This window comes from Glaciibacter kafniensis, assembly GCF_039538945.1.
Lineage (GTDB): Bacteria > Actinomycetota > Actinomycetes > Actinomycetales > Microbacteriaceae > Cryobacterium > Cryobacterium kafniensis.
Genome location: NZ_BAABCN010000002.1, coordinates 168,527 through 273,725 on the forward strand (window position 1 = coordinate 168,527; position 105,199 = coordinate 273,725).

Annotated in this window: 97 protein-coding genes (1 of these 97 only partly in view); 63 read left to right on the top strand and 34 right to left on the bottom strand. The window is 65.4% G+C overall.

Annotated elements, in window-relative coordinates; translation table 11 throughout:
- A protein-coding gene (gene arr, locus ABD791_RS01290) for an NAD(+)--rifampin ADP-ribosyltransferase (protein WP_345061505.1) crosses the window boundary here: on the bottom strand, positions 1-55 show its 5' end (the start). Its footprint begins 374 nt before the window's first position; only the first 55 of its 429 coding nucleotides appear in the window; its start codon is at positions 53-55; its stop codon lies off the left edge, out of view.
- A gap of 372 nt (positions 56-427) precedes the next feature.
- Here arr and ABD791_RS01295 point away from each other — a divergent pair, with 372 nt between their 5' ends.
- From ABD791_RS01295 to ABD791_RS01310, 4 genes are all read left to right on the top strand, one after another.
- Positions 428-1,306, top strand: a complete 879-nt coding sequence (locus tag ABD791_RS01295) for an EamA family transporter (protein WP_345061507.1) — start codon at positions 428-430, stop codon at positions 1,304-1,306.
- Between the two features lie 157 nt (positions 1,307-1,463).
- Positions 1,464-2,390 carry a VOC family protein gene (locus ABD791_RS01300; protein WP_345061509.1) on the top strand — a complete coding sequence of 309 codons (927 nt, stop codon included), beginning with the start codon at positions 1,464-1,466 and terminating at the stop codon, positions 2,388-2,390.
- Positions 2,391-2,558: 168 nt separating this feature from the next.
- On the top strand, positions 2,559-3,167 hold the full coding sequence (locus tag ABD791_RS01305) for a dihydrofolate reductase family protein (protein ID WP_345061511.1): 609 nt from the start codon (positions 2,559-2,561) through the stop codon (positions 3,165-3,167).
- A 605-nt stretch (positions 3,168-3,772) separates the two neighbouring features.
- Positions 3,773-4,150: a hypothetical protein gene (locus ABD791_RS01310; RefSeq protein ID WP_345061513.1), complete on the top strand. Its 378-nt coding sequence runs from the start codon at positions 3,773-3,775 to the stop codon at positions 4,148-4,150.
- A 42-nt stretch (positions 4,151-4,192) separates the two neighbouring features.
- On the opposite strand, the gene ABD791_RS01315 is transcribed toward ABD791_RS01310, so the two are convergent.
- Positions 4,193-4,777, bottom strand: coding sequence for a TetR/AcrR family transcriptional regulator (locus ABD791_RS01315; RefSeq protein ID WP_345061515.1), 585 nt, complete (start codon positions 4,775-4,777; stop codon positions 4,193-4,195).
- A 135-nt stretch (positions 4,778-4,912) separates the two neighbouring features.
- Here ABD791_RS01315 and ABD791_RS01320 point away from each other — a divergent pair, with 135 nt between their 5' ends.
- On the top strand, positions 4,913-6,706 hold the full coding sequence (locus ABD791_RS01320) for an FAD-binding protein (protein ID WP_345061517.1): 1,794 nt from the start codon (positions 4,913-4,915) through the stop codon (positions 6,704-6,706).
- Between the two features lie 32 nt (positions 6,707-6,738).
- On the opposite strand, the gene ABD791_RS01325 is transcribed toward ABD791_RS01320, so the two are convergent.
- Positions 6,739-7,569, bottom strand: coding sequence for a tryptophan-rich sensory protein (locus ABD791_RS01325; protein ID WP_345061519.1), 831 nt, complete (start codon positions 7,567-7,569; stop codon positions 6,739-6,741).
- A gap of 90 nt (positions 7,570-7,659) precedes the next feature.
- Positions 7,660-8,361, bottom strand: coding sequence for a DNA alkylation repair protein (locus ABD791_RS01330; RefSeq protein WP_345061521.1), 702 nt, complete (start codon positions 8,359-8,361; stop codon positions 7,660-7,662).
- Positions 8,362-8,443: 82 nt separating this feature from the next.
- Between ABD791_RS01330 and ABD791_RS01335 the strand changes: the two genes are divergently transcribed.
- The 4 genes from ABD791_RS01335 (at position 8,444) to ABD791_RS01350 (ending at position 13,481) form a co-directional block, all read left to right on the top strand.
- The gene (locus tag ABD791_RS01335; RefSeq protein ID WP_345061523.1) at positions 8,444-10,141 is read left to right on the top strand and encodes an MFS transporter; all 1,698 of its coding nucleotides are present in this window, start codon (positions 8,444-8,446) and stop codon (positions 10,139-10,141) included.
- A 46-nt stretch (positions 10,142-10,187) separates the two neighbouring features.
- The gene (locus ABD791_RS01340; protein WP_345061526.1) at positions 10,188-10,934 is read left to right on the top strand and encodes a DUF2652 domain-containing protein; all 747 of its coding nucleotides are present in this window, start codon (positions 10,188-10,190) and stop codon (positions 10,932-10,934) included.
- Positions 10,935-11,040: 106 nt separating this feature from the next.
- A complete protein-coding gene (locus ABD791_RS01345; RefSeq protein ID WP_345061528.1) occupies positions 11,041-12,840 on the top strand; it encodes a sensor histidine kinase in 1,800 nt (599 codons plus the stop codon).
- Positions 12,831-13,481, top strand: a complete 651-nt coding sequence (locus ABD791_RS01350; RefSeq protein ID WP_345061530.1) for a response regulator transcription factor — start codon at positions 12,831-12,833, stop codon at positions 13,479-13,481. The genes ABD791_RS01345 and ABD791_RS01350 overlap by 10 nt, the downstream gene beginning before the upstream one ends.
- A gap of 18 nt (positions 13,482-13,499) precedes the next feature.
- Here ABD791_RS01350 and ABD791_RS01355 read toward each other — a convergent pair whose 3' ends face one another.
- Complete coding sequence (locus tag ABD791_RS01355) at positions 13,500-14,441, bottom strand: LysR family transcriptional regulator (protein WP_345061532.1); 942 nt, start codon at positions 14,439-14,441, stop codon at positions 13,500-13,502.
- Positions 14,442-14,527: 86 nt separating this feature from the next.
- Here ABD791_RS01355 and ABD791_RS01360 point away from each other — a divergent pair, with 86 nt between their 5' ends.
- Both ABD791_RS01360 and ABD791_RS01365 read left to right on the top strand, forming a co-directional pair.
- On the top strand, positions 14,528-16,264 hold the full coding sequence (locus tag ABD791_RS01360; RefSeq protein WP_345064423.1) for an L-aspartate oxidase: 1,737 nt from the start codon (positions 14,528-14,530) through the stop codon (positions 16,262-16,264).
- A 182-nt stretch (positions 16,265-16,446) separates the two neighbouring features.
- Complete coding sequence (locus tag ABD791_RS01365; protein ID WP_345061533.1) at positions 16,447-18,813, top strand: arylsulfatase; 2,367 nt, start codon at positions 16,447-16,449, stop codon at positions 18,811-18,813.
- Positions 18,814-18,862: 49 nt separating this feature from the next.
- On the opposite strand, the gene ABD791_RS01370 is transcribed toward ABD791_RS01365, so the two are convergent.
- Positions 18,863-19,324 (bottom strand): SRPBCC family protein, encoded by a 462-nt coding sequence (locus ABD791_RS01370; RefSeq protein ID WP_345061535.1) that lies wholly within the window; start codon positions 19,322-19,324, stop codon positions 18,863-18,865.
- An 11-nt stretch (positions 19,325-19,335) separates the two neighbouring features.
- Between ABD791_RS01370 and ABD791_RS01375 the strand changes: the two genes are divergently transcribed.
- The 8 genes from ABD791_RS01375 to ABD791_RS01410 all read left to right on the top strand — a co-directional run bounded on the left by ABD791_RS01375 (position 19,336) and on the right by ABD791_RS01410 (position 29,503).
- Positions 19,336-20,148 carry a trimeric intracellular cation channel family protein gene (locus tag ABD791_RS01375; protein ID WP_345061537.1) on the top strand — a complete coding sequence of 271 codons (813 nt, stop codon included), beginning with the start codon at positions 19,336-19,338 and terminating at the stop codon, positions 20,146-20,148.
- Positions 20,149-20,382: 234 nt separating this feature from the next.
- Positions 20,383-22,089 (top strand): HNH endonuclease signature motif containing protein, encoded by a 1,707-nt coding sequence (locus tag ABD791_RS01380; RefSeq protein WP_345061539.1) that lies wholly within the window; start codon positions 20,383-20,385, stop codon positions 22,087-22,089.
- Between the two features lie 138 nt (positions 22,090-22,227).
- Positions 22,228-22,782 (top strand): NADPH-dependent FMN reductase, encoded by a 555-nt coding sequence (locus tag ABD791_RS01385; protein ID WP_345061541.1) that lies wholly within the window; start codon positions 22,228-22,230, stop codon positions 22,780-22,782.
- Positions 22,783-23,277: 495 nt separating this feature from the next.
- Positions 23,278-24,594, top strand: a complete 1,317-nt coding sequence (locus tag ABD791_RS01390) for an extracellular solute-binding protein (RefSeq protein WP_345061543.1) — start codon at positions 23,278-23,280, stop codon at positions 24,592-24,594.
- Positions 24,595-24,751: 157 nt separating this feature from the next.
- Complete coding sequence (locus ABD791_RS01395) at positions 24,752-25,675, top strand: carbohydrate ABC transporter permease (protein ID WP_345061545.1); 924 nt, start codon at positions 24,752-24,754, stop codon at positions 25,673-25,675.
- A complete protein-coding gene (locus tag ABD791_RS01400; protein WP_345061547.1) occupies positions 25,675-26,556 on the top strand; it encodes a carbohydrate ABC transporter permease in 882 nt (293 codons plus the stop codon). The genes ABD791_RS01395 and ABD791_RS01400 overlap by 1 nt, the downstream gene beginning before the upstream one ends.
- Positions 26,553-28,277, top strand: a complete 1,725-nt coding sequence (locus ABD791_RS01405; RefSeq protein ID WP_345061549.1) for a beta-N-acetylhexosaminidase — start codon at positions 26,553-26,555, stop codon at positions 28,275-28,277. The genes ABD791_RS01400 and ABD791_RS01405 overlap by 4 nt, the downstream gene beginning before the upstream one ends.
- Positions 28,278-28,354: 77 nt before the next feature.
- Positions 28,355-29,503, top strand: coding sequence for an ROK family protein (locus ABD791_RS01410; protein ID WP_345061551.1), 1,149 nt, complete (start codon positions 28,355-28,357; stop codon positions 29,501-29,503).
- Between the two features lie 85 nt (positions 29,504-29,588).
- Here ABD791_RS01410 and ABD791_RS01415 read toward each other — a convergent pair whose 3' ends face one another.
- Positions 29,589-31,385, bottom strand: a complete 1,797-nt coding sequence (locus ABD791_RS01415; RefSeq protein WP_345061553.1) for an acyl-CoA dehydrogenase family protein — start codon at positions 31,383-31,385, stop codon at positions 29,589-29,591.
- Between the two features lie 121 nt (positions 31,386-31,506).
- On the opposite strand from ABD791_RS01415, the gene arfB reads away from it, so the two are divergent.
- Positions 31,507-31,929: an alternative ribosome rescue aminoacyl-tRNA hydrolase ArfB gene (gene arfB / locus ABD791_RS01420; RefSeq protein WP_345061554.1), complete on the top strand. Its 423-nt coding sequence runs from the start codon at positions 31,507-31,509 to the stop codon at positions 31,927-31,929.
- A 73-nt stretch (positions 31,930-32,002) separates the two neighbouring features.
- On the opposite strand, the gene ABD791_RS01425 is transcribed toward arfB, so the two are convergent.
- The 4 genes from ABD791_RS01425 to ABD791_RS01440 form a co-directional block, all read right to left on the bottom strand.
- Positions 32,003-32,992: a formylglycine-generating enzyme family protein gene (locus ABD791_RS01425; RefSeq protein ID WP_345061555.1), complete on the bottom strand. Its 990-nt coding sequence runs from the start codon at positions 32,990-32,992 to the stop codon at positions 32,003-32,005.
- A 213-nt stretch (positions 32,993-33,205) separates the two neighbouring features.
- A complete protein-coding gene (locus ABD791_RS01430) occupies positions 33,206-34,699 on the bottom strand; it encodes an MFS transporter (RefSeq protein WP_345061557.1) in 1,494 nt (497 codons plus the stop codon).
- 71 nt (positions 34,700-34,770) lie between these two features.
- The gene (locus tag ABD791_RS01435; protein ID WP_345061559.1) at positions 34,771-34,917 is read right to left on the bottom strand and encodes a hypothetical protein; all 147 of its coding nucleotides are present in this window, start codon (positions 34,915-34,917) and stop codon (positions 34,771-34,773) included.
- A gap of 238 nt (positions 34,918-35,155) precedes the next feature.
- Positions 35,156-35,719 (bottom strand): TetR/AcrR family transcriptional regulator, encoded by a 564-nt coding sequence (locus ABD791_RS01440; RefSeq protein WP_345061561.1) that lies wholly within the window; start codon positions 35,717-35,719, stop codon positions 35,156-35,158.
- A gap of 318 nt (positions 35,720-36,037) precedes the next feature.
- Between ABD791_RS01440 and ABD791_RS01445 the strand changes: the two genes are divergently transcribed.
- Entirely contained in the window at positions 36,038-36,226 is a 189-nt protein-coding gene (locus tag ABD791_RS01445) for a hypothetical protein (RefSeq protein ID WP_345061562.1), read from the top strand.
- Here the strand turns inward: ABD791_RS01445 and ABD791_RS01450 are convergent.
- Positions 36,223-37,899, bottom strand: a complete 1,677-nt coding sequence (locus ABD791_RS01450) for an amidohydrolase (protein WP_345061564.1) — start codon at positions 37,897-37,899, stop codon at positions 36,223-36,225. The genes ABD791_RS01445 and ABD791_RS01450 overlap by 4 nt on opposite strands.
- Positions 37,900-38,079: 180 nt before the next feature.
- Between ABD791_RS01450 and ABD791_RS01455 the strand changes: the two genes are divergently transcribed.
- The gene (locus tag ABD791_RS01455) at positions 38,080-39,294 is read left to right on the top strand and encodes an alpha/beta hydrolase family protein (RefSeq protein WP_345061566.1); all 1,215 of its coding nucleotides are present in this window, start codon (positions 38,080-38,082) and stop codon (positions 39,292-39,294) included.
- On the opposite strand, the gene ABD791_RS01460 is transcribed toward ABD791_RS01455, so the two are convergent.
- The 6 genes from ABD791_RS01460 to ABD791_RS01485 form a co-directional block, all read right to left on the bottom strand.
- Positions 39,262-39,966 (bottom strand): DUF1349 domain-containing protein, encoded by a 705-nt coding sequence (locus ABD791_RS01460; protein WP_345061568.1) that lies wholly within the window; start codon positions 39,964-39,966, stop codon positions 39,262-39,264. The genes ABD791_RS01455 and ABD791_RS01460 overlap by 33 nt on opposite strands.
- Positions 39,966-41,747, bottom strand: a complete 1,782-nt coding sequence (locus ABD791_RS01465) for a glycoside hydrolase family 35 protein (RefSeq protein ID WP_345061570.1) — start codon at positions 41,745-41,747, stop codon at positions 39,966-39,968. The genes ABD791_RS01460 and ABD791_RS01465 overlap by 1 nt, the downstream gene beginning before the upstream one ends.
- The gene (gene arfA / locus ABD791_RS01470) at positions 41,740-43,311 is read right to left on the bottom strand and encodes an arabinosylfuranosidase ArfA (protein ID WP_345061572.1); all 1,572 of its coding nucleotides are present in this window, start codon (positions 43,309-43,311) and stop codon (positions 41,740-41,742) included. Before arfA ends, ABD791_RS01465 begins: the two co-directional genes overlap by 8 nt.
- Positions 43,312-43,410: 99 nt before the next feature.
- The gene (locus tag ABD791_RS01475; RefSeq protein ID WP_345061574.1) at positions 43,411-44,769 is read right to left on the bottom strand and encodes an ABC transporter substrate-binding protein; all 1,359 of its coding nucleotides are present in this window, start codon (positions 44,767-44,769) and stop codon (positions 43,411-43,413) included.
- A gap of 142 nt (positions 44,770-44,911) precedes the next feature.
- The gene (locus ABD791_RS01480; RefSeq protein WP_345064426.1) at positions 44,912-45,793 is read right to left on the bottom strand and encodes a carbohydrate ABC transporter permease; all 882 of its coding nucleotides are present in this window, start codon (positions 45,791-45,793) and stop codon (positions 44,912-44,914) included.
- A 91-nt stretch (positions 45,794-45,884) separates the two neighbouring features.
- Complete coding sequence (locus tag ABD791_RS01485; RefSeq protein ID WP_345061576.1) at positions 45,885-46,844, bottom strand: carbohydrate ABC transporter permease; 960 nt, start codon at positions 46,842-46,844, stop codon at positions 45,885-45,887.
- Positions 46,845-47,002: 158 nt separating this feature from the next.
- Here ABD791_RS01485 and ABD791_RS01490 point away from each other — a divergent pair, with 158 nt between their 5' ends.
- Positions 47,003-48,076, top strand: coding sequence for a LacI family DNA-binding transcriptional regulator (locus ABD791_RS01490; RefSeq protein WP_345061578.1), 1,074 nt, complete (start codon positions 47,003-47,005; stop codon positions 48,074-48,076).
- Positions 48,077-48,460: 384 nt separating this feature from the next.
- Here the strand turns inward: ABD791_RS01490 and ABD791_RS01495 are convergent, their stop codons facing one another.
- The gene (locus ABD791_RS01495) at positions 48,461-50,851 is read right to left on the bottom strand and encodes an ATP-binding cassette domain-containing protein (protein WP_345061579.1); all 2,391 of its coding nucleotides are present in this window, start codon (positions 50,849-50,851) and stop codon (positions 48,461-48,463) included.
- A gap of 213 nt (positions 50,852-51,064) precedes the next feature.
- On the opposite strand from ABD791_RS01495, the gene ABD791_RS01500 reads away from it, so the two are divergent.
- Together ABD791_RS01500 and ABD791_RS01505 are read left to right on the top strand one after the other, a co-directional pair.
- Positions 51,065-51,691, top strand: a complete 627-nt coding sequence (locus ABD791_RS01500; RefSeq protein ID WP_345061581.1) for an acyl-CoA-like ligand-binding transcription factor — start codon at positions 51,065-51,067, stop codon at positions 51,689-51,691.
- 158 nt (positions 51,692-51,849) lie between these two features.
- A complete protein-coding gene (locus ABD791_RS01505) occupies positions 51,850-52,596 on the top strand; it encodes an SDR family NAD(P)-dependent oxidoreductase (protein WP_345061583.1) in 747 nt (248 codons plus the stop codon).
- 98 nt (positions 52,597-52,694) lie between these two features.
- Here the strand turns inward: ABD791_RS01505 and ABD791_RS01510 are convergent, their stop codons facing one another.
- On the bottom strand, positions 52,695-53,768 hold the full coding sequence (locus ABD791_RS01510; RefSeq protein ID WP_345061585.1) for an alkene reductase: 1,074 nt from the start codon (positions 53,766-53,768) through the stop codon (positions 52,695-52,697).
- 273 nt (positions 53,769-54,041) lie between these two features.
- Here ABD791_RS01510 and ABD791_RS01515 point away from each other — a divergent pair, with 273 nt between their 5' ends.
- The 10 genes from ABD791_RS01515 (at position 54,042) to ABD791_RS01560 (ending at position 64,726) form a co-directional block, all read left to right on the top strand.
- Positions 54,042-55,937 (top strand): polysaccharide deacetylase family protein, encoded by a 1,896-nt coding sequence (locus ABD791_RS01515; RefSeq protein WP_345061587.1) that lies wholly within the window; start codon positions 54,042-54,044, stop codon positions 55,935-55,937.
- Positions 55,938-56,009: 72 nt separating this feature from the next.
- Complete coding sequence (locus ABD791_RS01520) at positions 56,010-56,756, top strand: GAP family protein (protein ID WP_345061589.1); 747 nt, start codon at positions 56,010-56,012, stop codon at positions 56,754-56,756.
- Between the two features lie 140 nt (positions 56,757-56,896).
- Positions 56,897-57,307: an ArsR/SmtB family transcription factor gene (locus ABD791_RS01525; protein WP_345061591.1), complete on the top strand. Its 411-nt coding sequence runs from the start codon at positions 56,897-56,899 to the stop codon at positions 57,305-57,307.
- Positions 57,304-57,744: an SRPBCC family protein gene (locus ABD791_RS01530; RefSeq protein ID WP_345061593.1), complete on the top strand. Its 441-nt coding sequence runs from the start codon at positions 57,304-57,306 to the stop codon at positions 57,742-57,744. Before ABD791_RS01525 ends, ABD791_RS01530 begins: the two co-directional genes overlap by 4 nt.
- Positions 57,745-57,770: 26 nt before the next feature.
- Positions 57,771-58,565: an SDR family NAD(P)-dependent oxidoreductase gene (locus ABD791_RS01535; protein ID WP_345061595.1), complete on the top strand. Its 795-nt coding sequence runs from the start codon at positions 57,771-57,773 to the stop codon at positions 58,563-58,565.
- A gap of 56 nt (positions 58,566-58,621) precedes the next feature.
- Complete coding sequence (locus ABD791_RS01540) at positions 58,622-59,287, top strand: TetR/AcrR family transcriptional regulator (RefSeq protein WP_345061597.1); 666 nt, start codon at positions 58,622-58,624, stop codon at positions 59,285-59,287.
- The gene (locus ABD791_RS01545; protein WP_345061599.1) at positions 59,287-60,375 is read left to right on the top strand and encodes a zinc-binding dehydrogenase; all 1,089 of its coding nucleotides are present in this window, start codon (positions 59,287-59,289) and stop codon (positions 60,373-60,375) included. Before ABD791_RS01540 ends, ABD791_RS01545 begins: the two co-directional genes overlap by 1 nt.
- Positions 60,376-60,472: 97 nt before the next feature.
- Positions 60,473-61,105, top strand: coding sequence for an ABC transporter ATP-binding protein (locus ABD791_RS01550; protein WP_345061601.1), 633 nt, complete (start codon positions 60,473-60,475; stop codon positions 61,103-61,105).
- On the top strand, positions 61,102-62,661 hold the full coding sequence (locus ABD791_RS01555) for a hypothetical protein (protein ID WP_345061603.1): 1,560 nt from the start codon (positions 61,102-61,104) through the stop codon (positions 62,659-62,661). Before ABD791_RS01550 ends, ABD791_RS01555 begins: the two co-directional genes overlap by 4 nt.
- A gap of 175 nt (positions 62,662-62,836) precedes the next feature.
- Complete coding sequence (locus tag ABD791_RS01560) at positions 62,837-64,726, top strand: FAD-binding monooxygenase (RefSeq protein WP_345061605.1); 1,890 nt, start codon at positions 62,837-62,839, stop codon at positions 64,724-64,726.
- A gap of 1 nt (position 64,727) precedes the next feature.
- Here the strand turns inward: ABD791_RS01560 and ABD791_RS01565 are convergent, their stop codons facing one another.
- Positions 64,728-65,441, bottom strand: a complete 714-nt coding sequence (locus tag ABD791_RS01565) for an IclR family transcriptional regulator (RefSeq protein ID WP_345061607.1) — start codon at positions 65,439-65,441, stop codon at positions 64,728-64,730.
- Between the two features lie 431 nt (positions 65,442-65,872).
- Positions 65,873-66,364: an FBP domain-containing protein gene (locus ABD791_RS01570; protein WP_345061609.1), complete on the bottom strand. Its 492-nt coding sequence runs from the start codon at positions 66,362-66,364 to the stop codon at positions 65,873-65,875.
- Positions 66,365-66,520: 156 nt separating this feature from the next.
- Here ABD791_RS01570 and ABD791_RS01575 point away from each other — a divergent pair, with 156 nt between their 5' ends.
- Complete coding sequence (locus ABD791_RS01575) at positions 66,521-67,648, top strand: AI-2E family transporter (RefSeq protein ID WP_345061611.1); 1,128 nt, start codon at positions 66,521-66,523, stop codon at positions 67,646-67,648.
- 24 nt (positions 67,649-67,672) lie between these two features.
- A complete protein-coding gene (locus ABD791_RS01580) occupies positions 67,673-69,109 on the top strand; it encodes a CoA transferase (RefSeq protein ID WP_345061612.1) in 1,437 nt (478 codons plus the stop codon).
- 23 nt (positions 69,110-69,132) lie between these two features.
- On the opposite strand, the gene ABD791_RS01585 is transcribed toward ABD791_RS01580, so the two are convergent.
- Entirely contained in the window at positions 69,133-69,552 is a 420-nt protein-coding gene (locus ABD791_RS01585; protein ID WP_345061614.1) for an Lrp/AsnC family transcriptional regulator, read from the bottom strand.
- A 67-nt stretch (positions 69,553-69,619) separates the two neighbouring features.
- On the opposite strand from ABD791_RS01585, the gene ABD791_RS01590 reads away from it, so the two are divergent.
- The 3 genes from ABD791_RS01590 (at position 69,620) to ABD791_RS01600 (ending at position 72,127) form a co-directional block, all read left to right on the top strand.
- On the top strand, positions 69,620-70,261 hold the full coding sequence (locus ABD791_RS01590; RefSeq protein ID WP_345061616.1) for a LysE family transporter: 642 nt from the start codon (positions 69,620-69,622) through the stop codon (positions 70,259-70,261).
- 28 nt (positions 70,262-70,289) lie between these two features.
- Positions 70,290-71,147 carry a helix-turn-helix domain-containing protein gene (locus ABD791_RS01595; RefSeq protein ID WP_345061618.1) on the top strand — a complete coding sequence of 286 codons (858 nt, stop codon included), beginning with the start codon at positions 70,290-70,292 and terminating at the stop codon, positions 71,145-71,147.
- 128 nt (positions 71,148-71,275) lie between these two features.
- Positions 71,276-72,127 carry a phytanoyl-CoA dioxygenase family protein gene (locus ABD791_RS01600; protein WP_345061620.1) on the top strand — a complete coding sequence of 284 codons (852 nt, stop codon included), beginning with the start codon at positions 71,276-71,278 and terminating at the stop codon, positions 72,125-72,127.
- Positions 72,128-72,137: 10 nt separating this feature from the next.
- Here ABD791_RS01600 and ABD791_RS01605 read toward each other — a convergent pair whose 3' ends face one another.
- Both ABD791_RS01605 and xylA read right to left on the bottom strand, forming a co-directional pair.
- A complete protein-coding gene (locus tag ABD791_RS01605) occupies positions 72,138-73,760 on the bottom strand; it encodes a xylulokinase (protein WP_345061622.1) in 1,623 nt (540 codons plus the stop codon).
- 183 nt (positions 73,761-73,943) lie between these two features.
- On the bottom strand, positions 73,944-75,137 hold the full coding sequence (xylA, locus tag ABD791_RS01610) for a xylose isomerase (protein ID WP_345061624.1): 1,194 nt from the start codon (positions 75,135-75,137) through the stop codon (positions 73,944-73,946).
- Between the two features lie 402 nt (positions 75,138-75,539).
- Here xylA and ABD791_RS01615 point away from each other — a divergent pair, with 402 nt between their 5' ends.
- Positions 75,540-76,784, top strand: a complete 1,245-nt coding sequence (locus ABD791_RS01615) for an ROK family transcriptional regulator (RefSeq protein WP_345061626.1) — start codon at positions 75,540-75,542, stop codon at positions 76,782-76,784.
- 22 nt (positions 76,785-76,806) lie between these two features.
- Here the strand turns inward: ABD791_RS01615 and ABD791_RS01620 are convergent, their stop codons facing one another.
- A complete protein-coding gene (locus tag ABD791_RS01620; protein WP_345061628.1) occupies positions 76,807-77,697 on the bottom strand; it encodes a class I SAM-dependent methyltransferase in 891 nt (296 codons plus the stop codon).
- Positions 77,698-77,744: 47 nt separating this feature from the next.
- Here ABD791_RS01620 and ABD791_RS01625 point away from each other — a divergent pair, with 47 nt between their 5' ends.
- From ABD791_RS01625 to ABD791_RS01650, 6 genes are all read left to right on the top strand, one after another.
- Positions 77,745-78,341, top strand: a complete 597-nt coding sequence (locus tag ABD791_RS01625; RefSeq protein ID WP_345061630.1) for a helix-turn-helix domain-containing protein — start codon at positions 77,745-77,747, stop codon at positions 78,339-78,341.
- Positions 78,342-78,475: 134 nt separating this feature from the next.
- Complete coding sequence (locus tag ABD791_RS01630; protein WP_345061632.1) at positions 78,476-78,880, top strand: DUF7144 family membrane protein; 405 nt, start codon at positions 78,476-78,478, stop codon at positions 78,878-78,880.
- A gap of 26 nt (positions 78,881-78,906) precedes the next feature.
- On the top strand, positions 78,907-80,526 hold the full coding sequence (locus tag ABD791_RS01635) for an MFS transporter (RefSeq protein ID WP_345061634.1): 1,620 nt from the start codon (positions 78,907-78,909) through the stop codon (positions 80,524-80,526).
- A 31-nt stretch (positions 80,527-80,557) separates the two neighbouring features.
- Positions 80,558-81,721 (top strand): hypothetical protein, encoded by a 1,164-nt coding sequence (locus ABD791_RS01640; RefSeq protein WP_345061636.1) that lies wholly within the window; start codon positions 80,558-80,560, stop codon positions 81,719-81,721.
- A gap of 78 nt (positions 81,722-81,799) precedes the next feature.
- Positions 81,800-82,543, top strand: coding sequence for an NUDIX hydrolase (locus ABD791_RS01645; protein ID WP_345061638.1), 744 nt, complete (start codon positions 81,800-81,802; stop codon positions 82,541-82,543).
- 140 nt (positions 82,544-82,683) lie between these two features.
- Positions 82,684-83,253 carry an HhH-GPD-type base excision DNA repair protein gene (locus tag ABD791_RS01650; protein WP_345061640.1) on the top strand — a complete coding sequence of 190 codons (570 nt, stop codon included), beginning with the start codon at positions 82,684-82,686 and terminating at the stop codon, positions 83,251-83,253.
- A 10-nt stretch (positions 83,254-83,263) separates the two neighbouring features.
- On the opposite strand, the gene ABD791_RS01655 is transcribed toward ABD791_RS01650, so the two are convergent.
- Positions 83,264-83,701, bottom strand: coding sequence for a nitroreductase/quinone reductase family protein (locus ABD791_RS01655; protein ID WP_345061642.1), 438 nt, complete (start codon positions 83,699-83,701; stop codon positions 83,264-83,266).
- Positions 83,702-84,067: 366 nt separating this feature from the next.
- The gene (locus tag ABD791_RS01660) at positions 84,068-85,897 is read right to left on the bottom strand and encodes a DEAD/DEAH box helicase (protein ID WP_345061644.1); all 1,830 of its coding nucleotides are present in this window, start codon (positions 85,895-85,897) and stop codon (positions 84,068-84,070) included.
- 174 nt (positions 85,898-86,071) lie between these two features.
- On the opposite strand from ABD791_RS01660, the gene ABD791_RS01665 reads away from it, so the two are divergent.
- The 6 genes from ABD791_RS01665 to ABD791_RS01690 all read left to right on the top strand — a co-directional run bounded on the left by ABD791_RS01665 (position 86,072) and on the right by ABD791_RS01690 (position 91,607).
- The gene (locus tag ABD791_RS01665) at positions 86,072-86,725 is read left to right on the top strand and encodes an IMPACT family protein (RefSeq protein WP_345061646.1); all 654 of its coding nucleotides are present in this window, start codon (positions 86,072-86,074) and stop codon (positions 86,723-86,725) included.
- Positions 86,726-86,804: 79 nt separating this feature from the next.
- Positions 86,805-87,218: a DUF6325 family protein gene (locus ABD791_RS01670; protein WP_345061648.1), complete on the top strand. Its 414-nt coding sequence runs from the start codon at positions 86,805-86,807 to the stop codon at positions 87,216-87,218.
- A gap of 27 nt (positions 87,219-87,245) precedes the next feature.
- Positions 87,246-87,566 carry an SHOCT domain-containing protein gene (locus ABD791_RS01675; protein WP_345061650.1) on the top strand — a complete coding sequence of 107 codons (321 nt, stop codon included), beginning with the start codon at positions 87,246-87,248 and terminating at the stop codon, positions 87,564-87,566.
- A gap of 28 nt (positions 87,567-87,594) precedes the next feature.
- Positions 87,595-88,038: a DoxX family protein gene (locus tag ABD791_RS01680; RefSeq protein WP_345061652.1), complete on the top strand. Its 444-nt coding sequence runs from the start codon at positions 87,595-87,597 to the stop codon at positions 88,036-88,038.
- Between the two features lie 220 nt (positions 88,039-88,258).
- Positions 88,259-89,944: a long-chain-fatty-acid--CoA ligase gene (locus ABD791_RS01685; RefSeq protein WP_425562206.1), complete on the top strand. Its 1,686-nt coding sequence runs from the start codon at positions 88,259-88,261 to the stop codon at positions 89,942-89,944.
- Positions 89,945-90,347: 403 nt separating this feature from the next.
- Positions 90,348-91,607, top strand: coding sequence for a glycosyltransferase (locus ABD791_RS01690; protein WP_345061655.1), 1,260 nt, complete (start codon positions 90,348-90,350; stop codon positions 91,605-91,607).
- A 39-nt stretch (positions 91,608-91,646) separates the two neighbouring features.
- Here the strand turns inward: ABD791_RS01690 and ABD791_RS01695 are convergent, their stop codons facing one another.
- Positions 91,647-92,276: a hypothetical protein gene (locus ABD791_RS01695; RefSeq protein ID WP_345061657.1), complete on the bottom strand. Its 630-nt coding sequence runs from the start codon at positions 92,274-92,276 to the stop codon at positions 91,647-91,649.
- A 153-nt stretch (positions 92,277-92,429) separates the two neighbouring features.
- Between ABD791_RS01695 and ABD791_RS01700 the strand changes: the two genes are divergently transcribed.
- Positions 92,430-94,163, top strand: coding sequence for a cation:proton antiporter (locus ABD791_RS01700; protein WP_345061659.1), 1,734 nt, complete (start codon positions 92,430-92,432; stop codon positions 94,161-94,163).
- Between the two features lie 12 nt (positions 94,164-94,175).
- Here the strand turns inward: ABD791_RS01700 and ABD791_RS01705 are convergent, their stop codons facing one another.
- The gene (locus ABD791_RS01705) at positions 94,176-94,553 is read right to left on the bottom strand and encodes a PLD nuclease N-terminal domain-containing protein (protein WP_345061661.1); all 378 of its coding nucleotides are present in this window, start codon (positions 94,551-94,553) and stop codon (positions 94,176-94,178) included.
- A gap of 120 nt (positions 94,554-94,673) precedes the next feature.
- On the opposite strand from ABD791_RS01705, the gene ABD791_RS01710 reads away from it, so the two are divergent.
- A complete protein-coding gene (locus ABD791_RS01710) occupies positions 94,674-94,997 on the top strand; it encodes a hypothetical protein (RefSeq protein ID WP_345061663.1) in 324 nt (107 codons plus the stop codon).
- A 7-nt stretch (positions 94,998-95,004) separates the two neighbouring features.
- Here ABD791_RS01710 and ABD791_RS01715 read toward each other — a convergent pair whose 3' ends face one another.
- Entirely contained in the window at positions 95,005-95,673 is a 669-nt protein-coding gene (locus ABD791_RS01715) for an alpha/beta fold hydrolase (RefSeq protein ID WP_345061665.1), read from the bottom strand.
- A 125-nt stretch (positions 95,674-95,798) separates the two neighbouring features.
- On the opposite strand from ABD791_RS01715, the gene ABD791_RS01720 reads away from it, so the two are divergent.
- From ABD791_RS01720 to ABD791_RS01730, 3 genes are read left to right on the top strand one after another with little or no spacing between them, the layout of a single operon-like run.
- Positions 95,799-96,503 carry an alpha/beta fold hydrolase gene (locus ABD791_RS01720; RefSeq protein ID WP_345061667.1) on the top strand — a complete coding sequence of 235 codons (705 nt, stop codon included), beginning with the start codon at positions 95,799-95,801 and terminating at the stop codon, positions 96,501-96,503.
- 8 nt (positions 96,504-96,511) lie between these two features.
- Positions 96,512-97,483: an NAD(P)-dependent alcohol dehydrogenase gene (locus tag ABD791_RS01725; protein ID WP_345061669.1), complete on the top strand. Its 972-nt coding sequence runs from the start codon at positions 96,512-96,514 to the stop codon at positions 97,481-97,483.
- Between the two features lie 44 nt (positions 97,484-97,527).
- A complete protein-coding gene (locus ABD791_RS01730; RefSeq protein ID WP_345061671.1) occupies positions 97,528-98,136 on the top strand; it encodes a putative antibiotic biosynthesis monooxygenase in 609 nt (202 codons plus the stop codon).
- Here the strand turns inward: ABD791_RS01730 and ABD791_RS01735 are convergent.
- Entirely contained in the window at positions 98,099-98,788 is a 690-nt protein-coding gene (locus ABD791_RS01735; protein WP_345061673.1) for a TetR/AcrR family transcriptional regulator C-terminal domain-containing protein, read from the bottom strand. The genes ABD791_RS01730 and ABD791_RS01735 overlap by 38 nt on opposite strands.
- A gap of 99 nt (positions 98,789-98,887) precedes the next feature.
- On the opposite strand from ABD791_RS01735, the gene ABD791_RS01740 reads away from it, so the two are divergent.
- Entirely contained in the window at positions 98,888-100,003 is a 1,116-nt protein-coding gene (locus ABD791_RS01740; protein WP_345061674.1) for an NAD(P)-dependent alcohol dehydrogenase, read from the top strand.
- Positions 100,004-100,096: 93 nt separating this feature from the next.
- On the opposite strand, the gene ABD791_RS01745 is transcribed toward ABD791_RS01740, so the two are convergent.
- The gene (locus tag ABD791_RS01745) at positions 100,097-101,677 is read right to left on the bottom strand and encodes a hypothetical protein (protein WP_345061676.1); all 1,581 of its coding nucleotides are present in this window, start codon (positions 101,675-101,677) and stop codon (positions 100,097-100,099) included.
- A 123-nt stretch (positions 101,678-101,800) separates the two neighbouring features.
- Between ABD791_RS01745 and ABD791_RS01750 the strand changes: the two genes are divergently transcribed.
- Positions 101,801-102,442, top strand: a complete 642-nt coding sequence (locus ABD791_RS01750; RefSeq protein WP_345061678.1) for a CG0192-related protein — start codon at positions 101,801-101,803, stop codon at positions 102,440-102,442.
- 233 nt (positions 102,443-102,675) lie between these two features.
- Here the strand turns inward: ABD791_RS01750 and ABD791_RS01755 are convergent, their stop codons facing one another.
- Complete coding sequence (locus ABD791_RS01755) at positions 102,676-103,011, bottom strand: PadR family transcriptional regulator (protein WP_345061680.1); 336 nt, start codon at positions 103,009-103,011, stop codon at positions 102,676-102,678.
- A 139-nt stretch (positions 103,012-103,150) separates the two neighbouring features.
- Between ABD791_RS01755 and ABD791_RS01760 the strand changes: the two genes are divergently transcribed.
- The 3 genes from ABD791_RS01760 to ABD791_RS01770 all read left to right on the top strand — a co-directional run.
- Entirely contained in the window at positions 103,151-103,426 is a 276-nt protein-coding gene (locus ABD791_RS01760; protein ID WP_345061681.1) for an SHOCT domain-containing protein, read from the top strand.
- A 109-nt stretch (positions 103,427-103,535) separates the two neighbouring features.
- Positions 103,536-103,832, top strand: coding sequence for a hypothetical protein (locus ABD791_RS01765; RefSeq protein WP_345061683.1), 297 nt, complete (start codon positions 103,536-103,538; stop codon positions 103,830-103,832).
- Positions 103,833-104,140: 308 nt separating this feature from the next.
- On the top strand, positions 104,141-105,199 hold a 1,059-nt coding region (locus ABD791_RS01770), incomplete at its 3' end, for a DUF222 domain-containing protein (RefSeq protein WP_345061685.1).

A 105,199-nucleotide genomic window follows, 5' to 3' on the forward strand; every position in this document is an offset into this window, starting at 1 on the left:
CGTGGAACAGCGCCCCTGACTCGTGGACTTCGAACGGTTTCGGCACGCTCGTCATGCGCACTCCCAACATATTTGACGCTGAAGTTTAGTTCGGTCGAGCACTGCGATCCTGTCGCCGACGATGACTCACCGACGGTGAAATCAGCAAACTGCCGATTCCAGACAAGCAGACCGCTGAGACTGCCCGCAAGCGGAACCGCCCAGCAGTGCCGCCACGGTGCGGTCGGGATTTCTGCCTACGAGGCGATGCAAACCGTTTACTCGCGCCTGCTACGCTCCCCTCCGATAGCGCCTAGGGTTCCGGGACGACACCGTCTGTCTGGTTCGAGCGGTGCCACGGCCGACCGCGATCGGTGGGCCGTCATCTCAAGGGATAGAAGCCTGGAGGACTCCTGTGCCGCGCCTCCGCGCGGCGGGAAAGGTCCTGATGTCGGCTTTCGCATTGTTCCTTGTTCTGTCGGCCGCGGTCTGCCATGCGGCGTGGAATGTGGTGGCTCACGGGGTGAGCCGGATCGGCGTGCCGTTCTTGTGGTGGGGAGCGCTGGCGAGCACGGTGATCTGGGCGCCGCTCATTCCGCTGACGGGCGGCTTCGGGCGGGGAGGTTTTGACGTCGTCGCGGGGTTCGCGGTGGGGGCGGGCGTCTCCGGAGTGTTGCACGTGGCATACATGCTGGTGTTGCAACAGGGGTATGCGCGCGGTCGGTTGTCGACGGTCTATGCGACCGCCCGTGGCACGGGGCCGGCATTGAGCTCGTTCCTCGCCGTGGTGCTCCTGGGGGAGAGCATCGGTGTGGTTGCGGGCATTGGTGTCGTCGTCATTGTCGTGGGGGTGATCTTCACTGGGCTCATCGGCCGGGCGGCACCTGTGCCAGGGGTGCGGAGGGGGCCGGACCCGAGCATCATTTTCGGGGTGTTGACGGGCGTCGCCATTGCGGTCTACACAATCTGGGATGCGCACGCGCTGCGCACCTGGGGGTTGTCACCGGTGGCGTTCATGGTCGGCTGCACACTGGTGGAACTCGTGCTCTATGCCCCTCGAGCGATTCGTCGCAGGGGCGAGATGCTCGCCGTCGTGGGTGCCCATTGGCCCCGCATCCTGGCTTTCGGAGTGCTGTCACCCCTGTCATACATCCTCGTTCTGACTGCCGTGACGCTGGCACCGGTGGCGCTGGTGGCGCCGATTCGAGAGGTCAGCGTTGTGCTGGTCTCGCTGTTTGGTGTGCTGGTTCTGCGCGAGGGGTCGGCGGTGAGGCGCGTCGGGGCGTCGATCGTGGTCGTGGGCGGAGTCCTCATGCTGGCGTTCTGAAGCGTGCGGTGCATCCGACTGTTCGAAAGGGCTAGCGGTCATCCATGGAATAGGTTGTCGCGTCAACCGGTTGCCATTCAGTATGGCCTCCCGCACATCCACAGCGCCCGACCGTCCGAAAACCTCCCGGCCACTGTTCATCCTTCTGGCATCAGCCGTGACTCTTGTGCTGGCGACCGCTGGGATCTGGTGGGCCGTGACGGCCGCATCGTCGTCGGCGTCTTCGTCGGCGGGCACCGGACCGGCGGCATCCGCTCTGCCGGACAGCACACGGATGGGGGCCGTCGAGCTGCTGACCGACGACCTCGCCCCGATGCGGTCCTTCTATGTGGACGCGGTCGGCCTGGAGTTACTGGACGAGACTGACGACCGACTGAGCCTCGGGAGCGACGGTGAAGAAGTGCTGGGCATCACGCGTGCCGCGGATCGCCCTGCGGACATCGGGACCGAGGCCGGCCTCTATCATTCGGCGATCGTTTACCCGAACGAGCAGTCCCTCGCCACCGCGCTGCTCAGCGTCGCCACCGTCGCGCCGACGAGCTACAGCGGCAGTGCCGACCACGCTGTGAGTCTTGCGTTCTATTTCTCGGACCCCGACGGCAACGGACTGGAGCTCTACACCGACACCCCTGAAGACGAGTGGGTGTGGAACGACGGGCTCGTGCAGATGGGTTCGGCGGCCCTTGACCCCAATGCCTTCATCCAGGAGCACCTGGGCACGACGCCGACCGATTCCGGCGCCACGATGGGCCACGTGCACCTGCGGGTCGGCGATCTCGAGAAGGCACGGGCGTTCTACGCCGACACCCTCGGCTTCGCGATCACCGCCGAATCCGAGGACGCTCTTTTCTATGCGGCGGGCGGGTACCACCACCACATCGCAACGAACACCTGGGGCACCGCCGGCGCCACGGCCCGACCCGAGTCACTCGGCCTCGGTAGCCTCACGATCCACCTCGGAGACAAGGGCGCGCTTCTCGCGGTGGCCGATCGACTGACGGATGCCGCTGCGACGTTCACGCACGACGCCGGCGTGATCACGGTCGACGACCCGTGGGGCAACACTGTGCGATTGCTCGCCTAGAAGGCTCGGCGTCCGTGTCACCAGCGCGGACATCGTGCGCGTTTCCGCGCGGCATCCTGACCATGCCCCGCCTTTCCCAATCAGCGATGCCTGCCTACAGTGCAAGGAGAGCTACCCGCGAGCCAATCGTGGGTCGTGCCAGTGCCCACAAGACAGGGAGAGATCGAAATGAGCTCCATCGTTGTGCAAGCGTTCATCACCCTCGACGGCGTCGTGCAGGCACCCGGCGGCCCGGAGGAGGACACCGAAGGGGGCTTCGAATACGGCGGCTGGCAGACCAGCTACGTCGGCGGAGACGATGACGGGGCCATCATCATGGAATGGGAGAGCAAGACCGAGGCGTTGCTACTCGGACGCAGGACGTACGAGATCTTCGCCGGCGCGTGGGGCGTGTGGGACGAGAACGCCGCAGGCTTCGAGGGGGAGCTGACCCGGCGATACAACCGCGTCCCCAAGTACGTCGCGTCACGCACGCTGACCGAGGTCGGCTGGAAGAACTCGTTTCTCCTCGGCCCCGACGTGCCCGCGGCGGTTGAAACGCTACGTGCGCAACCGGGCGGTGAGATCCGGGTGTGGGGGAGCGGCCAACTGATCAGCACGCTGGCTGAGCATGACCTGGTCGACGAGTACCGTCTTGTCATCTACCCGTTGGTGCTCGGCACGGGCAAGAAGCTGTTCCCCGACGGGTTCCCGTACACCAGACTTGCCCTCGCTGAGAGCAGGGCCTTGGCCTCCGGCGTGGTGATCAACATCTACCAGCGCTCCGACGCCAGCTGAGGAGGAGGCATCCGTTCTGAACCGACCCGCTCCATGCGGTGGCAGAACGACCGACGAGAAGCAGCTGCCACCGATGCTGCGCCGGTAGCCGGTGAGTTGCAGCGAGAACGGCAGACGCGGCCGTGTTAACGGCAGACGCGGCCGTGTTTCCGTAGGCAGTTTCCGTAGGCAGCGGACCTCCGCCGGCCACGCCGCATCCGTCGCGCGGGTCCAGTGCCGTCACGCGGGTCGGCGCCGACGCGCGCAGCGGCACCTAACGCGCGCAATGCGCAGTTCGCCCGTCGGCGTCCCTTCCGTACATCCGCCACGCGGGTCGGATGCCGCCACGCGGGTCGGATGCCGCCACGCGGGTCGGGTGCCGCCACGCGGGTCGGGTGCCGCCGCGCGGGTCGGATGTCGGCCCGATTGCACCGCGCTGGTCGAAAACCGTGACGCCCACTGAATTCAACGGGCGTCACGGTATTCGACCCGCGCAACGGCGTTCCTTCACTTCTGCGAGCCGCCAGGCCCCGCCCCGCGAGCTGCTGGCTTGGCGAACCACCCGGGCAGTAGGCTGCAGGCACCTCACGCGGTATCTCGATGCGGCGGATGATTGGAGAGTGCTCATGGTTCATGCAAACATCGCTCGCGCACTTGCCGACGACGAGTTGCGAATTCGAGGTCTCCGGTTCGCCAACCTGCGCATTGTGATCGGCGTCGTGCTCGTCGCGGGAGCCTGGCTCCTGCTGCCATTCGGCATCTCTCAACTCGCGACAGGGCAGGTGGTCGTGTTGCCGGTACTCGACGTGCTCGGGGGCGGTGCGCTGCTGGCCGGGGGTGTTTGCCTCATCGTGAGCGGAGTTCGAGGTCGGCGACGTGCTGAGAGCATGCACAAGCCGGACACCGAAAATGGTCAGGCGAATCCGGCATTCGATGAGGATCGGCAGCCGCTTGCGACGGGCGGAGTTCCCCTGGGGTGGATCGGCAACGTTCCCGGCAGCTGATCTGGAGCGATTGATCTGCGCGAGTGCTCTGCGGCGATTGCTCTACCGGGCAGCCGCGGTGCGCAGCCCCGCCAGCACGAGATGGAGCACCTCCTCCGCGCCGTCGCCCGAGAGCGGCTCCGAGCGAGTGAGCATCCGGAACACCAGCGCGCCAAGCAACATGTCGGCTGCGGCCCGCTGTCGCTCGGTGGCGCCGGCCGCGGCATCCGGAACCGTGATCGCGAGCCAGTCGATGATGCCGGCGAGAATCGGCGCGGTAAACCTCTCGTGCACCCGGATGGCGACGCTCTCGTCTTCGGCCGTCGCCGAGGTGAGGGCTCTCGTCACCGAGGTGCCGACTGCACTGCTGAAGTAGTCGGCCTGTGCGCGCACCCAGGCGACGCCGTCGCCAGTGGGAGCTGTCGAGGCGAATGACGGGGGGATAGCCGGGTCGTCGAGAAATGCATCAGCCACGAGCGCTCCCTTCGACGGCCACCAGCGGTACAGGGTCTGCTTGCCGACACCCGCCGCAGCGGCGATACCTTCCACGGTGAGCGCCTCGTAGCCGGACTCGATAACGAGCGACCTGGCCGACGACAGGATGCCTTCGCGCCCACGGGCACCCCTCGGTCGCTTCACGTTGTGCATCGACTCAGGCTCCATCGACCCAGGATACGAGTATCCGGTCCCCAGAATCGCCTCTTGCCGTGCGCTCAAAAGAGGCGTAGCTTTCGACGAAGTGAGACGCACCGTCTCGGTTTTGCCTGATCAAAGGAGATCGCATTGCCTGCATCCGCTCACAACCCATCCGCCTACGATCCAGCAGCTCACATTCCGACCCGCGGGTCAGAGACCCGCGACTCCGACGGCGACTGGGACGACACCGTGGACTACCTCGTGGCCGGCTCTGGTGTTGCCGGTCTTTCCGCCGCGATCACGGCCAAGATCAATGGCCTCGACACGCTGATCGTCGAGAGTGAGTCCCTCTGGGGCGGCACGACCTGCATCTCGGGTGGAGGTCTCTGGGTGCCCAACAACCCGCTCATGAACCGGGATGGCGCGCAGGACTCGATCGACGAGGCCCTCGCCTACATGGATGCCGTGATCGGCGACGTCGGCCCCTGGACGAGCCGGGAACGCAAGCTCGCGTTCCTCACGGCGATCCCGAACTACATCAACCTGCTCAGAGGCGAAGGCGTGAAGTGGTCGCGTGCGAAGGACTATCCCGACTACTACCCCGACCTCCCCGGCGGCAAGATCGGCCGCAGCATCGAAGTCACGTCGTTCAATATGCGCAAGCTGAAGGGCTACCAGTACCTGTCGCGCATGAAGCAGGGCGTGCCTTTGCCCGTGCGCAACGACGACTTCTGGCTGCTGAGCCGGGCATGGTCGTCCCCGCACGGATTTTTGCGCGGAGCACAGCTGGTTCTGAGGGTGCTCGGGCGCGCCATCATCGGGCAGCAAGCTCGGGGGATGGGCCCGGCGCTCGCCGGATCGCTCATGCACATTGCGCGCACGCACGACATTCCCGTCTGGCTCGACTCGCCGATCACCGAGGTGCTCATCGACGACGGCCGCGTCATCGGAGCAGTCGTGTTGCACGACGGCCGTGCACGTCGCATCCGCACGCGCCGCGGCGTCATGCTCGGGGCCGGCGGGTTCGCCCGCAACACGGCCTGGCGCCAGAAGTACCAGGGGATCCCCGGCTGGTCAGCGGCCCCGGAGGGGCAAATGGGCACGGGCATTCAGGCAGGAATGGATGTCGGCGGCGAGATCGCGATGATGGAGGACGCCTGGTGGGGCGCCGGGGTGATTCTCAAGCCGGGTAGCAACAGTTTCATCCTCGGCGAGCGGTCGTTCCCGTTCAGCATGGTCGTCGATCAGAAGGGCAACCGCTACCTCAACGAGTCGGAGTCGTACGTCGACTTCGGCCACCACATGCTTGAGCACAACAAGGTCAGCCCGGCCATCCACTCCTGGCTCGTCACCGATGCCAGGCACACCCGGCGTTATCTCAACACCTTCGCCCTCACCGCCAAGAAGGAGATGCTCGCGGCCGGCGAGATCGTGATGGCCGACACCCTCAATGAGCTCATCGCGAAAATCGGCGTCGAACCTGCAATCTTTACTGCGACCGTCGCCCGCTTCAACGATTTTGCGTCGAATGGAGTCGATCGGGACTTTCAGCGCGGACGCACCGCCTACGACCGCTACTACGGCGACCCGGGCATCAAACCCAACCCGAACCTCGGTTCGATCGAGCGCGGACCGTTTCACGCGTTCAAGGTGTACCCGGGTGATCTCGGCACCAAAGGTGGCCTCGTCACCGACGAGTTCGCGCGGGTGCTGCGCACGGATGGCTCGGTGATCGATGGACTGTATGCCGCCGGCAACAACACGGCGTCGGTGATGGGGCACACCTATCCGGGGCCGGGAGCCAGCATCGCGCCTGCGGGCGTCTTTGCCTACATTGGGGCGCTTCATGCGGCCCAGCAGGCGCAAAACCCGGCTGCACGACCCGCTGCGCCATCCATCGCATCGGTGGAGGAAGCCGAGAAGCTGCAGGTCGCCTTCTAACACGGAGACCGCCCCGCGCCAAGAAAGCAGGCTCACGCCAGAGCGGGGCGGGGGCCTGCCCTCTGGGCGAGGATGCGGAGGAGTACTGTCGTGCCGAGCACGAGACACGCCGCCAGCGCAGCGGCGATGCCCACGAGTTGCGATTCCGGCTCGCCCGCGAGACGAGCGACAGCGAGCCAGCCCAAACCCCACGCCAACGCGATGGCCGGGGTCAGTCGCCCTCGTCCCGCGATCGCCGTCGCAACGCCGACGACTGCAGCCACGGCGATGACAGCCACGCCCCAGGCGTCGGGTTGGATACCCCATCCGGTAAAGCCGAGTTCCGTCAGCCAGGCCGTCACATTCGCAGCCGTGGCAATCGTCACCCAGCCGAGATACAAGCCAATCGTTCCGTCGAGGACGATGGCCTCCCAGACACCAGCGGCTGTTGTCACGGCACCCCTCGGCGTTCGCTGCAGCACCGCGAAAGTGAGGCCCAAGACGACGAGTAAAGCCACGATCACCACAACCGACAGACCCAGCTGGCCGAGCTGCACGGTTCCGATCCACGCAGCATTGAGCAGCAGGGACAGAGCGATGAGGTAGCCGACCCGGCGATGCACCGCCCGGGTGGCTTGGCTGGGGAAGAGCTGCCACACGGCGTAGGCAAGAAGCCCCAGGTAGATAACCGACCAGATGCTGAACGCCGGGCCGGCCGGCGCGATCAGCGTGGCGTCGGCCGCCAGCGCGCCACCCGCCGCATCCTGGATCGGGGTTCCGCCCACGGCGCCGGAGCCGATCATCGCTCCGGCAATCGCCAGCAGCGCGAGGATGAAGACGGTGGCTTGCCTGACTCGGTCAGAGGTCTGCGGCGAGGCGGTCATGGTGTCACGATACGGGAGTGGTACTCACGACGATAGGGCCGACAGCGAGGTCCCACTCACCCCGATGCCGTTCTGTTAGCCCTTAATCTCTCATCTGCTGAGCTGCCGGCTCACCATCTCGGTGATCCAGATGGGCGCGAACGGCGAGGTGCAGTTCGGGGGAGTCGGGTAATCCTTGAGCACTTCGAGGCGCTCGCCGATGTCGATAGCGCGAGCGCGGAGCTCGGCATACTCAATCCCGATCTGGGCCAGGCAGTAGTTCATTGCCCATTGCAAGCGTTCAGGGGCATCCTTCATCTCCGCCTCGATGAGGTCGAGCAGCCCGGAAAGGTCGAGGCCCTCTGGCTTCTTCACCACGCGTTCGGAAGTCAGCGCCCAGCCGGCGCTCGCGACCACAGGGTCGGGATCGGCGAACCAGAGCACGCGCAGCGCTTCGGCGTGCGGACTCTTCTTCACCACGTAGTTCACGAGCCAGTCCTGCACCTTGGGCGTGCGCGCCTCGCGCAACATGGCGTCAAGCTCGTCGGGCTCAAACGCCTTCGGTCGGCAGATCAGGATCGCCAACAGGCGCGCCGCGGTGTCACCCGTGTCCCACAACTCACGGGCAAGCTCCTGCTGGATTTTCAGCCGCTTGGCGATCGCGCGCAGTTTGCCGAGGTTGACCCCGTGGTCGTCACCGTGGTTGGCGTTCACCTCGCGGGCCCGCGGGTCCTCGAGCGCGGCCAGCTCGGCCATCACCTCGGCTACGGCCGTCTCGGCCACTGTCGACTCACTCGCCGTCGTCTGAGCCATCTCAGTCTCCTGTCGTTGCGTATGGGAATCAGCCTACGACGATGCCCTCAACAGCGATGGCGGACCAGCCTAGGATCACCCCATGGGAGTCGATGGGCGCCGCAGCAGGCTCGGCCAGGCCGCCGCTGCGTTCACGAGCAATGCGCAGAACCCCAACCTGCGCCGAGCCCAACTCAGCTTTCTCGGCGCCTGGACCGCCGAATGGGCGTTCACCGTGGCGCTCGGAATCGTCGCCTACCGTGACGGCGGCGCGACCGCCCTCGGCCTGGTCGGGCTGCTGCGGATGCTGCCGTCCGCGATCCTCGCTCCACTGCTGTCGCCGATCGCCGACCGGGGGCGCCGCGAGCGAGTGCTCATTCTGGTGTCCACTGCGCGTGGAGTTGCCACCGCGGCCGCCGCCGTGGTCGCCATGGTGGCGGGTCCGCCGATGTTCATCTACGCGCTCGCCGTGCTCTCGACGATCGCGGCCACACTCTATCGGCCGGCGCATTCCGCGCTTCTGCCCTCGCTGTGTCGCACCGGGTATGAGCTCGCCAGCGCCAACGTGGTGCGGGGGCTGCTCGACTCCGCAGCCACACTCGTCGGCCCGCTGCTGGCGGCGGTGCTGCTGCAGTTCACCGGTGTGGGGGTCGTCTTCGCGGTCGCGGCGGCCGCCTCATTCTGGGCCGCTGCCCTCCTGGTGCGGCTGCGGTACGACGCGCCGCCGCGCCCGCCGGCGCCAAGTCGTCCCAACTTGATCAGGGAGGCAGCGGATGGCGTTCGTGCGGTCACGCAGAATCGCGACCTGACGCTCATCCTCGGTCTCGCCGCAGCGCAGGCCCTCACCAGGGGAGCGCTCACAGTGCTCTCGGTGGTGGTTGCGATTGAGCTGCTCGGCACCGGCGACCCTGGCGTCGGCGCCCTGATGGCCGCCGTCGGGGTGGGCGCGGTTCTCGGGTCGCTCGCGGCCTCACTGCTCGTCGGCACGGGTCGACTGGGCGCGTGGTTCGGCGTCGGGGTCGGCCTCTGGGGACTGCCGCTCGCCCTCGTCGGTCTCGTTCCTCAGGAGGCGGCGGCACTCGGCTTGCTGGCATTCGTCGGAGTCGGCAACGCCCTGATCGACGTGGCGGGCTTCACTCTGATCGGCAGGATGGCTCCCGACGAGGTGCTGGCCCGGGTCTTCGGTGTGCTGGAGAGTCTGGTCACGGTGTTCATCGGATTCGGGGCCATCGTGGCGTCGGTGCTCGTGGACTGGTTCGGGGTGCAGACCGCGCTCGTGGCGATCGGGCTCGTCTGCCCGGTGCTTGCGGTGGCGTCGTGGCGGCGATTGCGCGGTCTCGACCGGTCAGTGGGCGCTCTCACCCTGGATGCCGGGCTGCTCCAACGGGTGCCGATGTTTCGCATCCTGCCGCTGCCCGCCGTCGAGCGGCTCGCGCGCGGCCTGCAACCGGTCGCCGTGCCGGCCGGCCAGGTGGTGTTCGCGCAGGGGGATGTCGGCGACCGGTATTACCTGATCGAGTCTGGCGACGTCGACGTCGACGTCGTGGGCGACGGGCGGGTGATCGCAACGCTCGGCCCTGGCGAGGGCTTCGGAGAGATCGCATTGCTGCGCCGCACGCGCCGAACGGCCACCGTGGTCGCCACGAGCGAGCTGCGGCTGCGGGCGCTGGACTCTGACCGGTTTCTTCCTGTTGTGCTCGGGTACACGCCGAGCGCCCAACAGGCCGAGGCGGTCGTCGGCGACCTGCTCGAGCGCTACGAACCGAAGGACCCGTTCGAGGAACCGCCCGCGTCGTCGTGAGAGTCGTGCGGTTGAGTATTCCCGGCTTTGGGTGGATCCTCAGGGCATGGAATCTGGGCGTGCGGTGCTGCTGATCGCTGACATCGGTGGCTACACCGACTACATGAGCTCGCATCGGATGAGTCTCGCGCACGCCGAGGTCAACACCGCACGGATGCTCGACAAGATGATTGACGCCGCCCCTGGCTTCGATCTCATTGAGATCGAGGGCGACGCGGCCTTTCTTTCCCGTCAAGCCCAGAGCAGAGAGCCCGACGTGTGTGGGACGGATGCGCGCGACCCGGACCCCACCGTCACGGAGATTCTGCAGGTTGCCGTCGCCATGCATCGGGCCTTTCATCTCGAACGTCAGAACGTCGCGACGAACCTCTGCCCGTGTGCCGGCTGTAAGGAGGCAGGCAACCTGAAGCTCAAGTTCGTGGCGCATGTCGGCGACGTGGCGACCCAGACCATCCGTCAGCGGCACAAGCTCGTCGGCATCGACGTCATTCTCGTGCATCGCCTGCTCAAGAACCCGGTGACCATTCCCGAGTACGTGCTGCTCTCCGAGGAGCTCTACCTCACCGACTCGTCGTTGCTGCCCGGCGCCGTGCACGAAATTGCGCCGGAGCTGGAGGGGATCGGAACAGTGCGCGCATACTTCGTCGACGTGGGTGACCTCGACGGCACCCTGCCTCCGCTGCCCGCGCCGTCGTGGCGCGGACGCCTCGGCAGAACGTTCGCGGCGGCGGGCCTCGGCATGCCATACATGCTCGGCCTGCGACGCCCCCGCAACGCGGTGTCCCCGCGGTAATCAGGGATGCAGAGGTCTCGTTCCCGAGAATCACGGTCGACGCACGGCCGGCGCACGGCCTCCGATGGGGGGACCCAGGTCGCCAGTTCGGCGCTGATTCGGCTCAATGTCCGACGAACGCCGGGGTCGCCCCGCGGACATGTGGTACAGCTGTATGGTGCTCGCGCCGGTCAAATCCCCACTCAAACGGTCGCTCGACCGCGCCCTGATCGCGCTCCTGGTCGCCGGGCTGTTCTTCGCCCTGCTTCTCGTCGCCCTGCTCCCGATCGATGAACCCGGGGCCGGCGCGCTCGTGCTTTTTCCGATCAACGTCGTGGTGTACCTGGTCGCGGGGGTGCTCGCCTGGTATCGCCGGCCGAGCAACCGGATGGGCGCGCTGATTCTGTTGGCCGGCGGCGCGGTTTTTCTCGGCGGCGCCGGCAACACCGAGATCCCACTCTTCGTCGCGCTCGGCAGCATCGCCGCGAGCCTTCCGCTAGCCGTGTTCGTGCATCTGCTGCTGGCGTTTCCGTCGGGACGGCTCGTCGGCCGGCTCGCGCACGTCACCGTCGCACTGGCATATTTCACGGCAATCATCCTGCAGATTCCCCTCTATCTGTGGGCGCCAGACATCCATGCCCCTGGTCTTGCCCTGGCGGATGTCCCCGAACTCGCCCGGCTCGGATCCGACATCCAGGCTGCCGTTGGCGGAGTGGTGCTCACGATGACCGTCGTGCTCCTCATCGCCCGCATTCGGCAGGCGACTGCTGCGGAGCGCCGTGCCCTCGTGCCCCTCTATGGCTACGGCATCTTCGCCCTCGCGGTGATTCTCGGCTCGACCCGGGTTCTCGGCGCGATGTTCGGCTGGAGCGGCGAGGCCACCGGCTTTCTGCAACTCGCGGTGCTCGCCGGCGTTCCCATCGCCTTCGCCCTGGGCGTGCTGCTCGGTGGGGTTGCGCGCACGGGAGAACTGGAAGAACTCGGGGCCTGGCTGGGTGCCGCAGGCGACGAGAAGCCGGCGATCGCCGGAGCACTCGCGCGTACGCTGGGCGACCCATCGCTTGAGGTCTGGTTCTGGGTTCCGACGACGATGAAGTATGTCGACGTGCAGGGCGTCGAAGCGGAGGAGTCACCACCGGATCCCCGTCGCGGCATCGAGATCGTCGAGCTGGAGGGGCGCCGCATCGGGGCGATCTCCTATGACAAGGCACTGGTCGATGACCCAGAGCTCGCCAAAACGGCGAGCCGGGTCGTCGCGATTGCGCTTGATCGGGACCGCCTGACCGCCGAGCTGCACTCAAGCCGGCTGGCGTTGCAGCTCTCGCGGGAACGACTCGTGGAAGCCGCCGATTCGGAGCGTCGTCGCATCGCCAGGAACCTGCACGACGGACTGCAGGTGCAGTTGGTGCTTCTTGCTCTTGAAGCCCAGCAGCTCGCGAACGCGGGTGGCGTCGGACGGCCGGTCAGCGAGCGCGCCACGGCACTCCGCCGCGGCATCGACGCCGCGGCGACCGAACTGCGCGGGCTGGTGCACTCGGTCATGCCGGCAGCCCTCGTCGAAGGGGGGCTTTCCGCCGCCGCCGAAGACCTCGTCGACCGCATGCCGATCCCCACTTCGTTGCACCTCGGCGTCACCGACGGGGATTGCTCGCCGACCGTCGAGAGTGTCGCCTATTTTGTTGTTGCCGAGGCGCTTGCCAATGCCGTCAAGTACTCACAGGCTCGGGCAATCAGCGTGAGCCTTCGACGCCAGGGGGAGACCCTGTACGTCGCAGTGAGTGACGACGGCCGCGGCGGGGCACGCGCCATCGGGGGATCCGGGCTGCTGGGCATGGCCGAGCGCATCGATGTGCTCGGCGGCTCGCTTGAGATCGTCAGCGAACCCGGGCAGGGCACGAGCATCAGAGCGGAGGTTCCATGCGGGTAGTCATCGGTGAAGACGAGGTGTTGCTGCGGCGCGGGCTGGAGCTCGTGCTCGTCGAGGCGGGGTTCACCATCGTGCAGGCGGTCGGGGACGCCGAGAGCTTGGAGGCGGCAGTGTTCGAGCACCGGCCGGACCTCGTGATCACCGACATCCGGATGCCCCCCAGCTACACCAACGAAGGTCTGGTCGCGGCGGCACGGATTCGGGAACGCCTGCCCGGCACCGCCGTGATGGTGCTCTCGCAGCATGTGCAGCGGCGGTATGCGGTCGAGTTGATGGGCGACCGTGCCGGGGGACTCGGGTACTTGCTCAAGCAGCGCATCGCCGACGTCGACACCTTCGTGGAGAGCCTGCGGGTGGTCACGTCTGGCGGCACGGCGATTGATCCGGATGTCGTCGCGGTGATGGTGGCGCGGGCGCGAATTTCAGACTCCGCCGTCGGCGAGCTCACCGCCCGGCAGCAGGAGGTTCTCGCGCTGGTGGCCGAGGGACGCAGCAATGCGGCTATCGCGGGGCTGCTGTTTCTCAGCGAGAAGGCTGTCGTGCAGCACACGTCGCGCATTTACAGCGCACTGTCGATTTCGGTGGACTCGGATGCGCATCGCCGCGTGCTTGCCGTTCTGCAGTATCTCAATCGCGACTGAAATCGCTGCGGCGCCCGGCTAGGCGGTCCGCGTGATCAAGCCATCCGCACCGCCATCGACCGAGGAGAGAATGTTGGCCGTGTCGATGATGAGGTCTTGCATGGCCTGGGCGGCGCGCGTCAAGGCCACATCGTTGCGATGAGCGAGGCTGATCGAACGGGCGAGGCGTGGCGCGGTGAGCCTGGCCGAACGCAGGCCGGGCCGATCCACCAGCACCATGGCGGGAACGACCGCAACGCCGAGACCCCGTTCAACGCAGCGCAGAACCGCATCCATCTCTGCTCCCTCGAGCACCACCTTCGGCACGAGGTTCGCCTTCTGAAATTCCTGCATGGTCAGGGCCCGCAAGTCGTAGCTCTCGTGAAACGTGATCTGCGGGAGTTCTGCCAGTTGCGCCAACGTGACGCTCTGGAGGTCGCCCAGAAGTGGGCTGGTGACCGACGAAACCACGACGAGTTGCTCGGTGAGGAGCGGGAGCCGGCGCAGGCTGGCGGACGGGCCGGAGCCGCCCTCCGGCGTGGTGATCAGGGCTAGGTCGAGCGCTCCTCCGGCGAGATCCTCCAGGAGGCCGTGCGACCCCCGCTCGGTCAGGTGCAGGTCAATGCCGGGGTACGCCGCATGAAACAGGGTCAGAACCTCGGCGACCAGACTGATGCAGAGCGTCGGGGTGGCACCGAGGCGCACCCGCCCTTTTCGAAGGCCGGCCAGCTCCTGCATCTCGTAGCGCACGTTCTCGGCATCTGTGAGCATCCGTTTGGCCAGAGGTAGCAGTGATTCGCCGGCCGTGGTCAGGGTGATGTTTCCCCTGGCGCGGTGAAAGAGTGTCGCGCCGAGGTCTGCTTCGAGGGTTGAAATCTGCCGGCTGAGCGAGGGCTGGGCCAGATGCAGATGCGCGGCGGCCCGGGTGAAATGGCCGATGCGGGCAACTTCGACGAAGCTTTGGAGCTGTTCCAAGTTCATGTCAATAGCGTATCTGCATTGAATTGACTCGGATGATTCATTGGACTAATCGTGAGCCGGTTCCTAGCGTTGAAAGCATGAACGCAATGAAGGCGAATGAGAAGCAAATATCTACGACCGTGCTGGTCATCGGCACCGGTGGGTCGGGTCTGCGAGCGGCCATCGAGCTGGCCGAAATGGGAGTCGACGTTCTCGCTGTCGGCAAGCGCCCCCGCAACGATGCGCACACGTCGCTCGCGGCGGGCGGCATCAATGCGGCTCTCGGAACCATGGAGGGGGATGAGGGTGACAGCTGGCAGCAGCACGCGGCCGACACCATCAAGGAGAGCTACTACTTGGCCAACCCGCACACCGTGGAAATCGTGGCCCGCGGCGCGGCGCAGGGCATCCATGACCTGGAACGCTACGGAATGGATTTCGCCCGCGAAGGGGACGGACGTATCTCGCAGCGCTTCTTCGGCGCGCACACCTTTCGTCGCACCGCGTTCGCCGGCGACTACACGGGGTTAGAAATTCAGCGCAGCCTCGTCAATCGTGCCGCGCAGCTGGAGATCCCGATTCTTGACGAGGTGTACATCACCCGGCTGCTGGTGAAAAACAACCAGATCTTCGGCGCCTACGGATTCGACCTCAACACGGGCACCCGCTACCTCATCCATGCCGATGCGGTGATTCTGGCCGCCGGCGGCCACAACCGCATCTGGCGCCGCACATCCTCTCGCCGAGACGAGAACACGGGCGACTCCTTTCGCCTGGCCGTTGACGCCGGAGCACGGCTGCGTGATCCCGAGCTCGTGCAGTTTCATCCCTCAGGCATCATCGAGCCCGAGAACGCGGCCGGAACCCTGATCTCAGAGGCCGCCCGCGGTGAGGGCGGCGTGCTGCGCAACGCCCTGGGTGAACGGTTCATGGAGCGCTATGACCCGGTGCGCTTGGAGCTCTCCACCCGCGACCGCGTGGCGTTGGCGGCGTATACCGAAATCAAGGAAGGCCGCGGCACAGCCAACGGCGGCGTCTGGTTGGACGTCTCGCATCTGCCACGCGAGACCATCATGGAGCGCTTGCCGCGCGTGTATCAAACCATGATGGAGGTGCAGATGCTCGACATCACCCAGGAGCCGATCGAGATCGCGCCGACCGCGCACTACTCGATGGGCGGGGTGTGGGTGCGTCCCGACGACCACGGCACGGATGTCGACGGCCTGTATGCCATTGGGGAAGCATCCAGTGGTCTGCACGGCGCCAACCGTCTGGGCGGCAACTCGCTGATCGAACTGCTGGTCTTTGGCCGCATCGTGGCCCATGCGGCAGCCACCTACTCGGCGGGGCTGGAGGCCCAGCCGCGTTCGGCCACGGCGCTCGCCGAAGCGCGCGCGGAGATCGACGATCTGCTGACGGCTGATGGGCACGAAAACGTGCGGGCGCTGCAGCGCGCCATTCGCAATCTGATGACCGAACACGCCGGGGTGGTGCGTGACGAAGAGGGGCTCAAGGCCGGCCTGGCGAAGCTGCACGAGATCGACGAGCGGATGGCCCAGGTCGGCATTCACCCGGATATCGCGGGCTTCCAAGACCTGGCACACGCCTTCGACCTCAAGGCCTCTGCACTGGCTGCCCGCGCGACTCTCGAGGCGGCGGTGGAACGCCGCGAGACCCGCGGCTGCCACAACCGCAGCGACTACCCGGAGATGGATCCGTCGCTGCAGGTCAACCTCGTGTGGTCGCCGACGGCGGGCGTGGTGCGCGAGGAGATCCCGGAGATTCCTGAGGAGATTGCGGAGCTGATTCAGCACGTCTCGACGGTCGGTAAATTGGTCGAGTAGCGGCTCGCCGTCGCAATTGGTGAGGTCGGCCGACGCTCGCCCAGGCACAGGGCATGCGGCGGTCGCCCTCGTCATAGCGTGCAGCGCGAGAGAAGCGCCATTTGCGGTTCGGGGCTACGTTGCCTACACACGTTGCCTACGCACGTTACCTACGCACGTTCCGCACCGCGAAAGGAATTCTCATGAGCCCTGATCGTCACGCGCGCACAATGTTGCCTATTCCGGATCTGCCCAAGCCGGGGTTGACGACCTACGATGCCAAGGATCCGGACACCTCCTATCCGCAGATCGAGCCGCTCCTCCCGCCGGAGGGCGCACCCAACGTGCTGATCGTGTTGATCGACGACACCGGCTTCGGGGCGTCGAGCGCCTTCGGAGGCCCGTGCTACACGCCGAACGCCGAGAAGCTCGCCGCCGCCGGCCTGAGTTACAACCGGTTTCACACCACTGCCCTGTGCGCTCCCACCCGAGCTGCGATGCTCAGCGGACGCAACCATCACTCGGTGGGGATGGGCAGCATCACGGAGACCGCGACGTCGGCGCCCGGCAACAGCTCGCTGAAGCCGAACACGAAAGCGCCCGTGGCGATGACCCTCAAGTTGAACGGATACTCGACGGCCCAGTTCGGCAAATGCCACGAGGTTCCGGTGTGGCAGTCGTCACCCATGGGACCGTTCGATGCCTGGCCATCGGGCGGCGGCGGCTTCGAGACGTTCTATGGCTTCATCGGCGGCGAGAACAACCAGTGGGATCCCTCCCTCTACGAGGGCACGACGCCGGTTGAGCCGCCGGCTACCCCGGAGGAGGGCTACCACCTGACCGAGGACCTCGCCGATCACGCTGTGAACTGGATCCGTACGCAGAAAGCGCTGATGCCGGAGCGGCCGTTCTTCGTCTACTTCGCACCGGGGGCAACGCACGCGCCGCACCACGTGCCCCAGGAATGGGCCGACAAGTACAAGGGCACCTTCGCCGACGGATGGGACGCCCAGCGAGAGAAGACCTTCGCCAAGCAGAAGGAGCTTGGCATCATTCCGGCTGACGCGGAGCTCACTCCCCGGCACACGGAGATCCCGGCGTGGGATGACATGCCGGCCGAGCTGAAGCCGGTGCTCGAGCGCGAGATGGAAGTGTATGCGGGCTTCCTGGAGCATACGGACCATCATGTCGGGCGGGTCATCGACGCGATCGAGGACCTTGGCGTGCTTGCGAACACGCTCATCTATTACATCCTCGGCGACAACGGTGCTTCAGCAGAGGGAACACTGAACGGAGCCTTCAACGAGATGGCCAACTTCAACGGCATGGCCGCCCTCGAGACACCCGAATTCATGCTGTCGAAGATAGATGAACTGGGCACACCGACCTCGTACAACCACTACGCGGTCGGCTGGGCATGGGCGATGGACACCCCGTTCCAATGGACCAAGCAAGTGGCTTCTCACTGGGGAGGAACGCGCAATGGAACGATCGTGTCGTGGCCGAAGGGCATCTCGGAAAAGGGCGGTCAGCGCTCCCAATTCACCCATGTGATCGACGTGGCGCCCACCATCCTCGAAGCGGCCGGTCTGCCAGAGCCGACCATGGTGAACGGAGTTCAGCAGTCGCCCATGGAGGGAACGAGCATGCTGTACACCTTCGACCAGCCCGACAAACCCGAGCGCCACGACCTGCAATACTTCGAGATGTTCGGCAACCGTGGCCTGTACTACAAAGGCTGGAGTGCTGTGACGAAGCACCGCACCCCGTGGGTGATGCTCGGCGGCACGCTTCCCGCGTTCGACGACGATGTGTGGGAGCTCTACGACGGCAGCACCGACTACAGTCAGGCGCACAATCTCGCCGAGGAGAATCCTGCACTCCTGGCTAAGCTGCAACGGCTGTGGCTGATCGAAGCGACGAAATACAACGTGCTCCCTATCGATGACCGCGGCGTCGAACGAGCGAACCCCGAGATCGCCGGCCGACCGACGCTTATCCGGGGCAACACGCAGCTGCTGTACGCCGGCATGGGGCGCCTCTCAGAGAACAGCGTCGTGAGCATTAAGAACAAGTCGTTCTCAGTCACGGCAGAAATCGAGGTGCGGGAGGGTGGCGCCGAAGGTGTCATCATCGCCCAAGGTGGCCGGTTCGGCGGATGGAGCCTCTATCTGAAGAACGGCGCTGCCAAATTCGTCTACAACGTGCTCGGAATCCAGGAGTTCGCCACCGTGGCCGATGCACCGGTCCCCGGCGGGAAGCACCAGGTGCGCATGGAGTTCGCCTACGACGGCGGAGGACTCGGGAAGGGCGGTGACGTCGCCCTGTACTACGACGGCTCAGCAGTCGGCAGCGGGCGAGTGGGAGCGACCCAGGCGATGATCTTCTCTGCTGATGAGACCACCGACGTCGGATACGAATCCGGCACTGCGGTGTCGCCCGAATATACCGCGGCGGGAAGCCGGTTCACCGGGAAAATCAATTGGGTGCAGATCGACCTCGGCGATGACGACCACGACCACCTCATCGACCCCGAGGAGCGGATGCGAATCATCATGGCGCGGCAATAGGGGGCATACGCGTCTGCGTGGAGCTGAGAAAATCCGCCTCGTGCTGGGGCTATGGTCGTGACTCGACGAGCTCGGCGAGCTGCCGGGTGACGATGCCCCAGCCCTCGTGAAAGCCGAGCTGTTCGTGCTGGTCGCGATCGGCGGCATCCCGGTGCATCTCGGTGGCGGTGTATTCGGTGCCGTCGGGGTGATCGCGCAGGGTGAAGCTGGCGGTGATGAATGATGCAGGGGCCGGTCGCCAACCGGCGACGAGCGCGTCGGTGAAGACGACGCGTTCGAGTTCGTCGACGGCGAGGAAGCAGCCGGTGATGTGTGGGCCGAACGCGGTGCCGTCTGGGCTGATTTCGGTGCGGAAGGATCCGCCGGGGCGCAGATCCATCTCCACAACGCGGCAGACCTCGGGCGCGGGAACCCACCACTGTTCGACAAGCGCCGGATCGGTCCAGGCCGTCCAGACCGCCGAGCGTGGAGCGTGGTCGACGAGTCGACCTACACTGACCGCATCTCGCAAGGAGGACTCTCATGGTCATCCCCATTGACTTGACGTTCGGGACGTGGTCGTTCGTCGGCAACCTGACGCTGGTTGACCTCATCGCGGCGACCACCAACGCGTTGAACGGCGCGCTTCTGGCGCGAAGGCCCGACCACTATCGCAACTTCACATTCATCGGGATCATTCTGATGGCGCTTCTGGGCGGCATCGGCGGCGGCGTGACGCGCGACGTTATTCTCAACACCGCGCCATCCGCTTTCACTAACCCCGCGTACATCACGCTTTGTCTCGCCGCCGGGGTGATCGGCTACTACCTCGCCTATGCGAAGGGGCAGCTTTTTCGTGAGGGCCTTTTTCAGTTCATGACGTCATTCTCGCTGCCGTGGTATGCGATCATCGGGGCGCAGAAGGCGATCGACGCCGGCTATCCGATCCTGGGTGCAGTGGCCATCGCCGTGATTGCACCGACGGCCGGTCGGTGGCTGATCGACGTCTCGTGTGGGGTGCCGCCCAAGCAATTCGTGCGCGGCGAGTGGTTCGTGACGATTGCCGCTGGCACCGGGTTGGTGTGGATCTTGCTCGATGCGACAGGCATGCCGTACTGGGGGAGTGTGCTCATCGCCTTCGCCGCTGGCTTCGGCGCCCGGATCCTTGCGCTCTATCGCGGCTGGGAAGAACCGCTCGCGGTCGGGGCACAGGGCGTGCTCATCCACGCCGACCGTCGGCCGCTTCTCGGCCGCAAGCTGCAGCACAAGTCGAAGGAGGAACTCCGGATGCTGGGGCTCACGGTGGAGGACGCGGGTGGGGCGGCCGGCACGCCGGGCACGCCGGGCACGCCCTAGCGCTCGGGAGCGCTCATCCCGTTGGTCGAGGGTGTCGAGACCGGGTGACCGAGTCTGCGGGGCTCGTCCCTCTCGTTGGTCGAGCCTGTCGAGACCGCGCTGGCCGGCCTCGACACAGACTCTCTCTCACCCACAGTCACCCACCATCGCCCTCCACAGGCGAGCACTCGAGAAGTTGCTCACGGATGCGTGCAATCTCGGGTGTGTGTCTTCCGCTTTTTCTACCCTTGAAGTATGCACACTCTCACCGATCAGCTCCGGCAGGCCGCCGACGCGTCCGCCGACATCGGTGACGGCGCGGCCGGTTACGCGGCCCTCAACGAGCCGGACTTGCTCGACTCCCAGAAACAAATCGCACGGATCCGCCGCAACTACGACACGCATGCGGCGTGGGTGGCCGGGGAGATCGCCCGGCGTTCCTCCCGGGAACTGGGCTTTTCCGGGCTCGCCCAACGCCACGGCTTCCTCACCCCAGAAGCGTTGATTCAATCGGAGACCGGGGGCACCCGGGCGGAGGCCGCGAAACTGGTGGCGGTCGGCACGCTAATGACCGACACCGAGGCCGCCGAGGAACTACAGAAAGCCGACCCAGGTTCCCCGTTCGCCACGGTGCCCTGGCTCGCCGTGGTCGCCGGCGCGGTGAGCGCCGGCACCCTCTCGATCGATGCGGCGGAGGCGATCCGCAAGGGCTTGGGTGACATTGACCCGGGCGTCCCGGCCGAGAAGCTCGCCGCTGCCGCACAGTTTCTGCTCGAAGAGGCCGCCACGTTGAATGCGGACCAGTTGCTCCGCCGTGCCCGCCGCCTGCGCGACGAGCTCGACGCGGACGGCATCGCCCGGCGGGAGAAGACCCAGCGCGACGCCCGCAGCTTCCGGATCTGGCGTCAGGACGACGGGATGTACCGGGTGTCGGCGTTGCTGCCGCCGGAGGACGGCCGCCTCGTCGAGTTGATTGTCGACGGCGCCACCTCGCCCCGCCGGGGTGGTCCCCGGTTTGTGGATGCGGCGACGCAGGCCCGCGCCGACGCGTTGCGTGACGACGAACGCAGCACCGAGCAGATCGCCGCCGATGCGATCCTGGCGTTGTTGCAATTGGGGGCGGAGGCGGACCCGAACACGGTGTTCTTCGGCCGCCGGCCCACCGTGCGGATCCTCGTCACCGAACACGACCTCGCGCACACCATCCCACACCCCGCCTTTCAGAACCCCACCGCTCAGATTCCCGCCGGTCAGAACTCCGCCGGATCGTCACCCACCGGATCACCGCCGACCAAGCCACCACTCGCCGAGCCGTCGCCGGCCGGATCACCACCTGCCGAGTCGTTCCCAACCGCATCTCCACCGACCCGAGTGTCACCGGCCGGATCGTCACAAACTGGGCCGACCGGAGCGTCTCCGACCGGACCAGCCGCGACCTGCCTGGCCCCGGTCAGTCAGGCACCGCCCGGGCACGGCCAGATCGAGGGACACCCCGACCCTGTCTCGATGGACACCGTGAAACGGTTGCTCTGCTCCGGATACACCGGCATCGAGTTTGACGACGACGGCCAATGCATCAACGTCGGCCGCGACCAACGCCTCTTCACCCAACGGCAACGCACCGGGCTCGCCGCCCGCGACGGCGGCTGCCGCTGGCCCGGCTGCGACCGGCCCGCGTCCTGGTGCGAAGCGCACCACATCGAGCATTGGAAGGCCGAGCAGGGCAAGACTGATATCGCCGATGGCGTCCTTCTCTGCAAAGCCCACCACCTGTTGCTGCACGACAACCACTGGCATGTGTTCCGCACCGGCGGCGACTACTGGCTCCTCCCGCCCCTCGCGGTCGATGCCGAACAGGCGCCGATCCCGATGCCGAGCAAAAGTCCACTGATGCTCGAACGGTTCCCGCCGCAACGCCCGCCGAAGCACCCGACCGAGCAACCGAGGAAATTGACCGGCTGAACCCCTCCGTTGGTCGAGCCTGTCGAGACCTCCGCCGGCCGGCTTTCGGACACGACCATCGGTGCGTAGATCGACTTACCCGGTCTCGACACGCTCGACCAACGGAAGCGCCACCTGGGCTCAAGCTAGGTTTGCCTGATGGCCAACATCTTGATGATCAGCGGCAGCGTACGACACGGATCGGTGAACTCCTCCGTGATCGCCACGGCCGCCGAATTGATGCCGAACGGTGTGACGCCGGTCATTTACACGTGTCTCGCGGATCTGCCGCACTTCAATCCTGACCTGGATCGGGAGCCGCTGCCCCAGAGCGTCGTCGAACTGCGTCGACTGATCGCAGAATCGTCTGCGCTGTTTCTGAGCTCTCCCGAATACGCCGGAGCGATGCCAGGCGCACTGAAGAATCTGCTCGAGTGGACGGTTGGTGGTACCGAAACGACTGACAAGCCAACGGGCTGGGTCAATTCGTCAACGATGCCGAATCGCGCCGCGGGAACATACGCGTCGCTGCGGATCGTGTTGGACTACACCGACGCGTCAGTGATCGACCAGGCGTGTGCGGATGTCCCAGTGCCGCGGTCGTCGATCGGAGAGGACGGGATCGTGCAGGACGCAGCGATTCGCTCCGAGATCTCTCATGCGCTGACCGCACTCGTCTTGGCAATTCGGCCAGCCGAGTCACGCGTCCAGTAGGCGAAACCCGCCCGGCGCACCCGCCCCAGATGTAGCGTGCCGCTGTGCGGGCGCGCCCATCCCATGGTCGAGCCTCTCGAGAGATCGCAACCCGATCTCTGAGGCACACGGCCATTGTGGTTGCAGCTGAGCGCGGGCCGACATGGCCATTTACGTGTACCACTATGCCGCGCAGCGGCCCCATAGCTCGAGACTGCTCGACCATGTCTCGACGGCTCGACCGCCGGTTGAGTGACCGGCTCACAGGGTGAGCATCCGTTGGCACAGGTCGACGTGCCCGAACGTGTCGGCCAGACATGAAGATCACTCGAGCCATTTCACGGATCCTGTTGCGAAACCGGGGCGTGAGTTTGCAATCTAATTAATAAGCATGCATGCTTTATTAACTATCGTCTCACTGCGAGAGAGAAGTCCGGCACGGTCGCCAACGATCGGGTGGTTCGGTTTGTCTCCTGGCGGAGAGCGCAATTCGTCACTGATCCTGAGGAGAACACCATGCACTCGACATCTCGAGTGGTCCCCGCCGTCGCGGCATCTGCCGTGCTCATGCTCGCACTCGCCGGTTGTGGCAGCTCGGCAACGCCCAGCAGCGCCCCGACGTCGATCCCAGATTCGATGGATGCCGCCGGCGAAAAGGTCACCGTGTGGGTGATGCAGGATGACTACAGCCAGGACACCCTGGATGCAATCAACACGACGTTCACGAAGCGCACCGGCGCGAAGGCCGACGTTCAGATTCAGCAGTGGGACGGCATCACGACGAAGCTGTCAACCGCACTCAGCACGAACAACCCGCCCGACGTCGTCGACATCGGCAACACCCAGGTCGCCGGCTACGCCGACGGTGGCGCGTTGATGGACATCACGAAGTACCGTGACCAGCTGGAGCAGGGTCAGACCTGGCTCGATGGCTTGGTCGACCCGGCAACCGTCGACGGCTCGCTGTATGCGGTTCCCGGCTTCGCCGGCGCGCGCTCGGTGATCTACAACAAGAAGACGTGGGCCGAGGCCGGCATCACGACGGTTCCCACCACCTGGGACGAGCTGACCGCCGACCTCGACCAGGTCAAGGCCGCCAACACGGCCTCCGACTTCTCTGCGCTGTACCTTCCTGGCCAGCACTGGTACGTCGGCATGCAGTTCGTCTGGGATGCGGATGGCGAGATCGCCGTCGACACCGACGGAATCTGGACTGGCGAGCTCGGCAGTGCGAAGGCACAGGACGGCCTCGCCGCCTGGAAGGAATTCCAGAACACCTACTCGGCCGCGGCATCCCGCACGCTGAGCACCGACAGCCCCGAGCAGGAGCAGATCTTCGCCGACGGCAAGGCCTCTGCAATCGTGGCCAGCAATGGCGCCGTCGACGTGATCCTGGGGGCCAACCCCAGCCTCACCGCCGACGACCTCGGCACCTTCGCTCTGCCTGGCCAGTCCGGTAAGACCCAGCCGGTCATGCTCGGCGGATCGGACTGGGGGATCGCGGCGAAGAGCTCCAACCAGGAACTCGCGCTCGTCTGGACCCAGATCGCGGCGAGCCCCGAAATTCAGAACGACTACGTCTTCGGCGTCAGCGGATGGATTCCCAACAGCACAGAGGGCATCGAGGCCGCGCAGGCGACGCTCAGCGACTCGAAGGTCGGATTTTTCCAGGCCGCGCTGAACTCCCGTGCTACGCCGGCTTCGCCCGGCTGGTCGGGCATCGAAGGCAGCAATGCCCTGCAGGAGCTCTTCTCCTCGGTTGCCAACGGCAGCGCCACGACGAAGGCCGCCGCTGCGACCTTCGACGCCGTGGTCGACTCCGCACTGAAGTAGAGCTGAAGTAGAGCTGAAGTAACGCTGACGCAACGCTGACGCAACGCTGACGCAACGCTGACGCAACGCCATTGGCCCGCCCGGCGCATGACTGCCGGGCGGGCCACGCTCACTCGCAACAGAACAAGCAAAACGGCACGAAAGAAAGAGAGCACCGATGTCCGGCTCCAAACGTTCGGCGCGCGCATTCGCCGACCGACGAGGCATGGCGGCGCTGCTGCTCAGCCCCGCCGGGATCGTGATCCTGGCGGTCATGATCGTTCCCATCGTGGTGATGATCTTCACCGCATTCACGAACTTCAACCAGCGCTCGCTCTTCACCGGGGCCTACGACATGGTCGGGTTCGACCAGTTCGAAGCGGTGCTCACCAATCCCGAATTCTGGGCCTCGTTCGTGCGCACCATCCTCTTCACTGCCGCACTGGTGCTCGGATCTGTACTGATCGGCGTCGGTGTCTCACACCTGCTCACCCGCATCGGGGGAGTGCTGCGCACCATCGTCACTGTCGTGTTGATCTTCGCCTGGGCGATGCCGAACGTCGCCGCCTCCCTGGTCTGGAACTGGTTGTTCCAACCCGGCTACGGCGTGTTCAACTGGCTGCTCACCCAGATCGGCATCTTCGGCGACATGACCGACACCGACTGGTCGGCCGACCCTGCCCTGGCCTTCATCGCCATCTGGATGCTCATCGTCTGGCAGGCCGTGCCCTTCATCGCCCTGACCGTCTACGCCGCAGAGACGCAGGTCTCACCCGAGTACATTGAAGCCGCCAGGCTCGACGGTGCCAGCGATTCGCGCGTCTACCGCTCGGTCACCCTGCCGTTTTTGCGCCCCACGATCATGCTCGTCACCATCCTGTCGACCATCTGGAACTTCAACATCTTCAACCAAATCTGGCTGGTCTCACACGGTGGGCCGAACGGCGCGACGGCCACGCTCGGCGTCTTCACCTACATCACGGCCTTCGTGAGCTTCGACATCGGCGGTGGATCGGCAATCGCCGTCATCACGACCGTGCTGCTCGCCGTCGTGACCTCCTTCTACATCCGCAGCCTTGTGCGTTCCGGAGAGGATCTGTGATGAATCAACGCGCCAAAACCAAACCCGTCTCCACGTCTGTTCCCCGCAGCCGTCGGCTGAAGAAGATCAACTGGGGCTCCTCAGTGATCGCCATCGTCTTCTGTGTCATCTGGTTCTTTCCCACCTATTGGATGCTCAAAACGGCGTTCACGCCGCGTGCGGATGCGCTCAGCACGACACCGTCATTTCTGCCGGTGAACTTCACCTTCGACAACTTCGTCACTGCGGTGACGCAATCGGGCTTCTTTCTAAATCTGCGCAACTCAGCGATCGTGGTGCTGGCTGCCGTGCTCGTCGCAATCGTCGTCGGCATGCTTGCCGCTGCCGCCCTCTCCCGGTTCCGCTTCCGGGGTCGTCGCACGATCCTCGTGGTGATCCTGATCCTGCAGATGATTCCGCCGACAGCTCTCCTCATTCCGCAGTTTCTCGTCTTCAACGCCACGGGAATGCTCGGCAACTACATCGGCCTCATCCTGGCGTACGTTGCGCTCACCTTGCCCTTCGCCATCTGGGTTATGCGCGGCTTCTTCCTGGCACTCCCCGCCGAGCTCGAAGAAGCGGCCCAGCTCGATGGCGCGTCGAGCTGGCAGGTGCTCACCCGCATCCTCTTTCCGCTCGTGCTTCCCGGCGTGATCGCGACGAGCGTGTTCACCTTCATCACGGCCTGGAACGACTACCTTGTCGCCTACACGTTCATGCGTGACCAGACGATGTACACCTTGCCGGTCTGGCTGGCTTCGTTCAGCTCACCGGTGACGGGAACCGACATCAGCGGTCAGATGGCCGGTTCGGTGCTGTTCTCGCTGCCGGTCGTGGTGTTCTTCATCCTGCTGCAACGCAAACTCGTCTCCGGCATGTCGGCAGGGGCGGTGAAGGGATGAGCGCGCTCAACACACTGATTCCGCGTCCGCTCTCGGTCGAGGCCGGCTCCGGCGTCTGGCGTCCGGCCGGTTCCACCGGCTCGGTGCTGGTGCACGCGACGGATGCGGCGCTGCCCGCGTCGGTACTGCTGCGTTCTCGTCTCTGGTCTGGACTCCGCGTTCACGCGAGTGACGCATCGGCGAACACCGCCGACATCCGCTTCGTCGTCGACGCGTCGCTCGCGGTCGAGGCCTATCAGCTCACGGTGGATGAGGCCGGAGTGCTGCTCGCCGCGTCGAGTGCCGCCGGCTTCGTCGCCGCGACGCACACCCTGTTGCAGCTGTGCGGAGACGACGTCTGGCGTACCGGTGCCTCCGCGCCCCGTGCGTTGGAGATCGGCCACGTGCACATCGAAGATGCACCGCGCTATGCCTGGCGTGGTCTGATGATCGACGTCGCCCGGCACTTTCTGCCGGTTCGCGAGCTGCGCCGCATCATCGAGCTGATGGCGATGCACAAGCTCAATACGATGCAACTTCATCTGACGGATGATCAGGGTTGGCGTATGGAGGTGCGGGCGTTCCCTCGGCTGACCGAGGTTGCGTCGTGGCGTGCCTCGACGCAAATCGGTGCCGACGATGCCACGGCCGGGGAGCTCGACCGCCCCCACGGCGGTTTCTACACGCAGAACGAACTGCGCGATCTGGTGGCGTTCGCCGCCGATCACGGCGTGACGATCGTGCCGGAGATCGACGTGCCCGGGCACTCGCAGGCAGCCATCGCGGCCTATCCCGAACTCGGGATCACTACCTCGCCGGACTTTCCGCCCGCGGTCTGGCCGCGATTTGGAGTGTCTGACTTTCCGCTGAATATGGAGCAGAGCACGGTCGATTTCTTCTGCACGGTGATTGACGAACTGGTTGACATCTTCCCGTCTCAGGTCGTGGGACTCGGCGGCGATGAGTGCCCGTCGGCGCCATGGGAGGCAGATCCTCGATCCGTTGAGCTGGCCGCGGAACGTGAGTTGTCGCATCCGCGTGAGTTGCAGGCCTGGTTCCTCATGCAGCTTGACGCACGCCTGCAGTCGCACGGCCGCGAACTGCTCGCCTGGGATGACCTCCTCGAGCACACTGCTCGCCCGGATGCCGTGGTGCTCGGTTGGCGAGGCGAGGCCGGCGTTCGCGCCGCATTGCGAGCCGGTCTCGAGGTCGTTGCTTGCCCCGACCATCTGGTCTATTTCGACTACCGCCAATCAGATGATTCTCGTGAGCCGGTTGCGGTGGGGGTCGTCGTGACCGCGGCTGACGTCGCGCGGTTCGACCCGATGCCCGCTGGAGTCGAGGAAAGCGCTCGTGCGCTCATCCGGGGCGGACAGGGAAACCTCTGGGCGGAGCATCTCGATGGTCCGCGCAGTCGTGACTACATGCTCTGGCCGCGCTCCTCTGCACTGGCCGAGGCGCTCTGGACGGGTCCGGTGACCGACGACGCCGAGTTCGAGGTGCGGTTGAGCGCCCACCTGGGCCGACTCGATGCGTTCGGAGTGGAATACCGGCACGCGGACGGTCCGAAGCCGTGGCAGCAGCGTCCGGGCGTACGCGGGCGTGAGCAGAGTCTGGAAGAGCGTGCGGCTGTGGTCGCCGAGCTCACCCGTGCGTTCCACGCCGACTCTGACGTTGACGCCGACTCTGACGTTGACTCTGACGTTGATGCCGCCGTTGACGCCGTCGAGTCGGTGGCATGAGGCGGGAGGAAAACCCGCTCCTCCCGCACGATACAGTGAGCGGAAAGGGAGGTCGGGTCGTGCGAGGAAATGACACATTGTCGCTCACATCGGCAGAGCTGCGTGCGGTGCGACGCACGCCGTCGCCGTTGCGCGCCGCTGTCGCTCAGGACACCCGCTCCCACAACCTCTCGCTCATACTCGGGCTGCTCTACGCAAGCGGACCGATGACCCGGCCGCAACTCGCGGCGGCGACGAAACTGTCGCAACCCACCGTCACCGCGCTCGTCGCCGACCTGCTCGACGAGGGCATGTTGCACGACCTGGGCGTGGTCGCCGAAGCGCGGGTGGGCAAGCCTGCGGCTCGCGTGGAGATCAACGTCGACGGCAACGCCGCGGCGGTCGTCGATCTGAGCAGCGGTCAGGTTTTCACCGGAGCGCTCGTGAACCTGCGCGGCGAAATCATCGCGCGCACGAGTCTCGAGGTGCACGGTGCCACCGGTGACGACGTGATCGAACTCGCCGTGCGCACCGTGAACGAACTCGTTGCGTCAACCTCGGCGCGTGTCATCGGGGTGGGCGTGGCTTCGCCCGGCCTCGTTGACGACGCCGGCAACATCCGGGTCTCCGATCGTCTCGGTCTGCGCGACGTCGACGTGGCTCACGCGGTGTCGGCCGCGACCGGGCTCGACGTCGTCGTCGGCAATGACGTCAACTGGATGGCGCTCGGCATCCGTCGGTTCCGGGATCGCACCACGGGTGACCTGCTCGCCGTAACGATCGAGAACGGCGTCGGCGGTGCGGTGATCCTGGACAGCGATCTCGTGCCAGGCGAGCAGTTCGCCGCGGGGGAGATCGGCCACGTGATCGTCGATCCGTGCGGTGAGGAATGCGTGTGCGGGCGCCGGGGATGCTTGGAGCAGGTGACCGGTGCGTCGCACCTGTTGCGCCGGATCGAGAGTCATCCCGCCGACGAACGCGACGCTCTCGTTTCGAGCGCCGGAAAGGCGCTCGGCGGTTTTCTCGCGCCGGTGGTGAGCATGCTCAACCTCACCGATGTCGCGTTGCTCGGGCCAGCCGGTCTGATGCACGGTCCGTACGCCGACGCCGTGGTCGAGGCCATCAGTGAGCGGTTGTTGCCTGCCCATGCGGCGAGCATCAGGGTGACGGTGTACGAGCAGGATCCCGACCTCGTGATCCAGGGTGCCGCGAGTGCCGTCATCCAGGCGCAGCTCGGCGTGCGTTAGCTGTTCTGATTTCGTGAGGTGCCAACTTTCGCTAGTGCGGGAGCGCCGCAACTAGCACAAGTTGGCACCTCACGCACCAAGCGCGCTAGTGTCTGACCCGACTTGTCGCGCCCGAGAGCTGATCCGCATCCAGAGCGAAGAGGTCACGAGAACCGGCGGTGGCCGCCCCCAAGAGTCCCGCGCATTGCGGCAATAGCTGCTCAGCATAGAACCGGGCCAACACCAACTGGCTTTCCTCACGCCGGGCGTCTCCCGTGGCGGGAGCGGAAACCGCCGCTCGAGCGAGCAGCCATCCGCTGGTGCACAGCCCCCACATGCGCAGGTAGGGGGTCGAGCCGGCGAGCACAGAATTGGGATCAGCGCGACCGGTGCTGAGCATCCACTGAGTGGCCTGCTCGAGAGCATCGAACTGTCGGTCGAGCTCCTCACGGATCGTGTCAAACTCGGTGCCGGCCTCGGCCAGCTCCGTGCCGATCTCGCGCATCGTTGCCAGAAATTCCATCACCGACGCGCCGCCTCGCACACCGAGCTTGCGGCCGACGAGGTCGGCGGCCTGGATGCCGTTGGTGCCCTCGTAGATGGCAGCGATGCGCACATCGCGCATATGCTGCGCCACGCCGGTCTCCTCGATGTAGCCCATGCCGCCGTGGATCTGTAGAGCGAGAGACGTGAGCTCATTGCCCAGGTCAGACCCGAATGACTTGCAGATGGGGGTGAGGATGCCGACGATCTCGTTTGCGCGGGCGCGGGCGGCCGGGTTGGGGTCGTGCGTGCTGCGGTCGACATAGCTCGCATCGAGCAGCATGAGGTATTGCAGCGCCGCGAGGGACGCCCGTTGCGTCAGCAGCATTCGGCGCACATCGGGAAACTCGATGATCGCCGAGTCGGCGCCGGTCGCGCCGATCGCCAGGCCCTGCCGCCGCTCCTGCGCGTAGGCAAGCGACTGCTGGTAGGCACGTTCGCCCACCGCGAGGCCCTGCATCCCCACCGAGAGCCGCGCGCTGTTCATCATCACGAACATGATGCGCATGCCGAGGTTCTCTTCGCCGATGAGGTAGCCGGTGGCTTCTTCGTAGGAGAGCACACAGGTGGGTGCGCCGTGAATGCCCATCTTGTGCTCCAGCGAGACGGTATGCACCGAGTTGCGCTCGCCGAGTGATTCATCGTCATTGACCAGAAACTTCGGAACAATGAAGCAGGAGATCCCCTTGGTTCCCGCCGGGGCGCCCGGGGTACGAGCGAGCACCAGGTGAACGATCTGCTCGGCCATGTCGTGATCGCCGAATGTGATGAACATCTTCTGCCCGGTGATGGCAAAACTGCCATCGGGCTGCGGCACGGCGCGCGTGGTCAGCGCACCGACATCCGAACCGGCCTGTGGCTCGGTCAGATTCATCGTGCCCGTCCACTCGCCGCTGACCATCTTGGGCAGGTAGCGCCGTTTCTGACCCGCATCGCCGTAGTGAAGCAGCGCTTCAATCGCACCCTGTGTCAGCAGCGGGCAGAGTGCGAACGCCATGTTCGCCGAGGTCATGAGCTCCTGGATGATGAGGCCAACGGTGCGAGGGAATCCGCCGCCGCCGAATTCCTCGGGAAGAGGCACAGAGCCCCACCCCGCCTCGACGTAGTGCCGATAGGCCTCAGCGAACCCGGCCGGCGTCACGACCGAGCCGTCCGGCTGGCGGTGCGCGCTCTCGACGTCGCCCGAGTGGTTCGTGGGCGCCACCACTTCGGCCATGAAATCGCCGCACTGCCCGATGAGATCGACGACAGTGTCGAGATCGGCATGCTCGAAGCCAGGAAAGCTGGCTATGTCGGGGTAACCCACCACGTGCTCGAGGGCGAACGCAAGGTCGGCAATCGGAGGCTGGTATCGAATCATGCGGACAGCGTACCTGTGACGACCCCTGCGGCACCGGATTTGTTTGAAACGACCTCACACTGAGACCTGTCCCCTCGTCGGCCGGGGGGTGACCTGCCCGATTCCGTGCGACGCTTGAGGCATGGATCTGGAGGTGTCACCCGCGCTCACGATTCCCGCGTCGGAACTCGGCTGGCGGTTCTCGCGGTCGTCGGGTCCCGGCGGTCAGCACGTCAACACCTCAGACAGCCGCGTCGAGCTCTTCTGGAACATCGCCGAGTCGGCGGTGCTCTCCGATGACCAGCGGATGCTGTTGCTCACGCGACTCGCGCGTCGTCTCGTCTCCGGGGCGATCACGGTGTCGGCCTCCGAGCAGCGCTCTCAGCTGCGCAATCGCGAGATCGCCCTGATCAAGCTGGCCGAGCTCGTGACGGCGGGTCTTGCTCCCTCTGCGCCAAGCCGCCGTGCGACCAAACCCACCAAGGGCTCGAACCGGCGTCGGCTGGCGGCCAAGGGGCAGCGGTCAGAAACGAAACGGAATCGCCAGCGGCCCTCCGCCGAGTGACGCTGTCGGCCGAGGTGCCATGGGCCCCCGCTGTGTGAGCCACGACGCTGTGTGAACTACGACGCTGTGTGAGCTACTGCGCTTCGCGGAGCGGGGTCCAGCCGACCGGCAAGGGGCCGCGGATGTCCGCCCGACTTCGGTCTGCCGCCCGCGACCAGCCTTGGGCGGCGTGCGAGCCTGCCTCGCCGACCGGTCCGCGAGCGACGCGGAATCCGACATCCTCCAGCACAGCATCCGGCGCGCTCCCGCGGCGCACCGATGCGCGGCAGCTCCACGAGCGATCCGCCCACCCACCGCCGCGGAGGCTGCGGTAGTCGGCGTAGCGACCGGTATCGGCGTAGTCCCAGCACCACTCCCAGACGTTGCCGAGCGTGTCGAAGAGCCCGAAGGCGTTCGCCTGCTTGAGCCCGACATTCTGCACCCCAGACACCTCATCGGCTGCCGTCCACGCGATGTCCACGAGTGCGCCGTAGGCAGGGCCGAGCGTTCCCGCACGGCAGGAGAACTCCCACTCGGCTTCCGTGGGGAGGCGATAGCCGTGCGCGTCGGTGCGCCACTCCACCTCCCGACCGCGAATCTCGTAGGCGGGGGAGAGCCCCGCGGCCACCGACGCCGCATTGCACCAGCGCACGGCCTCGAACCAGGTCACCGGGTGCGCGGGCGTCCGCAGCGCTGAACCGCCGGCCTCTGAACCGCCGGACGCAGAACTGCCGGACGCTGAACCGCCGGACGCTGAACGGCCGGACGCTGAACGGCCGGACGCTGAACCGCCAGACGACGAGCTACTGGACGACGAGCCGCGGGACGCGGGCTCGGTGGCGCCAACCGGGGCGACGGGCTTGGTGGCCACAGTGTCCCACTCCGCCCTCGTGACCGGAGTGCTGCCGATCTGGAAGGGGCGCAGTGTGATCTGCCGTGAGGATTCCGACCGTGCATCCCGCATCTCGATGGAGCCGGCGGCAATCGGCACGAGAGCGAGCGCGAGGGGCTGAACATCCGTGCCGATGACCGTCAGCGGTGTGAGCGAGGTGTCACGCGACGCATCGGGAAGCTCGGAAGGCATGCCTCCATTCTGCGGCACCGCGACGCGCCGCGCCCGATTGTTGCATCACCCCGGCGTGGGGAACCCCGGTGGGCGCGCGGTATGTCGCGCGCCCGCCGGGATTCCCCACACCGAAGTTTGTGACAGGCCCGACCAAGCGAGATAAGTGGGTTGCCAGGCAACTCAGGCGCCGGCCCCACGACATCCCATCGCGTTGGCCGGCACGCCGAGTAATCAGTACGTCGCACCAGCCGGCATCACCGCGGTCAGCGTCCCTTCCGGGGTCCCCTCCGGCGTCCCCTCCGGCATCGCCTCGCGGTGCGCGAAGCACGCGACAGCCGCGCCGATGAGGGCGAAGGCCGCCGCGCCGAGAAACACCCAGGAGAAGCCGGATGTGAGGGCATCGGCGGCGGAGATTCCCGCGGAATGGAGGGCGCCGGTGCGGGCGGTCGCGAGGGATGCGAGGATGGCCAGACCGAGCGCTCCGCCGATCTGTTGGCTGGTGTTGACCAGTCCGCCGGCCAGACCGGCTTCGCCGCCATCAATGCCGTCGACCGAGAGTTGTGTCGCGGTGACGAACGCGCCACCGAGACCGATGCCGATCAGAATGCTGGGACCAAGGATGTGGATGGCGAACACGGCGTCGGCGGGGGAGCCGGCAAGCCAGATCAGACCGCCGGCCAGAATCACGAGCGAGCCGACGAGTGTCCGCTTGAGTCCGAGCGTGCCCACGATACCGGGGATGATTCCTGCTGCGATGACCAGTGCTCCGGCCAGCGGCAGCTGGGTGAGCCCAGCGGTGAGCGCGTCATAGCCGAGTACCGATTGCATGTAGACGGAGAGGGCGAAGAACAGCGCCACCATCGCCGCGCCGACGAGCAGCATCACCAGATTGCCCGCCGAGAGATTGCGATTGCGAAACACCGTCAGCGGAACCAGGGGCTCGGCGGCCCGGCGCTCGATCATGACGAAGGCGACTCCGAGCACCAGGGCGGCGGCCGCGAGGCCGAGGGTGAGCGGGTGCACAACGCCTACCTGTTCGACGGCGCTGAGTGCACCCACCACGGCGACGAGCGCGCCTGTGATGGTGGCCGCACCCGGGTAGTCGAGGCGAGACGGGGCGGAGGCGGGATCTCGCGTGAGCAGCCTGGGGATCGCGAGCACCACGATGATGCCGACGGGCACGTTGACAAAGAAGACGGCCTGCCAGCCGAGGGCCGCGGTGAGAACGCCGCCGAGCAGAACTCCGGCGGCTGAGCCGATGCCCGCGACGCCGCCCCAGATGCCGAGGGCTGTGGTGCGATCCTTCGCTTGCGGAAACAACTGGGTGACGAGGGCGAGGGCTGCGGGCGCCAAGAGGGCGGCGGATGCACCCTGCAGGGCGCGAGCCCCGAGCAGCATGCCGCTGGTCATGGACAGGCCGGCCAGCGCGGAGGCCGCGATGAAGCCCGCTGTTCCGACGAGAAAGAGTCTGCGGTGCCCGTAGCGATCGGCAAGTCTGCCACCGAGGAGCAGGAGCCCGCCGAACGGCAGCACGTAGGCGGTGATCACCCAGGCCAGTGCCACGGTGTCCATGCCGAGCTGTTCGCCCAGCACCGGCAGGGCGATGTTGACGATAGACGCGTCGAGAACAACGAGAAACTGAGCGAGCGCAAGCACGCTCAGCGCCAACCAGCGCCGGGTGCTCCGTGCTGCGAGTGCGGGAGGGGGAGAAACGGTGGGACTCATGGTGGTGCTCCTTTCGGGGTGCACGGCGGGGTTCAGCCCGCCGTGCAAAAACGGGCGGTGTGCGGTGTGAGCTAGTTCCAGGCCCCGAGCATTCCGACAATGCCGAGGGTGAGAACGCCGAAGGCGACCCACCAGAGGGTCTTCTCGGTCGTCCACGGGGAGAGGCTCGGTGGCGCGGCAGCCAGGGGGCGGGTGTTGCTGTTGGTGTTGGTGCTCATGGTGTTCCTTTCGGTGGGGCGCTGGGGGTGCGTTCAGGTGACGGATGTGGTGGCTGTGATGGTTAGGACCACTGGCTGAGCAGGGCGGCGGTGAGTAGTGCGAGCGGTGCCAGTGCTACCCAGCGCATGACGATCTCGTGCTTCATGGCGGTCTCCTTTCTGAGTTGGGAGGGTGAGAGTGAATGGTCACTCACTCTTGGGGGCAAAAGGAAATTGGAGAGCATCCCGAGCCCGCGTTCTACTCGGGGTGGCGAATGCCGTGAGAGAGTAGAAGGGCCCACTCGTCGGGGATCTCGTCGATGCGAGCGGTCACGATCAGGTGGCAGAGCTGTCCGTAGGCGATGAAGCGTTGCACGGCCTCGTCGGTGCCGCCGGAACGTGTCTTCGCAAAGGTCGTGACCCGCGCGATGCCGGCGCGCAGTGCTTCACCGATTTCGGCGACATCCGCTGCTGACTGGGCATGCACCTGGAGCATGAGGAGGGTGCGATCTCGGATCAGTTCGGCGTATGTGCCGCCCATTGCATAGAGCACGGTATCGGGGGACTGGTCAGTGGCGGAATCGGCGCCGACGCCCAGAGCTTCGACGATCTGCTCGAAGCAATCGTCCAAGGCTGCGACGAAGAGTCGTTCTTTGCCGGGGAAGAGCTTGAAGACATAGGCGGGTGAGATTCCCGCCTCACGGGCGACATCGGCGATCGTTGTGCCGTGGAGGCCCCCGCGCGCGAATTCGCGAACCGCGCTCGCCGTCACGATGGGCATGCGCGCTTCGGCGGTGGAGAGGATCGAGTTCCGGGTGGTCATGAGAGTGACTGTACACTCACTCTTTCGTGTTGTGCAACCCGACGGCCATATCCATCTCGCTGGTCGAGCCAATCCAGACCTCCACTCGGCTCCGTGAGGTACCGCGTTCAGGAGTGGAGGTGTGTCGGCCGAGACGTGTCCGCGGAACGGCGGGCCGCCGCATCCGTGACACGCCCTCCGCTCCTGAACGCGGACCCGCGCGATTCCAGGGGGCCAAGCTGCGCAACCCGCCTCGCTCTCACCCGCCTCGCTCTCCTCATGAGTGGCCGAGGTCGATCTGCGCCGGGCGATCGCTTCGCAGAAACCGTCGGGATTGGCATGCTGCCACCGCTGACCGCACGGATCGTGCGGTCTCATGCGGCGGATGCGGTTTCTGACGACACTTTCTCCATCCGCGCCGTCCGCGCCGTCCGCGCCGTCCGCGCCGTCCGCGCCGTCCGCGCCATCCGCGCGGTCCGCGCCGTCCGCGCCATCCGGGTCATCCGGGTCATCCGCGCGGTCCGCTAGCAGCGGTGCGACGACCCTGCCGCCTCGGCCAGGCCGGCATGCTCGGCGTGATCCACCGTCAGCGCGTGGCCGATGAAGGCCTCGAGATCGATGCGCCGACCGCCCAACCAGGTGCCGAGCACCCGGGCATCCTCGGCGAGCGAACGGGGATCGACCTCGAACGGGTCGGCCGAGAGCTCGACGAAGTCGGCCAGCTTGCCCACTTCGATCGATCCGACCAGGTGGTCCCGGTGCAGCAGCTTCGCGGCGTGGATCGTCTCCGCCTTCAGGCCCTCCTCAAGCGAGATCGCCTGGTTGGGACCGCGCAGGGCACCGCTGCGCGTGCGCCGGGTCACCGCCGCCTGGATGTTGAGCAGCGGCGTGGGCGGGCTGACCGCGCCGTCGTTGTGAAAGGCGACGGGAACGCCGGCATCGAAGGCGTCGCGGAACGCCTGCCACTGCGAGCCGATCGCGGGGTCGAACATCTGCCCGTCGAGCAGGTCACCCCAGTAGTAGAACTGGAACGGCCCCATCGAGATGTGCACACCCAGGCTCGCGGCCCGCGCGAACTGGTCTTTGCGCCCCGCCCCGACGTGTTCGACGCGCCAGCGGTGGTCGGTGCCGAGCAGATCATGTCTGACGAGTGCACGCTCGTAGGCGTCGAGCACCACGTCAAAGCCGAGGTCGCCGTTGACGTGGAACGACATCTGCAGTCCGCTCGGCGCATATTGGTCGAGGATCGCATCGAGTTGAGCGCGCGAGTAGTTCATCGCGACCTCGCCGGAGCGGGAGCCGTCGATCTGCGCCAGCCGCGTCGCATCCGTGTCGAGATAGGAAAACGAGATGGCGATGTTTCCGACCCAGGGCGAACCGTCGGCCCAGAGCTTGATGCCCTGCTTGATGAGCAGTTCCTCGGACACCGCCGAGTCGAACGGCAACTCGCAGCCCTCCTCGACCGAGACATGGTAGAGCGAGATGCGCAGCGGGTTGTTCGGCATCACGGCGATGGCCTCATAGGCCGCCTTGAGCGTGGTGTTGTAGGTGAGCTCGGAGGTCGAGGTGATGCCGGCCCTGGCCATCAGCACGTAGAACTCCATGCCCATCGTGAGGGGGTTGCCGCCCAGATCGCTCATGAGCGGCTGTGCGACGGCCATCACCGCCGGCAACTCGTATGCCTGGCCGTTGAGGGTCGTTCCGTCCGCTCGGCGGCCGAAGGATGCCCCGACCGGGTCGGCGGGCGGACTCGCGTCCCAGCCGTTCTTGGTCATCAGTGCCGAGGTGAAGTAGACGCCGTGCCCGGAGTTGTCGACGACCACCGCGACACGGTCGCCGAAAATGGCGTCGAGCGTGTCGGCATCCGGTGCGGGACGCTGGTGCAACAGCGCGTCGAAACCGTTGAAGAGGAGAGGGACGTCGGTCGGGGTGTTCGCCGTCGCATCGGCGAAGACGGCGAGCACGTCGGTCCAGGTCGGCGCATCCCACGGGGCGATCGAGCGGGCGGGGGCCTGCGTCGCCAGCCCGCTCGTGATGGGGTGGCTGTGCGACTCGATGAACCCGGGCAGAAGCACTGCGGCGTGGGTGTCGACGAGTTCGGCCAAGGGCAGTGCAGCCTGGCACTCGGCGACGGTGCCGACCGCGACGATCCGGCCGCCCGAGATTGCGACGGCGTCGGCGCGGGGGTTGGCGTCATCCATGGTGATGATGGAACCGGCGGTGAGGATGGTGTCAGTGATGGCGAGCCCTTCGTCGAATCATCCGAGGATGCCACGTCGGCGGCTGATCGCCGCCACGCCACGCCTGGGCCCGATGAGCGCGTCTCCCACGATGCCGTCGGCGTGTGTCAGCCGGGCTGCTGCACCCGTTAGAGTGTTGCCGTGGGGGACAACAGACGATCGAAGCGCACGCTACTGCGACGACGCCGGCGCTGGCCGTGGATCACGCTGGGAGCACTGTTTCTGGTGGTCACGCTCGCGTTCGGCGGCATCATTTTCGGCGGAGCCCAGCTGCTCCTCACCCCGCACCACGGCATGACCACCGCGGCTGGTACCGTGATCGCCCTCGATGCTGCGGGAGATGGCGCTGGAGATGACCAGCAGATCACCCTCAAGAAGTCAGCGGTTACCGAGCGAGTCGGCACCTACGGTCTGCAGTGGGCAGCGGATGCTGGCACCTCCGCAACGGCCGGTACCGCGACGATCGGGCCGGTCATCTCCAGCACCGCCGACACCGTCGTGCGCCCGATTTCGAATATCCAGGGCACGCTCAGCGTCGGAACGGCCGTGGCGCTCAACCCGAACATCTACACCGGCGACCCAGAGACGAGTCTCGGCATCCCGTTCAGCACCGTCGATGTGGACGGCGATCTCGGAACGATGCCGGCCTGGCAGGTCGAGGGAACCGGCACGACCTGGGTGCTCTTCGTGCACGGGATCGACGGCCTCAAGCAGAGCGCGCTGCGCCCCCTGCCCACCCTGGTTTCCGCGGGTCTGCCAACCCTCGTGATCAGCTATCGCAATGACACTGACGCGCCGGCCAGCCCGAACGGCCTGATACACCTCGGCGAAACCGAGTGGCACGACCTCGATTCCGCTGCTGCCTATGCGCTCACGCAGGGTGCGACCGACTTCATTCTCTACGGAGACTCCATGGGCGGCAGCATGGTCACCCAGTTCATGCACCAATCGGAATATGCGCCGAAGGTCGTCGGAATGGTGCTGGATGCGCCCGTGCTCAACTGGGCGGGTGTGCTGCAGGGGCAGGCCGATCGGTTGCATGTCGGGTTTCTCGGCGGGGCCCTGAAGGCCGTCGTCTCGTGGCGCGGCGACATCGACCTCGGAATGCTCAACGAACTCACGCAGACCGAGACGTTCGAGAACTTGCCGATTCTGCTCTTTCAAGGGCTCGCCGACCCGCTCGTGCCTCCGGCCGAAAGCCAGCAGTTCGCGGAGGCGTTGCCGCTGGCGACCTACGTGCCGGTGCCGGATGCCGGCCACATCCAGAGCTGGAACGTCGATCCGGCGAGCTACGAAGCGCACCTGGCGACGTTTCTCGCTTCCTTAGCTCCCGTCGCGGAGATCCCGGACGGCTGAGCGGCTGAAACGGATCTCGTTGAAGAGGGCGACGCAGCTCTGACCCATCGGCGCCTGTGAGAGAAAGCCGACGTGCACCGGCGTGGTGGTCGCCAGACGAAACAGCCTGACGAAATCCCAGGTGATCCCGTCAGCCGAGGCGTGAAAGGCCCAGGCGGGTCCGGTGCGGGTGATGCGCAGATACACCGCATCTGACGTGACGATCGACGAGTTGCAATCGTCGGAGTACTCGTTGGTGACCACGCTGACGACCATCGGCTGGCCGGCGGGGGAGTACTCGAAGCAGAGCTTCGCCCAGTGGTCGGAATCTGACCACAGGGCGAGCACGCCGGCGTCGAAGGTTGTTCGCTGCCCGTCGTGCTGCCCGCCGACCCGCACCCGCGCCGAGAGCGAGAACTCGGCCGGCGCCTCGAAACCGAGCAGGCTCGCATCCGTTTGGCGACTACCGCCCACTGAATCGTTGGACCAGTCAACACCGGGCTCGGCGACCACGGTGAGCTGACCGCGGTCGTGGTCGAAGCTGGCCGCGCCGTTCTGCGGCACCCAGGTGAGACCGGGAAGCGGTCCAACGCTGATCGGCTGACCCGTCGTGTTCGAGTCGGCGGCGTTCAGGTCGACGGTGTTTGAGTCGCCGACGTTCAGGTCGGTGGGGTTCAGGCCGCTGATGTTCATCAGAAGTCAGTGTGCCCCAAATCGGCTTCCGCCACGAAACGCACGATCGGCTCTCTGGCCCCGGTGAGTTCGAAGACCACGATCTCGTTGTCGCCGGCGCGCAGCAACGGGCCTGGCACGTAGAGCGTCGACTGCGGCCCGCGGCTCCAGTAGCGGCCGAGGTTGAAACCGTTGATCCAGACCTGACCCTTGCCCCAGCCTGATGTGCTGAGAAAGAGGTCGGTTCCGGCGACGGCATCGAAGCGACCACGCGCGAACGTGGGGGCGTCGATCGGCGCACCGCCGGCATCCGTGAATAGCCCGTTCAACGCGTCGAACCTGTCGACTGCATCGAGCCGGAGCGGCAGCACCTGCCAGCCGCGAAGCTCACCGTCGGCGAGGTGAACCGGGCCGAGGCGAACGGGGCCGATCAGACCCTTGTGCTCACCGATGCGCTGCCCGTAGTTCACCCGGCCCTGATCTTCGACGAGGATGTCGAGACGCCCACGCCGCCCGGCCGGCAGACAGGCTGTTCGATCGTGATGGTCACGCTGCAGCACGGCCACCGGGTTCTCATCGAGGAAGAGTTGGGCGCGATCCCGCACCTCGCCGAATGACAGGCTCGTGCTCGTGCCGGTGTCGACTTCGGCGCGGTAAAGCATGAATCCGCTGTAGTGGCCGACCTCGTCGGTGGTGGGCAGCGCATCGGTGGCCACCCAGTCGCCGAGGCTGTCGGCGGCATCCCAGAGCGACACGCGCTCGTCGAGGGCGACACTGAATTCGGGCGCCGGCGTCGCCGCGGCTGGAACCTCGTCAGGCACGCTGGCGTAGCGCGAGATGACCTCGCGGAATGCCCAGAACTTGGGACCGGGGTCTCCGGATTCGGTGAGCGGCGCGTCGTAGTCGTACGACGTGGTCGTCGGTTGAAAGACTCCCTTGTCGTTGGCGCCGTTGGTGAAGCCGAAGTTGGTTCCGCCGTGGAACATGTAGAGGTTCACGGATGCCCCGGTGGCGAGCAGCTCGTCGAGCTCGCGAGCCGAGTCGGCGGCCGAGGTGGTGTGGTGGTGTGCGCCCCAGTGGTCGAACCAGCCATTCCAGAACTCGGCACACATCAGCGGACCGGTCGGCTGGTGCGCGCGCAGTGTGGCGAGGCGTTCGATGGCCCGTGAGCCGAACGAGCCGGTCTTGTGCAGTTCGGGCAGGCTGCCATCGGAAAGCATCTGGTCGGTCGGCTGGTCGATGGTGGTCAGCGGCACGGTGATTCCCGCCGCGCGGTTGAGATCGACGAGCGCCTGCAGGTAGCCCTTGTCGGCGCCGTATGCGCCGTACTCGTTCTCGATCTGCACCAGGATGACCGGGCCGCCGCGGTCGATCTGACGTTCGGCGACGATCGGCAGCAGCTGGTCGAAGTACTCGCTGACGGCAGCGAGGTAGCCGGGCTCGTTGCGACGCACCCCCACTGACTCATCGAGAAACAGCCAGGCCGGCAGCCCGCCGTTGTCCCACTCCGCACAGATGAACGGGCCGGGGCGCACGATGGCATACATACCTTCGGCGGCAACCAGGTCGAGAAAGCGGGCCAGGTCGAGCTGCCCGTCGAGGTGAAACTCCCCGCGTGCCGGGGCGTGAGCATTCCACGCGACGTAGGTCTCGATGGTGTTCAGCCCCATCAGCCGTGCCTTGTGGATGCGATCGGCCCAGTGGTCGGGGTGCACCCGAAAGTAGTGCAGCGCGCCGGAGAGCACCCGAAAGGGCTCACCGTCGAGCAGAAAGTCGGTCTCGCCAATAGTGAATTCAGCCACGGTTGTTTTCTTTCGCCTCGCGCATGACACCTGCGTCGCGTGCGCGCAAGCGCACGATCGACCAGGAGAGTGGGGGAAGTTCGGCTTGCAGATGGCGGCCGTCGCCGCTCAGAGTGACGCCCGTCAGCGCAACCGGCACGACGGCATCCGGGTGCACCTCAGTGTTCGAGGTGAACCGGTCGCCATCTGCTGGGGCATGGATGCTCTGCGCAGCCAGCACCGAGTCGGCGGGGGCGCCGGTCAGGTCGACGCTGAGTGTGAGCGGTTCGGTGAGCGAGCGGTTGACCAGAAAGAGCACGACATCGGCGTCGTCGGCGGTGACGGCGACATCGAGCAGATCGACGGCGCCGTAGCGCACGGTGTCGACGCGTTCGCAGTCGACCTCAGCCCGCAACACGTTGCCGCGGGCGGCAGCCGCGGTCAGCGCGAAGGGGTGGAAGGTGGTTTGCCGCCAGGCCGGTCCGCCCGGCTCTGAACGAATCGGGGCGATCACATTGACCAACTGGGCCAGGTTCGCCATCGAGACCCGGTCGGCGTTGCGGAGCAACGAGTTCAACAGCGAGCCGACGACGACCGCATCCGTGACGCTGTACTCGTCTTCGATGATCCGCGGGTGTTCTACCCAGTCGCCGGTGAGCAGCGGATGCTTGTCAACGGTGTTGAAGCGGGTCTGGTACCAGACGTTCCATTCGTCGACGCTGATGCCGATGGTCTTGTCGAGATTCTTGCTCTCGAGCACGTCGTCGATGATCGCTGCGACGGCACCGATGTAGCGGTCGAGGCCGACCGCAGAGGCAAGAAAACTGTCGACGTCGCCGTCGAGTTCCTCGTAGTAGGCATGAAGTGAGATGTGCTCGACGAGCTCGGCGGTGTGCTCGAGAACGGTTCGTTCCCAGCTGCCGAAGGTGGGCATCTCCGCGTTCGAGCTGCCGGCGGCGACGAGCTCGATGGTGGGGTCGACCCATTTCATGACGCGGGCGGTCTCGGCGGCGAGGCGTCCGTACTCCTCAGCCGTCTTGTGGCCGATCTGCCAGGGGCCGTCCATCTCGTTGCCGAGGCACCAGAGGGTGATCCCGAACGGCTCGGCACGGCCGTCGGCGCGACGAGCGTCGGAGAGCGCGGTGCCGGCCGGGTGATTCGAATACTCGAGCAGTGCCGCGGCATCCTCGATGCCACGCGTACCGAGGTTCACCGCCTGCATGATCTCGACGCCGGCCTGGTCTGCCCAGTCGGCGAACTCGTGCAGGCCGACCTGATTGGTCTCGATGCTGTGCCAGGCGAGGTCGAGCCGAACCGGTCGCTCGCCCCGCGGGCCGACGCTGTCTTCCCAGCGGAATCCGGAGACGAAGTTGCCGCCTGGGTAACGGATGATGCTCGGCCCGAGTTCACGCACGAGGTCGAGCACATCTTGGCGAAACCCGTCGAAGTTGGCGGTGGGGTGCTCTGGCTCGTAGATGCCCGTGTAGACCGAGCGGCCCATATGTTCGACAAATGAGCCGAAGAGGCGAGCAGAAACGGGGGCGACGATCTCAGTGCGATCGATGCGAAGCCGGGCAGTGGCCACAGTGAAGTCCTTTTGGTGTGCTGTGCGTGCTGTGCGTGTGCTGAAACGTGCGGGCGTGACCATCGGAGAACGGCCGCGCCCGCACGTTGTGTTGCTGTATTACTTGCTGGTGACCGTGAAGCCCTGCTCGGTTCCGTAGGCAGCGGATGCCTTCTGCCAAGCGGTGAGACCGGCATTCAGGTCGGTCTTGTTGGCGTAGGCCTGGCCGACGGTGTCGCCGAAGATGCTGTTCGAGTACACCTGGAAGGGCAGGTAGCTCCAGCCGGGAACGACGTCCTTGGCCGACTGCACGAGAACCTGGTTGATCTTCTGACCGCCGAAGTAGTCGCTTTCCTGGTTGAGGAATGCGTCAGACTCGAGGTCGGCGGTGGTCGACGGGAAGCCGCCGGCCTTCAGAGAGATCTGCGTTCCGGCACCGGCGTTCATGAAGTCGAGGAACCCGGCGGCAACGAGCTTGTTCTTGCTCTGCTTGAGGATTGCGTCTCCGCCGCCACCATTCTCGGCGCTGGCCGGCACGCCGGCTTCGAAGGTGGGCAGCGGTGCGACGCGCCAGTCACCGGATGCCTGCGGCACGCCGGATTCCAGGTTGCCTGGCATCCAGGCGCCGATGGCCAGGGTGGCGATGGTTCCGTCGCCGAGGCCCTTGTACCATTCGTCGCTCCACGACGAGATCGGGGCGACGAGGTCACCCTGGATCAGCTGGTTCCACGTGTCGGCGAACTTCTTCGAGCCCTCATCCTGCAGGTTGATCGAGACATCCGTGCTGTTGGTGGTCGTGTAGGGCTGACCGCCGGCCTGCCAGATCATGCTGGTGGTGAAGCCGGCGTCGCCGGTGTCGTTGGTGATGTACGCGTTGGGGTCTGCAGCGTGCAGCTTCTTGGCGCTGTCGACATACTCGGCCCAGGTGGTGGGCACGGTGAGCCCGTACTTGTCGAAGACGGTCTTGTTGTAGAACAGCGCCATCGGGCCCGAGTCCTGCGGCAGGGCGTAGACGCCGCCGTTCAAGTTCACCGAACCCCACGTGCTGGCGGTGTACTTGTCTTTGAGGTCGCTGAAACCGAAGTCGGAGAGATCGGTGAGCGAATCAGAGAGCGCGAACTGGGGGAGGGCGTAGTACTCGATCTGCGCGACATCCGGGGCGCCGGAGCCGGCCTTGATCGCATTCTGCAGCTTGATGTACTGGTCGTTGCCGGTGCCGGCGTTGACGACCTTCACCTTCACCTTGGGGTATTTGGCCTCGAAGGCCTTCGCGACGTCGACGACGGCGGGGGCCCAGGCCCAGACGGTGATCGTCGAGTCTTTCTGCAGCGCTGCTTCGATGTCCTTCGACGTGCCGGTCTCGGCACTGCCGGCTCCGGTGGATGAACAGGCGACCAGCGAGGCGCTGAGCGCGATGCCCGTCGCGACGATGGCGACGGTGCGACGCAGCCGGCCTCGGGTGCTGTGGAGTGCATTCATGATGTGCCTTTCACTTCCTTGTAATCGGATTGGGCAAGGGATGCCCGTGGAGAGGGTGGTGCGGATGCATGCGCGTACTCTCCGTGACGCATGAAGATGGGTGGAGCAGGTATGGGTGGAGTAGGTAGGGGAGACGGCCTGCCTAGGCTTTGACGCTTCCGGCCGCGAGACCGGACTGCCAGAACCGCTGCAAGAAGAGGAACGCGACGACGATGGGAACGATCGTGAGCAGCGAGCCGGTGATCACCAGGTTGTAGATGGCGTCGCCACCCACCGTCTGGGCCTGCTGATTCCACTGGTTCAGGCCGACCGTCAGCGGATACCAGGTGGGTTCGCTGAGCATGATGAGCGGGAGGAAGTAGTTGTTCCAGGTCGCCACGACGGTGAAGAGCAGAACCGTCACCAAGCCGGGCGCGAGCAGGCGCAGCGAGATCGTGAAGAAGGTGCGGAACTCGCCTGCACCATCCATTCGTGCGGCCTCGAGCACCTCGGTCGGCACCGCATCCGCCGCGTAAGTCCAGATCAGGTAGAGACCGAACGGGCTGATCAACGAGGGCAGGATGATCGCCCACGGGGTGTTGGTCAGGCCCATTTGGCTGAACATCAAGAAGGTCGGCACCGCGAGGGCGGTTCCCGGAATCGCGACGGCGCCCAGCACCACGGCGAAGACGGCCTTCTTGCCCGGAAAGTTGAACTTGGCCAGGCCGTAGCCGCCAAGTGCGGCCAGGAACGTGGCTCCGCCCGCCCCGACGACAACATAGAGCAGGGTGTTGCCGAACCAGCGGATGAAGACGCCGTTGTCATAGCTGAGCGTCTGGGCGATGTTGTCGAAGAGCGAGAACGGGCCGCTGAACCAGAGGCCGAACGAGGTCATCAGTTCCGACTGCGTTTTGGTCGAACCGACGAGTAGCCAGAACAGCGGGAGCAGGCTGTAGATCACGATGATCGTCATCACAATCGTCAAGACGATCGACGTGCGCTTGTGAGCGTTGATCCCCGTCTTCGAGCGCGCGTAGCGAGACATCCGTGCCGGAGTGCCTCGTTCGTCGGTGCTCGCACCAGCTGGTGAAAGAGCTGTGGTGGGGGTCGGGATGTCGGCGGGTGCGGTGGTCATCTCAGACCTCCTTTCGGGAACCGGAAAGTTGAACGACGTAGGCGATGATGGCCGTGGCGAGGCCGACGATGATCGCGATCGTGGCCGAGTAGTTGTACTGCTGACCCGAGAACGACAGGTTGTAGGCGTACATGTTCGGCGTGAAGTAGGTGCTGATCGCGTTGGGGGCGAGCGACTTGAGAATGTTGGGCTCGTTGAACAGCTGGAAGCTGCCGATGATCGAGAAGATGGTGCCGATCACGATGGCCGGGCGGAGGGCCGGCAGCTTGATGCTGCGGATGATGCGGAACGTTCCTGCGCCATCCAGTTCGGCCGCCTCGAAGAGGTCGCCGGGGATCACCCGGAGCGCTGCATAGAAGAGGAGCATGTTGTAGCCCACGAACTCCCAGGTCACGATGTTGCCGATCGAGGCGAGAATCCAGCTGCTCGAGAGCGGTGCGGGAAGGGTGATCCCGAAGAAGTCGTTGAGGTTGCCGACGAGCCCGAACTGGGTGCCGTACATGAAGCCCCACATCAGGGTGGCGACCACGGCCGGCACCGCGTAGGGCAGAAAGATGGCGATGCGGAAGAACGACGAGAAGCGCAGCCGGGCGCTGTCGATGGCGAGGGCTGCGACCAAGGCGAGCACCAGCATGATCGGAACCTGCACGATGAGAAAGAGCACGATGCGGCCGAGCGAGTCCCAGAGCTTCGGATCGGTGAGCGCCTGGCCGTAGTTGGCGAGGCCGACGAAGGAGTTGCCGCCGATGAGCTGCTCTTTGAAGAGGCTCAGATAGATGGAATAGATCACCGGCGCGATGAAGATGAGCGCAAAGACGATCATGAACGGGCCGACGAACTTCCAGCCGGACCAATCGAGCTTCTGCTTGCGTTTCTGCGTGCGCGAAGTGCCCGGTGAACGCGCGGTGCGCACCGCCCCCGGTTCGGGGGCCGTGTCGTGAGGCTGTGACAACGTCGTCATGCGTGCTTTCTCGCTAATCTGTTGGAGACCGCGCCCCTGTTCGAATCTGCCCAGGTGACGGGGCAGATGGTCTGAAACGGAGGCCACTGCATGTTTACGTAAACATGCAGTAGGAACACGGTAGCATGTTTACGTAAACATGGAAGAGTGGTTCACAGATGACCGACACAAAAAGTGCTTCGACGGCGTCGACACCCCCGGTGCCGAGCCAGCCACGCACGCGCATTGCGGCGCGGCGCGGGCCGTCGATGGCGGATGTCGCCGGGCGCGCCGGAGTGTCGTCGCAGACGGTGTCGCGTGTCTCAAACGGGATGACCAACGTCGACGTGGCGACCCGCGACCGGGTGCTCGCGGCCATGGACGAGCTGGGCTACCGCCCGAACAGTGCGGCGCGCGCGTTGAAAACCGGCCGCTTCCGGTCGATCGGCGTGATCATGTTCACCCTGTCGACCTTCGGAAATATGCGCACCCTCGACGCGATTGCCACCGCATCCGCTGAGGCCGACTACTCAATCACCCTGATTCCGGTGGCGCTGCCCACGCAGGGCGAGGTCGCTGGTGCTGTTTCCCGGCTGAGCGAGCAGGCCATCGACGGCATTGTCATCATCATGGAAGCCCATATGCTCGACCGCGCCGACATCACGCTGCCTGAGGGTCTTCCCGTGGTGATCGTCGATTCGGATGCCGGTTCGCGCTACACCGTCGTCGACGCCGACCAGGCGCAGGGCGCACGTCTGGCCACCGAGCACCTGTTGGACCTCGGTCACCGTTCGGTGTGGCACATTGCCGGGCCAAAGTCGTCGTTCTCGGCGGTGCGGCGCACCGACTCTTGGCGTCAGACGTTGCACGAGCACCGCATCGAGGCGCCGGAGGTGCTCTACGGCGATTGGTCGGCGGAGTCCGGCTACCGTCACGGGCTCGCTCTCGGCGCCCGCCCGGAGGTCACCGCAATCTTCGCGGCCAACGACCAGATGGCGCTCGGCGTGCTGCGGGCGCTCCACGAACTCGGCCGCGCGGTGCCCGAGTCGGTCAGCGTCGTCGGATTCGACGACACCGAGGAGGCGAGTTCGTTCTGGCCGCCCCTCACCACGGTGCACCAGGACTTCAGCGAGGTCGGTCGGCTCTGCATCGCCGCGTTGCTGCACGAGATTGAAACCACGTCACACGAGACGGGAACGACGATTGTGCCGACCCGACTCGTGGTGCGGGAGAGTACGGCTCCGGTCAGCTGACCTGCCGTTCTCGGTGGTCGAGGAGCGCGACCTGCGAGCCTCATCGACAGGCTCGGCGGATTGCTTGAGACGCAGAGTCGCTGGCGCACCCTCGCTTCCCGAGCATCAGAAGGCTGTCGCGCGCGTCGGGCGCCGCTCCGCGCGCCGGCGCCAACCCGCGCCGCGGCATCCAGCCCGCGCCGCGGCATCCAACCCGCGCCGCGGCATCCGACCCGCGCCGCGGCATTCGCCTGCCGAATCTGGCGCCACGAGGGTCGAAAACCGCCGCGCCGACCGAACTCAGTAGGCATCGCGGTATTCAACCCTCGTCATGCGAAACGGGCGACCAGCAAGAAGCGCGCGCTCAGACGAGCACATCCGCAATCCCAGGGTTGAGCCGCTCGGCTAGCCGCCGACGTAGGCCGCCAGATACTCCCCGGTGAGGGTCGACCGGTCCGCAACGAGGTCGGCCGGTGTGCCCTCAAAGACGATCTTTCCGCCGTCGTGGCCCGCGCCGGGTCCGATGTCGATGATCCAGTCGGCGTGCGCCATGACCGCCTGGTGGTGCTCGATCACGATCACCGATTTGCCGGAGCCGACGAGTCGGTCGAGCAGGCCGAGTAGGTGCTCGACGTCGGCCAGGTGCAGGCCGGTGGTCGGCTCGTCGAGCACGTAGACGTCGCCCTTCTCACCCATCTGACTGGCCAGTTTCAACCGCTGGCGCTCGCCGCCCGACAGGGTCGGCAGCGGCTGACCCAGGCTGAGGTAGCCGAGCCCCACATCGACGAGGCGGTGCAGGATGGCGTGCGCGGCCGGGGTGCGCGCGTCACCGGCGCTGAAGAACTCCTCGGCTTCGGTCACGCTCATCGCGAGCACTTCGCTGATGTCGCGGCCGCCGAGCTTGTATTCGAGAACGGATGCCTGGAATCGCTTGCCCTCGCACTCCTCGCAGATCGTGGACACAGGGGCCATCATCGCCAAATCGGTGTAGATGACGCCGGCGCCGTTGCAGGTGGGGCAGGCACCCTCAGAGTTGGAGCTGAACAGGGCCGGCTTGACGCCGTTGGCCTTCGCAAACGCCTTGCGGATCGGCTCGAGCAGCCCGGTGTAGGTCGCCGGGTTGCTGCGCCGAGAGCCGCGGATGGCCCCCTGGTCAATTGTCACCACGCCCTCTCCAGCTGAGACCGACCCGTGAATGAGGGAGCTCTTGCCGGAGCCTGAGACGCCGGTGACGACGACCAACACGCCGAGCGGGATGTCGACGTCGACGTTCTGCAGGTTGTGCATCGTCGCGCCGCGCACATCCAGGGTTCCATTCGGCGCGCGCACCGTCTCTTTGAGAGCGGCGCGGTCGTCGAAATGGCGGCCGGTGAGGGTGCCGCTGGCGCGCAGGCCGTCGACGGTTCCTTCGAAGCAGACCGTGCCACCCCCCGTGCCGGCGCGGGGGCCGAGGTCGACGATGTGGTCGGCGATCGCGATCGTCTCCGGCTTGTGCTCGACCACGAGCACCGTGTTGCCCTTGTCGCGCAACTGCAGCAGCAAGGTGTTCATCCGCTGGATGTCGTGCGGGTGGAGCCCGATCGTCGGCTCGTCGAAGACGTAGGTGATGTCGGTGAGCGACGACTCCAGGTGACGAATCATCTTCGTGCGCTGGGCCTCGCCGCCCGAGAGCGTGCCAGACGGACGCTCGAGTGAGAGGTACCCCAGTCCGATCCCCACGAAAGAATCGAGGGTCAGCTGCAGCGTTTCGATCAACGGCGCCACCGAGGGATCATCGAAGTCGCGCACCCATTCGGCCAGGTCGCTGATCTGCATCGCGCAGACATCCGCGATGCTGAGGCCTCTGATCTTCGAGGAGCGGGCGCCCTCATTCAGCCGGGTTCCCTGGCAGTCGGGGCAGGTCGTGTAGGTGACGGCCCGGTCGACGAAGGCGCGGATGTGCGGCTGCATCGACTCTTTGTCTTTGCTGAGCATCGACTTCTGGATGCGGGGGATGAGCCCCTCATAGGTCATGTTGATGCCGGCGATCTTCATGCGCACGGGCTCTTTGTAGAGAAAGTCGTGAAGCTCGGACTTTGTGAAGTCACGGATCGGTTTTGTCGCGTCGAAGAATCCCGATTCCTTGTAGAGGCGCATGTTCCAGCCGCCCGCGTTGTAGCCGGGAACGGTGAGCGCGCCCTCGTCGAGCGACTTGCTGTCGTCATAGAGCTGGGTCAGATCGAGATCGGTCACGCTGCCGACGCCCTCACAGCGCGGGCACATGCCGCCGGTGATCGAGAAGCTGCGTCGCTCCTTTACCTTTTCTCCGCCTCGCTCGATGGTGATGGCGCCTGCGCCGCTCACCGAGGCGACGTTGAACGAGAAGGCCTGGGATGAGCCGATGTGCGGCTGGCCGAGCCGGCTGAAGACAATGCGCAGCATCGCGTTGGCGTCGGTGACGGTGCCGACGGTCGAGCGGGGGTTGGAGCCCATCCGCTCCTGGTCGACGATGATTGCCGTGGTCAGGCCCTCGAGCACGTCGACGTCCGGGCGCGACTGCGTCGGCATGAAGCCCTGCACGAAGGCGCTGTAGGTCTCGTTGATCATCCGCTGCGACTCGGCGGCGATCGTGCCGAAGACGAGCGAGCTCTTGCCCGAACCGGAGACCCCGGTGAACACCGTGAGTCGGCGCTTCGGAATTTCGACGCTGACCTCTTTGAGATTGTTCACGCGCGCGCCCTGCACCCGAATCAGATCGTGGGTGTCGGCAACGTGCAGTTCACGCGGCTGGGTGTCTTCGCTCGTGGCAATGCTCATCGTGTCTCCATCTATAAAGCCTGTAGAGCGGATGCGCCGGCGTGGTATTCGCGGGCATCGCGTGGCTTTATCTCGCCAGCTTCGAGCATACTTCTGGCTTACGAAAGTGGTGCGCTCGCGCCCGGAACGGCATGCCCCTGACCGGCACCGTCATCGGGGCGCAGCCTTCTCTCGCGGCGCTGATCGACGTGGGAATTATGTCATCATGCATGAATGAACACAGCGCGTGGGCGTGGGCGGCCGGCTGCCTCCTCGAAGGCCATCATCGAGCGCGCGGCGATCGAGCTGTTCCTCGAACACGGTTATGCCGAGACGACAATCCCGATGATCGCAGAAGCCAGCGGCGTGAGTCGAACCAGCGTCTTTCGGTATTGGGGCTCCAAGGCCGAGATCATCTGGGGCGAGTTCGACCGTCACACAAGCAACCTTGCTGAGGGGCTCCGCGTCAGCGATCAGGGGCAGCCGACAATGGCCGTCGTGCGTGCCGAGGTCGTGGCAAACCTCGGCCGTTCGATCGAGGATTCTCAGCTGTGGATGGAGCGTTTCGCGGTGCTTGACTCCTCCCGAGAACTTCGCTCTGAGGAGTCAGCGCATTGGATCGATTGGGCACACACTGTCGCGGCCTTTGTCGCGGAGAGGCACGGGTTGAGCGCAGACGGTGTCGTTGCGCAAAGCATTGGTGGCGCCGTCCAAGCGGGCTTTCTCGCGGTGCTTCGCGAATGGCGTCGCGCTGGTTCCGAGTGGCCAGAACGACCCACGTCCGCGCTTCTTGCTGAGCTCGACGAGGCGCTCACTCCGCTGGGTGAGGTTCTCCAAGAGTGGCTGAATCAGGTGCGTTGAGGCACACCGAGCAGGCGGTTCGAACCGCATGCCTGTATTTGTGGGACTGAGTACCTTTATACTGAAGGGGCCGTGAGATGTCTCGAAATTGAGCCACTGACGACTCGGAACGCCGATGGTGTCCCGACCGCGGAAGTAAGAGGAAGAAGGCCCTCATCATGGGGAAGCTGGACGGCAAAGTTGCCATTATCACTGGCGCAGCTCAGGGAATGGGCGCCGCGCATGTGCGCCGGTTCATCAAGGAGGGCGCGAAGGTCGTCCTCACCGACCTCAACACCCAGGGTGGCCAGGAACTCGCTGACGAAGTCGGCGAGAACGCCCTCTTCATCAAGCACGACGTCTCGTCTCTCGAAGAGTGGAAGTCGGTCGTTCAACAGGCTGAAGACACATTCGGCCCGGTGACGGTTCTCGTGAATAACGCCGGCATCCTCGGCCAGCTCGGCAACGTTGTCGACCTCGATCCGGAGGAGTACCTCAAGGTGATCGCTGTCAACCAGCACTCCCAGGTGTGGGGGATGAAGACGGTGATCCCGTCCATGCTGAAAGCCGGTGGTGGGGCGATCGTCAACATCAGCTCTACGGCGGGGATGGTCGCGGTGGTCGGCGCCCCGAACCTGGCGTATGTCGGGAGCAAGTTCGCGTCGCGCGGAATGACCAAGCAGGTCGCGGTCGAGTTCGGCCCCGAGCAGATCCGGGTGAACTCCGTGCACCCGGGCTACATCAAGACTCCGATGATGGCCGCCGCAACGGATGAGAACGGCGGCGGTATCGCCGAGGCCGTTCCGCTGCGCCGCATGGCGGAACCCGATGAGGTGTCAAGTCTGGTCGTTTTTCTCGCATCGGACGACTCGTCATACATCAGCGGAATGGAGCACGTCATCGACGGCGGTCTCACCGCTTCGTGACGCTTTCCTTCGCGTCGCCTCCGGCACCAGTGGCGCGGATGCGTGCGAACCCAGCGCGGCCGCCTGAGAAGTATCAGGCGGCCGCGTGCTCACCGTGGTTAGGCGCTCAACCGTGGGTAGTCGGTGTAGCCGACGGAGTCCGCGCCGTAGAACGTCGCAGCGTTCGGTTCATTCACCGGGTGCATGCCGTGCCAGCGCTCGACGAGGTCGGGGTTGGCGATGGCGAGGCGACCGATCGCGACGGCGTCGGCATCTGAATTCTCGACCAGGGCGATGGCTTCTTCGCGGGTGGTCACGGTGCCGAAGCCGCTGTTGGCGATGACCTTGCCACCGAATCGGGTGCGCAGATCCTGCACCAACTCACCGGTCGGTTCGTTGTGCAGCAGGCTCAGGTAGGCGAGGCCGAGCGGGGCGATGCCGTCGACGAGCGCGTCATAGGTGGCCTTCACATCCGCCTCATCGGTCTCAAAGACGTCCTGGATGTTGTGCATCGGCGAGAGGCGAATTCCGACGCGTCCGGCACCGATCGCATCCGCAACCGCCGTGGTCACCTCGACCGTGAATCGAGCGCGGTTCTCGGGGGACCCGCCGTAGTTGTCGTCGCGCTGGTTCGACACCGGCGAGAGAAACTGGTGAAGCAGGTAGCCATTTGCACTGTGCACCTCGACACCGTCGAGCCCGGCGTCGATCGCCTTCTTCGCTGCGGCCACGATTTCGTCACGGATGTCCGCGAGCTCGTCGGTCGTCAGGGCGTGAGGCACGGGATAGGCAACCTTGCCGGTCGCGGTGTGGGTTTCGCCGGCGATGGCAATGGCGCTCGGCGCCACAATCCGGTCGGTTCCGGTGATCTCGGTGTGGGAAACTCGCCCGCTGTGCATCAACTGCATGACAATCCGGCCGCCCTTGGCGTGCACGGCCTCGGCGACCCTGCGCCATCCGTCAACCTGCTCGTCGGTGACGATGCCGGGCTGGCCAGGGTAGGCGCGGGATTCGTGGGTCGGGTAGGTGCCTTCGGTGATGATGAGACCGATGCTGGAGCGCTGCGCGTAGTGTTCGACGACGAGGTCGTTCGGAACGCCTGATTCTCCGGAGCGCGTGCGTGTCAGCGGTGCCATCACGACGCGGTTGGGCAGGTGGAGGTCTCCGAGGGAGACGGGCGAGAAGAGATCCATTCAGTGCGGCCTTTCAGAGCGTGAGGTGGCGCTGCCGACGCAGCGTCACCTCTTTTCACAACGGCGTCGGCGGGGGCGCTATTCCATTGCTGTCCGGAGTGGCGTGGCGAGAGTCGGAGCTGGAGAAGGTCGGCGTCTGTGAACTGACTCACGGTGGGGCCATTGACAGTGCCCACTGGTGCGGAACTTAATGGGCGTTCCAGCGCAATCGCCCTGCCGCCCTCTCTCACCCGAAGGGGGTCGGTCGCGGGCGAACCCGAACGGAGCAGCACGATGTCGATGCAGCGAACCCGGCCGATGCCTCCTTCTCACGCGTCGAGCGCATCCGTTCGCAGCCGCTGGTTCGTCTGGCTGGCGACCGTGCTCGCGCTCGTGGTGATCGCGTCGGCGGGCATCGCCGATGGGATCACGGCGGCGCCGGCACGTGCCGCCGGCCCGGCGGTGATCACGCTGACCTTCGACGACGCCAACGCCGATCAGCTGACCGCGGCGTCGATCATGAAGACCAACGGGTTGCATGGCACCTTCTACATTCCGTCCGGCTACGTCAACCAGCCCGGCTACCTGACTGTGGCCAATCTGCAGACGCTCGTTGCCGGCGGCAACGAGATCGCCGGACACACCGTGACGCATCCGGACCTCGCCACCCTGCCGACCGCGGAGGCCACCCGCCAGGTGTGCAACGACCGGGTCAATCTGAGCAATTGGGGTTTCAGAATCACGAGCTTCGCGTATCCGTTCGCCTCGCTCACCCCGGCGACCGAGACGATCGTGAAGAACTGCGGGTACAACAGTGCCCGCGGACTCGGTGACATTCAGACGCGGTTCGGCTGCACCGGCTGCGACCTCACCGAGTCGATCCCACCTGCCGACCCATACCTCACGCAGGCGCCCGACGAAATCGACAACACCTGGACCCTCGCCGACCTGCAGAAGACGGTCACGCAGGCCGAGGCCGCCGGCGGGTGGATGCAGTTGACCTTTCACCACATCGGCCCGGCCAGCTCCGACCCGCTGACCGTCTCGCCGGCTCTGTTCACCCAATTCGCCGCCTGGCTCAAAGCGCGCCCGGCCACAACGACGGTCAAGACGGTCGACCAGGTGATCGGCGGCACCGTCAAGGCGCTCGTCTCCGGCCCGGTGGTGGCGCCCAAGCCCGTCGGAACGAACCTCATCGTGAATCCCGGGATCGAGACCCTGACGAACGGCGTGCCGCAGTGCTGGCAGAACGGCTTCTACGGCACGAACACTCCGACGTTCACGACGGTGACACCCGGGCACGCCGGAACCCGGGCAGCACAGTTGAAGGTGGCCGGGTATGCGAGTGGTGACGCGAAGTGGCTTCCGGCACTCGACCTGGGCGGATGCTCACCCACCGGAACGCCCGGACATAGCTACGCCCTCGCCGCCTGGTACAAATCCACCGCCCCCACCCAGTTCGAGGTGTATTACCGCACGGGGCTCGGATCGTGGACCTATTGGACCGCGAGCCCGTTCTTCGCCGGCTCAGCAAGCTATCTGAAGGCCGCGTGGACGACGCCGGCTCTGCCGGCCGGCGCGAGCGGGATCAGCTTCGGACTGAATCTCGTCAGCAACGGCACCCTCACGACTGACGACTATGAGATGTACGACGCCGTGGCGCCTCCCACCCCGACACCGCCGCCCGCCGGAACCAACCTGGTGCAGAACGCCAGTCTCGAGACGGCCGGAACCGGAACCACGCCGCAGTGCTGGCAGATCAGTGGATTCGGCACTAACACGCCAGCCTTCAGTACCGTGGCCACCGCGCACTCCGGTACCAAAGCGGAGCGTCTCGTCGTGTCGGCCTATGCGAGTGGTGACGCGAAACTCCTGCAGACGCTGGACGGGGGATCCTGCGCTCCGCCCGCCATCGCCGGGCACACCTACTCACTACGTGCCTGGTACACCTCAACGGCCGTGACCCAATTCGCCGTGTACTACCGCAATGCAGCGGGGGCGTGGGTCTACTGGACGTCGAGTCCCTGGTTCGCCGCGGCCACCGCGTACACCCAGGCGAGCTTCACGACGCCGGTGCTGCCGGCCGGTGCCACCGCGATCAGCTTCGGGCTCAACCTGTTCAACAACGGCACTCTGATCACCGACGACTACGCGATGTATGACACGGTGGGTGCGCCCGCGCTGAACTGACGGCGTTGCCTGCCTGGCCGCTGGCAGTCTGCCGGCTGGTTACCGCCGATCGGCCCAAGACGATGGCGCAGCATGACGACCCACGCCCTGCTGATCGTTGCTAGCATCAGGGGCTATGTGCCTCGAAGCGTGTTGTCTATGATCGGTGTGGCCATCGCGACGGTTCTCGGACCGGGCCTGGGAGCGGCCATCAGCCCCATGGCCATCGTTGCGGTCCTGATCTTGCTCACCTCCACAAACGGGCCGTCTCGGGCGCGGTTCTTCAGCCTGGGGGTCTTCAGCACCACAGCTCTCATTGCCGTACTTGTACTCGCCGTGTCGTTGGCATTTGGCCTACACGAGTCAGGACATCGCGCCCTCTGGGCATCACTGGTTTCGTTGTGCCTCGGCGTGCTTCTCCTGGTATTCGGCTACCGGCAGTGGCGTTCGCGTCCGCGCCGCGACACCACATCCGTCGCGCCCCGATGGATGGCCTCGTTGGAAAACACCACACAGACGAAGGCGTTCATCCTCGGGTGCATGCTGTCGTTGGCGAACGCAAAGAACATTCCGCTCACCATCTCCACCTTCACCGCGGTGGTCCAGCACGGCGCGACCGTTTCAGCAGGAATAGTTGCCGTTGCCGTTTTCGCGGTACTCGGGTCGGCTGGCGTCATCCTTCCTCTGCTCGCCGCCCGGTTCGGGGGCGCGACCATGACGGGCACGCTTCGCGAGGCCAAGGGCTATCTGGTCGAACACAACGCTCTCATCCTTGCGATCGTCTTCGCGTTGCTCGGCGCCGAGACCATCGGCAAGGCTCTGGGGCATATTTTCGGCTGATCCGCCCGGGTCGCAGCAACTATCAGTTGGTCGAGCCCGTTGAGACCAGGGGAGCGGCCGCACTCCACGCGCTCATGGGCGGCATATGGTCGGCGTCTGGCCTCTTGACGGTTGAGGGAGATCGTCATATATTCACCCGCATGGGTGAATATCACATGGATGCCGTACTCGGGGCCGTCGCCGATCCGACGCGGCGGGCGATCCTCGACCGGCTACTCCGCTCCGACGCGCGGGTCACCGACATCGCGAGCGCGTTCCCGATCTCACTGAACTCCACGAGCAAGCACATTCGCGTGCTCGAGCGCGCCGAGCTTGTGACGCGCACGGTGCATGGCCGCGAGCACGTGCTCTCGTTGAGGGCCGAGGGTCTGGGCGAGGCCATGGCTTGGATGCAGCAGTACCACGCGTTCTGGGAGCAGCGACTCGCTGCCCTCGAGGAGTTCGTCATGCACAGCACGGATGCCGCGCCAGCGGAGGGCGAACCGACTGCGGAGAGCGAACCGACTGCGGCGGGCGAACCGACTGCGGCGACGAACGGGGCCGAGCGATGACCGCCACCGTGACGGTGAGCCGGCGCATCGCCGCATCCGCAGAGCGCCTCTTCGATGCCTGGCTCGACCCGGCGAGCCTCGCCGTCTGGATGCGTCGCGATGGCGGTGACACCTCGGACGCGGTCACGGATCCCCGCGTCGGCGGGTCGTTCTCGATCACCATGCACGACCGCTTCGGTTCCGTTGTGCACGGCGGCATCTACACGGTGATCGACCGACCGCGCCTGCTCGAGTTCACGTGGCGGTCGCACGCGACCCATCAGGTCGAGTCGCACGTGCGTGTCACCTTTGAGTCGGACGGCGACGCCACGGTGGTCGAGGTGCGGCACGACAAATTGCCGGATGCGGATTCGGCCGGCAAACACCGCGCGGGCTGGACCGAAATCCTGGGCAGCCTCGCTCGCGTCATCACGACAGTCATCACGCCAGAGGAATAGCAGGGAAGAGCAGGAGGAGAAGTCTGATGTTGTTGGAAAACAAGGTCGCCGTGATCTACGGCGGTGGAGGATCGATCGGGGGTGCCACGGCCCGGGTGTTCGCCCGCGAGGGTGCGCGCCTCTTTCTGGCCGGGCGCAGCCGTGCCCGGCTGGAGGCGGCGGCATCCGTCGCCAGGCGTGAGGGCGCCGAGGTCGAGATTGCGGTCGTGGATGCGATGGATCAGGATGCGGTCGACCGTCACGTCACTGCGGTTGCCGACGCCACTGGCCACATCGACATCGCTCTGAACGCGGTGGGGTTCGATCATCAGCAGGGTCTGGCGATTGCCGACACCTCGCTCGAGGACTACCTCTATCCGGTCACCGGATACTTACAGACGAACTTTGTCACGGCGAAAGCGGTCGCGCGGCAGATGAGGTCTCAGGGGAGTGGCGTGATTCTGACGGTGTCGACGCCGGGTTCGCGTCTGACCGGCCGGGGTCTGATCGGCAATGCGGCGCAGAGTTCCGGGCTCGAGGGATTCTCCCGGGCGCTCGCCGGGGAGCTCGGGCCCGACGGTGTGCGGGTGGTCTGCGTGCGGCCGCACGCGCTCAAGGATGCCTCTGACACGTCGTATACCGGGGTCATGTTTGGGCGCATCGCCGACATGAGTGGGCTGAGTCGTGAGGAGTGGGTCGCGGGTCTCGCCGCGACCACGTTGCTCGGACGGTTGCCGCTGCGTGCGGAGGTCGCCGAGTATCTCGCGTTCGCGGCATCCGATCGAGCGGCATCGATGACCGGAGTGATTGCGAACCTCTCGGCGGGCGCGCTCGTCGACTGATCGGTCCCGATCCACTTTCTGGACAATTGTCTAGAAAATGCCATAGACTGAATGGCATGAAGACCGACGCGACGAATGCGTCCCTCGCTGAGGTGCGCGGAGGGTTGCGTTCCTCGGTTGACCCACGCGTCGCAAAGACGCGGCAGCGCATCTCTGCGGGCGTGGAGCGGCTGTCCACTCGCGGCCTCGAGGTCACCGTCAGTGCGATCGTCGCGGAGGCGGGTGTGAGCCGCGCCACTTTCTACACTCATTTCGCCGACCTTGAAGAACTTGCCCTGTGGTTGCAGGAGAGTGCCTTCGCTGCCATCGCCGACGCTGCGCTGAACCTCGAAGGGCCGGACGGTCCGACTGCCGCAATGCTCGAGTCGCAGCGCCGTCTCGTGCGGCACTACGCCGAGCACCGCACCCTCTACTCCGCCGTCTTCCAGCTTCCGGTCGCTCGCGGGGCGCAGGGGCACACCGCCCAAGGGATGGCCCGCGACATCCGTTCCCACATCGCTCTTCGGGGTGGTCCTCCCGCCGGACTCGACGCAGATCTCACTGCCCTCTACATCGCCAACGCCGCGACGGGGCTCATCGTCGCTTGGGTGCTCGGCGAGATCGAGGCCGACGTCGAGACGCTCGCACTGCATCTGTTGGAACTCATGCCGCGGTGGATGCACCGCGCGCCAGACTCCCAGGGCGATTCCCTCGCCGTGTGGAATTCAGAAAGGAACAACTAATGAAAGCAGTCGTCGTCCGCGAGATCGGTGCAGGCTTTGAAACGGCAGAGATCGACATCGCGCAGCCAATCGGGCGTGAGGTGCTTGTCGAGGTGAAGGCATCCGGCCTCTGCCATACCGATCTCACGATGTCGCGTCACGAAATGGGCAACCCGTTGCCCGGCGTCTTCGGGCACGAGGTCGCGGGCGTTGTTACCGCCACCGGTCCTGGCGTCACCGACCTCGTCGTCGGCGACCACGTCGTCGGCTGCCTCGTGCAGTACTGCGGCGCCTGCGAGCGCTGTCTTTCGGGTCGGGTCTTCCAATGCCTCCACCCCGAGAAGACCCTTCGTGCCGACGGCGAAGGCTCCCGGCTCACCGAAAACGGCGCTCCCGTCTACCAAGCGTTCGGACTTGGTGGCTTTGCGCAGCAGGCGCTCATTCACGAGAATCAACTCGTCAAGGTCGCCGATGAGATTCCCTTCCCACAGGCCGCTCTCCTCGGCTGCGGGGTTGTCACCGGTGCCGGCGCCGTCATCAACACCGCGAATGTGCAGGCTGGCGACAGCGTCGTGGTAATCGGTGCGGGCGGCGTCGGACTGAACGCCATCAATGGCGCACGGGTGGCCGGCGCGACGACGATCATTGCCATCGACATCGCCGACGACAAGCTCGAAAAGGCACGGGCATTCGGTGCGACGCATGTCGTCAATTCGAAGACGACGGATGCCGCGGCTGCGGTTCTCGAGATCACCGGTCGTGGTGCTGATGCGGTCTTCGACTTCGTGGGAACCACCCAAGTCGCCGAAGAGGCGCTCACCATGGTTGCCGTCGGTGGTGGACTCTACCTGATCGGTGTGATCAGTCCGGTTGACCACATGTCGGTACACCTCGTCGGAATCATCGGCTCGCAGCGTCGCATTCAAGGCGTCTACATGGGCTCGACCACCGCCAAGCGTGACATCCCGATGTACGCGAAGCTCTACCTTGAAGGACGATTTGAGCTCGACTCGTTGCTCTCGAAGGAGATCGCTCTCGATGAGGTCAACGAGGGCTATGAGGCTCTGAAGGACTCGTCGATCACTCGAGTTGTGATCACCTCGTTCTAATTCACAGGCGATAGAGGCGGGCCGTTTGGCGGTTCGCCGCCAGGGTGGGCGCCCGGCGACGGTGGCCGGGCGTTCACTGTGCGAGAGGATGGGTCTCGTGCCTATTCTCGAAGCCCGCGACGTCAGCATGTCGATTGACTCCGAGACGTTGCTGGCGCCCGTCTCGCTTTCTCTGACAGGCGGCGAAGGCGTCGCCGTTCAGGGGCGCAACGGTTCGGGGAAGACGACCCTGCTGCGCATTGTGAGCGGTCAGATCCGGCCGACTTCTGGCGAGGTGGTTCTCGATGGCCGCCCCATCGATGAGCGCAACGTTTCGGTGCGACGCACGCTCTCGGCGCGCATCGGTTTGCCGGCGTTCGCCCGGGAGCTCACGCTCCATGAGCACCTGCGATTCATCGCCACAACGTGGGGACTGTCGGGTTCGGCCGCGGTCGAGGCCGCCGACGCGACGGTTGAGAAGCTTGAAATCGGTCACCTCCGGCGCAGATTTGTGAATGAGCTGTCTTCCGGGCAGGTGCAATTGTTCTCCCTGGCCACCGCTCTTGTGCGTCCCTTCGATGTGTTGATCCTCGACGAGCCGGAGCAACGCCTGGATGCTCACCGACGCGCTCTGGTGTCGGCAGCGATTCGGGCTGAGATCGATCGCGGTGCCGCCGTCGTGATCGCGAGCCACAGTGCTGACCTGGTGGAGGCGATCGCCACCACGCGCATCACGCTCGAGGAATCGTGAGCATCACCGCTGATCGACACATTCTCGGTCACGCTCGAGCGGTCATTGCTTCGCGAGCCGGCGCAGCAGCGTCGAGCGAGATCGGCTACACGTTCTACGTCATTGTTCTCCTGGTCGCGATCGTCGCGATTCCGCTTCTCCGCGCGCTCGTACTCGGGTTGGCGAGCCCCGAGGTTCTCGGCCCGATCACCGCACCGGAGAGTTCGTCGGTTGTCGGCGCGCTTGCAGCGGGATTGGCGGCTGCTGCGCTGCTGATCGGGCCGACTCGGGGCCCCGTGTTGCCGACTCCCTTCCTCGCCGAGTTCTTGGCCGCAAGCGGACTCCCACGAAGCGCGACTCTTCGCCGTTCGTTTCTTCTGACGACAGGTGTCGTCTGCGCGCTCGCGCTCGCGGCGGCCGGGATCGTTGTGGCAGCGCGGCTCGTCGGCGCGCAGGTCGAGCTGGTGCCGGCCGGGATCTTCGTGCTCGGCTGCGTGCTGTTCGCACCTCTGCTCTGCGTGCTGTGGCTCATCGGCCAGAGCTCTCCGCGTCGCGTCACCGTGCCGGCTGCCGTCGGCATTCTGCTCACCGCTGTCGTCGCATCCGCGGGGGTCGACAGCATTCTCGCCGTCACGCCGTGGGGGTGGCTTGCCCTTCTCTGGCACTCTCTGAGTGCGGTTGCGGATGCTCCGGCATGGCCGATCATTCTGCTCGCGTTCGTGCCACTGACGCTCCTGGCTGTGCCCCGACTCCTCAACGCTCTGCGCGGCTCCGAACTTCTGACCCGGTCGTTGCGCTGGCAGACGGTCGGAACGTTGGTTCAGACCGGGGATGTCGCTGGTGCGGCAGGAGTTTTTCGTTCCGCGCCCACCCGGGGCCGCCGCCTGCACATCCCGCTCAGCCGGCCGTTGCTGCTCGCCACGGTGCAGCGGGATGTGCTGAGCGCGTTGCGATTTCCCACCCGGTTGGCGCTCGGATCGGTGGGGCTGGTCGCCGCGGGATGGTTGGTTGGACTCGCTTCGGTAGTGCCGAGCGGGGTGCACTGGCTCGTCGCGCTCACCGGCGCGCTGCTCGGCTATCTCGCTGTCGGTGTGTGGTGCGACGGCATCCGCCATGCCAGCGAGAACTCGGGACCGGCCTCGATGTATGGCGGCCGTGACCTGCCGCGGATCGCTCGCCACGCCCTCACGCCGGGGCTTGCCGGGGTTCTTCTGGGTTCTCTCGGGGCGGCGGCGGCCAGTGCAAGCGGGGCGCCGGCCGGTACTGCGCCGTTCGGTACCGTGTGGTGGTGGACTCTGATGGCGCTGTTTCTGGTGCTGGTGCGCGTCTTTGACAGCGCCAAGGGAATGATGCCGCTCAGCCTCCTGATGCCGATCGTCACCCCACTCGGCGACCTCTCCATCCTGACGGTGATCGCGTGGCAGGCGGATGCCGTTCTCGTCGTTCTCGTCGCGGCCGGCGGACTCACTGTGCTGTTCGGCACGAGCGGGCTCGCCGCTGCCGTCGGCGTGCTGGCTGTCGCCGCTGCAGCGCTGGTCGCCCTCACCGTGCGCCGCATCCGCATGCTCGGCGACTAGCGGAGCGCTTTCTCGAGCCCGGGGCCTCGTTGCAGAGGCGCTTGTCCCACGCCGCGCACCGCCGTATGATTCAACGAGCGATATTAGAACTCGCAGTTCGATTATAGAACACACATCGAGACGTTCGTTCCGCATCGCCCACAGAGCCATCGCCCACAGAGAAGTGAGGAAAGCCGTGCAGTTCCACCACCACGGATACGTATCCACCGACCCACGCGTCGAACCTGCAGCGGGTGTCGGCCTCGATCGGTCCGATGAGCTGCCGGAAAACGTCGACGTACTCATCGTCGGAACCGGCCCCGCCGGCATGATCGCCGCCGCCCAGCTGGCTCAGTTTCCCGGCGTCACGACCCGGATCGTCGATCGCCGCGGCGACCGTCTTCCGATCGGTCAGGCCGACGGCATCCAGGCCCGCAGCGTCGAGACCTTTCAAGCATTCGGATTCGCGGGCCGCATCACCGAAGAGGCCTACCGCATCACCGAAATGGCGTTCTGGAAGCCGGACGCCCACGACCCGTCGCGCATCACCCGCACGGCGCGCGCGATCGACGACCCGACGGGCATCAGCGAGTTTCCGCACCTGCTCGTCAACCAGGCCAGAGTGTTGGACTACTTCGCCGAGTTCATGGCGCACTCACCGGCACGGATGAAGCCTGACTATGGCTATGAGTTTCAGGGCCTCGAGGTGGCCGACGACGGCGACTACCCCGTCACAGTGAAACTCGTGCACTCGACGGGGGAGCGTCAGGGGCAGGAACGCAGCGTTCACGCCAAGTATGTGGTCGGCGCCGACGGTGCCCGCAGTGCCGTGCGCGAGTCGATCGGATGCACACTCGCCGGCGATCAGGCGCTCCACGCCTGGGGGGTCATGGACGCGCTTGCGGTCACCGACTTTCCCGACATCCGCACGAAGTGCGCGATTCAGTCTGACGCGAGCGGAAACATCCTGCTCATTCCGCGCGAGGGCGGCCAGCTGTTTCGCATGTACGTCGACCTGGGCGAAGTGTCGCCCGACGACCACGGCGCCGTGCGCACGACGACGATCGAGCAGATTATCGCGAAGGCGAACGAAATCCTGCATCCCTACACGCTCGATGTGAAGGATGTGCCCTGGCACAGCGTCTACGAGGTGGGGCACCGCCTCACCGACCGCTTCGACGACGTGCGGCCCGAGCAGATCGGCACGCGCACACCGCGGGTCTTCATTGCCGGCGACGCCTGCCACACGCACAGCGCGAAGGCGGGCCAAGGCATGAACGTGTCGATGCAGGATGGCTTCAACCTGGGGTGGAAGCTCGGCCATGTGCTCGACGGCCGCAGCCCGGAGAGCCTGCTCAGCACCTATTCGGCCGAGCGCCAGGTGATCGCCCAGAACCTCATTGACTTCGACAAGCAGTGGTCGACCCTGATGGCGACGAAGCCGGAAGATCTCGACGATCCCACGGAGCTGGAAGACTTCTACACGCGCACCGCCGAGTTTCCGGCCGGCTTCATGACGCAGTACCCGCCGTCGATGCTGATCGGTGAGGCGACTTCTCAAGACGTGGCCACGGGTTTTCCGATCGGCAAGCGCTTCAAGTCGGCTCCGGTGGTGCGCGTCGCCGATGCGAACCCCGTGCAGCTGGGGCATCACCACCGCGCCGACGGACGCTGGCGGGTCTACGCGTTCGCGGATGCGCCCCGATCCGGCGACGCCTCGGCCCTCACCGACTGGGCGCACTGGCTTCAGACCTCGGCCGAGTCGCCGCTGCGCGTACATACTCCGGCGGATGTCGAGATCGACAGCATCTTCGACATCAAAGTGATCTATCAGCAGGCGCACCCGGAGATCGACATCAGCCGGGTTCCCGAGGTGTTCCTGCCGAAGACCGGACCATTCGGGTTGACCGACTACGAGAAGCTCTACGGCGCTCTCCCGGCGGAGGACATCTTCGAACTCCGCGGAATCGACCGCTGCGGTGCCGTCGTGGTGGTTCGCCCCGATCAGTACGTGGCCAACGTGTTGCCGCTGACCGCGACCGAGGAGCTGGCGGCGTTCTTCAGAGCGAACCTGCTCGCGCGGTGAGTCAGGCGCCGTAGGCGCGCGCCACGCTCTGGGCGCCGAGTTTCAGGCGCTCGGCGATCTCGGCCTCTGTGCCAGGGAGAAAGACGTGGATCACCGCGATCGATGCTCGGGGCTGACCGGGGAGGGTGAGCGGCACGGCGACCGAGCGCAGCGACGGAACGACTTCGTCCTGACTGGAGGCGTAACCCCGAACCCGGCTTTCAGTGATCTCCTCACGCAGGGCGTCGCTCATGTCGGGGGGCCAGGAACTCTCGGGGAGTCCGAGCAGAATGGCCTTGCCTGGTCCGCCGCGGGTGATTGGATGCCGGTAGCCCGGTCGGTACGACACGACGGCAACGGTCTGGCGGGGTGCCGCGCTCACGAGAGTGGCGGCCTCACCGCTGTCGAGCAGCACCGCGAGCAGGCAGGTCATACCGAGCTCGTTGGCGATCTCGTTGAGCACGGGCAGAGCGGCTTGTTGGAGGTTGCGTGCAACGCCGGAGTTGAGCGCAGCGAGTCCGGCTCCCAGGGCGATGTGACCGGCGTGATCCCTCGTGACCAGGTCGTGGTCTTCGAGCGTGCGCAGCAGGCGGTACGCGACGGAGCGGTGCACCTCGAGAGCGTCGGCCAACTCGGCGATCGACAGGTTATGGGCGGCGCTCGCGAGAATCTCGAGCAAGCGGATGCCGCGGTCGAGCGTCTGAGATCCGGCTTGCGTGCCGCTCGGTTGTGCCATCAGCGCCTCGGCCCTCGTCCTTGTGCATCGTCGCGGTGATCACACTATGTGATCCGCCTGTTCGATAATAGGACACCATCCCGATGGCCGAGCCTATCGAGTCCCGGTTCGTCGACCTCTTGAGGCGGCCATGCTCGTCGCGCAAATTGAAGCGCCGCGCGCTGAACTCGACGAGCGGCGCGGCAAATGCAGCGGCACCGGACCAGATCGACGTGATTCTGTGCTCGATTGCGGGGGTTCTCGACCGAGGCGGATCCGGCTGCGCGGGTCAGGCGCCGACACGCGTGTTGGCGCCGGCTAGCGTAGCGGCGCCGGGCCCGCGGGATGTGTTTCTGCTCGAATTTGCCGTCGGTATTCGACCCGAGTCACGGCGCCCCAGACGCGCATCGGCATCCCACACCGTGTGCTGCACGAACACGTGCTGGGCGCGGCTAGCTGTCCTGGAGTATCCCGGTGGCGAATGTGTCGGCACGCTCGCGCAACGTGGCGATCCGCTTCTCGCGGGCGGCTTCGACGTCAAAGCCGATGTACGCCATTCGTGGTGTCTTGCGCACATTCGCTGAGCACTGGAACTCGGCGCAAATGAGCGTGCCAACGGTGTCGCCGTTACGGCCGGCTGCTCCGCCGCGGCGTGCAACGTAGAGCACGACATCATTGGGAAGGTGCACGTCCTCGCACCACGAGCATTGTGGGCGCGAGCGGGCTGACCCGTCTGCTTGCTTCAGCAGGATGCCGACGAACCGGCCGTCGACGGGCACCACGATGTAAGCACGGCGGGCAAACTTGCGGTCGCACCAACCGAGATAGTCGATCTTGTCCCAGTCGATTTCATCGAAGTCGACCGGAAGCGTCATGTCACTGACCTCCTTGCGCGACGCGTTCACGAATGATGCGCGGATGGTCTTTTCGTCGAGAGCAAGCATGGTGGGAACAGCCTAGTCATTGTGTAGAGCGGCAATTCTCCAAGCCGCGTCGTGACGGTTCAAGATGGATATCCGCGCCATGATTGTCTTCAGCGGGCTGGTGAGTGACGCATCAGATCGACAGCACTATCACCGGGCATTCCGAGAGTGGGGCACATGCGTTCGACGAGACGAGTTCCGTCTGAAAACGCCACGGGGGCAACGCCGAAAGCGGCCACCGCTCCCGCGGCAGTCGCGGTTGCGCCGACTCGTCGTGGCCCACTGGCATCCGGGTACATTTTCACCCTCGGCGCCATCGGGGCAGTCGCCACCGGCCTCGCGCTGTACGGGCTGAGCTCTCTGCTGTTCTCGGTGTTCTTCGCTGCATTCGCAACGGTCGGCCTCGACTCGTTGTTGCGCTGGTTCGAGCGCCGAAAGTTCACCCGTGCTTGGGCCCTGGTCACCGTGATTCTGCTCATCGTTGCCGTGCTCGTCACCATCATCTGGGTCGTGCTCCCCGTGGTCGTGCAACAGGTACAACACCTCGCGACGGTGATCCCGCAGGAAGTCGCCACTATGAAGGACCAGGGCTGGTTCGACCCGGCGAACGCGGCGAGCAACGGCGTTCTCGGCACCTTCATCACCTGGATCAGCTCGGAGATCTCCAACCCCTCGGTCTGGGCTGCGCTCGGATCCGGACTCGTCGGTTTCGGCCTCTCGGTGGTCAACGCGATCGCGTCAGGCTTCTTCATCGCGATCCTGACGATCTATTTCATCGCGAGCTACGACAACACGAAACAGGCAGCGTACAAGCTCGTCGCCGCGTCACACCGCGCCTCGTTCGTGAAATACACCGAACGCATCCTGCAGAATTTTGGAAGCTACCTCAGCGGAATGGTGACCCTCGCGTTTTTCAACGCCGTCTACAGCGTCATTCTGCTGGTGGTCACGGGAGTTCCCGGCGCATTCTTGATCGGAATCGTCGCCTTCTTCATCACGCTCATCCCGCTCATCGGAACGGTCCTCACCACCATCGCGATGACGATTCTCGCGTTCATCCATTCGCCGGTGTCCGGACTCGTCGTTTTGATCCTCATGCTCATCTACATGCAGGTCGAGGCATATATTCTCACGCCCAAGGTGATGGGCAAGGCTGTACAAATCCCCGGATCGGTCGTTCTCATCTCAGCGCTGGCCGGGTCCACTCTGTTCGGGCTGGCCGGTGCCCTGGTGGCGATCCCCATCTCGGCAGGGATTATCTTGATCATCAAAGAAGTGGTGATGCCGCGCAAGGAACGCAGTTAGACGGCGAAGAAAGCAGGTTCTCTGATGGTCTCCGAGCAAAACCGCGCCGGGTCGCCGGCCGATTCGACAGTAATCATCACCGAGATGCTGGCACAGGTCCTCGAGTCGACGCCCGATCAGGTGGCGCGTGACGTTTCGGTGACGGGTCGCGGCAGTCTGCCTTCGGTTTTCCCGGTCACGGAGCTGGCGACAGCGTCGATCGGTGCCGTGGGACTGGCCGTCAGCGACCTCATCGCCGCAGTCGAGGGGCATCATCCTGCGGTCACGGTGGATCGGCGGCTCGCCTCGATGTGGTTCGCGTCGTCGCTTCGGCCCGACGGGTGGCAACCGCCGCCGCCCTGGGATGCGATTGCCGGCGACTACGAGGCGGCCGACGGGTGGATCCGGCTGCACACCAATGCGCCGGCGCACCGCGAGGCTGCGTTGCGAGTGCTCGGTGTGCCCGCCGACCGCGATCGGGTGGCGGATGCCGTCACCGGCTGGACACAGGACGCCCTGGAAGAGGCCGTTGTCGCCGCGGGCGGCTGCGCGGCAGCAATGCACACGCTGACCGAATGGCAGCAGGGCGAGGTCGGTCGCCGCGTCGCGGCCGAACCGCTGATCGGCTGGACCGACACCGGATCGGCTCATACCGACACCGACACCGGCGCCGTCGCGCCCGCCTCCTCGCGCTCCTCGTTTGATGCGACTCGGCCGCTGGCCGGTATCCGGGTGCTCGACCTCACCCGTGTGCTGGCGGGGCCGATCGCCACCCGGTCTCTCGCTCTGCTCGGTGCCGATGTGCTGCGCATCGATCCGCCGTGGTGGGAGGAGCCTGGGGTCATCCCCGACGTCATGCTCGGCAAACGCTCGGCCCGTCTCGATCTGCGCGACGAGCACGCTCGCCAACGGTTGCTCACGCTTCTTGCCGACTGCGATGTGTTGGTGCACGGCTACCGGCCGGGCGCCCTCGACAGTCTCGGCCTCGACGCCGCCACTCGGCTCGCCACTCGCCCCGGATTGATCGAGGTCGGCCTCGACGCCTACGGCTGGACCAGCGAGTGGACGGCGCGGCGCGGATTCGACAGTCTCGTTCAGATGAGTGCCGGAATCGCCGATGCCGGGATGCGCCACCTTCAGCGTGACAAGCCCACCCCGCTGCCGGTGCAGGCACTCGATCACGCCACCGGCTACCTGATGGCTGCGGCGGCAGTGCGGGGGATCACCCGGCGCCTCACCGAGGGGATCGGCAGTCGGGCCTCACTGTCGCTTGCCCGCACCGCTCATGTGCTTACCGGCTTCGGCATTGTCGGGCCGCAGGACGCCATCGACGCCGAGCGGACAGACGACGTGAACCCCGCCATCGAACACACCGAATGGGGACCGGCGCGGCGTCTCGTGGTGCCGCTTCGAATCGATGGAGTGCGGACATCCGCTCCGATTCCCGCACGACGGTTGGGGTCAGACCGCCCCGAGTGGTGAGCGCCGCCGTTGCCGCGAGAGCGCTAACGGAGTGCCAGCCGGGTCTGAGTCTGGGTGGCACCGCCCTCGGTTTTGAGTCGGCGCAGGAGTGAGTCGAGAGCCGTGGTGGTTGGAACGATCACGTGCAGCAGATAGTCATACGGGCCGGTGACATGAGCGACGTCTCGAACCGCGGGTTCGGCGGTCGCCCAGGCAAGGAAGGCGGCCGAATCCGTTTCGGGTTTGAGTCGCACGTCGATGAACGATTCGATTCCGGCTGCGACGTCCGCAACATCGCCGGCGAGTATCGCGCGGTAGCCGAGCACGATGCCTGTCGTCTCGAGCCGACGCACGCGGGCGGCGGTCGCATTGGTGCTCAGCCCGATTCGTCGGCCGAGTGCACTGAACGTTATCCTCGCTTCGTTCCTTAGAATGCCGATAATCATCTCGTCAATGCTGTCCATGCAGAGACTCTAACTGTTTGACTTCGCATTTGTCTGTCGCTCTCAACTCAGGCCGCACGCTGGATTCATGGACTTCTTCATTGCACTGGGTGGCGGGCTGCTTGCCGGGATCGGACTGGTCGCACCCCTCGGCGCGATCGGGGTGCTCCTGATTCGTGAGGGAGTGGCCCACGGTTTCGCCGGAGCGGCGCCCGCCGCTGTCGCCGTGGCCGTGATCGATGCCGTGTACTGCACTCTCGCGGTGCTCGCCGGGGCCGTCGCGGCACCCCTCATCGCGTCCTGGGGTGACGTGCCCGCTCTCGTCGGCGGCGTGGCGCTGATCGGTCTCGGGATGCTCGGTGTCAGGCGCACATTCGGGCGCCCAGCCTTTCTCGTCGAGCAGGGCGTCGCCGCAGATTCCCCGTCACGGGGGCGGCGGTTCCTGCTCTTCATCGGGTTGACCGCGATCAACCCCGCGACTCTCCTCTACTTCGCCGCGTTGACGATTGGCCTCGGCGCGACGCTCTCGTCAGCGAAAACCCTCGTCGCTTTCGTCGCGGGAGTCGCAGTCGCTTCGTTGGCGTGGCAGCTCGGCCTGGTGCTCGTCGGTGCCGCAGTGCGCGGGCGGATCACCGCCCAGGCCCAGCGCATGCTCTCGGCCGTGGGATTCTCGATCGTCGTGCTGATCGGCATCGCCGCCTGCGCCTCGACGCTGCTCGATGTCGGCTGACGCACGCGCTTCGGTAGGATCGCTGTCAGTGGACATCCGTGAACCGTGGTCGCTGTATGCGACACCTCGAAACGCCGTGCGGCAGTTTCTCATCGCCTGTCATGGCGCGGGGGAGCAAACGGGATTCTCGCCACCGTTTCGGCAGCGAAAACTCCCGACCCGCGGACTGGTCTACATCTCTGCAGGGCATGGCACCTCTACCTCCGGGCCCGGCTCGCCGGCGGTCACCGTTCAGGCTCCCGCTGTGATCTGGCTCTTTCCCGGCGTTGAGCACGGCTATGGGCCTGACGCTGCGGGCTGGAGCGAGCACTGGATTCTGTTCGCGGGGGAGTCGTTCGCCGCGTTCGAGGAGCTCGGACTGGGCAATCGGCATCAGCCGGTACTCGCCTTGGAGCGTGTGATTCGCGACGCCACCGTGCTCTTCGACGACCTCCGCACTGCGCTGACCACTGTGGGCGCGCGCTCTGAACTGGCCGCTTCGCTCGCCACGCAACGGATTCTGTTGGCCATCGTCGATGCCGCAGGGAGCAACACCGGCGCGACCGATCTGCCATCTTTTCTCAACGTTTTGACCCAGGATGCCCCGCGTCAGATGTCGGTCGCCGCACGTGCGCGGCGCGTCGGGATGTCGGTGGGCATGGTGAGCGCGAGCGTGAAGGATGCAACAGGACGCTCCCTCAATGATTTCGTGATCGAGGTGCGGATTGCGAAGGCCCAGGCGTTGTTGGCCGAGACCCAACTCGACATCGGCGTGATCGCCGAGCGGGTGGGCTACGGCGATGCGGCCTACTTCTCCCGGCTCTTCACTCGTCGCGTCGGCGTTGCGCCAACGGTGTTTCGTCTGCAGCAAGCGAGATCCATTCAGACCGAGCTCGACACGCTGTAGCCTCGGGCGGTGTTGCGCGCGTCCGATTGGGCAAAATGTCCAAAGTCGACCGAAGCTTGGCAGGAAAGTCCAACGAATGCACCGGATAATCTATGGCGCAAAGTCCAAGGTTCGCCGATTCTAGGTTGATGCTCACCTCAAACGGATACACCCTGGACAGCTCGGAGAAGAGGCTCGGTTGGCTCGAACCGGTGCCCGATGCGGATCGCACGAAGAGAGACGTGCTTTGGGAGCGGCTGCGCCGCGACGGCTACCTCTACCTACCGCAGCAGCTTCAAGCCGATCTCGTCAACGGCTTTCGCGAGTACTACTTCAGCACGATGGCGGAGACCGGAATCATCGCACCGGGAACGCACCCGGCAGACGGAATCGGCCGGGCGGCCTGCGCCGATCGCGAAAAGGTGCACGGGGTTCTCTTCGGCGATATCGTGCCGGGAGTGCGCTACGAAGAGCTGACCACTCACCCCGACGTCAAGGGCTGGTTTCAGTGGTTTCTCGGCGACGACGTGCACCTGCACAAACGCAAGATCATTCGGCACCTGATGCCGGGCGAGACCGGGATCGGCACCGCGACCCAAGCCCACTACGACCTGGTCTACCTCCGAGAAGGAAGCGAACGGGTGCTCTCGATGTGGATTCCTCTCGGCGACTGCCCGCCAGAAATGGGTGGCCTCACCTATCTCGAGGGAAGCCATCACTGGGCGCTGGCCGATGAACGTGAGCGCGGCAACCGCAGACCGGCGGCGTCGATCACCGCCGACCTGCCCGGGCTGGCCGAGAAACACGATTCGCGATGGCTCCTCGCCGATTTCGCGGCGGGCGACGTCGTCGTGCACTCCTCCTATGTGGTGCACGCCAGCACCGACAACGTCGACGCGCTCGGGCGCATTCGACTGTCGACGGACATCCGCTACCAGCGCGCGTCGGAACCGATCGATTGGCGGTGGCAAGAGCACTGGCATGAGGACGACGGCCTCTGATTCGTTGGGCTCACGTGGCGGCGACGGCCGCGGCCGTGACGGCGGCCGCGGCGGCATCCCGCGCGCGCGCATACTGCGAACGGATGACGGGGTGATGGTCGGTGTGCGCCTCGGCGACCACGGTGAGCGGCCAGTTCGGCGGCGTGCCGCGCAGCACCCAGACCGCCTGACGAGCGGCCCCATCCGCCACATATTCGCCGGGCGCCGGAACCTCGACGGGCACATCGAACACCTGGGCGGCAATCGCCTGCACCGCCGGATTCTGCGCGGCCCCACCGATCAGCAGCAGCCGCGTGGCCACAACGCCTTGCTCGCGAACCGCATCGAGCCCGTCGGCGAGACCGCAGAGCACTCCTTCGATGGCGGCGCGGGCGAGCGAGGCACGCGTCGTGTTTGCGAGGGTGAGACCACTGAAGCCGGCCGTCGCGGTCGGCAAATTGGGAGTGCGCTCGCCGTCGAACCAGGGCACGAGTACCGCGCCACCGCAGCCGGGTTGTGCGTCGAGCGCGAGCCGGCCGAGCTCGACGTGATCAACGGCGAGTACGCCGGCGACGGCATCGAGCACGCGGGCCGCATTGAGGGTCGCGATCAGCGGAAGAAACACGCCACTGGCGTCGGCGAACCCGGCGACGGTGCCGCTCGAGTCGGATGCTGCGGTGTCGGTCACCGCGAAAACGGTTCCGCTGGTTCCGATTGACACGACCACATCTCCCGTGCCGGCGCCGAGACCGAGCGCGGCACCGGCGTTGTCGCCGGCGCCGGGCCCGAGGATGATTCCGGCGGGTATCCCATTCGCGGTTCTCCCATTCGACGGAGATTGTGCGGATGCGGAGGCGGAATCGGCCGATTTTGCGCCCTGGGCGCCAAAATCTCCGTCGAATGGAGGGGCGGAAGCAGCCGAAGCAGCCGAAGCAACCGAAGCAACCGAAGCAACCGAAGCAGCCGAAGCAACCGAAGCGGAAGCCGCCGTGACGCCGGCCGACTCGCCGGGGCCGAGCACGCGGGGGAGAACCGCATCGTGTCCGAGGGCGCGCACGAACAGCTCCCGGTCGTAGGAGCCGGTCGCCGGTGACCAGTAGCCGGTGCCGCTCGCATCGGAACGGTCGGTGGTCAGTTCGGTGAGCACCGGGCCGAGCGGTGAAGAGTCGGCCGGGCCGAAACCGCGCAGGCGCCAGGTCAACCAATCGTGGGGAAGCGCGACCGCGGCGACCTGCGCGGCGAATTCTGGCTCGGCGTCACGCAGCCACCGCAGTTTGGTTGCCGTGAACGAGGCCACCGGAACCGAACCCGTGCGCCGGGCATAGTCGGCCTCGCCGACTTCCGCCACCAGGGCGTCGGCCGCGGGGGCCGAACGGGTGTCGTTCCAGAGCAGGGCGGGACGGATGACCCGACCAGACGAGTCGAGGGCCACCATGCCGTGCTGTTGCCCGGCAACGCTGAGTGCGGCGACGTCGCCGAGCCCGCCGGCATCCATCACCGCGGCCTGCAGCGCCCGCCACCAGTGCTCTGGGTCGACCTCGCTCCCGTCGGGGTGCATGGCACGGCCGGAGCGCACGAGTTCGCCGGTGTCGGCGTCGCGAATGACGATCTTGCAACTCTGCGTCGATGAATCGACTCCGGCGACCAGTGGCATGGGGCTCCTTGAAGGGTGATGGTGGAGGGCGAGGGCGAGGGCGAGGGCGAGGTGGAGGGCGAGGGCGAGACAAGACGGCAGCCCGAAGTTCTCGAGATGGGTGCAGCGGGCGTTTTAGTCTCGAGGTTTTCCTTGAACGGGGCTGCCGTCTGTCGCGCGGGGATACGAGGCGCGCTACGCCTCCTAGCCCCGCGCGCCCAGCAGGTGCTCCAGCGCGAGCTGCTGCAAGCGCACGAAGCCGAAGCCCTTGCCTCCGAAGTAGGCCCCAGCGTCGAAGTCCTCGAACGCACTGCGGTCGGCGATCAGGTCGTCGTAGCTCTCGCCCGCCGCCAGCGTCGGCACGGCGAGTTCGGGTACGCGCGACGCGGCCAGTGCCTCCTGCACCTCTGGGTCGGCGCGGAACGCAGCGGCGCGTTCCTTGAGCAGCAGGTAGGTGCGCATGTTCGCGGCGGCCGATGCCCAGACGCCGTCGATGTCTTCGGTGCGCGACGGCTTGTAGTCGAAGTGGCGCGGGCCGTCGTAGGCCTGGCCGCCATTCGGGCCGCCGTTTTCGAGCAGGTCGACGAGCGAGAATGCGTTCTGCAGGTCACCGTGGCCGAACACCAGATCCTGGTCGTACTTGATGCCGCGCTGGCCATTGAGGTCGATGTGAAACAGCTTGCCCGCGTCGATCGCCTGCGCGATGCCGGCGGTGAAGTTGAGCCCGGCCATCTGCTCGTGGCCGACCTCGGGGTTCACACCGACGAGTTCGGGGCGCTCGAGCGTGTTGATGAAGGCGATGGCGTGACCGAGGGTGGGCAGCAGAATGTCACCGCGCGGCTCGTTCGGCTTGGGCTCGATGGCGAAACGGATGTCGTAACCCTTGTCGGTGACGTAGTCGCCGAGCAGGTTCACCGCCTCGCGGTAACGACCGAGGGCCGAACGGATGTCTTTGGCCGCGTCATACTCTGCACCCTCGCGTCCGCCCCACATCACGAAGGTCTTCGCGCCGAGCTCGGCGGCCAGGTCGATGTTGCGCAGCACCTTGCGCAGTGCGAAGCGGCGCACGGATCGGTCGTTCGACGTGAACCCGCCATCTTTGAAGACGGGTGCGCTGAACAGATTGGTCGTCACCATCGGAATGATCAGCCCGGTGTCGGCCAAGGCCTGCTTGAGTCGATCGATCTCAACCTGGCGCGCGGCATCCGTTGAGCCGAAGGCGAAGAGATCGTCATCGTGAAAGGTGAGCCCGTATGCACCGAGTTCGGAGAGACGGGTGACGGCCTCGACGACATCGAGATTCGGCCGAGTCGGGCCGCCGAAGGGGTCTGTGCCGTTGTAGCCGACGGTCCACAGGCCGAACGAGAACTTGTCGGCGCGGGTGGGAGTGAGAGTCATGAGCGGTCTTCCTGTCGAGGGCTGAACGGGGTGGGCGCGCCGGAGCGGGTCTAGCCTTCGCGAGCCACATTGATCTGTAACGCAACATAACAGGTAAATCTCCGCTTGGATAGTCGGAATACCGCGGGCAATATTGAGGAAATGGCCAATTCCGCCACTGTTCGGTTTGGTATTTAACGCCTGTGACTAGGGAATTTTTATCATCCCTTGCTTCCTACCTGCGCGCGCTCCTGGTATGTTGTTTCAAACATCAAAAACGAACGCCGAGTCCGCTGTCACACGCTGCTCCTGACCGGCGATGCGTGCTCCGCACGCATGTCCTGCCCCCAATCTCCTCAGGGATAAGCTCTCAGGTGGCCTGCCGTGCGCAGCGCGTTTGGTCAACGGGAAGAGGTGAAGCGAGTGGCTGTCAGCGAGAACCCCACGACACTGCCGGTGCGCCAGGGACGCAACCTCGATGACGTGCGTCGCAGCAATCTCGCCGCCGTCTTGGGGGCCGTGCACGTGCAGGGGCGCGTGTCGCGCGCGGATCTGGCGCGAGCGACAGGCCTCAACCGTTCGACGATCGGAATCCTCGTCGCTGAGCTTGTCGAGCGGGGGCTCGTCGATGAGGTGGAGCCGAGTTCCACGCGTCTCGCCGGTCGACCCAGCCCGAGTGTTGTGCCGCGGGAAGATGTTGTCGCTCTCGCGGTCAACCCCGAGATCGACGCCGTGACCATCGGCCTCGTCTCGCTGTCTGGCCGCGTGCACAAACGCATCCGCTACGACACCGCTCATGTGCCGTCGCCCGACGAAGTGGTGAACATTGTGGCAGCGGTTGTTGCCGGTATGAGCGGAGAGCTCGACCGTTCGTTTCGCACCGTCGGCGTGGGGCTCGCCGTTCCCGGACTCGTGCGAGACGGCGACGGCGTCGTCATTCTCGGACCGCACCTCGGCTGGAAAGACGTGCCCATCGCTGCGATGCTGAGTGAGGCTCTGAGCCTGCCGGTTGCCGCCGCCAACGATGCGTCGACCGGTGTGATGGCCGAATACACGTTCGGCGTGGGCCGAGGAACGCAGAATCTCATTTACCTCAACGGCGGCGCGAGCGGAATCGGCGGGGGCGTCGCGATCGACGGCATGCTGTTGACCGGATCAAGCGGCTTTGCGGGTGAGTTCGGGCACTCCCTGGTGAACTCGGCCGGGGTGCTGTGCCACTGCGGGGCGATTGGATGCCTCGAGACCGAGGTCAGTCAGGCCCCGCTGCTCGACACGCTGGGGCTCGACAGCACCGGGAGCGAACAGCTCGAGAGCGTGCTCCTGGGGCAGTTCTCTCGCGAAGGCGGGCCTGAACGCGAGATTCTCGACCTGGTGCATCGCCAGCTCGATTTCTTGGCGGTGGCGCTCCGTGGCGTCGTGAACATGTTCAACCCCGAACTCGTGCTGCTCGGTGGTTTTCTCGGAACGCTCTATGCGGCGGCGCCCGAGCGCCTTGAAGCCGGCGTGCGCACGCGTGCCCTCGTCGGCCCCCGCGACGACGTTCGATTCGCGCGGGCCGAACTCGGTGCAGACCTGCTCCTGGTGGGTGCGGCTCAGCTGGCGTTCGCGCCGATCCTGGCCGACCCGGCGAGTTTCGGCGCCGCCGCCAGTCCGGCCGCCGAGCGCTGATCCTGCGCGTCGGGCCCGCGCGTTACGGCCGGCGGGCTGCCCAGGCTGTCCGGCTGCCCCGAACCGACAGGTCGTCACGCCGCAGAACACTGTCCGGGCCGTCGACGAGGAGCAGGCGATCGAGCGCAGCCAGGTCGTCGGCGGCCAGCTGATGGGTGAGGCCGGCACGGATGCGGGTCAAGAAGGCGTGCGCATAGCGTCCGGTGCTCTCCGGTGCCGGGTTCAACTCTGCGGCGAAGCTGCGCTCCTCGAGAAGACCGAATCCAGCTGCACTCAGGTGAGGCGACCAGTTGGGAGAGGAGTTCCACCCGGCGTGAGCGATGGCGTCCTGGATGCGGTCCTCCAATCCAGGCCGGCCGAACCCCAGATCGTGGGGGAGCACACGCGGAAACGAGTCCATCTCGACCGCGACGAACAGCCCGCCGGGGGTCAGCGCGGCGAAGATGTCGCGCAGCACCCGGTCGACCTCGGCGAAGTGATGCAGTGACGAGGAGGCCCAGGCGAGATCGAGCGGGCCGACTGCGGGCCAGGCGGCGTCCAGATCACCCTGTACCGTGCGCATCCGCTCGGTCAGACCCTGCCGGAGCGCTGCAGTCTGGAGGTGATCGAGCATGGCCGGCGATATGTCGAGTGCGACGATCGTCGCGGTGGGAAAGCGCCGGGCCAGAGCGAAGCTTCCCGTGCCGGTTCCGGCGCCGACATCGGCAATGGTGAGGGGAGTCCCCTCAGCGTGCTGACCGACCCAGTCGATCACCTCGGCCAATTGAGAGGCGAGCACCTCGGCGTCGAGATCGAGGATGTGGGCCAGGGCTGACTCGTCACCGGGGGAGTACACGGTGCTCGAGGTGTGAGTGTGATCGTGGCGCGGCTGGTGCTCGTGCTGCGGATGGGTGTGATGAGCTGAAGGTGCCATGTCTTCACGCTAACTCGACACTGCGTGAGGCGCATACACTCTTGCTTATGACGCAAGAAATTGAGCTCGAGGCCGTGGTTCGTCAACGCATCCGCGGCCTCCGGCTGGCACGCGGGTGGTCTCTCGAAACTCTCGCCGCGCGGTGCTTTCTCAGCCCGTCGACCCTGAGCCGCATTGAGACGGGACACCGCAGAATCGCGCTCGATCAATTGGTGCTCATCGCCAGAGCGCTCGATACGACTCTTGATCAGCTGGTGGAACCCATCGATGACGCCGACGTGGTCATCAGGCCGCAGCCCGAGCATTCCCCCGGGCTCACGACGTGGCTGCTGTCCCGCGAGCCGTCGCTGCGCGGTGTGACAGTCGCGAAGATGCGCATCACGTCGGAACGGCCGGCCGGCGCAGAGAATGTGCAGGTTCACCCGGGACGCGAGTGGTTCACCGTGCTCTCCGGTACTGTGCGCCTGCAACTCGGTGACCGCGTCATCCTGGTCGGTGAGGGCGACGCCGCCGAGTTCTCGACGATGGTCCCACACGTGCTGGGCGCGCACGGCGGCCCGGTCGAACTCCTCACGATTTTCGACCATGACGGGGAACGCGCGCACATGCACGTCACCGCCGACAAAGCGGATATTGACCGTTGACAGTGGGGGTGAACATAATGCACAGTGCATTACCAGCTTCACCGCATTACAGCTCCAATGCGCCATTGCACCACTGAGCGGCCGAAAGGCCGACAGCAGAGTATTCAGCTCTTCAATGAAAAGGCGGTTGAACCATGAGCACTGTCCACACATCCGGATGGGTCGGCTGGGGTCGGTTCGCCGGCGTCATCATTCTCGTCAGTGGAATCTTCAGTGGGATCCAGGGTCTGGTGGCCCTGATCGGACCCAATACCTACTACGTCGCGGCGGGCGGCTCACTCTTTCTCTTCAACGTCGCCGGCTGGGGCTGGTGGAACCTCATTATCGGTATCCTTCTCATCCTCACCGCGCTCGCACTGTTCACCGGCGCGATGTGGGCGCGGGTGATTGCGATCGTTCTGGCGGTGCTGAGCGCCATCGTTCAGATGATGCTGATTCCGGCACAGCCGTGGTGGGCGATGATCGTCATCGCAATGGATGTGTTGATCATCTACGCACTCACTGCACACGGCGAGGAACTTCGTTCGACGGAGAGTTAGCTCACGCGGGGGGATCGAGTCGGGTCATGAAGAAATGGTCGGTCATCATCATCCTGGGCTGCGCCCAATTTGTGATGGTGCTCGACGGCACGGTGATGAACGTGTCGATCTCGACCGTGGTCGAGGACCTCTCGACAACGGTCGCCGCGATGCAGGCGGCGATCACGTTTTACACCCTCACGATGGCGGCGATGATGCTGCTCGGCGCCAAGCTCGGCGATGTCTGGGGGCGTCGCCGAGCTTTCGTGATCGGATCGTGCATCTACGCGGTCGGATCGTTGATCACCGCACTGGCCCCGAATGTGCAACTGCTCTTTCTCGGCTGGTCGATCATTGAGGGTCTCGGAGCAGTGCTCGTCATCCCTGCCATCGCCGCCTTGGTGGCCGACAACTACACGGGGCGCGACCGCATCACGGCCTACGCGACGATCGGAGCAGTGTCGGGGGCCGCTGTCGCGGCCGGCCCCCTGATCGGCGGCTTTGTCACCACCTATTTCAGCTGGCGCTATGTCTTCGTCGCCGAGGTGGTGATCATGGCCGGAGTGGTGCTCTTCGCTCGAGTCATCACCGACACCACCGTTCGGCAGCACGTGCGCATCGACATCCTGAGCGTTGTGCTCTCGGCCTCTGGTCTGGTTCTCGTCGTCTTCGGGATGCTGCAGAGCAAGACCTGGGGGTGGGTGATCCCGTTGCAGTCGCCCGAGATCGGTGGAGTGCCGATCAATCCGCTTGGCATCTCTCTCACCGCGTGGCTCATGGTTCTCGGTGGGGTGCTGGTCTACCTCTTCGTGCGTCGACAATCCGCACTCGTGGCGGCCGGACGTCCTCCGCTGCTGCATGTTGAGATGTTCTCGATCCGGCAGCTCCGCAGCGGTCTCGGCGTGCTCGGCGCGCAATATGCGGTCACCGCCGGCCTGTTCTTCATGGTGCCCGTCTATCTGCAGATGACCTTGGGGCTGGATGCGCTGGAGACGGGCATCAAGATCTTTCCGCTCTCCATCTCGCTCATCCTCTTCTCCATCGTCGGCACGGGGCTCTCGCGAAAATGGTCTCCGCGCCGCATCGTGCGAGTCGGGCAACTCATCTTGGTGGCCAGCGCATTCCTGCTGCTGTGGTCGGTGACGCCTGACCTCCGGAGCGGGCTGTTCGCGACCGGGATGTTCCTCGCCGGGACCGCGCTCGGGCTCTTGGCCTCGCAGCTCGGCAACGTGAATATGTCGAGCGTGACGGAGAAAGAGACGAGCGAAGTCGGCGGGTTGCAGGGGGTGTTTCAAAACCTCGGATCCTCGCTCGGTACTGCCTTGATCGGATCCATCCTGATTGGTGCTCTCTCCACCACATTCGCCTCAGGGGTGGCGAGCAGTGACCTCTCCGCCGAAGCGCGCGCAATCGTCAATGAGGCGACAGAGGGCGGTGTGCAGATCGTTCCCGCCGCATCCGTGAACGAGATCGCCCTGGAGGCAGGGCTTGACCAGGACGGCGCCGATACGCTCGCGGCCATCTACGAAGACGCGCAGCTCGGCGCCCTGGGAGTGGGGTTCTTCGGGCTCATCCTGATCTCTATTGGCTCCTTGGTGTTCTCCCGCGGCATCCCGACCGAGGTGGCAGGCACACCACAGACGACGGATGCGAAGAAGAAGAAATGAGCCAGGAGAGAGGCCACAGATGAGTCAGCCAATGCCTATCGCGCGGGTTCTGCGTCGTCCTGTGGCGAACTCGGAGTCGCTCGAATCGTCGTCGCTGGTGGTCGGCGCTCTCGTCTTCGTCGTGTCGACGTGCGTCGCAGCGTTCACATTCTGGGGGAGCGGCGACGTTCCCATCTCGGGTCCTGGCTCTGTCGGTCAATTCGCGGCTCTCGGGTCGGCTCTCGCCGCGATTGTGGTCTTTGTCGCTGCACGGGTGCTTCTCGGCGCACGCGGAAGCGCCGATGGCGGGGTGTGGCACGCACTGGACTCCCCTGGCGTTCGACTTCACTGGTTCGACATCGCCGCCCTCGCGGTCGCCCACGCTGTCATCGCACTCCTCGGCTGGCTCGCCATCGCCTCCTTGCTTGAGCGGAGCTTCACCGGCGCTGTCGTCTACTCGCTGGCGGCGGCGCTGCTCTCCGGCGTCGCCATCGCAGTGACGGCTTACGTGGTGGCCCTGTCGGCTGTGCGCCTGACGCCGATGCTCTTCTCCCTGATCCTCGCGGTCTTTCTCGTCGTCGGGGTGTTTGCGAGCATGTTGAGCGCCACCGATCCGTTCTGGTGGCAGAAGAATCTGAGCACTCTGGGTATCTCAGATGACGTCTCGGCGCTCGCCTTCAACATCACCTTGATTGTCGCCGGAGTCATCATCACGACGATCGCTCACTATGCGACGGCCCCGATTCCCGTTGCCACTGAGCGTGACGCGCGCGGACGGTCTCTCGTTCGGCTCGCGCTCGTCGCAATGGGGATTCTCCTGGCCTGCGTCGGCATCTTTCCGGTTGACCGATTTCTCGCGGCGCACAATCTGGCCGCATCCGGCATGGCACTCGTTTTCGTGGGGCTTGTCATCGGTCTTCGCCGCGCGATTCCTGCAATGCCGCGTGTCTTCATTCTGCTCGGCTACGTCTTCGTCGGGGTGATCGTCGTTCTCGCGGTGTTCTTCGTGAACGGCTACTACAACCTGACGGCGGTCGAGCTGGTCGCGTTTCTGCTCATCTTCGGCTGGCTGATCGTCTTTCTTCGCAACACCGGGGCGATGGCGAACCGCGGGGAGCACGTGCCGGTCTCGGCCGGTTCGGATGTCCGCGGGTCAGGGCTCGCAGCGGGTGAAGGCGTCGTCCCGAGCGACGAATCACCGCACGCCGCGGTCTGACGGTTGCGGAGAGTCGAGCTCGCGAAGCGCCGGCCCGGCAGACTCGCCACCGACGCGAGTCCTTCGTAGGCTGAGCAGATGCACACCACGACCGATGGTCCCCGCGCTGAACTCCTCGCACTCTGTGAGCGTGGTCTCGACTGGAACGCCGACCTGTCGCGGCTGCTTCCCGACGTCGCACTCGCGCGCCGCGCCGCGGTGCTGGTTCTCTTCGGTTTGCTCGGTGCGGTGCCGGCCGCTGCGACCGTGTCAGCGGGTGCGCCGGCAGCCAGGCCGGAACCGGCACACGATCGTCTCGGCGCGGTACCGGCGCCGCACGTGCCGCGCGACCTCGACGTGCTGCTGTTGCGTCGCGCCACGACGCTCGGCAGTCACCCGGGACAGATCGCCTTCCCCGGCGGCCGCCTCGAGGCATCCGATGCCGACCCCACCGCGGGTGCACTGCGGGAGGCCGTCGAGGAGACCGGCCTTGATCCCGACGGTCTCGAGCCGCTGGGCACGCTTCCCGAGCTGCCGTTGGCCGTGAGCAACCACCTGGTCACGCCGGTGCTCGCCTGGTGGACCCGCCCGTCGCAGGTCGCGGCCGTCGACCACGGTGAAACTGTCGAGGTGTTTCGCATTCCCGTTGCCGATCTGCTCGACCCGGCCAATCGCGCGAGCACCGTGCACACCATCGGCAATCGCACCCATCGTATGCCGGCGTTCACCGTCGACGGCCGGCTGATCTGGGGCTTCACAGCCATCGTGCTGTCCCGCCTGTTCGACGAGCTGGGCTGGGCGACCCCGTGGGATGAGGGCCGGGTCGTTCATCCCGACCTCTGAATCGACGTTTCACCAGCGCTCCGCCCCTCGGCGCCCTCCGGCTGATGCTGACGGGTCGCATGAAGACGCCGCGCTGCACGCAACCAGACTCGAGCGCACTCGTTCACTCGCTCGAGCGGTGACGGTGGCAGGATGGCAGCATGGACCTCCACATCACCGGCGACACCGACGCCGACACGCTTCTCACCGAGAACCCCCTCGCCCTGCTGCTGGGCATGCTCCTCGACCAGCAGGTGACGATGGAGTCGGCATTCGCCGGCCCCGCGAAGATTCGCGACCGTATCGGCTCGGTCGATGCGGCCACGATCGCCGACTACGAACCGGATGCCTTTGCCCTGGTCTTCAAACAGAGTCCGGCGGTTCACCGCTTTCCGGGTTCGATGGCCGGCCGCGCCCAGGCGTTGTGCGCCGCGATTCGCGACGACTGGGACAACGACGCTTCGCTCATTTGGACCAAGGGAGAGCCAGACGGCGCCGAGATTCTGCGCCGCCTGAAAGCACTGCCCGGTTTCGGCGAGCAGAAGGCCCGCATCTTCCTCGCCCTGCTCGGCAAGCAACGCGGCGTCGATGCGGCCGGCTGGCGCGGAGCGGCCGGACACTACGGAGAGGACGGCGCGTATCTGTCAGTCGCCGACATCGTCGACCCGGCGTCGCTCGCGCGTGTGCGCGAGAACAAAAAGGCGGCAAAGGCCGCTGCGAAGAAGGCGTGACGCAGAGCCGTTAGCCCGAGCCAGCCGGAGGCTCGTCGCCCCACCGCAGTTCGCAGATGATCACCGGGATGTCCCGCTCGGTCTTCTGCTGATAGCCCGCGTAAGTCGGTGCGGCCGCCACAATCCGCGGCCACAGTTCGGCCTTCTCTGCGGGCGTCGCGGTGCGCGCCCGCATCGCCAGGGTGTGGCCTCTGACCGTCAGTTCGATGTCGGGGTTGGCCACCAGATTGAGATACCACTCGGGGTTGCGGTCGTCGCCGCCCATCGATGCCACCAACACGTAGCGGCCGGCCTCGTGAAACGGAGCGGTGAGCATTGTCGAGCGCCGCTGCCCGCTGGTGCGGCCGATCGTGTGAAGCTCGACGGCGGGCATCGAACCGACAGACCAGCCGAGTCGTCCGCGGGTGGCGCCCAGCACAACGCGGTGCAGCAGATTGAGCGTTTTCATCTGCACGCGTTTTACCCTGCGACGGATTGTCACCTCTTTATCGTAGGTCGCTTCGCAGTCGTAGATGCTGGCGAGACACAATCGGCAGCTTGAACTGACGAGATCGCGGTACCCGTCTCGACGCCCTCTTCGCCGAGCTTGACATTTGCGGTCGAGTTTGACTGGTAGCACAGGGAAACTCGACCGCAAATGTCAAAGTCGCCGGGACCGGCCCACGAGGTTTCGAGACAGGGGCTCGCTGGTGCTTGCTCGCTCCTCAACGAGGACATGAACCAACGAGGACATGAACCAACGAGGACATGAAAAACGGCGGCCGACGCTCCGAAGAGTGTCGACCGCCGTTCACATCGCTGAGGCGCGAAGTGCCTAGTTGCGGCCTTCGTACTCGCGGCGCGGTGCGCGCGGCGGACCTTCACGGCGTGCTGAGCCGCTGTCGGGGCGCAGCTCGATCAGCTTGCCGCTGATGCGAGTGTTCTCGAGCTTGGCCAGCACATCCTTCGACATGTCGGCCGGCAGCTCGACGATCGAGAATTCGGGCTGAATCTTGATCGCACCGAAGTCATTGCGGCTCAGGCCACCCTCGTTGGCGATGGCGCCGACGATCTGGCGCGGCTCCACCTTGTGACGCTTGCCGACCTCAATGCGGTAGGTCGCCATCGAGCCGCTCGAGGTGCGCTCGCGTCGTTCGGGGCGCTCGCTGCGGGCACCACGGTCGTCCCGGCTGCCACGGTCGTCACGGCTTCCGCGGCTGTAACGGTCACCACGGTCTCCGCGGTCACCACGGTCTCCGCGGTCGTCGCGGTTCTCGCGCTCGAAACGCTGGGCGCGGGCATCCTCCGGCGAGAGCAGCAACGGGGTATCACCCTGCGCGACAATCGCGAGAGCCGCAGCAACATCGGCTTCTGGCACATCGTGGTGTCCGACGTAGTGGCCGACGATGTCGCGGAACTGAGCGATCTGGTCGGGGCGGCTGAGCGCCTCGGTGATTGCGTCGTCGAAGCGGGTGAGACGCGTGGCGTTCACATCTTCGACGCTCGGCAACTGCATCTGGGTCAGCGGCTGGCGGGTCGCCTTCTCGATGGCGGTGAGGAGACGACGCTCGCGCGGCGTGACGAAGCTGATGGCCGTTCCGCTGCGACCGGCACGGCCCGTGCGGCCGATGCGGTGCACGTAGGACTCGGTGTCGATGGGGATGTCGTAGTTGACGACGTGACTGATGCGCTCGACGTCGAGGCCGCGAGCTGCGACATCCGTGGCCACCAGAATGTCGAGCTTGCCCGACTTGAGCTGGTTGACGGTGCGCTCGCGCTGCACCTGAGCAACGTCACCGTTGATCGCGGCAGCGGAGTAGCCGCGCGCGCGCAGCTTCTCGGCGAGCGTCTCGGTCTCGTTCTTGGTGCGGGTGAAGACGATCATGCCCTCGAAGTTCTCCACCTCGAGGATGCGGGTCAGCGCATCGACCTTCTGCGGGTACGAGACCATCAGGTAGCGCTGCGTGGTGTTCGCGGAGGTCGTGGTCTTGTTCTTGACCGTGATCTCTTCTGGGTCGTTCAGGTACTTCTTGGAGATGCGGCGGATCTGTGCCGGCATGGTGGCCGAGAAGAGGGCGACCTGCTTGTCGTCAGGCGTGTCGGCGAGGATCGTCTCAACGTCTTCGGCGAAGCCCATCTTGAGCATTTCGTCGGCCTCGTCGAGCACGAGGAACTTGAGCTCAGAGAGGTCGAGGGTGCGCTTTTCGAGGTGGTCCATGATGCGACCTGGCGTACCGACGACGATGTGCACTCCGCGGCGGAGCGCGGACAGCTGAACGCCGTAGCCCTGGCCGCCGTAGACGGGCAGCACGTGCACGCCCTTCATGTGGGAGGCGTACTTCTCGAACGCTTCACACACCTGCAGCGCGAGCTCGCGGGTCGGGGCCAGGATCAGAGCCTGAGGGGTCTTCTGCGACAGGTCGAGGCGCGACAAGATCGGCAGAGCGAATGCTGCGGTCTTGCCAGTACCGGTCTGGGCGAGTCCGACGACATCGCGGCCGTCAAGAAGAGGGGGAATGGTGGCGGCCTGGATGGCCGAGGGGGTCTCGTAGCCGACGTCTTTAAGCGCCTTCAATACTGCGTCGGAGAGCCCGAGTTCGGAGAAGGGCTTCGCTACGGGGGCAGTTTCTGCCTCGCCCTGCGGGGATGTTTCGGGTGACGTCATCCTCTAAAGGTAGTCGTTCAAAGTGTGTATATACCGCGTGTGGGGCGACATAACAACGTTTTGAGTGAAATCGGTCGATATATTGCCTCGATTTCGACCCTTTTCGGGATGCGGAGAGCTGATTCGCCGGGCGACGTCGGCCGAGGCCGCACACGAATGCAGGAGACTGGGGGCATGCCAGATCTCACACTGCGCGGCGGCGTCGGAAGCCGTATCGACGCCGAGATCGAGGTCAAACGCTCCCGCTTTCTCTGCCGGCTGGTCAGAGTCGAGACCGAGGATGCCGCGCGCGCCGCGATCGACGAGGCGCGCAAGCAACAGTGGAACGCCCGCCATCACTGCTCAGCCTTCGTGCTCGGGCCGTCGCTCGATCCTGCCCAGGTTCGTCGCTCCAACGATGACGGCGAACCGTCGGGTACCGCGGGCCGACCCATGCTGGAGGCGCTCTCCGGCCGTGGCTTCGTCGACTGTGTTGCCGTCGTCAGCCGCTACTTCGGCGGAACTCTTCTCGGGGCCGGCGGCCTGGTGCGCGCGTACTCAGAAGCCGTGCTCACCACGATCGATGCGGCGCAGGCCGGCGGACGCGTTGTCGCGCGCGAGCGCCGCGAACTGTTCACGCTCGCACTGTCGCACACGGATGCCGGTCGGATCGAAGCCGAACTGCGCCAGCGTGGCGTGCTCATCCTCGGCACCGACTACGGGCGAGACGCTGTTCTGCGGATTGCTGACGACGACGGTACGCGACTGGCCGCGATCGTCGCAGGGGTGACGGCTGGAGGAGCATCGCTCGAGGCGGTTGGGCACGAGTGGGTCGACGCCCTGCCATAGACAATTCGACAAGCCGAGGGGAGTATGTCGAGTATCGCGTCTGCCAACCGCTATCGATCATGAAGAGAGTACACACGACATGACTATTGGACCTGTTGAATACATCGTCGTCGCCTTTCCCGGCAACGAATTCACCGGCGAGATCGCTCCGGAATTGATTGCGCTCATCGAGTCGGGAAAGATCCGCATTCTCGACCTCATCTTCATCGGCAAAAATGCGAACGGCGACACCGTCTCGTTTGAGGTCGAAGACATTCCGGGCTTCGCCGACGTCGACGCGGATGTCGGCGGACTGATCAGCCCCGAGGACATTGAGCACGCCGCTGGGCGACTCGAGCCGAACATGTCAGCAGCTTTGCTGATTTGGGAAGACCTGTGGGCGGCACCGTTTGCCGAAGCGTTGAGAAACTCGGGCGGAGTCTTGGTCGAGGGTGCGCGCATTCCGCACGAGATCATCAGCCCCGCACTCCAAACACTGCCGTCGGCAGTGTGAATTGATCTCGATACAGAGGAGTCAGAAATGTTGAGAAGACGCCCACTCGCCCGGATGGCGGTTCGTACGACCGTCGTAGCCGGCACTGCCGCTGCGGTTGGCGCGCACGCCGCCAACCGGGCCGCCGCATCTCAAGCTGAAGCGAGTCAAGCGGGGTATGAGGCGGGGATCGCGGATGCGGCGCAGGCTGCACCGCCTCCCGCAGCTCCCGCCGCAGCGCCTCCCGCAGCAGCCCCGGCCACCGATCCCATTGCCCAGCTGACCCAGCTTGCCGCGCTGCGTGATTCAGGAGTGGTGACCGAAGCAGAGTTCGAGGCGCAGAAAGCTCGAATACTCGGCTCAGTGTGATCCCCGTACCCGCTGTGGGAGTGCAGAGATGAGTCGACCTCCCGCGAAGACCATTGCCCGTCCTTCGATTCCGCGCACGATCGGGCGGATGATTTTGGGCGTGTTCTTGATTTTCGCGGGGGTCAGTCATCTCACATTTGCTCGGCAAGAATTCGTGGCGCAGGTTCCCGACTGGGTCCCGGCCAGCGACGATGTCGTCGTGATCGGCTCCGGAGTCGTCGAGATCTCGCTCGGCGCGGCGCTCCTGCTCCTGCGCCGGCGTCGAGTCGGTGTGGGCTGTCTGGTGGCCGCCTTCTTTGTGGCCATCTTTCCCGGCAATCTTTCGCAGTACGTCACGCACACCGATGCGTTCGGTCTCGATTCCGACCGCGCTCGCGGCATCCGGTTGCTCCTTCAGCCTCTGCTTGTCGTCTGGGCACTCTGGAGCACTGGCGCGTGGAAGGCGTGGCGCGCTGCACGAGCACAGAAGTGACCTCATGAAGTGGGGAAGAATGGGGGTATGGACTCTCTCGCAGCCCAGCTTTCTGACACCGTTTCCACAGCGCAGTCGCTGGAAGACTGACGCGCCCCCTGCTTGACCGGGCTCGAATCGACCCCTCTCAGCAGCGTTGATCTGCGTGCGGATAGCAAAGCATCCTGTCCGCGATCGTGTCGAGTGGCGCAGGCGGAGACGTTCGCGGGAGAATATGAGCATGGCGAACATTGAGCAGCCCTGGGTCAAGAACTATCAGCCGGGAGTGCCGGCCGAGATCGACCTTCCGACCGAGTCGCTCGTGGCGATGCTCGAACGCTCAGTGGCCGAGGCCGGCGCGGCCCCTGCTCTCGAATTCTTCGGACGCCGCACCAGTTACACCGAGCTCGGCGAGCAGATCGATCGGGCCGCCGAAGGGCTGCGTCAGCTCGGAGTGCGCGCCGGTGACCGTGTCGCGCTCATTCTGCCGAACTGTCCGCAGCATGTCGTCGCGTTCTACGCGATCTTGCGCCTGGGAGCCGTCGTCGTCGAACACAACCCGCTCTACACCTCGCGCGAGCTGCGGCACCAATTCGAGGACCACCAGGCCCGTGTCGTGATCGCCTGGGACAAGTCGGCGGCGGCGGTCCACGACTTTCCGGCCGACATCGAGATCGACCACGTCGTCTCGGTCAACCTGCTGCAGGCATTTCCGGCCGTCAAGCGGTTCGCGCTGTACCTGCCGGTGAAGAGCCTGCGGGCATCCCGTGAGGCGTTGACCGGTGCGGCACCCGGCACGATCCCCTGGAAAGACTTGCTCAGCCACGGGCCCATCGACCCCGAGCATCCGCGCCCGTCTGTCGATGACCTGGCCGCGATCCAGTACACCTCTGGCACAACGGGCCGCCCGAAAGGCGCGATGCTCAGCCACTTCAACCTGTACTCGAACGCCTTGCAGGGCGAAGCGTGGATGCACGGGGCCGAGTACCGCAAGGAGATCTTCTACGCGATCTTGCCCATGTTCCACGCGTTCGGCATGACGCTCTACCTGACCTTCGGCATCCGCAAGCAGGGTCTGCTCGTGCTGTTTCCGAAGTTCGAGCCCGGTCTGATTCTCGACGCGATGAAAAAATCACCGGCCACCGTCTACTGTGCGGTACCGCCGATCTATGAGCGCACGGCGCTGGCGGCCAAGGAGAAGGGGGTGTCGCTGCGCTCCTGCAAGTACTGCATCTCGGGTGCGATGAACCTGCCGGATCACGTGGTCGAACTCTGGGAGTCGATGTCGGGCGGACTGCTCGTCGAGGGCTACGGGATGACAGAGTCGTCGCCGGTCGCGCTCGGCAATCCGTTTCACCCGACCCGGCGCACGGGCACGATCGGTGTGCCGTTCCCGTCGACTCTGATGAAAGTCGTCGATCTGGATGACACCACGCGCGAGGTGCCGCAGGGCGAGCCGGGGGAGTTGTTGATCAAGGGACCGCAGGTTTTCTCGGGCTACCTCAACAATCCGGAGGAGACGGCGAAGGCGCTCACAACCGACGGCTGGTTGCGAACCGGTGACATCGTGACGGTCGACGCCGACGGGTTCACGACCATCGTCGACCGGGCCAAGGAGCTCATCATCACCGGTGGGTTCAACGTGTCGCCGTCGGAGGTCGAGGGCGTTTTGCGTCTGCACCCGGCGGTGAAGGATGCCGCGGTGTTCGGCAAGCCGCTGGAGCGCGGGGGCGAGATGGTCGTCGCCGCGGTTGAGCTCGAACCGGGCAGTGCCTTCGACGAGGAGGCGCTTCGTGCGCACTGCCGCGAGCACCTCGCGGCCTACAAGATTCCGAAGCGCATCGTGCCGATCACTGACACCCCGCGCTCGATGCTCGGCAAGATCTTGCGCAAGCAGGTGCGGGAGCAGGTCTTGCCGGTGCTCTGAGGCAGCGGTGCTGCGCTCTGAGGTATCGGTGCTCTGAGCGTGGCGGTGCGCTCGGCCCCGCCGGGTCCCTGGCCGACCCGTCGTGGGCACTCGACGCTGTTGCAGAAACCGCAACTGCCATCGGAAACCACACGATCGGTGCGGTTTCTGGTGACAGTCGTGCAATCGAGACGGTATTCGCGGACACCAACTGCGCGGTCACGTCGCCCCAACGCGCGCTGACGCTCAATGGGGGCCAAGAACTAGTACTATTACGGCTGCCGACTGGTCTTTCGACCGTACCGATGGTCGCCTCCGAACGGGGTCATCGACGCGAGAATGTGCTGGATTCCGCTCCTCAGTCTTCTTGAACGCCATGTACCCCCAGAAAGGGCGACGCTCTTGTCAACTCAGAGGCCACCCGATGTCTGAACTCAGCGCCACTCGCTTGCGCATCCTGATCGGCGCTGACACCTTTCTTCCCGACGTGAACGGCGCAGCACGCTTCACGAGGGATCTCGCCGTGCGGCTCGCCAAGCGCGGCCACGACGTCCACGTCGTTGCGCCGGCGATCAGCACACGCTCCCTGACCGGGATCGAGTTGATCGATGGGCAACAGATCAGCGTGCACCGTCTGGCCAGCGTGCGCTGGCCCTCGCACGATTGGCTGCGCTTTGTGCCGCCGTGGCGCGTGCGGGCCGCGGCCGGACGCATTCTCGACCATGTGCATCCCGATGTGGTCCATGTGCAGTCGTTCATCAACATCGGCCGCGGCCTGGCGCGCGAAGCCCACGCTAGAGGGCTGCCGCTGATGGCGACCAACCACGTGATGCCAGACAACATCGTCGACGTCAGCGGATTTCCGGATCTGCTCAAGCCGCGCCTCGCCCAGATCGGTTGGAACCTCGCCGATTCGGTGCTCACCCTGGCCGACACCGTCACCAGCCCGACCCCGATCGCTGCGCGTTACCTCACCGAGAACACGAGCGTTCCGCACGTCATCCCGGTGTCGTGCGGCATCGACCTGGAGCGTTTCACTCCGCGATTCGAGCGCCCGGCCGGAAACCGCGTGGTCTACGTCGGACGCCTCGACCCTGAGAAGAACATCGACACGCTTCTGACCGCGTTCTCGATGGTTCCGCGTGAGCTCAGTGACGGACTAGACCTGGTCGGTGGCGGCACGGCCCACGCACGGTTGGCGGCACACGCGCGCGAGCTGGGAATCGAAGACCGAGTGGTCTTTCACGGTCGGGTCAGCGATGAGCGACTGATCGAACTCCATGAGCAGGCGTCGGTGTTTGTGATGGCATCGACCGCCGAGTTGCAGAGCATCGCCACCCTCGAGGCCATGGCCTGTGGTACCCCTGTGGTGCTTGCCGATGCGATGGCGCTGCCGCATCTGATCGAGCCGGGCGAGAACGGTCACCTTGTCGAACCGCACAATGCGCGGGAATTCGCTCGGGCGATCGAATCGATCCTTCGAAACGACGGCGAAGCCGATGAGCGGATGCGTCGCGCGGCATTCGGGAAGGCCCAGGAGCATGACGCCCAGAGGGTGATTCTTCGCTACGAGAATCTCTATGAGCAGATTGCCGCGGTCACGCGGGCGAAGATCGCAGGCCCCGAGGATGCCGAGGACGCAGACGAAGAGGACGCTGACGACGAAGAGGATGCCGCAGCGTAAGTCACACGTTCTGAGTGTGGGTACAGCCGAGCCTCGGCTTCACCCCTCGTGAGGAGCCCGACGGCTCAGCAACGCGGCGGTCAAGAAGCAGGCGGCGCCGAGGAATGTTCCGAGATTCGCCCAGAACAGACTGACCAGATCGTTGGTCGACGGCAGAACGAAAGCGCCGATCGCCGACAGGCCGAAAAAGACCGACCCGAGCATGTTCAGCCAGGTGCACCGCCACGTGCGTGCACTCGGATCCCAGAGCCGGTCACGCTCCGTGGTCGCGATGACCGCGAAAGCGCTCGCCACGAGAAAGCAGACCGAGCCGAAGGCATCCGGGCGCCACCCGCTGCTCACCTGCGTGTCGGGGTTCAGCGCGGTGATCAGCGCTTCGGTGGTGCTCAGATTGAAGAACAGCGTGCCGAGAAACTGGATCGCCGACCCCCACCAATCGAACGCGTCTGGCCGGTTCATTGCGCGATGGGGAGGGCGGCGGCCGCTCAAGCTGAGCTGGATGAACGCCGCGGCGGTGAACCACAGCGCTCCGATGAAGAAGGTGAGGTTGTCGATCGGCGTACCCACCGCGACGGCGTAGAACGGAACGGCGCCGACCAGAAAGAAGAGCGAACCGATCGCGAATCCCCACGCCTCGCGGCGCAGCCGGATGCTCGTCGGGACTGACATGATTTAGAAAGTCTGCGCGACGCTGCGACTGCCCGTGGCGATGAACCGGGGGCAGAACGTGATTCGAGAGGTTCGAATGGTCGTGACGATCACGGCGAACATGCGGCACAGTCTATTCAGCACGACGCGCATTGCACGAGGGGCAAGGATTCTATGGACGTTCTGATCATTCTGGTGCTGAGCCTGCTGGCGATCGCCGGCGCGACAGCGATCGGGTCGAGGCTCGGAGTGGCGGCGCCGCTTCTCTTGATCGTGTTTGGCATCGCAGTGAGCCTGCTGCCGTTCGTTCCCGAGATTCACGTCGAGCCAGAGTGGATTCTCGCCGGAGTGCTTCCTCCACTGCTGTACTCCGCGTCAGTGTCGATGCCGTCGATGGACTTTCGTCGCGAGTTCGGTGCCATCGGCGGCCTGTCGGTGCTTCTCGTCGTGCTCAGCTCCGTGGTGCTCGGGTTCTTCTTCGCGTGGGTCATCCCCGGCCTCGGGATCTGGTGGGGGATCGCCCTCGGCGCGATCGTCAGTCCGACGGATGCGGTAGCCACCTCGATCGTCAAGAAGGTCGGAGTCTCGCCCCGGGTCGTGTCGATTCTGGAGGGTGAGAGCCTGCTCAACGACGCGACTGCCTTGGTGCTGTTGCGTACTGCCATCGCGGCCACCGCGGCATCCGTCTCGTTCGGTGGGGTACTCGGAACGTTCGCGTTCGCGGTCGTCGTTGCGGTGATCATCGGCTACCTGGTCGGCAAACTCAACTTGATCCTCCGTGCCCGGGTGACCGACGCCACGGTCAACACGGTCATTTCGTTCACGGTGCCGTTTCTCGCGTCGATTCCTGCCGAGGCCCTCGGGGCGTCGGGTCTTGTCGCCGCGGTGGTGGCCGGCTTGGTGACCGGCCGCAACGCCCCACGGATGCTTTCTGCCCAGCATCGTCTGTCGGAATCGCAGAACTGGCGCATGATCGAACTCGTGCTCGAGGGGGCTGTGTTTCTGCTGATGGGGCTGGAACTCACAGCGATCATCGGCGACGTGCAACGCGACCATGCCGGGATCGGATTCGCTGTCGTGGTTGCAGCCGGAGCACTGCTCCTGACGATTCTGGTTCGTTCCGCCTATGTCGCGCCCTTGCTGGCGGGCCTCGCTGCGCGCGCGAGGCGCGGCGAACAGATGAAACCGAAACTCGCTCAGATTCAAGAACACCTCGACCGCTCGCCCGAGCAACGCGCTGAACTGGGGCTGTCGCGTGCGCAGGGGAAGGCACGCGGGAAGGACAGGGGCCGGGCCAAGAGCACGTCGGGGCTCGCAGTAGGGGGCGAATCGACGATCCCGGCACAGGACCGCCAGCGGGGCGACCGACCGGCGCCGTCGGCTGGTCGGCTCGAGCGGTTTAGCACCAGGGTGCGACGCACTGTTGCCGACATCGACTACTACCTTGCCGCTCCGCTCGGCTGGCGCGAGGGCACGATCGTCGTCTGGGCGGGAATGCGGGGTGCGGTCACTCTGGCCGCCGCGCAGACGCTGCCCGATGATGCCCCGAGCCGCTCCCTTCTCGTGCTCATCGCATTCCTGGTGGCTGCTGGATCCCTCCTGTTGCAGGGCGGAACGCTGAAGAGGATCGTCGCCTGGGTGAAGCCGTCGACGGGCTCAGATCCGGATGCCGAGGCCGAGGAACGCGCCCAGATCATCGATCTCCTGCGCCAGGCGGCGGCATCCGCGGAACCGGCGGCACAGCCCGACTCGAAGCCCAGGGCCCTAGCGGTGATTGAGCTGCAACGGCAGGCGTTGCTCGACGCCAGAGACGACGGCCTCTATGGCGCAGAGGCCCTGAACAGTGCCCTCGCCGTTCTCGATGCCGACCAGATCAGCATTGAGCTGCGGGGTGGCCCGCTCGGCTAGCTCAGGCGGGCGTCACTCCGACGTGCGGCGCCGCTCCTCGAGATCTGCGTGCAGCTGACGTAGACGCGCTTGCTCGGTGTGAAACTCGATCTCCCTGTCGAGTTCAGCCAACTCGTCTTCGGTGGTCTTGCCGTTTCTCCGCGGGGGAGCGGCGTACTCGGGCCGCGGCTTCTCCCGCCGACGCGGGTCCCCGAAACCGCCGCGGTCGACCGGGGCGGTGTATTCGCGCCCGATCGTGAACCAGAGGATGCTGCCGATCAGCGGCAGAAAGATGACCAGGAGAATCCACATCGTCTTCGGCAGGTGTTTCACCTGCCCGTCTTGCCTCAGGATGATGTCAATGAGCGCACCCAGAACGAGCATGAAGCTGACGACGGCGATGGCGAACATGCGGCACAGTCTATTGAGCGTCGGGGGAGAAGCGCGCTCATTTCGTGAAATCGGTTGCGTTCGAGGATTTGCTGGAATCTCAGCAGCCTCGACCACCGCACGCAGCACTAATCTGGCTCCATGAGCGAGCAGTCAGGACATGACCAGAGCAGCCCCCGCACACGTCTCTCTCGACGGGTGCACGTCGGCCTCGTCGTCGTGGGAATCCTGGCGGTGGGCACCGGCCTCCTGCTGTACTTTCTGCCGAGCAGCTCGCCAACTATCGGCTGGTTCGCCTATCAGCCACTCAGCGAGACGGCGTTTCTGCCGTCAACAGCCTTTCTGGATCCGCTGAAACAGGCCGGAATCGTCGTCGGGATCGGTGGCGTTCTGCTGCTCGCCTTCGCCGCCGGGTGGGCGTTCGGGCGTCAGGAAGCCTCAAATCGGCAACCGATATTGGAGTGACACCGCACTATTCGAGCAGATAGTCGGCGACGCCCCTCGGGTTCGCGAGCGCGACCAGGTGACCGCCGGGCACCACATCCGGTTCGATGCCCAGCCGATCGCGCGCAACCTGGCGCTGAAAATCGAGCGGGAAGAAACGGTCGTCCCTGCCGGACAACACCCGCACGGGGATGGACGGCCACTCAACGAAGTCACAGGTCGATCCGAAAACAGCGTTCGCTTCCGGCCGCTGATACTGTTCGCCTTCGGTCGCCACGTCGGGCGAAATATCGTGAAGAAAATAGGTGTCGAGGTCGATCTCGGTGCTGTAGCCACCATCGAGTGCGGCCTGTTCGCGGGCCTGCTCCCAGCCGGTGTTCTCCCACCAGGCTCCGGGGGTCTCGCCCGGAACGGGGACCATGGCATTCACGAGGATGAGCTCACGAACGGCGGGGTGACCCGCGGCGAGCGGCGCAGTGAATCCGCCCAGTGACTGTGCAACGAGAACAACATGTTTGCTGTGGCCGATTGCCTCTTCGACCAGACGCGCGTACTCAGTCAACCCGGCGGTGTCGTCATCGCCGGGAAGATCGACGGCCTCGGCGTCATGACCGGCGGTGCGCAAATGCGGAAGCACACGGCTCCAGTACCAGGCCGCCCCACCGGCGCCCGGAATCAACACATATTTTATCAACATTTTCACTCCCTTCTGCGTGCGCAGCGTACTCCCTGCCAGGTGATCACGGATGATTGTCCCCGGCTTCGACAGTGGCCGGGGTGTCAGAGCGACCTCGTGTCTGCGGGTCGGTGTAGCGTGCCCGCATGGACATCATTTTGGTACCCGGATTCTGGCTGGATGCGTCGTCGTGGTCAGAGGTGACCCTCCCGCTCGTCGCCGCAGGGCATCGCGTGCACCCGCTGACGCTGCCGGGCAAGCAATCTCCTGACGCCTCGCGGGCCGGCATCGGCCTGCGCGATCACATCGATGCGGTCGTCGACACGATCGACGCGCTCGATGGCCCGGTGGTATTGGTCGGTCATTCCGGCGGCGGCGCCATCATCTACGGCGCGATTGATGAGCGCCCCGACCGGGTGTCGCGAGCGATCTACGTCGACAGTGGTCCGCTCGCTGCGGGCGGTGTGATCAACAACGAGCTTCCCGCAGACGGCGACGATGTGCCGCTGCCGTCGTGGGAGACCTTCGATGACGCCGACCTCACCGACCTGACCGACGAGCTTCGGGCGGAATTTCGGGCCAGAGCAATTCCTGAGCCGCGCGGGGTGGCCTACGACGCGCAGCAGCTCTCGAACGAGAGTCGATTTGAGGTGCCGACGACGATCATCGCCTGCGAGTTTCCGTCGTCGCAGATTCTGGAGTGGATTCAAGGAAACCATCCGTACGTGGCTGAACTAGCGCGCATCCGTGACGTCGAATATGTCGACCTGCCGACCGGTCACTGGCCGCAGTTCACCCGGCCGGTCGAGCTCGGCGCCGAGCTGCTTGCTGCGGTGAGTCGCGAGAGCTGAGTCCGCGCATGCGCGCTGCCGTTCACACGAAATACGGAGGACCCGAGGTTCTGCGCGTCGAGAACGTCGACAAGCCGAGCCCGCGGCCCGGTGAGCTTCTCATCAAGGTGGTCGCCGCATCCGTCAACCGCACAGATCGTGGTTTTCTGCGGGGAAAACCGCTGTTGGTCAGGCTGTTCAGCGGCGTCGGCAAGCCGAAGCAGCAGACACTCGGCAACGAATTCGCCGGCCGAGTCGAAGCAGTGGGGGAGGGCGTCACCGAGTTCGCTGTCGGACAGGATGTCTTCGGTTACGACGGCTACACGTTCGGCGGTCAGGCCGAGTACACCACTATTCGTGCGACTGGGATGGTGGCGCTGATCCCCGCTGGAATGACCTACGCCGAGGTCGTGCCGAGCACGGAGGGCGCCCACTACGCCCTGAACATCATTCGGGCCGCCGGCATCTTTGCCGGGCAGAACGTGCTCATCTATGGGGCGACCGGTGCCATCGGATCGGCGGCGGTGCAACTGGTGAAGCACCTCGGCGCGCGAGTTACCGCTGTCTGCGGCACCCCACATCTCGCTCTCGTTGCGTCGCTCGGCGCTGACCGCGTCGTCGACTACACGCGGGAGGATTTCACCCAGCTCGACGAGCAGTTCGACGCGGTTCTTGACGCGGTCGGCAAGAGTTCGTTCGGCGCGTGCAAGGCGCTGCTGGCGCCGCGTGGCGTCTACGTGTCGACCGAACTCGGCCGCGGATGGCAGAACCCGCTTCTCGCCATTCGCACGTCGATGTTCGGCCGCAAGAAAGTTCTCTTTCCTATTCCGAAAGACACCAGGGAAGATCTGAACTTTCTCAAGTGGCTCATGGAGATCGGCGCGTTCAGGCCGGTCATCGACCGCACATTTTCGCTGGACGAGATCGCCGCGGCCTATCGCTACGTGGAATCTGGAGTGAAGGTCGGCAACGTCGTGATCCGGGTCGCAGAAGAGGGCTAGCCGGCGCGGACGAACTCGGGGAACGGTTCGGCAATACTTAACTGATGAACTCTGACGAACGCTCGAGCGACAATTTCGCATCATCCGGCGCCGGTCGTGTTCCTGTCACAGTGTCGATCACGCGTCGGGTCGATCCGGGCGACATCGCCGAGGCGACCAGCTGGGTTCAGAAAGGCATCAATCTGGCCAGTGGCTACCCGGGTTTTCTGGGCTCTGGTTGGGTGCGCGCCTCGGCCGACTCGCACGAGTGGCACCTGCTCTATCGGTTCAGCGACGTGACCCTGCTCGACGAATGGGAGGCTTCCGACGATCGTGCCGGCTGGCTCTTCGAAGGTCGCGAGCTGGTAGAGGTGGCCCGCGTCGACAAGCGCACCGGCATTGAAGGCTGGTTCGATGCGCCGCAGCCAGAAGAGGTCGACGCGAAAGGCCCCACCGCCCCACCACGTTGGAAGCAGGCGGTGATCATTGGGCTGGGTTTCTACCCGGCGAACCTCGCATTCACTCTGCTTGTCATCGCCGTCGTTCCGGGGTGGCGCAGCCTCTGGCCGCTCCTCACCGTGTTCGTCTCAACACTCGTGCTCACACCCATCATGACCTACTGGGTGTTGCCGTTCATTACGCGGATGCTGCGTCCCTGGCTCCATCGGAGTTGAGTTCTCGCTCCAGCGCATCGAGAACAAGGTCCAGCCCGAACTCAAACTCGTTGGCGTAGGAATAGCCCGGTTGCATCACGATGTCGGTGGCGATTTCAGCGAGGTGCGGGTATTGATCAGCGGGCATCTGCGCCATCATCATCTCCATCACGGCCTCGGTTTCTTCAAACGTGTCGAATGGCAGGTTCTTCACCTGCAGTGCGAACCCGTAGAGGTAGCTGTCGATCGTTGAGTAGGCGTGGGAGGCAAGCAGCAGGGGAAAGCCGCCAACGCGCAGCGTACCGAGCACCGAATCGTGGTGGCGGAGATTGGCCGGACCAGGGGAATGGCGGGACTCCATCAACGGTGTCGCCCACGGGTGTCGACGGAGAGCCTCGTTAACTGACACTGACCGGCTGCGGATGGCGCTCTTCCATTCGGCGCCCACGACCGGAAGTTCGATCTCGCTGTAGACGACATCGATCATTGCGTCGAGAAGGTCCTCCTTGTTCGCAACGTGGTTATAGAGCGACATCGCTTCAACGCCGAGCGCCTCGCCGACCTTACGCATGGTCAAAACGTCGAGGCCACCGGCATCCGCCACGCTCATTCCGGCGTTCACCACCTGGGCGCGATCGAGGCGGCGTCGGGGTTCTGCGTTCGGTTTCGTCACAATGCTCGTTTCACTCTGCGTTGCCCTTGACAACACTTACAGTGTAAGCCTAGCGTTACTTACATCGTAAGTTTGATACTGGGTGAACGAAGGATGATCATGAATGACACCAAGCAACAGGCCGGGTCGACACGTGTGAGCCCGGGGGAGAAGCGCATGTCGGCGATGGAGCAGCGCATGCCAGAGAGGGAGAAGCGCATGTCGGCGATGGAGCAGCGCATGCCAGAGAGGGAGAAGCGCATGTCGGCGATGGTGCAGCACGAGTATGGCGAGGCGCGCGACGTGCTGAACCTCGAACAGACCGACCGGCCGACACTGACCGACGACACAGTTATCGTGCGAGTGAAGGCCGCGGGGGTTGACCGGGGAGCCTGGCATCTGATGGCCGGCTTGCCCTACCCGGTGCGGCTCGCGGGGTACGGAGTCAGATCGCCGAAGACCGGCGTGCGAGGCCGCGAGCTGGCCGGTGTGGTCGAGTCGGTGGGTGCCCATGTGACCTCTGTGCGGCCGGGCGACGAAGTGTTCGGAATCGGCGAGGGAGCGTTTGCCGAATACGTGTCGTGTCGGGCTGATCTTCTTGCGCCGAAGCCCACACGCCTCACGATGGTGGAGGCAGCGGCGGTGCCGATTTCGGCGCTCACAGCACTGCAGGCTCTGCGCGATCACGGGCGGGTTCGAGCCGGCCAGAAGGTATTGATCATCGGTGCGGGCGGTGGGGTCGGCAGCTTCGCGGTGCAGATCGCGAAGGCGATGGGAGCGGATGTCACCGGCGTCTGCAGCACGGGCAAGGTTGAGCTGGTGAGCTCCCTCGGTGCCGATCGCGTCATCGACTACACCCGATCTGAGATCACCGATGACGGGCAGCTCTACGACGTCATTCTCGATACCGGAGGAAATCGGTCGCTTGCAATGATTCGCAAGGCGCTCGCATCAGCCGGAACTCTGGTGATCGTGGGGGCCGAAACCGGTGGCCGGTGGTTGGGCGGAACGGAGCGACAGCTGCGGGCGATGGCGCTTTCGCCTTGGATCAGCCAGCGGTTGGTGAGCTTCATCGCCTCCGAGAATCAAGCGGATCTTCGTGACATCGCGCTGATGCTCGAAGCCGGGTCGATCAAGCCGGCAGTCGATCGCACCTATCCGCTCGGCGATGTGGCGACGGCGATCGAGCAGATGCAGGCGGGTCGGGTGAGCGGCAAAGTCGTCATCACTGTGTGAGCAGCCCAAAACAAAGCATCCGCGACATCCGGATGTCGGCGTGGGTGAGCACGCTGCTTCGGATGCCGCGGATGCGCCGCTCTCAGCGGGTGACTATGACTTGTCGGTGTTCGACTCGATGCCGTTCGAGTCACCAGCGCGTGAGGTTCCGGTGTCTGACTCTTCGGCGATGCGACGTCGGCGGCGTGCAACAAAGAAGATCGCCGCGCCTCCGCCGAGCAACACAATGGCAGCAATGGCCAGGGTGCCGACAAAAGCGGTTCCGGTGGACGCCAGGCTTGCAGCGGTGACGATCGGTTTCTCTGGGCTTTCGGTCTCGGGAACTGTCACAGTCGGACCGCCGGTCTCTGGATCGGTGACGACGGGAACCTCAGGGTCGGGATCGGTGACGACAGGGCCTTCGGGGTCTGTGACCACAGGGGTTTCCGGGTCAGGGTCTGGATCGGTGACGACAGGGCCCTCAGGGTCGGGAATGACCGGAGGGACAGGCTTCGAAACGTCGACCACGATCGGTGCCGACACGGCAACCGTGGTGGTGCCGACACGCAATTCGAACGCGAACGTTCCGGCGACCTGCGTGGAGGAGATCGTGAACGAGGTGATCGCCGTGCCGGAGGAGTCAGTCGTTCCTGACGCGACGACAACTCCATCGAAGACCACGCTGAAGGCGGTAGCGGCGGGAAGCCCCGCAACTCGCACGGGAATGGTTGCTCCCCGTTTGACGACGGGGGCAGTGCCCGGCGTCGTGCCGGGGAGGGTGTTCTCGATTGTGGGTGAGTAGTCCCAGGTGAAGCTGACGTAGCCGCCGCCGGTGTTCGGAGCCTGGGCTGTCGCGGTCAGTGCGGCAGCAAGGAACGCCGAACCGCCACCGCCAGGGGCGACTACGTCAACGTCGACGTCTCCGCCAGGCACATTGCGCTGAACCGCACCGCCACCGCCACCGGTGTAGCCGCCGCCGCCGTTGCCGGCCGTGTGCGTGATGGAGGTCGGGGCGAAATCGAGCGTTCCGCCTGTGCCGCCCGTGCCGAGCGTTGGCACCCCAGCGATCAGGGTTGTGAGCGATCCATTCGTGGAACCGGTTGAGTCGCCGGAGCCGGCCTGGCCACCGGCAGCTGTTCCACCGGCGCCATTGGCCGCGAGTGTTCCGAAGGCTTGCCCGTCACTACCGGCAGTGATCCCTGGAGAGGCAGGGGCCGCCCCATCGCCGCCGGGGTAGGTGCCGAGAATCTGGTCTGCCCACTGGAAGTAAGCGGCATAGCCTCCGCCACCGCCGCCGCCGGCGACAGCGAGCAGGGCGGCGTCGCTGCCTTGCAGATACGTGCCAGCGCCGGTTGCGCCGATGCCGAAGGTGAGCGTTGACCCCGCGTACGACGTGCCGAGATCGACGGATGCGACTCCGCCTGCGCCGCCGACGGCCGTTGGGTCGTTGGTGATCGCGAACGAGGCCGGCGCGCCGGCGGAGCCGGCAATTGTCGCGCTTAGTGCGCTAATTCCGACGGGGATCGTGAAGGCCTGGCCGGCTCCGGTCGTGTCAAAGGTTGCAGTGCAGGCGGCGATGCAGCCGCTCGCCGGCGCTGTGTTCGCTGCTGCCGGTTGGGCTACCAGGCCTGCAGCCATGATTCCGAGTCCCACAACCGCAATCGAGCTGAACAGCTTTGTTACACGACGATCCACGTAGCTTCCTTTGCTTTTGCGAGGACGCCCGAGTGCTCATTTGTCACCCGAAACCATCCTCTAAACGGAGCAAATTCTATCGGTTGCTTGGGCCGAAAAATGCCATGACGTACCATCGGAGGCATGGCTATTCTGCATGAGGCCGAGCTGAGGCCGTCCAAACTTGAGCTTCTCGCGAATTGGCTGCCGACACAGGAGTGGGCTCAGATCGATGAGCTCGCAGTGATGGAGCTTGACCGCGTCGCGTCATACCGTTTCGACGATCCGGCCGGGGAGGTCGGCATGGAGACGCTGATTGTGCGTGCGGGCGACGGTCCTTTGCTCCAGGTTCCGCTGACCTATCGCGGCGCTCCACTGGCCGATGCTGAGCAGTGGTTGATCTGCACAATGGATCACTCGGTCCTGGGCACGCGCTGGGTGTACGACGCCAGCGGCGACCCGGTGTACGCATCCGCTCTGGCTGAAACGATTCTCGCGGGAGGCACGGAGGTCGAACAGTTCGTGCAGGTCGGCGCTGAGCTGCAGTTGAAGCCGGACACCACGCACGTGCGGGGCAGCGGAAAGCCGGGAACCCCGGTCGACACGATCGAGACTGTCGAGGTGACTCGGCATGGCGATGTCACGATCATCGGCGCCGGCGAGCTGCACTTATCGATCAGACGGGTGCTCGGTCGCGTCGTCGACGTCACGGATGCCGCGCAGAGTCTCGTCGGAACCTGGGACGGCCAGTCGGCTCCGGTCGTTTTGGCGTTCGCTTCGTACTGAGGCTCTCGGGGTGTATCGCCGGTCGCGGACGGCAGCGTTCGCTAGACCCTGCGGCGGCAATGAAGAACGGGTCGCCCAACTGTTCGATGCGGAGTGCTGCAGTCGGGGCGTCGAGGCCGGTCAGCTCTTCAGCGATGCCGGCGCGGATGTCGCGTGCCGTCGCATCCGCTACTCCGATCAATGCCGTGTCGAGTTCGGAGAGGTAGCTCTGCACCACGCGTGGTCTTGTTGTCTCAGTCATTGTCGGTTCCCCTTACTAATTCATTGACCGTCCGCGTGAACGGGCCCCACTGCGTGCGAAAGCTGTCGAGTTGCTGCGTTCCGGCATCCGTCAACCGGTAGTACTTGCGAACCGGACCGGCTGCTGATTGCTCGTCGTAGGTGATGACGAGGCCTTGCGCGCGGAGGCGACTGAGCACCGGGTAGAGGGTGCCGATGCTGGCGATCAGGCCACGCTCGATCAATGTCTCTGAGAGCTGCCAGCCGTACATGGCCTCGCGGGAGAGCACGCCGAGGATGCAGTATTCGACCACTCCTTTGCGAAGTTGCGCGCCGACATCCGCTGTCATGCATCACAAGATAGCAGGTGGGAGCTCAACGTTGAGTGTTCATCGTCGCCATTTCTGGCGCGAATACCCGCCAGTGGGTAGTCTCTGCACTGTCTGCGCACTCGAGAAGTGACCGGCATCTGAAACTCAGGGGGAACGAATGCTGCAAAATCTGACGGGGTGGCACGTGCTGATTATTCTCGGCGTGCTGATTGTGATGGCTGCCGTGGTCGTCGGGGGCGTCTTGATGATCGTCGCTCTTGCACGTCGCCAGGCCCCGGTCGGCCCGGCTGCGCCAGTCGATTCCGCGCTCTCTGCCGGCGCATCAGTCGATCCCGTCGAGCAGATTCGAAAGCTTGCTGAGCTTAGGGACCAGGGGTTGTTGTCTGAAGAGGAGTTTCAGGCGAAGCGCACCGAGCTGCTCGGTCGAATCTGAGGGATGGCCTGCCCTTAACGGTTGACTGGCCTTAACGGTTGACTGACGCGGTGCCAGGATGGGGTCACTTGCGTTGAACTCGTATCGAACTCGTACTCAGGGAGCGGCCGTGAACACAAAGCTGAAGTCGGAAGAGAAGCTCAAGAAGGCGTTGGGCAAGAAGTCGAAGCAGATGAAGCAGCTGGCGAAGCGTAAAACGAATCACATGGCCAAGCAGCCCGACAAGCGCACCATTATTCCGACGTTGATTGTGCATGTCATTGTGATGACCCTGACGTGGCGGGACATCAGCTCGCGCACCGATGCCGAGGTGCGCGGCAACAAGGCGGTCTGGAGGGTAGCGAGCGCACTGAACACGATTGGCTCGGTCGCTTACTGGGTTTTCGGGCGCAAACCGCGCACGTAGCAGTTGGGGATTGCCCGGTGCGGCTGGCTCCGTTGGTTGAGCCTGTCGAGCGATTGAGCCTCCCCGCCTCGTTGATCGAGCCTGTCGAGCTCCCGCGGGCCAGCTTCTGAACGTGGCCACCCCGACGCCTAGCTCGAACCAGCCCCAATCTCGTTGATTGAGCTTGTCGAGACCCGGCGAGCCGACCCCTCAGCGCGCCCAACGACGCCTGTCAGGGCGCAGTTATCCACAGAACATACCTTAGAAAAGTTATCCACCGATTCTGAGAAATGCTCGCATTCCAGTTCTCCTTTTGAGAGAATTGGGTTATGGATTCAGAGCTTGTTTCCCCCATCATCGCCCCGACCACCGACACTCCGGTGGCCGCGGTCATGCTGCAGGTGCAGGCTCTGACGGCCGGGCTTTCGACCGCTGAAACGCTCGAGGTGACGACGATGATGGCGGCCGGGTTCTCCACTGCTGACTCCCTTGAGCTCGCGGCCACCGTGATGGCCGATGCGATGGGCGGGCTCAACCCCCACCTCCGCTCCGACGATGACCTCCTGGCTCTGCTGGGGTCGATGGAAGCGGTGGGCCGGTTGACGGATGCGGGCCGGGTCGCCCTGGCCGCGGACGTCGAGGTGCGCTCCGACACGAGAATTCAGACGGTGTCCCTGGCGCGCACGCGTGGCAGCGTCACCGGCACCGACTTGATCACGACGCTCACCCGCGTCTCGGCCCGCGAGGTGAAGCGGCGGGTCACGCTCGGTGAGAAGACCCGGGTCCGTCAGATGGGCGGCAGCATGCTGCCACCGCGGTACCCGGTCGTCGCCGACGCCCTGTCCGCCGGAACCCTCGGGGTGGATGCGGCCGAGGCGATCGTCACCGGGCTTTCCGACCTGCCGAGCTACCTCGACCCGGCCGATGTCGAGGCCGCCGAGCGGGGCCTGGTCTCCTCCGCGACCGGTGCCATCACCGCGGAGAATGAGGGCCTGCCGAACGCGGGGTTCGCGTTCTCCGCCGACCTCATCCGGGGGCAGATGTTGCAGTGGAAGGCGCTCCTCGACCCGGACGGCACCGCGCCGACTGAGGGCACCGTGCTGGCCGCCCGCAGCAGCTTCGGCTTCGGCCAATTCCGCGACGGCCTCTACCCGCTGCGCGGCGGGGTCACCCCGGAGCTCCGCGGAATCATGAACGGCATCTTCGACACCTATTTGAGCGCTCATGCGCAGCCGGTCCCGGCGGAGCCGGGCCGGTTCCCGACCGCGGACGAACAAGCCCACCACGACGCCGAGGAGCGGGCCCGCATCGAGGCCGGCGAGGTCATCCCCGGCGCCGACCAGCTCGACGCCCTCGATACCCGCACCGGCGGGGAGAAACGTGCCGAC

What these genes read in the sequence shown, in the direction of transcription:
- ABD791_RS01385 (WP_345061541.1), top strand. Translation starts at nt 22,228, where the DNA reads ATGGCCAACATCTTGATGATCAGCGGCAGCGTACGACACGGATCGGTG.
- ABD791_RS01375 (WP_345061537.1), top strand. Translation starts at nt 19,336, where the DNA reads ATGGTCATCCCCATTGACTTGACGTTCGGGACGTGGTCGTTCGTCGGC.
- ABD791_RS01645 (WP_345061638.1), top strand. Translation starts at nt 81,800, where the DNA reads ATGCACACCACGACCGATGGTCCCCGCGCTGAACTCCTCGCACTCTGT.
- ABD791_RS01545 (WP_345061599.1), top strand. Translation starts at nt 59,287, where the DNA reads ATGAAAGCAGTCGTCGTCCGCGAGATCGGTGCAGGCTTTGAAACGGCA.
- ABD791_RS01675 (WP_345061650.1), top strand. Translation starts at nt 87,246, where the DNA reads ATGTTGAGAAGACGCCCACTCGCCCGGATGGCGGTTCGTACGACCGTC.
- ABD791_RS01725 (WP_345061669.1), top strand. Translation starts at nt 96,512, where the DNA reads ATGCGCGCTGCCGTTCACACGAAATACGGAGGACCCGAGGTTCTGCGC.
- ABD791_RS01685 (WP_425562206.1), top strand. Translation starts at nt 88,259, where the DNA reads ATGGCGAACATTGAGCAGCCCTGGGTCAAGAACTATCAGCCGGGAGTG.
- ABD791_RS01515 (WP_345061587.1), top strand. Translation starts at nt 54,042, where the DNA reads ATGTCGATGCAGCGAACCCGGCCGATGCCTCCTTCTCACGCGTCGAGC.
- ABD791_RS01655 (WP_345061642.1), bottom strand. Translation starts at nt 83,701, where the DNA reads ATGAAAACGCTCAATCTGCTGCACCGCGTTGTGCTGGGCGCCACCCGC.
- ABD791_RS01540 (WP_345061597.1), top strand. Translation starts at nt 58,622, where the DNA reads ATGAAGACCGACGCGACGAATGCGTCCCTCGCTGAGGTGCGCGGAGGG.
- ABD791_RS01495 (WP_345061579.1), bottom strand. Translation starts at nt 50,851, where the DNA reads ATGAGCATTGCCACGAGCGAAGACACCCAGCCGCGTGAACTGCACGTT.
- ABD791_RS01440 (WP_345061561.1), bottom strand. Translation starts at nt 35,719, where the DNA reads ATGACCACCCGGAACTCGATCCTCTCCACCGCCGAAGCGCGCATGCCC.
- ABD791_RS01305 (WP_345061511.1), top strand. Translation starts at nt 2,559, where the DNA reads ATGAGCTCCATCGTTGTGCAAGCGTTCATCACCCTCGACGGCGTCGTG.
- ABD791_RS01670 (WP_345061648.1), top strand. Translation starts at nt 86,805, where the DNA reads ATGACTATTGGACCTGTTGAATACATCGTCGTCGCCTTTCCCGGCAAC.
- ABD791_RS01340 (WP_345061526.1), top strand. Translation starts at nt 10,188, where the DNA reads ATGGAATCTGGGCGTGCGGTGCTGCTGATCGCTGACATCGGTGGCTAC.
- ABD791_RS01350 (WP_345061530.1), top strand. Translation starts at nt 12,831, where the DNA reads ATGCGGGTAGTCATCGGTGAAGACGAGGTGTTGCTGCGGCGCGGGCTG.
- ABD791_RS01355 (WP_345061532.1), bottom strand. Translation starts at nt 14,441, where the DNA reads ATGAACTTGGAACAGCTCCAAAGCTTCGTCGAAGTTGCCCGCATCGGC.
- ABD791_RS01700 (WP_345061659.1), top strand. Translation starts at nt 92,430, where the DNA reads ATGGACGTTCTGATCATTCTGGTGCTGAGCCTGCTGGCGATCGCCGGC.
- ABD791_RS01390 (WP_345061543.1), top strand. Translation starts at nt 23,278, where the DNA reads ATGCACTCGACATCTCGAGTGGTCCCCGCCGTCGCGGCATCTGCCGTG.
- ABD791_RS01435 (WP_345061559.1), bottom strand. Translation starts at nt 34,917, where the DNA reads ATGAGCACCAACACCAACAGCAACACCCGCCCCCTGGCTGCCGCGCCA.
- ABD791_RS01445 (WP_345061562.1), top strand. Translation starts at nt 36,038, where the DNA reads ATGCTGCCACCGCTGACCGCACGGATCGTGCGGTCTCATGCGGCGGAT.
- ABD791_RS01660 (WP_345061644.1), bottom strand. Translation starts at nt 85,897, where the DNA reads ATGACGTCACCCGAAACATCCCCGCAGGGCGAGGCAGAAACTGCCCCC.
- ABD791_RS01600 (WP_345061620.1), top strand. Translation starts at nt 71,276, where the DNA reads ATGCTCACCTCAAACGGATACACCCTGGACAGCTCGGAGAAGAGGCTC.
- ABD791_RS01295 (WP_345061507.1), top strand. Translation starts at nt 428, where the DNA reads ATGTCGGCTTTCGCATTGTTCCTTGTTCTGTCGGCCGCGGTCTGCCAT.
- ABD791_RS01720 (WP_345061667.1), top strand. Translation starts at nt 95,799, where the DNA reads ATGGACATCATTTTGGTACCCGGATTCTGGCTGGATGCGTCGTCGTGG.
- xylA (WP_345061624.1), bottom strand. Translation starts at nt 75,137, where the DNA reads ATGACTCTCACTCCCACCCGCGCCGACAAGTTCTCGTTCGGCCTGTGG.
- ABD791_RS01400 (WP_345061547.1), top strand. Translation starts at nt 25,675, where the DNA reads ATGAATCAACGCGCCAAAACCAAACCCGTCTCCACGTCTGTTCCCCGC.
- ABD791_RS01380 (WP_345061539.1), top strand. Translation starts at nt 20,383, where the DNA reads ATGCACACTCTCACCGATCAGCTCCGGCAGGCCGCCGACGCGTCCGCC.
- ABD791_RS01680 (WP_345061652.1), top strand. Translation starts at nt 87,595, where the DNA reads ATGAGTCGACCTCCCGCGAAGACCATTGCCCGTCCTTCGATTCCGCGC.
- ABD791_RS01640 (WP_345061636.1), top strand. Translation starts at nt 80,558, where the DNA reads ATGCCTATCGCGCGGGTTCTGCGTCGTCCTGTGGCGAACTCGGAGTCG.
- ABD791_RS01730 (WP_345061671.1), top strand. Translation starts at nt 97,528, where the DNA reads ATGAACTCTGACGAACGCTCGAGCGACAATTTCGCATCATCCGGCGCC.
- ABD791_RS01690 (WP_345061655.1), top strand. Translation starts at nt 90,348, where the DNA reads ATGTCTGAACTCAGCGCCACTCGCTTGCGCATCCTGATCGGCGCTGAC.
- ABD791_RS01535 (WP_345061595.1), top strand. Translation starts at nt 57,771, where the DNA reads ATGTTGTTGGAAAACAAGGTCGCCGTGATCTACGGCGGTGGAGGATCG.
- ABD791_RS01695 (WP_345061657.1), bottom strand. Translation starts at nt 92,276, where the DNA reads ATGTCAGTCCCGACGAGCATCCGGCTGCGCCGCGAGGCGTGGGGATTC.
- ABD791_RS01415 (WP_345061553.1), bottom strand. Translation starts at nt 31,385, where the DNA reads ATGATTCGATACCAGCCTCCGATTGCCGACCTTGCGTTCGCCCTCGAG.
- ABD791_RS01520 (WP_345061589.1), top strand. Translation starts at nt 56,010, where the DNA reads ATGACGACCCACGCCCTGCTGATCGTTGCTAGCATCAGGGGCTATGTG.
- ABD791_RS01480 (WP_345064426.1), bottom strand. Translation starts at nt 45,793, where the DNA reads ATGTCTCGCTACGCGCGCTCGAAGACGGGGATCAACGCTCACAAGCGC.
- ABD791_RS01525 (WP_345061591.1), top strand. Translation starts at nt 56,897, where the DNA reads ATGGGTGAATATCACATGGATGCCGTACTCGGGGCCGTCGCCGATCCG.
- ABD791_RS01605 (WP_345061622.1), bottom strand. Translation starts at nt 73,760, where the DNA reads ATGCCACTGGTCGCCGGAGTCGATTCATCGACGCAGAGTTGCAAGATC.
- ABD791_RS01755 (WP_345061680.1), bottom strand. Translation starts at nt 103,011, where the DNA reads ATGACAGCGGATGTCGGCGCGCAACTTCGCAAAGGAGTGGTCGAATAC.
- arfB (WP_345061554.1), top strand. Translation starts at nt 31,507, where the DNA reads ATGGATCTGGAGGTGTCACCCGCGCTCACGATTCCCGCGTCGGAACTC.
- ABD791_RS01360 (WP_345064423.1), top strand. Translation starts at nt 14,528, where the DNA reads ATGAAGGCGAATGAGAAGCAAATATCTACGACCGTGCTGGTCATCGGC.
- ABD791_RS01575 (WP_345061611.1), top strand. Translation starts at nt 66,521, where the DNA reads ATGCGTTCGACGAGACGAGTTCCGTCTGAAAACGCCACGGGGGCAACG.
- ABD791_RS01665 (WP_345061646.1), top strand. Translation starts at nt 86,072, where the DNA reads ATGCCAGATCTCACACTGCGCGGCGGCGTCGGAAGCCGTATCGACGCC.
- ABD791_RS01450 (WP_345061564.1), bottom strand. Translation starts at nt 37,899, where the DNA reads ATGGATGACGCCAACCCCCGCGCCGACGCCGTCGCAATCTCGGGCGGC.
- ABD791_RS01395 (WP_345061545.1), top strand. Translation starts at nt 24,752, where the DNA reads ATGTCCGGCTCCAAACGTTCGGCGCGCGCATTCGCCGACCGACGAGGC.
- ABD791_RS01315 (WP_345061515.1), bottom strand. Translation starts at nt 4,777, where the DNA reads ATGCACAACGTGAAGCGACCGAGGGGTGCCCGTGGGCGCGAAGGCATC.
- ABD791_RS01650 (WP_345061640.1), top strand. Translation starts at nt 82,684, where the DNA reads ATGGACCTCCACATCACCGGCGACACCGACGCCGACACGCTTCTCACC.
- ABD791_RS01530 (WP_345061593.1), top strand. Translation starts at nt 57,304, where the DNA reads ATGACCGCCACCGTGACGGTGAGCCGGCGCATCGCCGCATCCGCAGAG.
- ABD791_RS01510 (WP_345061585.1), bottom strand. Translation starts at nt 53,768, where the DNA reads ATGGATCTCTTCTCGCCCGTCTCCCTCGGAGACCTCCACCTGCCCAAC.
- ABD791_RS01490 (WP_345061578.1), top strand. Translation starts at nt 47,003, where the DNA reads ATGACCGACACAAAAAGTGCTTCGACGGCGTCGACACCCCCGGTGCCG.
- ABD791_RS01590 (WP_345061616.1), top strand. Translation starts at nt 69,620, where the DNA reads ATGGACTTCTTCATTGCACTGGGTGGCGGGCTGCTTGCCGGGATCGGA.
- ABD791_RS01635 (WP_345061634.1), top strand. Translation starts at nt 78,907, where the DNA reads ATGAAGAAATGGTCGGTCATCATCATCCTGGGCTGCGCCCAATTTGTG.
- ABD791_RS01620 (WP_345061628.1), bottom strand. Translation starts at nt 77,697, where the DNA reads ATGGCACCTTCAGCTCATCACACCCATCCGCAGCACGAGCACCAGCCG.
- ABD791_RS01310 (WP_345061513.1), top strand. Translation starts at nt 3,773, where the DNA reads ATGGTTCATGCAAACATCGCTCGCGCACTTGCCGACGACGAGTTGCGA.
- ABD791_RS01345 (WP_345061528.1), top strand. Translation starts at nt 11,041, where the DNA reads ATGTCCGACGAACGCCGGGGTCGCCCCGCGGACATGTGGTACAGCTGT.
- ABD791_RS01485 (WP_345061576.1), bottom strand. Translation starts at nt 46,844, where the DNA reads ATGACGACGTTGTCACAGCCTCACGACACGGCCCCCGAACCGGGGGCG.
- ABD791_RS01475 (WP_345061574.1), bottom strand. Translation starts at nt 44,769, where the DNA reads ATGAATGCACTCCACAGCACCCGAGGCCGGCTGCGTCGCACCGTCGCC.
- ABD791_RS01500 (WP_345061581.1), top strand. Translation starts at nt 51,065, where the DNA reads ATGAACACAGCGCGTGGGCGTGGGCGGCCGGCTGCCTCCTCGAAGGCC.
- ABD791_RS01460 (WP_345061568.1), bottom strand. Translation starts at nt 39,966, where the DNA reads ATGAACATCAGCGGCCTGAACCCCACCGACCTGAACGTCGGCGACTCA.
- ABD791_RS01760 (WP_345061681.1), top strand. Translation starts at nt 103,151, where the DNA reads ATGCTGCAAAATCTGACGGGGTGGCACGTGCTGATTATTCTCGGCGTG.
- ABD791_RS01750 (WP_345061678.1), top strand. Translation starts at nt 101,801, where the DNA reads ATGGCTATTCTGCATGAGGCCGAGCTGAGGCCGTCCAAACTTGAGCTT.
- ABD791_RS01405 (WP_345061549.1), top strand. Translation starts at nt 26,553, where the DNA reads ATGAGCGCGCTCAACACACTGATTCCGCGTCCGCTCTCGGTCGAGGCC.
- ABD791_RS01585 (WP_345061614.1), bottom strand. Translation starts at nt 69,552, where the DNA reads ATGGACAGCATTGACGAGATGATTATCGGCATTCTAAGGAACGAAGCG.
- ABD791_RS01330 (WP_345061521.1), bottom strand. Translation starts at nt 8,361, where the DNA reads ATGGCTCAGACGACGGCGAGTGAGTCGACAGTGGCCGAGACGGCCGTA.
- ABD791_RS01715 (WP_345061665.1), bottom strand. Translation starts at nt 95,673, where the DNA reads ATGTTGATAAAATATGTGTTGATTCCGGGCGCCGGTGGGGCGGCCTGG.
- ABD791_RS01630 (WP_345061632.1), top strand. Translation starts at nt 78,476, where the DNA reads ATGAGCACTGTCCACACATCCGGATGGGTCGGCTGGGGTCGGTTCGCC.
- ABD791_RS01430 (WP_345061557.1), bottom strand. Translation starts at nt 34,699, where the DNA reads ATGAGTCCCACCGTTTCTCCCCCTCCCGCACTCGCAGCACGGAGCACC.
- ABD791_RS01580 (WP_345061612.1), top strand. Translation starts at nt 67,673, where the DNA reads ATGGTCTCCGAGCAAAACCGCGCCGGGTCGCCGGCCGATTCGACAGTA.
- ABD791_RS01325 (WP_345061519.1), bottom strand. Translation starts at nt 7,569, where the DNA reads ATGACCGCCTCGCCGCAGACCTCTGACCGAGTCAGGCAAGCCACCGTC.
- ABD791_RS01425 (WP_345061555.1), bottom strand. Translation starts at nt 32,992, where the DNA reads ATGCCTTCCGAGCTTCCCGATGCGTCGCGTGACACCTCGCTCACACCG.
- ABD791_RS01365 (WP_345061533.1), top strand. Translation starts at nt 16,447, where the DNA reads ATGAGCCCTGATCGTCACGCGCGCACAATGTTGCCTATTCCGGATCTG.
- ABD791_RS01505 (WP_345061583.1), top strand. Translation starts at nt 51,850, where the DNA reads ATGGGGAAGCTGGACGGCAAAGTTGCCATTATCACTGGCGCAGCTCAG.
- ABD791_RS01705 (WP_345061661.1), bottom strand. Translation starts at nt 94,553, where the DNA reads ATGTTCGCCATCGCCGTCGTCAGCTTCATGCTCGTTCTGGGTGCGCTC.
- ABD791_RS01710 (WP_345061663.1), top strand. Translation starts at nt 94,674, where the DNA reads ATGAGCGAGCAGTCAGGACATGACCAGAGCAGCCCCCGCACACGTCTC.
- ABD791_RS01565 (WP_345061607.1), bottom strand. Translation starts at nt 65,441, where the DNA reads ATGGCACAACCGAGCGGCACGCAAGCCGGATCTCAGACGCTCGACCGC.
- ABD791_RS01570 (WP_345061609.1), bottom strand. Translation starts at nt 66,364, where the DNA reads ATGCTTGCTCTCGACGAAAAGACCATCCGCGCATCATTCGTGAACGCG.
- ABD791_RS01740 (WP_345061674.1), top strand. Translation starts at nt 98,888, where the DNA reads ATGAATGACACCAAGCAACAGGCCGGGTCGACACGTGTGAGCCCGGGG.
- ABD791_RS01625 (WP_345061630.1), top strand. Translation starts at nt 77,745, where the DNA reads ATGACGCAAGAAATTGAGCTCGAGGCCGTGGTTCGTCAACGCATCCGC.
- ABD791_RS01335 (WP_345061523.1), top strand. Translation starts at nt 8,444, where the DNA reads ATGGGAGTCGATGGGCGCCGCAGCAGGCTCGGCCAGGCCGCCGCTGCG.